General features: G+C 69.8%; 96 protein-coding genes, 3 tRNA genes and 1 pseudogene (1 of these 100 cut by a window edge). 30 read left to right on the forward strand and 70 right to left on the reverse strand.

The genetic code is table 11. The annotated features are described in order from the left end of the window. Positions 1–126 precede the first annotated feature (126 nt). The 11 genes and pseudogenes from Pth03_RS20170 to fakA all read right to left on the reverse strand — a co-directional run bounded on the left by Pth03_RS20170 (position 127) and on the right by fakA (position 12,866). Positions 127–3,843 carry an SMC hinge domain-related protein gene (locus Pth03_RS20170; protein WP_203945883.1) on the reverse strand — a complete coding sequence of 1,239 codons (3,717 nt, stop codon included), beginning with the start codon at positions 3,841–3,843 and terminating at the stop codon, positions 127–129. Positions 3,844–4,208: 365 nt separating this feature from the next. After that, on the reverse strand, positions 4,209–4,403 hold the full coding sequence (locus tag Pth03_RS20175; RefSeq protein ID WP_203945884.1) for a hypothetical protein: 195 nt from the start codon (positions 4,401–4,403) through the stop codon (positions 4,209–4,211). Positions 4,404–4,589: 186 nt separating this feature from the next. Continuing rightward, positions 4,590–4,865 (reverse strand): acylphosphatase, encoded by a 276-nt coding sequence (locus Pth03_RS20180; RefSeq protein WP_203945970.1) that lies wholly within the window; start codon positions 4,863–4,865, stop codon positions 4,590–4,592. Positions 4,866–4,891: 26 nt separating this feature from the next. Next, positions 4,892–5,794, reverse strand: coding sequence for a bifunctional DNA-formamidopyrimidine glycosylase/DNA-(apurinic or apyrimidinic site) lyase (gene mutM, locus Pth03_RS20185; RefSeq protein ID WP_203945885.1), 903 nt, complete (start codon positions 5,792–5,794; stop codon positions 4,892–4,894). Between the two features lie 33 nt (positions 5,795–5,827). Beyond that, a pseudogene (gene rnc, locus Pth03_RS20190) lies at positions 5,828–6,490 on the reverse strand (ribonuclease III); the annotation flags it as partial. A 327-nt stretch (positions 6,491–6,817) separates the two neighbouring features. Further along, entirely contained in the window at positions 6,818–6,997 is a 180-nt protein-coding gene (rpmF, locus tag Pth03_RS20195; protein ID WP_203945887.1) for a 50S ribosomal protein L32, read from the reverse strand. 1 nt (position 6,998) lies between these two features. Next, positions 6,999–7,571 (reverse strand): YceD family protein, encoded by a 573-nt coding sequence (locus Pth03_RS20200; RefSeq protein WP_203945888.1) that lies wholly within the window; start codon positions 7,569–7,571, stop codon positions 6,999–7,001. A gap of 70 nt (positions 7,572–7,641) precedes the next feature. Beyond that, positions 7,642–8,118 carry a pantetheine-phosphate adenylyltransferase gene (gene coaD, locus Pth03_RS20205; RefSeq protein ID WP_203945889.1) on the reverse strand — a complete coding sequence of 159 codons (477 nt, stop codon included), beginning with the start codon at positions 8,116–8,118 and terminating at the stop codon, positions 7,642–7,644. 17 nt (positions 8,119–8,135) lie between these two features. After that, on the reverse strand, positions 8,136–8,705 hold the full coding sequence (rsmD, locus tag Pth03_RS20210) for a 16S rRNA (guanine(966)-N(2))-methyltransferase RsmD (protein WP_203945890.1): 570 nt from the start codon (positions 8,703–8,705) through the stop codon (positions 8,136–8,138). 383 nt (positions 8,706–9,088) lie between these two features. Further along, positions 9,089–11,260, reverse strand: coding sequence for an ATP-dependent DNA helicase RecG (recG, locus tag Pth03_RS20215; protein ID WP_203945891.1), 2,172 nt, complete (start codon positions 11,258–11,260; stop codon positions 9,089–9,091). A gap of 37 nt (positions 11,261–11,297) precedes the next feature. Further along, positions 11,298–12,866 carry a DAK2 domain-containing protein gene (fakA, locus tag Pth03_RS20220; RefSeq protein ID WP_203945892.1) on the reverse strand — a complete coding sequence of 523 codons (1,569 nt, stop codon included), beginning with the start codon at positions 12,864–12,866 and terminating at the stop codon, positions 11,298–11,300. A 209-nt stretch (positions 12,867–13,075) separates the two neighbouring features. Between fakA and rpmB the strand changes: the two genes are divergently transcribed. Both rpmB and Pth03_RS20230 read left to right on the forward strand, forming a co-directional pair. Beyond that, positions 13,076–13,261, forward strand: a complete 186-nt coding sequence (gene rpmB / locus Pth03_RS20225) for a 50S ribosomal protein L28 (RefSeq protein WP_203945893.1) — start codon at positions 13,076–13,078, stop codon at positions 13,259–13,261. Positions 13,262–13,384: 123 nt separating this feature from the next. Next, positions 13,385–14,074, forward strand: coding sequence for a hypothetical protein (locus Pth03_RS20230; protein ID WP_203945894.1), 690 nt, complete (start codon positions 13,385–13,387; stop codon positions 14,072–14,074). Between the two features lie 5 nt (positions 14,075–14,079). Here the strand turns inward: Pth03_RS20230 and thiD are convergent, their stop codons facing one another. The 3 genes from thiD to Pth03_RS20245 all read right to left on the reverse strand — a co-directional run bounded on the left by thiD (position 14,080) and on the right by Pth03_RS20245 (position 16,873). After that, positions 14,080–14,874, reverse strand: coding sequence for a bifunctional hydroxymethylpyrimidine kinase/phosphomethylpyrimidine kinase (gene thiD / locus Pth03_RS20235; RefSeq protein ID WP_203945895.1), 795 nt, complete (start codon positions 14,872–14,874; stop codon positions 14,080–14,082). A 50-nt stretch (positions 14,875–14,924) separates the two neighbouring features. Continuing rightward, positions 14,925–15,830 (reverse strand): hypothetical protein, encoded by a 906-nt coding sequence (locus tag Pth03_RS20240; RefSeq protein WP_203945896.1) that lies wholly within the window; start codon positions 15,828–15,830, stop codon positions 14,925–14,927. A 71-nt stretch (positions 15,831–15,901) separates the two neighbouring features. After that, entirely contained in the window at positions 15,902–16,873 is a 972-nt protein-coding gene (locus Pth03_RS20245; RefSeq protein ID WP_203945971.1) for a thiamine-phosphate kinase, read from the reverse strand. A gap of 47 nt (positions 16,874–16,920) precedes the next feature. Here Pth03_RS20245 and Pth03_RS20250 point away from each other — a divergent pair, with 47 nt between their 5' ends. Together Pth03_RS20250 and Pth03_RS20255 are read left to right on the forward strand one after the other, a co-directional pair. Further along, positions 16,921–17,154: an Lrp/AsnC family transcriptional regulator gene (locus Pth03_RS20250; RefSeq protein ID WP_203945897.1), complete on the forward strand. Its 234-nt coding sequence runs from the start codon at positions 16,921–16,923 to the stop codon at positions 17,152–17,154. 49 nt (positions 17,155–17,203) lie between these two features. Next, on the forward strand, positions 17,204–17,647 hold the full coding sequence (locus tag Pth03_RS20255; protein ID WP_203945898.1) for a DUF3515 domain-containing protein: 444 nt from the start codon (positions 17,204–17,206) through the stop codon (positions 17,645–17,647). Positions 17,648–17,657: 10 nt separating this feature from the next. Here the strand turns inward: Pth03_RS20255 and Pth03_RS20260 are convergent, their stop codons facing one another. The 4 genes from Pth03_RS20260 to Pth03_RS20275 all read right to left on the reverse strand — a co-directional run bounded on the left by Pth03_RS20260 (position 17,658) and on the right by Pth03_RS20275 (position 21,904). Beyond that, the gene (locus tag Pth03_RS20260; RefSeq protein ID WP_203945899.1) at positions 17,658–18,770 is read right to left on the reverse strand and encodes a D-alanine--D-alanine ligase family protein; all 1,113 of its coding nucleotides are present in this window, start codon (positions 18,768–18,770) and stop codon (positions 17,658–17,660) included. Between the two features lie 40 nt (positions 18,771–18,810). Next, complete coding sequence (locus tag Pth03_RS20265) at positions 18,811–20,043, reverse strand: trans-sulfuration enzyme family protein (RefSeq protein WP_203945900.1); 1,233 nt, start codon at positions 20,041–20,043, stop codon at positions 18,811–18,813. 5 nt (positions 20,044–20,048) lie between these two features. Then, positions 20,049–21,056 (reverse strand): NAD(P)H-dependent glycerol-3-phosphate dehydrogenase, encoded by a 1,008-nt coding sequence (locus Pth03_RS20270; protein WP_203945901.1) that lies wholly within the window; start codon positions 21,054–21,056, stop codon positions 20,049–20,051. A 65-nt stretch (positions 21,057–21,121) separates the two neighbouring features. Next, positions 21,122–21,904 carry a lysophospholipid acyltransferase family protein gene (locus tag Pth03_RS20275; RefSeq protein WP_239119203.1) on the reverse strand — a complete coding sequence of 261 codons (783 nt, stop codon included), beginning with the start codon at positions 21,902–21,904 and terminating at the stop codon, positions 21,122–21,124. Between the two features lie 141 nt (positions 21,905–22,045). Between Pth03_RS20275 and cofC the strand changes: the two genes are divergently transcribed. Continuing rightward, positions 22,046–22,711, forward strand: coding sequence for a 2-phospho-L-lactate guanylyltransferase (gene cofC, locus Pth03_RS20280; RefSeq protein ID WP_239119204.1), 666 nt, complete (start codon positions 22,046–22,048; stop codon positions 22,709–22,711). A gap of 413 nt (positions 22,712–23,124) precedes the next feature. On the opposite strand, the gene Pth03_RS20285 is transcribed toward cofC, so the two are convergent. Beyond that, the gene (locus Pth03_RS20285; protein WP_239119205.1) at positions 23,125–24,579 is read right to left on the reverse strand and encodes an MFS transporter; all 1,455 of its coding nucleotides are present in this window, start codon (positions 24,577–24,579) and stop codon (positions 23,125–23,127) included. A gap of 187 nt (positions 24,580–24,766) precedes the next feature. On the opposite strand from Pth03_RS20285, the gene Pth03_RS20290 reads away from it, so the two are divergent. Further along, positions 24,767–25,519, forward strand: a complete 753-nt coding sequence (locus Pth03_RS20290; protein ID WP_203945904.1) for a TetR/AcrR family transcriptional regulator — start codon at positions 24,767–24,769, stop codon at positions 25,517–25,519. Between the two features lie 9 nt (positions 25,520–25,528). Continuing rightward, positions 25,529–25,729, forward strand: a complete 201-nt coding sequence (locus tag Pth03_RS20295; RefSeq protein WP_203945905.1) for a hypothetical protein — start codon at positions 25,529–25,531, stop codon at positions 25,727–25,729. 115 nt (positions 25,730–25,844) lie between these two features. On the opposite strand, the gene Pth03_RS20300 is transcribed toward Pth03_RS20295, so the two are convergent. From Pth03_RS20300 to leuC, 4 genes are read right to left on the reverse strand one after another with little or no spacing between them, the layout of a single operon-like run. Next, positions 25,845–26,144: an HU family DNA-binding protein gene (locus Pth03_RS20300; protein WP_203945906.1), complete on the reverse strand. Its 300-nt coding sequence runs from the start codon at positions 26,142–26,144 to the stop codon at positions 25,845–25,847. Between the two features lie 49 nt (positions 26,145–26,193). After that, positions 26,194–26,454 carry an SCO5555 family protein gene (locus tag Pth03_RS20305; RefSeq protein ID WP_203945907.1) on the reverse strand — a complete coding sequence of 87 codons (261 nt, stop codon included), beginning with the start codon at positions 26,452–26,454 and terminating at the stop codon, positions 26,194–26,196. Beyond that, positions 26,433–27,020, reverse strand: coding sequence for a 3-isopropylmalate dehydratase small subunit (gene leuD, locus Pth03_RS20310; protein ID WP_203945908.1), 588 nt, complete (start codon positions 27,018–27,020; stop codon positions 26,433–26,435). The genes Pth03_RS20305 and leuD overlap by 22 nt, the downstream gene beginning before the upstream one ends. Before the next feature lie 33 nt (positions 27,021–27,053). After that, positions 27,054–28,439 (reverse strand): 3-isopropylmalate dehydratase large subunit, encoded by a 1,386-nt coding sequence (gene leuC / locus Pth03_RS20315; protein ID WP_203945909.1) that lies wholly within the window; start codon positions 28,437–28,439, stop codon positions 27,054–27,056. Between the two features lie 135 nt (positions 28,440–28,574). Here leuC and Pth03_RS20320 point away from each other — a divergent pair, with 135 nt between their 5' ends. Further along, positions 28,575–29,291 (forward strand): IclR family transcriptional regulator, encoded by a 717-nt coding sequence (locus tag Pth03_RS20320; RefSeq protein ID WP_203945910.1) that lies wholly within the window; start codon positions 28,575–28,577, stop codon positions 29,289–29,291. Positions 29,292–29,327: 36 nt separating this feature from the next. Further along, positions 29,328–31,022 carry a hypothetical protein gene (locus tag Pth03_RS20325; protein ID WP_203945911.1) on the forward strand — a complete coding sequence of 565 codons (1,695 nt, stop codon included), beginning with the start codon at positions 29,328–29,330 and terminating at the stop codon, positions 31,020–31,022. On the opposite strand, the gene Pth03_RS20330 is transcribed toward Pth03_RS20325, so the two are convergent. From Pth03_RS20330 to Pth03_RS20350, 5 genes are all read right to left on the reverse strand, one after another. Next, positions 31,000–31,494: a PaaI family thioesterase gene (locus Pth03_RS20330; RefSeq protein WP_203945912.1), complete on the reverse strand. Its 495-nt coding sequence runs from the start codon at positions 31,492–31,494 to the stop codon at positions 31,000–31,002. The two genes, Pth03_RS20325 and Pth03_RS20330, sit on opposite strands and share 23 nt — an antisense overlap. Before the next feature lie 59 nt (positions 31,495–31,553). After that, a complete protein-coding gene (locus Pth03_RS20335) occupies positions 31,554–32,546 on the reverse strand; it encodes a TlpA disulfide reductase family protein (RefSeq protein ID WP_203945913.1) in 993 nt (330 codons plus the stop codon). A gap of 152 nt (positions 32,547–32,698) precedes the next feature. Then, positions 32,699–32,771, reverse strand: a tRNA-Glu gene (locus Pth03_RS20340). A gap of 12 nt (positions 32,772–32,783) precedes the next feature. Beyond that, positions 32,784–32,856: transfer RNA gene (locus tag Pth03_RS20345), tRNA-Glu, on the reverse strand. 45 nt (positions 32,857–32,901) lie between these two features. Beyond that, positions 32,902–32,973: transfer RNA gene (locus Pth03_RS20350), tRNA-Gln, on the reverse strand. A 161-nt stretch (positions 32,974–33,134) separates the two neighbouring features. Between Pth03_RS20350 and Pth03_RS20355 the strand changes: the two genes are divergently transcribed. Next, the gene (locus tag Pth03_RS20355) at positions 33,135–35,114 is read left to right on the forward strand and encodes a M3 family metallopeptidase (RefSeq protein ID WP_203945914.1); all 1,980 of its coding nucleotides are present in this window, start codon (positions 33,135–33,137) and stop codon (positions 35,112–35,114) included. A gap of 468 nt (positions 35,115–35,582) precedes the next feature. Here Pth03_RS20355 and gltX read toward each other — a convergent pair whose 3' ends face one another. Both gltX and Pth03_RS20365 read right to left on the reverse strand, forming a co-directional pair. Beyond that, positions 35,583–36,947 carry a glutamate--tRNA ligase gene (gltX, locus tag Pth03_RS20360; protein ID WP_275413148.1) on the reverse strand — a complete coding sequence of 455 codons (1,365 nt, stop codon included), beginning with the start codon at positions 36,945–36,947 and terminating at the stop codon, positions 35,583–35,585. Continuing rightward, positions 36,940–37,710 carry a fumarylacetoacetate hydrolase family protein gene (locus Pth03_RS20365; RefSeq protein WP_203945916.1) on the reverse strand — a complete coding sequence of 257 codons (771 nt, stop codon included), beginning with the start codon at positions 37,708–37,710 and terminating at the stop codon, positions 36,940–36,942. The genes gltX and Pth03_RS20365 overlap by 8 nt, the downstream gene beginning before the upstream one ends. A gap of 73 nt (positions 37,711–37,783) precedes the next feature. On the opposite strand from Pth03_RS20365, the gene Pth03_RS20370 reads away from it, so the two are divergent. Beyond that, positions 37,784–38,071 carry a putative quinol monooxygenase gene (locus tag Pth03_RS20370; protein WP_203945917.1) on the forward strand — a complete coding sequence of 96 codons (288 nt, stop codon included), beginning with the start codon at positions 37,784–37,786 and terminating at the stop codon, positions 38,069–38,071. Positions 38,072–38,204: 133 nt separating this feature from the next. Beyond that, on the forward strand, positions 38,205–38,597 hold the full coding sequence (locus Pth03_RS20375; protein ID WP_203945918.1) for an antibiotic biosynthesis monooxygenase family protein: 393 nt from the start codon (positions 38,205–38,207) through the stop codon (positions 38,595–38,597). Positions 38,598–38,620: 23 nt separating this feature from the next. On the opposite strand, the gene Pth03_RS20380 is transcribed toward Pth03_RS20375, so the two are convergent. Both Pth03_RS20380 and cimA read right to left on the reverse strand, forming a co-directional pair. After that, positions 38,621–39,199 carry an HD domain-containing protein gene (locus Pth03_RS20380; RefSeq protein WP_203945919.1) on the reverse strand — a complete coding sequence of 193 codons (579 nt, stop codon included), beginning with the start codon at positions 39,197–39,199 and terminating at the stop codon, positions 38,621–38,623. Positions 39,200–39,233: 34 nt separating this feature from the next. Continuing rightward, a complete protein-coding gene (cimA, locus tag Pth03_RS20385) occupies positions 39,234–40,808 on the reverse strand; it encodes a citramalate synthase (protein ID WP_203945920.1) in 1,575 nt (524 codons plus the stop codon). 315 nt (positions 40,809–41,123) lie between these two features. Between cimA and Pth03_RS20390 the strand changes: the two genes are divergently transcribed. Beyond that, on the forward strand, positions 41,124–41,777 hold the full coding sequence (locus Pth03_RS20390; protein ID WP_203945921.1) for an O-methyltransferase: 654 nt from the start codon (positions 41,124–41,126) through the stop codon (positions 41,775–41,777). 234 nt (positions 41,778–42,011) lie between these two features. Here Pth03_RS20390 and Pth03_RS20395 read toward each other — a convergent pair whose 3' ends face one another. The 3 genes from Pth03_RS20395 to Pth03_RS20405 form a co-directional block, all read right to left on the reverse strand. Beyond that, the gene (locus Pth03_RS20395; protein ID WP_203945922.1) at positions 42,012–43,103 is read right to left on the reverse strand and encodes a branched-chain amino acid aminotransferase; all 1,092 of its coding nucleotides are present in this window, start codon (positions 43,101–43,103) and stop codon (positions 42,012–42,014) included. Positions 43,104–43,251: 148 nt separating this feature from the next. Beyond that, positions 43,252–44,298, reverse strand: coding sequence for a 3-isopropylmalate dehydrogenase (locus tag Pth03_RS20400; protein ID WP_203945923.1), 1,047 nt, complete (start codon positions 44,296–44,298; stop codon positions 43,252–43,254). A gap of 45 nt (positions 44,299–44,343) precedes the next feature. Beyond that, the gene (locus Pth03_RS20405) at positions 44,344–45,282 is read right to left on the reverse strand and encodes an ROK family protein (RefSeq protein ID WP_373318568.1); all 939 of its coding nucleotides are present in this window, start codon (positions 45,280–45,282) and stop codon (positions 44,344–44,346) included. Positions 45,283–45,716: 434 nt separating this feature from the next. On the opposite strand from Pth03_RS20405, the gene Pth03_RS20410 reads away from it, so the two are divergent. Genes Pth03_RS20410 through Pth03_RS20420 form a run of 3 tightly spaced genes read left to right on the forward strand, consistent with a single transcriptional unit; the run spans position 45,717 to position 48,709 of the window. After that, positions 45,717–46,805 (forward strand): sugar ABC transporter substrate-binding protein, encoded by a 1,089-nt coding sequence (locus tag Pth03_RS20410; RefSeq protein ID WP_203945925.1) that lies wholly within the window; start codon positions 45,717–45,719, stop codon positions 46,803–46,805. Continuing rightward, positions 46,806–47,525: an ATP-binding cassette domain-containing protein gene (locus tag Pth03_RS20415; RefSeq protein ID WP_203945926.1), complete on the forward strand. Its 720-nt coding sequence runs from the start codon at positions 46,806–46,808 to the stop codon at positions 47,523–47,525. After that, positions 47,522–48,709, forward strand: coding sequence for a sugar ABC transporter permease (locus Pth03_RS20420; protein WP_203945927.1), 1,188 nt, complete (start codon positions 47,522–47,524; stop codon positions 48,707–48,709). The genes Pth03_RS20415 and Pth03_RS20420 overlap by 4 nt, the downstream gene beginning before the upstream one ends. Before the next feature lie 116 nt (positions 48,710–48,825). Here Pth03_RS20420 and Pth03_RS42150 read toward each other — a convergent pair whose 3' ends face one another. Then, a complete protein-coding gene (locus Pth03_RS42150; protein ID WP_275413149.1) occupies positions 48,826–48,954 on the reverse strand; it encodes a hypothetical protein in 129 nt (42 codons plus the stop codon). A gap of 633 nt (positions 48,955–49,587) precedes the next feature. After that, positions 49,588–51,177, reverse strand: coding sequence for a phosphoglycerate dehydrogenase (serA, locus tag Pth03_RS20425; protein WP_203945928.1), 1,590 nt, complete (start codon positions 51,175–51,177; stop codon positions 49,588–49,590). 292 nt (positions 51,178–51,469) lie between these two features. Here serA and Pth03_RS20430 point away from each other — a divergent pair, with 292 nt between their 5' ends. Both Pth03_RS20430 and Pth03_RS20435 read left to right on the forward strand, forming a co-directional pair. Beyond that, complete coding sequence (locus tag Pth03_RS20430) at positions 51,470–52,333, forward strand: hypothetical protein (protein ID WP_203945929.1); 864 nt, start codon at positions 51,470–51,472, stop codon at positions 52,331–52,333. A gap of 73 nt (positions 52,334–52,406) precedes the next feature. Beyond that, positions 52,407–53,774 carry an MFS transporter gene (locus tag Pth03_RS20435; protein WP_203945930.1) on the forward strand — a complete coding sequence of 456 codons (1,368 nt, stop codon included), beginning with the start codon at positions 52,407–52,409 and terminating at the stop codon, positions 53,772–53,774. Positions 53,775–53,777: 3 nt separating this feature from the next. On the opposite strand, the gene Pth03_RS20440 is transcribed toward Pth03_RS20435, so the two are convergent. From Pth03_RS20440 to Pth03_RS20465, 6 genes are read right to left on the reverse strand one after another with little or no spacing between them, the layout of a single operon-like run. Then, on the reverse strand, positions 53,778–56,408 hold the full coding sequence (locus Pth03_RS20440; protein ID WP_203945931.1) for an FtsX-like permease family protein: 2,631 nt from the start codon (positions 56,406–56,408) through the stop codon (positions 53,778–53,780). Beyond that, positions 56,405–57,160 carry an ABC transporter ATP-binding protein gene (locus Pth03_RS20445; protein WP_203945932.1) on the reverse strand — a complete coding sequence of 252 codons (756 nt, stop codon included), beginning with the start codon at positions 57,158–57,160 and terminating at the stop codon, positions 56,405–56,407. Before Pth03_RS20445 ends, Pth03_RS20440 begins: the two co-directional genes overlap by 4 nt. Next, a complete protein-coding gene (locus Pth03_RS20450; protein ID WP_203945933.1) occupies positions 57,160–57,306 on the reverse strand; it encodes a hypothetical protein in 147 nt (48 codons plus the stop codon). The genes Pth03_RS20445 and Pth03_RS20450 overlap by 1 nt, the downstream gene beginning before the upstream one ends. 7 nt (positions 57,307–57,313) lie before the next feature. Then, positions 57,314–59,962, reverse strand: a complete 2,649-nt coding sequence (locus tag Pth03_RS20455; protein WP_203945934.1) for an FtsX-like permease family protein — start codon at positions 59,960–59,962, stop codon at positions 57,314–57,316. Then, positions 59,959–60,714, reverse strand: a complete 756-nt coding sequence (locus Pth03_RS20460) for an ABC transporter ATP-binding protein (RefSeq protein WP_203945935.1) — start codon at positions 60,712–60,714, stop codon at positions 59,959–59,961. Before Pth03_RS20460 ends, Pth03_RS20455 begins: the two co-directional genes overlap by 4 nt. Then, positions 60,711–61,250 carry a PadR family transcriptional regulator gene (locus Pth03_RS20465; RefSeq protein ID WP_203945936.1) on the reverse strand — a complete coding sequence of 180 codons (540 nt, stop codon included), beginning with the start codon at positions 61,248–61,250 and terminating at the stop codon, positions 60,711–60,713. Before Pth03_RS20465 ends, Pth03_RS20460 begins: the two co-directional genes overlap by 4 nt. 329 nt (positions 61,251–61,579) lie before the next feature. On the opposite strand from Pth03_RS20465, the gene Pth03_RS20470 reads away from it, so the two are divergent. The 3 genes from Pth03_RS20470 to dacB all read left to right on the forward strand — a co-directional run bounded on the left by Pth03_RS20470 (position 61,580) and on the right by dacB (position 64,813). After that, the gene (locus Pth03_RS20470) at positions 61,580–62,533 is read left to right on the forward strand and encodes a CAP domain-containing protein (protein ID WP_203945937.1); all 954 of its coding nucleotides are present in this window, start codon (positions 61,580–61,582) and stop codon (positions 62,531–62,533) included. A 97-nt stretch (positions 62,534–62,630) separates the two neighbouring features. Then, positions 62,631–63,161, forward strand: coding sequence for an FHA domain-containing protein (locus Pth03_RS20475; RefSeq protein ID WP_203945938.1), 531 nt, complete (start codon positions 62,631–62,633; stop codon positions 63,159–63,161). Positions 63,162–63,256: 95 nt separating this feature from the next. Next, the gene (dacB, locus tag Pth03_RS20480) at positions 63,257–64,813 is read left to right on the forward strand and encodes a D-alanyl-D-alanine carboxypeptidase/D-alanyl-D-alanine endopeptidase (protein WP_203945939.1); all 1,557 of its coding nucleotides are present in this window, start codon (positions 63,257–63,259) and stop codon (positions 64,811–64,813) included. A 120-nt stretch (positions 64,814–64,933) separates the two neighbouring features. Here dacB and ilvC read toward each other — a convergent pair whose 3' ends face one another. The 4 genes from ilvC to Pth03_RS20500 form a co-directional block, all read right to left on the reverse strand. Continuing rightward, positions 64,934–65,920, reverse strand: a complete 987-nt coding sequence (gene ilvC / locus Pth03_RS20485) for a ketol-acid reductoisomerase (protein WP_239119220.1) — start codon at positions 65,918–65,920, stop codon at positions 64,934–64,936. An 85-nt stretch (positions 65,921–66,005) separates the two neighbouring features. After that, a complete protein-coding gene (gene ilvN, locus Pth03_RS20490) occupies positions 66,006–66,530 on the reverse strand; it encodes an acetolactate synthase small subunit (protein ID WP_203945941.1) in 525 nt (174 codons plus the stop codon). Continuing rightward, on the reverse strand, positions 66,527–68,272 hold the full coding sequence (locus Pth03_RS20495) for an acetolactate synthase large subunit (RefSeq protein ID WP_239119206.1): 1,746 nt from the start codon (positions 68,270–68,272) through the stop codon (positions 66,527–66,529). The genes ilvN and Pth03_RS20495 overlap by 4 nt, the downstream gene beginning before the upstream one ends. Before the next feature lie 572 nt (positions 68,273–68,844). Then, the gene (locus tag Pth03_RS20500; protein WP_239119207.1) at positions 68,845–71,673 is read right to left on the reverse strand and encodes a putative bifunctional diguanylate cyclase/phosphodiesterase; all 2,829 of its coding nucleotides are present in this window, start codon (positions 71,671–71,673) and stop codon (positions 68,845–68,847) included. Between the two features lie 492 nt (positions 71,674–72,165). On the opposite strand from Pth03_RS20500, the gene Pth03_RS20505 reads away from it, so the two are divergent. Further along, positions 72,166–73,299, forward strand: coding sequence for a PQQ-dependent sugar dehydrogenase (locus tag Pth03_RS20505; RefSeq protein WP_239119208.1), 1,134 nt, complete (start codon positions 72,166–72,168; stop codon positions 73,297–73,299). A gap of 152 nt (positions 73,300–73,451) precedes the next feature. Here the strand turns inward: Pth03_RS20505 and Pth03_RS20510 are convergent, their stop codons facing one another. From Pth03_RS20510 to Pth03_RS20540, 7 genes are all read right to left on the reverse strand, one after another. Next, on the reverse strand, positions 73,452–75,401 hold the full coding sequence (locus Pth03_RS20510; RefSeq protein WP_203945943.1) for a VanW family protein: 1,950 nt from the start codon (positions 75,399–75,401) through the stop codon (positions 73,452–73,454). A 183-nt stretch (positions 75,402–75,584) separates the two neighbouring features. Further along, positions 75,585–77,093: an Asp-tRNA(Asn)/Glu-tRNA(Gln) amidotransferase subunit GatB gene (gene gatB, locus Pth03_RS20515; protein WP_275413151.1), complete on the reverse strand. Its 1,509-nt coding sequence runs from the start codon at positions 77,091–77,093 to the stop codon at positions 75,585–75,587. Positions 77,094–77,202: 109 nt separating this feature from the next. Next, positions 77,203–78,693, reverse strand: a complete 1,491-nt coding sequence (gene gatA, locus Pth03_RS20520) for an Asp-tRNA(Asn)/Glu-tRNA(Gln) amidotransferase subunit GatA (RefSeq protein ID WP_203945944.1) — start codon at positions 78,691–78,693, stop codon at positions 77,203–77,205. Continuing rightward, the gene (gatC, locus tag Pth03_RS20525) at positions 78,690–78,989 is read right to left on the reverse strand and encodes an Asp-tRNA(Asn)/Glu-tRNA(Gln) amidotransferase subunit GatC (RefSeq protein WP_203945945.1); all 300 of its coding nucleotides are present in this window, start codon (positions 78,987–78,989) and stop codon (positions 78,690–78,692) included. The genes gatA and gatC overlap by 4 nt, the downstream gene beginning before the upstream one ends. Positions 78,990–79,080: 91 nt before the next feature. Further along, on the reverse strand, positions 79,081–81,165 hold the full coding sequence (locus Pth03_RS20530) for a putative bifunctional diguanylate cyclase/phosphodiesterase (RefSeq protein WP_239119209.1): 2,085 nt from the start codon (positions 81,163–81,165) through the stop codon (positions 79,081–79,083). A gap of 304 nt (positions 81,166–81,469) precedes the next feature. Continuing rightward, positions 81,470–83,659, reverse strand: a complete 2,190-nt coding sequence (gene ligA, locus Pth03_RS20535; protein ID WP_239119210.1) for an NAD-dependent DNA ligase LigA — start codon at positions 83,657–83,659, stop codon at positions 81,470–81,472. Positions 83,660–83,753: 94 nt separating this feature from the next. After that, positions 83,754–84,833 (reverse strand): methionine synthase, encoded by a 1,080-nt coding sequence (locus tag Pth03_RS20540; protein WP_203945946.1) that lies wholly within the window; start codon positions 84,831–84,833, stop codon positions 83,754–83,756. A gap of 19 nt (positions 84,834–84,852) precedes the next feature. On the opposite strand from Pth03_RS20540, the gene Pth03_RS20545 reads away from it, so the two are divergent. Then, on the forward strand, positions 84,853–85,485 hold the full coding sequence (locus Pth03_RS20545; RefSeq protein WP_203945947.1) for an MBL fold metallo-hydrolase: 633 nt from the start codon (positions 84,853–84,855) through the stop codon (positions 85,483–85,485). A 34-nt stretch (positions 85,486–85,519) separates the two neighbouring features. Here Pth03_RS20545 and mnmA read toward each other — a convergent pair whose 3' ends face one another. Continuing rightward, entirely contained in the window at positions 85,520–86,605 is a 1,086-nt protein-coding gene (gene mnmA, locus Pth03_RS20550) for a tRNA 2-thiouridine(34) synthase MnmA (RefSeq protein WP_275413153.1), read from the reverse strand. A gap of 113 nt (positions 86,606–86,718) precedes the next feature. On the opposite strand from mnmA, the gene Pth03_RS20555 reads away from it, so the two are divergent. Further along, a complete protein-coding gene (locus tag Pth03_RS20555; RefSeq protein WP_203945948.1) occupies positions 86,719–87,759 on the forward strand; it encodes a DUF695 domain-containing protein in 1,041 nt (346 codons plus the stop codon). Positions 87,760–87,804: 45 nt separating this feature from the next. Here Pth03_RS20555 and Pth03_RS20560 read toward each other — a convergent pair whose 3' ends face one another. Continuing rightward, positions 87,805–88,974: a cysteine desulfurase family protein gene (locus tag Pth03_RS20560; protein WP_203945949.1), complete on the reverse strand. Its 1,170-nt coding sequence runs from the start codon at positions 88,972–88,974 to the stop codon at positions 87,805–87,807. A gap of 106 nt (positions 88,975–89,080) precedes the next feature. On the opposite strand from Pth03_RS20560, the gene Pth03_RS20565 reads away from it, so the two are divergent. Together Pth03_RS20565 and Pth03_RS20570 are read left to right on the forward strand one after the other, a co-directional pair. Next, positions 89,081–89,572 (forward strand): TetR/AcrR family transcriptional regulator, encoded by a 492-nt coding sequence (locus Pth03_RS20565; RefSeq protein WP_203945950.1) that lies wholly within the window; start codon positions 89,081–89,083, stop codon positions 89,570–89,572. A gap of 106 nt (positions 89,573–89,678) precedes the next feature. After that, a complete protein-coding gene (locus tag Pth03_RS20570) occupies positions 89,679–90,881 on the forward strand; it encodes an MFS transporter (protein ID WP_203945951.1) in 1,203 nt (400 codons plus the stop codon). A gap of 91 nt (positions 90,882–90,972) precedes the next feature. On the opposite strand, the gene Pth03_RS20575 is transcribed toward Pth03_RS20570, so the two are convergent. Further along, a complete protein-coding gene (locus Pth03_RS20575) occupies positions 90,973–92,202 on the reverse strand; it encodes an MFS transporter (RefSeq protein WP_203945952.1) in 1,230 nt (409 codons plus the stop codon). A gap of 86 nt (positions 92,203–92,288) precedes the next feature. On the opposite strand from Pth03_RS20575, the gene Pth03_RS20580 reads away from it, so the two are divergent. Then, positions 92,289–93,227 carry a GlxA family transcriptional regulator gene (locus Pth03_RS20580; RefSeq protein ID WP_203945953.1) on the forward strand — a complete coding sequence of 313 codons (939 nt, stop codon included), beginning with the start codon at positions 92,289–92,291 and terminating at the stop codon, positions 93,225–93,227. Between the two features lie 75 nt (positions 93,228–93,302). Here the strand turns inward: Pth03_RS20580 and Pth03_RS20585 are convergent, their stop codons facing one another. From Pth03_RS20585 to glgP, 13 genes are all read right to left on the reverse strand, one after another. After that, a complete protein-coding gene (locus Pth03_RS20585; protein ID WP_203945954.1) occupies positions 93,303–94,256 on the reverse strand; it encodes an electron transfer flavoprotein subunit alpha/FixB family protein in 954 nt (317 codons plus the stop codon). 11 nt (positions 94,257–94,267) lie between these two features. After that, positions 94,268–95,047, reverse strand: coding sequence for an electron transfer flavoprotein subunit beta/FixA family protein (locus Pth03_RS20590; protein WP_203945955.1), 780 nt, complete (start codon positions 95,045–95,047; stop codon positions 94,268–94,270). A 262-nt stretch (positions 95,048–95,309) separates the two neighbouring features. Then, a complete protein-coding gene (locus Pth03_RS20595) occupies positions 95,310–96,641 on the reverse strand; it encodes a serine/threonine-protein kinase (protein WP_203945956.1) in 1,332 nt (443 codons plus the stop codon). Between the two features lie 26 nt (positions 96,642–96,667). After that, complete coding sequence (locus Pth03_RS20600; RefSeq protein WP_203945957.1) at positions 96,668–98,755, reverse strand: serine/threonine-protein kinase; 2,088 nt, start codon at positions 98,753–98,755, stop codon at positions 96,668–96,670. A gap of 11 nt (positions 98,756–98,766) precedes the next feature. Next, complete coding sequence (locus tag Pth03_RS41605) at positions 98,767–100,890, reverse strand: serine/threonine-protein kinase (RefSeq protein WP_239119211.1); 2,124 nt, start codon at positions 100,888–100,890, stop codon at positions 98,767–98,769. Between the two features lie 105 nt (positions 100,891–100,995). Next, on the reverse strand, positions 100,996–101,529 hold the full coding sequence (locus Pth03_RS20610) for a YbaK/EbsC family protein (RefSeq protein WP_203945958.1): 534 nt from the start codon (positions 101,527–101,529) through the stop codon (positions 100,996–100,998). Beyond that, complete coding sequence (locus Pth03_RS20615) at positions 101,530–103,104, reverse strand: flavin monoamine oxidase family protein (RefSeq protein ID WP_203945959.1); 1,575 nt, start codon at positions 103,102–103,104, stop codon at positions 101,530–101,532. A gap of 114 nt (positions 103,105–103,218) precedes the next feature. Continuing rightward, entirely contained in the window at positions 103,219–104,073 is an 855-nt protein-coding gene (locus tag Pth03_RS20620) for a M55 family metallopeptidase (protein ID WP_239119212.1), read from the reverse strand. Then, positions 104,058–105,290: a DUF6395 domain-containing protein gene (locus tag Pth03_RS20625; RefSeq protein WP_203945960.1), complete on the reverse strand. Its 1,233-nt coding sequence runs from the start codon at positions 105,288–105,290 to the stop codon at positions 104,058–104,060. The genes Pth03_RS20620 and Pth03_RS20625 overlap by 16 nt, the downstream gene beginning before the upstream one ends. 6 nt (positions 105,291–105,296) lie before the next feature. Next, complete coding sequence (locus Pth03_RS20630; RefSeq protein ID WP_239119213.1) at positions 105,297–105,629, reverse strand: hypothetical protein; 333 nt, start codon at positions 105,627–105,629, stop codon at positions 105,297–105,299. 64 nt (positions 105,630–105,693) lie between these two features. Continuing rightward, positions 105,694–106,467, reverse strand: coding sequence for an enoyl-CoA hydratase/isomerase family protein (locus tag Pth03_RS20635; RefSeq protein ID WP_203945981.1), 774 nt, complete (start codon positions 106,465–106,467; stop codon positions 105,694–105,696). 62 nt (positions 106,468–106,529) lie between these two features. Next, positions 106,530–107,582, reverse strand: a complete 1,053-nt coding sequence (locus Pth03_RS20640) for a glycosyltransferase family 4 protein (RefSeq protein ID WP_239119214.1) — start codon at positions 107,580–107,582, stop codon at positions 106,530–106,532. A gap of 190 nt (positions 107,583–107,772) precedes the next feature. After that, entirely contained in the window at positions 107,773–110,370 is a 2,598-nt protein-coding gene (gene glgP, locus Pth03_RS20645) for an alpha-glucan family phosphorylase (protein WP_203945962.1), read from the reverse strand. Positions 110,371–110,963: 593 nt separating this feature from the next. Between glgP and Pth03_RS20650 the strand changes: the two genes are divergently transcribed. The 3 genes in view from Pth03_RS20650 to Pth03_RS20660 are tightly spaced (at most 31 nt apart) and all read left to right on the forward strand, a layout consistent with a single transcriptional unit that may run on beyond the window. Beyond that, a complete protein-coding gene (locus Pth03_RS20650) occupies positions 110,964–113,009 on the forward strand; it encodes an alpha-1,4-glucan--maltose-1-phosphate maltosyltransferase (protein ID WP_203945963.1) in 2,046 nt (681 codons plus the stop codon). Positions 113,010–113,040: 31 nt separating this feature from the next. Beyond that, positions 113,041–114,774 (forward strand): maltose alpha-D-glucosyltransferase, encoded by a 1,734-nt coding sequence (treS, locus tag Pth03_RS20655; RefSeq protein WP_239119215.1) that lies wholly within the window; start codon positions 113,041–113,043, stop codon positions 114,772–114,774. Continuing rightward, positions 114,771–115,075 carry the start of a maltokinase N-terminal cap-like domain-containing protein gene (locus Pth03_RS20660; protein WP_203945964.1) on the forward strand. The gene runs 1,045 nt beyond the window's last position, so only the first 305 of its 1,350 coding nucleotides appear in the window; its start codon is at positions 114,771–114,773; the stop codon falls past the right edge of the window. Before treS ends, Pth03_RS20660 begins: the two co-directional genes overlap by 4 nt.

The following is a 115,075-nucleotide window of genomic DNA, read 5'->3' on the forward strand; positions in this document are numbered from 1 at the left end:
GCCCGCAGCGAGGAACGAGCGAGGACGTGACGAGGGAAGACCCGGCCTTACAGCGCCCCGAGCCGCCTCGCCGGAGGCGAGGCCATAAACACAGCGCCCGCCGCGCCGAAGGCGCGGCAAAGAAGATCAGCCCGCGTGTTCGCGCAGGCGCTGGCTCACGACCTGGGTGACGCCGTCGCCTCGCATGGAGACGCCGTACAACGCGTCGGCGATCTCCATGGTGCGCTTCTGGTGGGTGATGACGATGAGCTGGGAGTTCTGCCTGAGCTCTTCGAAGAGGGTCAGCAGCCGCTGGGTGTTGGTGTCGTCGAGGGCGGCCTCGACTTCGTCCATGACGTAGAAGGGCGAGGGGCGCGCCTTGAAGATCGAAACGAGGAAGGCGACCGCCGTGAGCGAGCGCTCTCCGCCGGACAGCAGCGACAGCCGCTTGACCTTCTTGCCCGGGGGCCGGGCCTCGACCTCGACTCCGGTGGTGAGCATGTCCGTCGGGTCGGTCAGCAGGAGGCGGCCTTCGCCGCCTGGGAAGACGCGTGCGAAGATCTCGGAGAACTCGCGCTGCACGTCCTCGTATGCCGCGGAGAAGACCTGTTCGACCCGGTCGTCGACTTCTTTGACGACGAGCAGGAGGTCCCTGCGGGTCTTCTTGAGATCTTCGAGCTGTGACGTGAGGAACGCGTGGCGTTCCTCGAGCGCGGCGAACTCTTCCAGCGCGAGCGGGTTGACCTTGCCGAGCTGGGTCATCTGCTTGTCGGCCGCCCTAGCCCGCTTCTCCTGCTCCTCACGGACGTATGGCACGGGCGGATCGCCGGGAACCATGACGGACGGCCCGTATTCGGAGATGAGCGGCTCGAGTTCGACGCCGTACTCCTCCATGGCCCGCTGCTCCAGCTGCTCCAGGCGCAGGCGCTGCTCGGTGCGGGCCATCTCGCTGCCGTGGGCCCGGTTGACCAAGGTGTCGAGTTCGGAGGCGAGCGCGCGCACGCTGAGCCGTACGGCTTTGAGTTCGGCGTCGATCTCGCCCCGGGCCCGCTCCGCGTCGTCGCGTTCCTCCGCGGCCCGGGTGAGCGACGTCTCCAGGGCTTTGAGCGCGGTCCGCGTGCCGCCGACGACCGCTGCGGCGATCTCGGCCTGCTTGCGGCGGCGTTCGCGCTGGGCGGCCGCCCGTGCCCGGTCCTCGCGTTCGCGCTGTGCGGCCCGCATGAGCCCGTCGGCGCGGCCGGCGATGCCTCTGACCCGCTCTTCGGCTGTACGGACGGTCAGCCTGGCCTCCATCTCGGCCTGGCGGGTCACTCCGGTGGCGGCGGCGAGTTCGTCACGCGCGTCGGTGGTCGGCTCCGCTTCGAGTTCCTGGGCGTATTCGGACTCGGCGAGTTGTTCTTCGAGTTCGAGGACGGCCGCCTGCGCGAGTTCGCGCGACTCCTCCCCGTCCTGTACGGCTTTCGCCAGCCGGACGGCCTCGTCCTGGGAGGCCTTGACGGCCGCTTCGAGCCGGGCGAGCTGCTTGGCTGCGGCGGCGGCCTTCTGGTCGGCGTCGCGCTGGCGGCTCCTGAGCCGGTCGAGCACGGACTGGGCGGCGTTGAGGCCGCTCTGTGCGCTGTTGATGCCGTTCTGGGCCGTGGTGACGTCGTTCTGGGCCTCGGTGACGCGGGCCTGGGCGGCGTCGACGGCTAGCTGGGCCTCCCTCTCGGCGGCCGTGGCCTCGTCGAGGGCGAGGGCGTGCGCCTCGGCTGCCGTCTCGGCGGCGGCGAGGTCGGCGGCGGCCTCGTCGAGCGCGGCCCGCACCTGCAACACCGAGGTGACCCCGCCGGATCCGCCCTGGGCGTGGTGGGCGCCGAGGATGTCTCCGGAGCGGGTGACCGCCCGCAGGCCGCGGTCGGCGTCCACGACCTTCCGGGCGGCGGCGAGATCGTCGACAACGACCACGCCGTCCAGCACGGCGTCGACGGCCGGGCGGAGCCGATCGGGTACGGTCACCAGGTCGGCGGCCCATTCCGTGCCGGCCAGGGGAAGCGGTGGCCTCGTGGCCGTATCGGGCTCTTCCGAGGTGATCAGCAGGGCGGTCCTGCCGCCGTCGGCGCGGCGCAGGTGCTCCAGCGCGGCCACGGCGGTGGCGAGCGAGTCCACGGTCACGGCGTCGGCCATCAAAACCGCGGCGACGGCGGCTTCCGCGCCGGGCTTGACGGTGAGCATGGTGGCGACCGGGCCGAGTACGCCGGAAAGACCCGCACCGAGCAGGGCGGCGGCCCCGTCGACACCCCCGGCGAGACTCATCTCCAGGGCTTCGCGCCGTGCCTGCAGCGCGGCGACGGCCCGCTGCGACTCCTGGTCGGCGGCCCGGGCGGCGCCGACGGCCGTCTTCGCGGCGGAATGGGCCTCGCGGGGGGCCGCCGCCGCGGCCTTGGCCTCGTCCACGAGGGCCTTGGCCTGCTCGGCGACATCCTTGGCGGCTTCGACGGCCTCCCTGGCGATGTCCACGCCTTCCTGGGCAGCCTCGAGTTCGGCGGCGAGTTCCGGGTCGGCGGCGGGCTCGCTCAGCTCGTGCGCGTCGACGTCGCCCTGCGACCGTTCGGCCCGCAGACGCGCGTCTTCCAGGGCTTTGGTCAGCCGCCCGATCTCGTCGCCGGCGGAGCGGACCCGGCTTCTGGCCGACTCGACCTGGCCGCGGAGCCGGGCGAGTGCCTCACGCCTGTCGGCGGCGGCGCGGGCGGCTCCCGCGAGACGACGTTCCTCGACGGCCAGGGCCTCCTCGGCCTCGGCGCGGACCTCGACGGCCGCCTCCAGCCGCTCACGCGCCTCATCAAGCTCCTCGGCGAGCACACGCTCCTGCTCACGGATCTCGGCGGCCTCACGTTCGAGGTCCTCGGGGTCTCTGCCGCGGCGCTCGATGGAGGCGGCGTCGGCGGCATGCCGTCCACGCTCGGCCGCAAGGCTTTCGACGCCGCGCAGCCGCTCACGCAGGGCCGACAGGCGGTAGAAGGTCTCCTGAACCGCCTTCAGCCGGGGCTGGGCCTCGTTCTCCGCGGCCTCCAGCTCCCCCTCGCGCCGCTGGCCCTCGGCGAGCTGGGCCTCCACCTGGGTGCGCCTGGCCTGGACGGCCGCCTCGTCCGCGGCCTCCCGTTGCAGGACCTCGCGCAGGGTGACGACGTCGTCGGCGAGCAATCTGAGCCGTGCGTCGCGCAGGTCGGCCTGGATGACGGCGGCCTTGCGGGCGATCTCGGCCTGCCGTCCGAGCGGTTTGAGCTGGCGGCGCAGCTCGGTCGCGAGGTCCTGCACCCGGGTGAGGTTGGCCTGCATCGCGTCGAGTTTGCGGAGCGCCTTCTCCTTGCGCTTGCGGTGCTTGAGGACGCCTGCGGCCTCCTCGATGAACGCGCGCCGCTCCTCCGGCCCGGCGTGCAGCACCTGGTCGAGCTGGCCCTGCCCGACGATGACGTGCATCTCCCTGCCGATACCGGAGTCCGACAGCAGTTCCTGGATGTCGAGCAGCCGGCACGTGTCGCCGTTGATGGCGTATTCGCTCTGACCCGACCGGAACATCAGCCGGCTGATCGTGACCTCGGTGTAGTCGATCGGCAACGCACCGTCGGAGTTGTCGATGGTCAGCGTCACCTCGGCCCGGCCGAGGGGCGGGCGGCTGGAGGTGCCCGCGAAGATCACGTCCTCCATCTTGCCGCCGCGCAGCGACTTGGCGCTGTGCTCGCCCATGACCCAGGCGAGGGCGTCGACGACGTTGGACTTGCCGGAGCCGTTGGGACCGACCACGCAGGTGATGCCCGGCTCGAATCGCAGGGACGTGGCGGAGGCGAATGACTTGAAGCCGCGCAGGGTGAGGGTCTTCAGGTACACCCGTCCCCCTCCTTGGACGCCGGACTTATCGGGGAAGACTACCGGCCCCGGCTGGTCCGGGACGTCGGATGGGCCCCATGACACCCCTCTTCGGCGGAGCGGTCCGCTGCGGGCGCCGCGTTATCGCAGGGAAATGGGCCCCGCTCATGCTACGGCCAAGCCGGGAAACACCCTGGCCTCGTGCGCGGACATATGCCGTGGCCGTCGGAGAAATGAGACTTGAGCCACACCACAGCCACTGATGAAAGGGGCAAATTTGACTTCGGCTGCGATTTACCCTCGGATGAATATCCGTAGAACAGCCTGCCCAAATGACAAGGGACGCCTTTACGGGGCGTCCCTGACAATCCTTCTTGTGCCGGTCCTCAGGTGAGGGCCGGCTCGCGATCCTGCAGCCGGACCAGGGTTTCGTCACGAGTTTGCGCTGCCAGCGCGTCGTTTTGTGCCTGGAGCCGGTTGAGTTCTGCCTCCAGATCCCGGATGCGCTGCTGGAGGCGGCGCATTTCCGAGACCATTCGAGGGTCAGGACCGCCGACGTGGCCGAGTAGAGCCTTCGCCATAGTAAAGGGTCCTCCACGCTGAGTGACCAGACTGGTTCGCGCACTTCTTGCCGCGGGAGGGGTGCGCGTGGTTCCTCTCAAGAGTCGCACCGGCATTGGAGGCGGTCAAGCTGAACGCTCCGTACGCATGCCGATGGGCACTCTCGGTAGGTAAATATACCGCATTTGGGTGGTTTGAGGGAAGGGCTATCGCTCCACAAACCCCGTGGTGCTTCCTTTGGCCTCACTCCAGCGCTCCACCACGCCGTCTACCTGGCCCGGCGTGGTCCCCGACCGCAGCAGTTCCAGAAGCCGCTCGCATGATTCCCGTGGACCTTCGGCCACGATCTCAACCCTGCCGTCGGCGAGGTTCGCGGCCCAGCCGGCCAGACCAAGCTCGAGCGCCCTGGCCCTGGTCCACCAGCGGAACCCGACCCCCTGCACCCGGCCCCTCACCCACGCCGTCAGCCTCACCGCGTCCACACCCGTGTCCGTTCCCTCCGAGGCGGTCACGGCCTGGCGTTCCTCGGCCGGGGCTGGCATTTCGGGCAGCTGTAGGACGAGCGGTTCATGAACGCCTCCCGGATGACGGGCGTCCCGCACCGGGGGCACGGCTCGTCCCGCCTGCCGTACACGGCCAGTGACCGGTCGAAGTAGCCGCTCTCGCCGTTGACGTTCACGTACAGGCTGTCGAAGGACGTGCCGCCCTGGCCGAGCGCCTCCGTCATGACCTCACGGACGCCCGACAGCAACGTGGCGATCACGGGACGGGTCAGGTTCTCCGTGGGCCGCGCCCAGTGCAGCCGGGCCCGCCACAGCGCCTCGTCCGCGTAGATGTTGCCGACCCCGCTGATCAGCGACTGGTCGAGCAGCGCCCGCTTGATCCCCGTACGGCGCAGCCGCAGCCTGGTCGCGAAGGCCGCGTCGTCGAAGGCCTCTTCCAGGGGGTCGGCGGCGATGTGCGTGATCGGCTCGGGCACCGGCCGCCGTAACCGGGCCATCGGCGCGACCAGGAGGTGGCCGAAGGTGCGCTGGTCGACGAAACGCATGTCCGGGCCGCCGTCGGTGAACGCCACCCGCACCCGCAGATGCTTCTCGGCTGGGGTGCTCGGATCCACCATGAGGAGCTGGCCGCTCATGCCGAGGTGAGCCAGCAGGGCGTCGGCCGCCACGACCGGCTCCCCGGTGACCGGGTCCACGTGCCCGGCCGGCCCCTCGTACAGCGGAAGCCACAGGTATTTCCCGCGCCGCTCGGCCGACAGGACGGTCCGGCCCTTCAGCTGATCAGGCAGATCCCCGACGTTCCTGCGCACCGCCCGGGGATGGAGCACCTCGGCCGAGGCGATCGTCCGGCCGGCGACCCACTGGTCGAGACCGCGCCGGACGACTTCGACCTCCGGCAGTTCGGGCATTGCGCTTCGACCTCCCGATCGTCGCCGCTGAACTCAGGCCTGGCCGAGGCCCGCGCCCTCACGGGCGTCCCGCATCGCCCGGATGGCCGTCCAGGCCGCCTCGGCGGCCTGCTGCTCGGCCTCCTTCTTGCTGCGGCCCGAGCCCGTGCCGTACTGCCGGCCGCCCACGAGAACCGCGGCCACGAACGACTTGGCGTGGTCGGGGCCGCTCTCGTCCACGTGATATTCGGGAACGCCGAGCAGTTCGGCGGCGGTGAGCTCCTGGAGCGAGGTCTTCCAGTCGAGCCCCGCACCCAGAGAGGCCGACCGCTTGATCAGCGGGTCGAAGAGCACGTGGACCACGCGGAACGCCTCGTCGAGGCCCTTGTCCACATAGACGCTGCCGATCAGGGCCTCCAGGGTGTCGGCCAGGATGGACGACTTGTCGCGCCCGCCCGTGCCTTCCTCCCCGCGGCCGAGACGCAGGTACTTGCCGATCCCGAGGGCGCGGGCCACGTCCGCCAAGGCCCGCATGTTGACGACCGCCGCGCGCAGCTTGGCGAGCTGGCCTTCCGGCAGGTCGGGATGCCCGTGATACAGGGTGTCGGTGACCACCAGACCCAGCACGGAGTCCCCGAGGAACTCGAGGCGTTCGTTGGTGGGCAGGCCGCCGTTCTCGTAGGCGTACGAGCGGTGCGTCAGCGCCCGCTCCAGGATCTGGGTGCCGAGCCGTACCTCGAGAACCTGCTGAAGCTCGTCTCGTGCGACCTCGACGGCCACCGGCTTAGCCGATGATGGCGCCATGTCTCTCCTCCTGACTCATGCATGGCAGGGCCGAGCACGGAGGCAGGTGGATCGCCGGAAAAGCCCGAAGACGTGGTGGACGCCGGGCCGCCGAAGTTCGGAGGCCCCGGCGTCCACCACGGCCGCGGGCACGCTCGTTGGTCGTCGTTCCAACCGCCGCCGCACGCGCCTGTAAGCAAGGTAACGCCGGCCGGGTCGATTTGACGATCCGGCCGGCGTCCCGATCCGCTCAGTGCGCGATCAGGCCGACGGCTCGATGACCTGCCGACGGTTGTAGGTGCCACAAGTGGGGCACGCCACGTGCGGGCGCTTCGGCGAGCGGCACTGCGGGCAGCTCACGAGTGACACCGCGGCGGCCTTCCACTGGGCCCTGCGGGAGCGGGTGTTGCTCCGCGACATCTTCCGCTTGGGGACGGCCACGTCAACCCTCCTGATCGTCTTCTTTTTCCACAATCAAGCCCTGCAGCGACGCCCAGCGCGAGTCGATCTTCTCGTGACCGTGGTCAGGGCCGGCCTCCGCCAGCTTGACCCCGCACTCCGTGCAGAGACCGGCGCAGTCATCACCGCACACCGGGCTCAACGGCAGTGCGAGCACCACCGCGTCACGGAACACCGACTCGAGATCGAGCAACTCTCCGTCGAGGAAGAGGTCGTCCTCTCCCCCCGCGCTTCCAGGAAGCGCGTCATCCGCCGAGTAGAAGTAGAGCTCCTGGAAGTCGACCTCGATCTCCGAGGTCAACGGCTCCAGGCAGCGCGAGCACTCTCCATGGAGCGGAGCCCGCGCCGTGCCCGTGACGAGCACGCCCTCCATCACCGCCTCGAGCCGGATGGCCAGCTCGACGTCGGCGTCCTTGGGAACGCCGATCATTCCGACCGCGAGATCCGCCGGAGCCGGGAGAACCGGAGTGATTTTGCGCATCGACCCCGGTCGTCGTCCCAGATCATGAGTGGAGATCACCCAAGGGGCTCGGGGGTCGAGGCTGCGCTGAGTCATTCCACTCTCGTTAGGCATGGCGAATAACCGCCGTCGTGCAAGGCTGAAAGGCAAGGATACCAGCCCCTGGTCAGCCCCGGAGACGCTCCACGAGCAGGGTGTTCACGAGGTCCGGAACCAGGCCCGACACGTCGCCGCCGTACCTCGCGATCTCCTTCAGCCGGCTCGACGACAGGAAGGAGTATTCGGGGTTGGTCGACATGAACAGCGTCTCGACACCTGACATCCGGTAGTTCAGCTGGGCCATCTGCAACTCGTAGTCGAAGTCGCTGACCGCGCGCAGGCCCTTGACGATCGTGGGGATCTCCTGCTGCCTGCAGAAGTCGACGAGAAGCCCGTGGAACTTCTCGACGCGGATGTTGCCGTACTCCTTGGTCACCGCGTTGAGCATCTCGATCCGCTCGTCGACGGTGAACAGGCTCTTCTTCTCGACGTTGATGAGGACGGCTACGACGACCTCGTCGTACAGGCGTGAGGTCCGGCCGATGATGTCCAGATGTCCGTTGGTGACAGGGTCGAACGAGCCCGGACAGACGACGCGACGCAAGGGCGCACCCCCAAGATTTACTGGTTCCCGGCGGCGCGACCGTACCAAACGGCCGCTTCGCCGTACCGGCGGACCCTGTCCTCTTGGAATCCGCGCGGCCACACCAGGTCCTTCCCCCTGGACTCCCGCTCCACCGCGACCAGGGCGCCGTCGGCCAGCCAGCCGTTGTCCCTGAGCGCCTCGAGCACCCTGCCCACCGCCTCGTCGGTCACCGCGTACGGCGGGTCGGCGAAGACGAAGTCGTACGGCTCGGCGCACGGCCGCCCGACCACCCGCTCGGCCTTCTCCGCGCCGAGCACCGCGCCGGGCAACCCGAGCGAGGCGATGTTCTCCCTGATCGTCCGTACGGCCTTCGCGTCCGACTCGACGAGGAGGGCGTGCGCGGCTCCCCGGCTGAGGGCCTCCAGGCCGACGGCGCCGGAGCCGGCGTACAGATCGAGCACCCGCGCTCCGCCGAGCGACCCGAGCAGGGAACCGACGGTGGCGAACAGCCCCTCCCTGGCACGGTCGCTGGTGGGCCGGGTCGCCCCGCCTGGGGGGACGGCCAGCCTGCGGCCTCCGGCCGTTCCTGCGATCAACCGCGTCACCCGTTCATTCTCCCCGCAGGCGCGGGCCCGTCGCACCTGCGGGCGGCCCGACCGTGAAGATCGTCCCAGGTCAAGAGTGGGCAAGAGGGAGCGAGGAATAGGTAAGAGCGGTATCGCGGGGCCTGCGGCATCCGCATGATGAGTTCTGCGGCCTTCAAGGTGACCCAGGGGAAGGCCGGCCGACGTGATCGTGAGCCCTTCCGCGCGTCGGCGCCCTCGGCACCTGACCCGAGGGTGGGCCCAGCCGGGGACGGCATTCGGGGGGAGGCCGTCCCATGGCTGGGCCCTGGGTCATTTAAGCGCTCGCGCGTCGGGCCCGTCAGCGCCCCGAGACGATTTGCGACCTTTCCGAGATCTTCGGCATTTGTCCGATCGGTTCGGCCTCACGCCTTCTCCAGAAACTCCGCCTTCTCGTCGGCGACCACGGCCTCCAGTTCCGAGCGGAGCGCCGGATGCGCCTCCAGATCGGGGTCGTCCGTCAGCACGGCCACGGCCTCCGCCCGGGCCAGTTCGATGACGTCCTCGTCCCTCAGGAGCTGAAGCATCTTCAGCGACGACTTGCGTCCCGACTGCGCGGCGCCGAGCACGTCGCCCTCACGCCGTTGCTCGAGGTCGACCCGCGACAGCTCGAACCCGTCCAGCGTGGCGGCCACCGCGTCCAGCCTGGCCCTGGCGGGCGTTCCCTCCGGCGCCTCGCTCACCAGCAGGCAGAGCCCGGGCAGGCCTCCCCGGCCCACGCGCCCGCGCAACTGGTGGAGCTGCGAGACGCCGAACCGGTCGGCGTCCATGATGATCATCACGGACGAGTTCGGCACGTCGACGCCGACCTCGATGACGGTGGTGGCCACCAGCACGTCGATCTCTCCTCGGCTGAAGGCCGACATCACCGCGTCCTTCTCCTCGGGCGGCAGTTTGCCGTGCAGCACGCGCACGCGCAGGCCGTGGAGCGGACCCTCCGAAAGCTCCTCGGCGACGTCCAGGACCGCCAGCGGGGGCCTGCGCTCGTCCTCCGAGGCGGCCTTGTCGAGGTCGCCCTCGTCGCCCTCCTGGTCGCCGATGCGGGGGCACACGACGTAGGCCTGCCGGCCCAGCCCCACCTCCTCGCGCACCCGCTGCCACGTGCGGTCGAGGAAGTGCGGCTTCTCCGCCGCGGGGACCACGTGCGACGAGATCGGCGCCCGCCCCGACGGGAGCTGGGCGAGAGTCGAGACCTCCAGGTCCCCGAAGACGGTCATCGCGACCGTCCGGGGGATCGGGGTGGCGGTCATCACCAGCACGTGCGGCCGCCCTCCCCCGCCTTTCTCGCGCAGCGCGTCACGCTGCTCCACGCCGAACCTGTGCTGCTCGTCCACCACCACCAGGCCGAGATCGGCGAACTGGACGTGCTCCTGGAGGACGGCATGGGTGCCGACCACGATGCCGGCCGCGCCCGAGGCGGCGTCCAGCAGCGCGCTCCTGCGGGCCGCGGCCCCGAGCGACCCGGTCAGCAGGGCCACCGCCGTACCGCCGAACATGCCGCCGGTGGCGAGGTCGCCGAGCATCTTCACGATCGACCGGTGATGCTGCTGGGCCAGCACCTCCGTGGGGGCGAGCAGCACCGCCTGGCCGCCGGAGTCGACCACCTGCAGCATCGCCCGCAGCGCCACGATCGTCTTGCCCGCGCCCACCTCTCCCTGCAGCAGGCGGTGCATCGGGTGCCCCTTGGCGAGGTCGGCAGCGATCTCCTCCCCGACCGTCAGCTGGCCCTCGGTGAGCTGGAACGGCAGCCTGCCCTCGAAGTCCCGCAACAGCCCGTCATCGCTGCCCGGCCGGGGGCGGGCGGGCAAGGCGGATGCGGCCATGCGCCGCCGTACCAGGACGGCCTGCAGGACGAACGCCTCGTCGAACTTCAGCCGCCTGCCGGCCCGCGCCACCTCGCCCATGTCGCGCGGCCGGTGGATCTGGCGCAGCGCGGCCTCCAGCGTGGGCACCTCGAGCCGCTCGCGCATGCCGGCGGGCAGCGGGTCGTCGAGGGTCAGCACGTCGAGCACCGTGCGCACGGCCCTGCGGATCTTCCAGGTGGCCAGCCCCTGCGCCGAGGGGTAGATGGGCACCGGCGCCGCCGCGAACTCCTCGGCGGTCTCGGCCGTCTCGTCGAACGACTCGTAGTCGGGATGGGTCAGGGAGACCCGCCGGGTCTTCCCCGCGGCGAAGATGTTGACCTTGCCGGAGAACATGGCCTCGGTGCCCGGCGTCAGCCGCTGCTCGGCGGCGTAGGCCCCCTTGCCGAAGAACGCGAGGTGCAGCTTGTCCCTGCCGTCGGTGACCTGGACGTCGAGCCAGGTGCCCTGCCGGTTCTTCATCGGGCGGCGCATCGCGGACGCCACCTTGCCGACGACGGTCGCATGCTCGTCGTTCTCGAGCGAGGCGATCGGGGTGAGCTCGCCACGCTGCGCGTAGCGCCTCGGGTAGTGCCGCAGCAGCTCCCCCACGGTGGCGATGCCCAGGGCGCTCTCCAGCGGAGCGGCGGTCTTGTCGCCCAGGGCCTTCTTCAGCGGCTCGTCGAACCTCGTCACGTGACCAGTTTCTACCCCGGATCACCGACAACGCGGGTCACTCGACGCCGATGAGGAGCGGATAACCTCCCTGACCGCCTTCGAGGACGGTCATCTCGACGTCGGGTCGTTCACGCTCCAGATGCCCTTGTACGGCACTCAGCACGTCCTCAGGGGCTCCCTCGCCGGTCACGAGGGTCACCAGCTCGCTTCCCGCCGACAGCAGGCGCCGGGTCACCTCCACCGCCGTCGCGGCGAGAGCCGTACCGATGAGGGCGGCCTCGCCGTCGACGACGCCGAGCACGTCTCCGGTACGGCAGAGCCCGGCGCTGGTCATCACCTCGCGGTCGGCGACCCACACATGGCCGTGGCGGGTGTGCCCGGCCGCGTCGGTCATCGCGACCACGTCGTCGTCGAAACGCCGCAGCCGATCGTGCACGGCGAGCGCGGCCAGCCCCTGCACCGAGGCCCGGGTCGGCACGACGCTGACCGTGACGCCCTCATCGCGGGCGATCTCGGCGGCGGCGGAGGCGACCGCCAGCACGCCGCCGTCGTTGGGGAACACGGCCACCTCGGTTCCGGCCTCCCTGATGGCCTGGAGCACCGCGGCGAGCGGCGGCGTGCCGCCGGGGTCCCGGCGCACGACCACGGCGCCCTCCCGGCGGAAGAGGGCGGCCAGGCCGTCTCCCGCCGCGATCGCCACCACGCCCCTGGGGCCCCTGCCGTGCCCGGGCCCGTGCGGGCGCTCTCCGAGATGGGTGACGCGGATGCGGTGCGGACGGCCCACGTCGAGCGCCGCCTCGATCGCGGCCCCGGCGTCGGCGGTGTGGACGTGCACGTTCCAGAGGCCGTCTCCCCCGACGATCACCAGGGAGTCGCCCAGGGCGTCGAGCGCCGCACGGAGGCGGCCGATGCCGTCGTCCCCGGCGTCGATCAGGTACATGACCTCATAGCCGGCGCCGCCGGAGGCCTCCTCCGTGATCCTCTCGGTGGGCGCGGGCACGTCGTGCCTGTCGGTGTAGGCCTCCGTGACCACCTCGGCCAGGCTCTCCAGGATGATCGCGAGCCCGGCCGCGCCCGCGTCGACCACGCCGTTGCGGGCCAGCACATCGAGCTGCGCCGTCGTGCGGCGCAGGGCCCTGCGCGCCTCTTCGGCGGCCCTCCGGGCGACCTCCGCGAGATCGTCGGGGGCGTCCCGTACGGCTCCTGCCACCGCCGACAGCACGCTGAGCAGGGTGCCCTCCACGGGCCTGACCACGGCGGCCCTGGCCAGATCGGCGGCCTTGACCAGGCCGTCGCGCAGGTCGGCTCCGCGGCCCTCCGCCTGCCTGAGCACCTCGGCCAGCCCGCCGATCGCCTGGCTCACGATCACGCCGGAGTTGCCCCTGGCCCCGAGCAGGGCGCCGCGGGCGAGCGTGCGCCATGTGGTGTCCCTGCCGGCGTCCCCCGGCAATCCGTCGAGCGCCTCGGCCGCCGACAGCAGGGTCAGGTGCAGGTTGGTCCCGGTGTCGCCGTCGGCGACGGGGAACACGTTGAGCGCGTCGATCTCCGCTCTGGCCTGGCCCAGGGCGTCCGCGCAGTGCCAGAGCCAGCGGCGTACGGCCGGGGGGTCGAGCACGTCCAGCATCGGGATCCTTCCTCGCAGGCGCGCCGCTCCCCCGATGCGCTACCGTTGGCGGATACGAGATTATCCCCGTTCGCCGGATCTCCGTTTGGCATGCGACGGCTGACATCGGATATCCTCGTCTGGCCAGCCGGTTGTCCCGGCATTGCTCGGATGGGCCGCTCTCGACGCGGGCCGGGCTGATCGACTGATTTTCGAAGGAGCGATTTACCGTGGCTTCCGTCTGCGACGTCTGCGCCAAGAAGCCGATTTTCGGCAACAACGTCTCCCACTCGCACCGCCGTACTCGCCGCCGCTGGAACCCCAACATCCAGACCGTGCGCGCGGTGGTCAACGGGACGCCGAAGCGGCTGAACGTGTGCACCTCCTGCATCAAGGCCGGCAAGGTCACCCGCTGACCTGCGCCGTCCGCCGAGCCCGTCACCGTCATGGTGGCGGGCTTTCGCGTTGAAGGGCGTCGCGTCGATTCCCGTCCGCTCTGGGGCGTTCCCCGATGCCGCCCCCGGCCCTACCATCCGAGTGTGATCACTCGGTTGAGCGTCCACGCGTCCCGGGGCCAGAAGATCGCCGCCTCCGTCTTCGCGATCTTCTTCCTCGCCGCGCTGACCGTCATCGCCGGCGGCGGCGCGTTCGTGATCTTCGGGATCTCCCTCTTCTCCGGCGGCTCGGCATCCGACGAGCCGGACCCGGGTTTCCCCGATGACCTGCCGCCGGACCTCATCGGCGGCGACGGGTCCGATCCGGGATCGGCGATCGGCACCGGGGCGGCGGTGTTCGCCGTTCTCTTCGGGCTGGTCCTGCTCGCCATCGCCCTGGTGATGCTCAGGCTCCTCCTGCAGACGTTCCGGCACCGCGCCCGGCTGGTCGGCACGACGCTCGAGGTCACCGGGGCGCTGAGCACCCGCCGCGCCGATCTGGCGAGCGCCCGCGTCCACATCGACTCGGTTCCGGAGTACACCCGTGACGCGAGCGACCGGACGGTGCCCACCGGACGGCGGATCCCCCGGCTGATCGCCGAGGACGGCTCGGGCGGGCCCGTGCGGCTCCGGCTCCACGGATCGAACCGCGGGCTCCTGCCGCCGGACGAGCTCGTCGCCCTCGCCTCCGCCGTCGAGTCCGGCCCCCGTCCCGAACCCGACGCCTCCCAGGCCGCGCAGACCGCCGCGATTCTGCGGCGCCTGGCGACCGACCCGATCGCCCGCCTGCTCTGAGCCCTTCAGGAACGCCAGCGCCAGGCGTGGTCGACGGGACCGATGCCCGCGCCAAGGGGGAACCCGCCGGCGATCGCTCCCGTGACGTACTCCTTGGCCTGCCGTACGGCGCCGGGCACGTCCTCACCCAGTGCGAGGTAGGAGGCGATCGCGGACGCCAGGGTGCAGCCGGTGCCGTGCGTGTGCCGGTTGTCGTGCCGTTCGGCGGTGAAGCGGAACTCCTGCGACCCGTCGGTCAGCAGGTCGACAGGCTCGCCGGGCAGGTGGCCGCCCTTGATGAGGGCCCACGTCGGCCCCAGCTCGAGCACCGCCTGCGCCGCGCGGGACAGATCGTCTTCGTCCTCGACCTTGACGCCCGTGAGCTGCGCGACCTCCCACAGGTTGGGGGTGACGACGGTCGCGGCCGGCAGCAGCCGGGACTTCACCGTGCCGACGGCTTCGGGCGCGAGCAGCGCGTCACCGTGCTTGGAGACGCCGACCGGGTCCACCACGACCGGGACGTCCACCTCGGAAAGCACGCCGGCGACGGTGTCCACCAGCACGGGAGAGGCCAGCATGCCCGTCTTGACGGCCTGTGCGCCGATGTCCCCGAGCACGGAGTCGAGCTGTGCCCGGACCGCTTCGGGGGGAAGCTCCCAGTAGCCCTGCACTCCCAGAGAGTTCTGGGCGGTCACGGCGGCGATCACGCTCATCCCGTGCACGCCGAGGGCCAGCATCGTCTTGAGGTCGGCCTGGATGCCGGCGCCTCCGCCGGAGTCCGAGCCGGCGATCGTCAACACGCGTGGAGGGGTGGTGGTCATGCCCCCATCAAATCAGGCCTTCTGCGGTGCGATGCCGCCTGCATGGTCGCCTACTTGACGGTGCACGTCCCGTCGGACAGCGCGCATCCGCTCGGGGCGCGGTAGGAGCCCCGGACGGTCACGATCGCCCCCATCGTCTGCGATCCTCGCGGAAGCCGGTTGGTGGAACTGATCGTGACGGTGCCGTCGCCGTTGTCCCGGCCCCGCGGGTTCACCGACCTCACCCTGCCCTCGACGGGCAACGTGATCGTCCACGACTGCAGGTCGACGGCGTCGTTGCGGACGTCCACCTGCATGTAGTAGGTGCCGCCGTGCTGGGACAGCAGACGCACGTTCACGCTGACCTGCTTCGTGGCGGAGGGCTGCGTGGCGGGCGCGGACGCGGGGGCGGTCGGGGGCGCGGACGGGCCGCCACCGGACGGCGGGGCGACGCCGCCTCCGGACGACGGGGAGTTCGGGGTGGTGGAGGGACCCGTGTGCCCCCCGCCCGTCGTCGAGCCGCCTGCACGGGTGCGCGTCACCGCCGGGGTGGGCGTCCGTCCCGCAGTGGCCGTCGCCGATGGGCTCGGAGTGGCGGACGGCGACGACGACGTCGTGGGGTCGAGCACCGGGTCGCCGGTGGGCACGAAGCCGTCGATGGACACCGGCTCGTCCTGCCGCGTACTCGGGCACGACGCGGCGCAGTTCGCGCGCAGGGGTTCGACGACGACGTCCCCCGTTCGGCCGCCGGACAGCAGCCGGATGCCGCCGGCGACGAGTCCCACCGCGACCACCAGCGAGGCGGCGGCCACGAGGGCCGTCTTGGCCCCCTTCTTCGGCGGCTCGGGCTCAGGCTCGGGCTCGCCCCGCCAGACCAGGACGTCGTGCGACTCGCCACGGCCGGGCGCCGGGCGGCGGCCGGAGGGGTCGTCGGGCAGCCGCGCTCCGGCGGGGGGTACTCCCGAGTGCCGGCCCATCGTGGTCCCTTCCGTTCGGCAAACGCCTTACTTAATAACAGAGTCGATACACATGTGTCGCAAAGTTCGCATCATCCCCTGAAGTGGTCCCATCCACCAGGGGCCTCCGCGCGCCCCGGCACCTCCACGACCGCGCCGCCGGTGCCGGCGGCCTCAGCGACCTGGCCGATCACCCGCCATGCGGGGGGAAGCGAGACCTCCGGGGGGAAGGTCGCGGCCAGCGCGTGATCCTCGCCGCCGGTGAGGACCCACTCGAGGACGTCGGCGCCCAGATCGGCGGCCAGGGCCGCCATCGCCGGCGGGACAGGCAGCGTAGCGGGATCGACGATGATCCGCACCCCGGCGGCCGCGGCGACGTGACCGAGATCCTGCACCAGGCCGTCACTGACGTCGAGCATCGCCGTGGCCCCGAGCGCGGCCGCCTCGGGGCCGCACGCGTACGGCGGAACCGGCCTGCGATGGGCGGCGGCGAACTCCTCGGGTCCTGCGACCCCCGAGGACAGGAGGGCCAACCCGGCGGCGGCGTACCCCAGCCGGCCGGCGACCGCGACGACGTCACCCGGCCGGGCCCCCGACCTGGTCACCGGCGCCCTGCCCGCGAGATCGCCGAGGGCGGTCACCCCCAGCACCACGGTGTCGGAGCGGGCGATGTCGCCTCCGGCGACCGACGCCCCGACCAGCGCGCACTCGTCCGCTAAGCCGTCGGTCAGCGCGTCCAGCCAGTCGGCCGACGCGTCGCCGGGCAGGCCCAGGCCGACGACGAGCGCGGTGGGCTGAGCCCCCATGGCCACAATGTCGGAAAGATTCTGTGCTGCGGCCTTACGTCCTATGTCGTACCCACTGGACCAATCGCGGCGGAAGTGCCTACCCTCGATCAAAAGATCGGTGCTGACAACGACCCGCCCGTCGGGCGCCCTCAGGACCGCGGCGTCGTCGCCGGGGCCCAGGAGCACGCCCGTACCTTGCCTCAAGCGTCCCGAAATTCGCCTGATGACACCGAATTCACCAAGATCTCCGACTGTGATGACACACCCCTTGTGTATTCGAGGTACGGTTACGCTCCGGCACTGATCTCTATCCGGAGGACGTGATGGTGCAGGCCTACATCCTTATCCAGACCGAGGTCGGCAAGGCCGCCGATGTGGCCGGGCAGATCGCGTCGATCGTGGGCGTCACCCAGGCCGAGGATGTCACCGGCCCCTATGACGTGATCGTCCGGGCGGAGGCTCGTGACGTGGACGAGCTCGGCAAGCTCGTGGTGGCCCAGATTCAGGCAGTGGCGGGAATCACGCGTACGCTTACGTGTCCGATCGTCCACATCTAGTCTCGAGCGCCACCTCTCGCAGGCGCCCGGACGCCTGAACCGAGAAGCCATGCCACGTCCAGCCCTGCTCGCCGGGGCGGCGGCGCTCACCCTTGCCGCCGTCATGTCCGGATGCTCCGGAACCCTGCACGTCGACCCGCCCACCCCCACTGGAGACGCGGCGGCCGCGTGCCTCAAACTCTCCAAAGCCCTTCCGGCGAAGCTCCAGGGGCTCGACCGCGTCGCGTCCGAGCCCGCCTCGCCGTACGTGGCCGTCTGGGGGGAAGGCGAGATCGCCCTGCGCTGCGGCGTCGACCGGCCGGCCGCGATGGCCGCCACCGACCAGGTGTCGGACGTCAACGGCATCGGCTGGTTCAACGATCCGCAGCGGCCCGCGCTGTACACCGCCGTGAACCGGGTGGCGTACGTCGAGGTGACGATCTCCCCCAAGTTCATGCCGGCAGAGGTGCAGGTCGACCTCGCAGGGCCCATCAAGGCCACCGTTCCTGAGTGAGCAGGTCCGGCTAGCGCAGTCCCGCGGGGCGGGCCAGCGCGAGCTGGATCAGCCGGTCGACCAGGTCGCCGTACGGCAGGCCGCTCGCGGCCCACAACTGCGGCGCGACCGACAAGGACGTGAACCCCGGCATGGTGTTGATCTCGTTGAGGACGAGCTCGCCGGTCGGCGTGTAGAAGAAGTCGACGCGAGACAGCCCCTCGCACCCGAGCGCCTCGAAGGCGCGCACCGCCATGGCGCGCACCGCCTCGGCCTTCTCTGCGGGGATGTCGGCCGGCGCGTCCAGCGCCATCTGGTCGGGGTAGTACTTGGCCTCAAAGTCGAAGAACTCGTGTTCGCCCTTGACCAGCACCTCTCCGGGAACGCTGGCCTCCGCGGGCGCGTCGCCGAGGGACTCCAGCACCGCGCACTCGATCTCGCGGCCGGGGATGGCCGCCTCGATCAGGATCTTGGGGTCATGCTGCCTGGCCAGCTCCACGGCGGCCTCGAGCGACTCGGCGTCGTGGGCCTTGGAGATGCCCTGGGACGATCCCGCGCGGGCGGGCTTCACGAAGACCGGCCACCCGAGCTCCTCGACCTCCTTGAGCACCTTCGCCCGGTCGATGCGCCAGTCGCGGTCGCGGACCACGACGAACGGCCCCACCGGCAGCCCGGCGGCCCGCAGCACGAGCTTCATGTAGGCCTTGTCCATGCCGACCGCGCTCGCCAGCACGCCGGAGCCCACATACCGCACTCCGGCCATCTCCAGGAGGCCCTGGATGGTGCCGTCCTCCCCGAACGGCCCGTGCATGACGGGGAACACGACGTCGACCTCGCCGAGCGAGCGGGGGATCTGGCCGGGTTCGAGAGCGAGGATCGAGCCGGAGGACGGCAGGGCGAGAGCCGTACCGGAACCTTCGACCGAAGGCAGGCGGCCCTCCTCGATCGCGTAGGCCTGGCCGTCGGTTGCCAGCACCCAGCGCCCGTCCTGGGCGATGCCGATGGGGAACACCTCGTACTTTGAGCGGTCGATCGCCTCAAGCACGCTTCCGGCGCCCATAAGAGAGACGGCGTGCTCGGAGTTGCGCCCTCCGAAGACGACCGCCACGCGTATACGGGACCGTGACTCGCGAACCTCGTTCATGATGCCCGAATCTACCGCGTCTGGGGGGCAAAATGGCTTGTCAGCCGCGCGCCGGACTTGTGGAACGTGACAGCGCGTCGAGCGCCTGGGTGACGTCCATGATGAGATCGCCCGCGTCCTCCAGCCCGATCGAGAACCGTACGGCTCCCGCGTCCACGCCGGAAAGCGCCTCGTCGGACCGTACGACCGAGGCGAGATGGGTGACCTTGGTGTGGGTGCCGCCGACGGAGGAGGCGATCTCGGCCAGGCGCAGCCCGTCGGCGAGCCTCATGCCCGCGGCGTAGCCCCCATGGGGAATTACGGTCAGGCACGCGCCGAAGCGGGTGCCCTCCGGGCCGGCGTCGAAGACGTGCCGGGCGAGTTGGTGGGCGGGATGGCCGGGCAGGCCCGGGTAGTCGACCCGGCGCACCGCCGGATGCCTGGCGATCGCCGCGGCGAGCTCCATCGCGGTGGCGCACATCCGGCGCACCCGCAGGGTCAGCGTCTCCAGGCCGCGGTGCAGCAGGAACGCGTCGTCCGGCGAGAGCGAGCCGCCCGTGGCGACGCGGACCGAGCGGATCTGCGCCATCAGGTCGTGGCGCCCCACCACGACGCCCCCGCTGCTGTCGTCGTGGCCGCCCAGGTATTTGGTCGCCGAATGCACCACCAGGTCGGCGCCGTGCTCCAGGGGACGGCACACGACGGGCGTGGCCGTCGAGGAGTCGACGACGAGCAGGGCCCCGGCCTCCCTGGCGATCCGGTACAACCCTCTGAGGTCGGCCACCGTCATCGTCGGGTGGGCCAGCGCCTCGGCATAAAGGATCTTCGTCGCCGAACGCACCACGGAGTGGACCCGGCGCAGATCGGAGTAGTCGACGAAGTCGACGGTCACTCCGAACCTGGACAGCACGTCGGTGAGCAGCGCGTACGTGCCGCCGTGGACGGGAGCCGGCGCCACGACGTGGGCCCCCGCGCGCAGGAAGGTCATGAAGACCGTGTTGATCGCCGCCATTCCGGACGGGAAGGCCTCGCCCGACACGTCGTCAGGCGCGGCGGCGCCCTCCAGCGCGGCCACCCCGGCGGCGAAGGCGGCGACGGTGGGGTTGTCTATCCGGCTGTAGGCGAAGCCGGGAATCCGCCCGGACAACACGTCGGCGTACTCGCCCGAGCTCTCGAAACTCCAAGAGGCGGTGCGCCACACCGGGAGGCCGATCGGCACCTGCCGGGGCAGCGGAGGCGAGGGCAGGTGGACGGTCCGGGTGTTCTCCCCCGGCCTCCTCTGCGATCGCCTCATGGGGTTCACAGGCCGTATCGCTCCGGTTTGGGTGAGCGCGACATCAGCAGGAGCGCGGCCTCGCTCGGGGCCAGCCCGTCATGGACGACCCCCACGACCACTTCGGTGATGGGCATCTCCACGTCGTACTTTCTGGCCAGCTCGAGCACCGACTCGCACGACTTGACACCCTCAGCCGTCTGCTTGGTCGCTGCCACCACCTCGGCCAGCGTCATGCCGCGGCCGAGGTTCTCGCCGAACGTCCGGTTCCGCGACAGCGGCGACGTGCACGTCGCGATCAGATCGCCCATGCCTGCGAGGCCGGCGAACGTGTGCTGGTCGGCGCCCAGGGCCGCACCCAGCCGGGCGATCTCGGCGAGCCCGCGGGTGATCAGCGTGGCCCGGATGTTGTCACCGAGGCCCATGCCCGCAGCGACGCCCACGGCCAGCGCGATGACGTTCTTGACCGCGCCGCCGAGCTCGACTCCAACGATGTCGGAGTTCGTGTAAGTGCGAAACCACGGCAGGTGGCAGGCGTCCTGGAGTTTGCCCGCCACCTCCTCGTCCGTGCACGCGACGACAGCCGCGGCCGGCTGCCGCCGGGCGAGCTCGGGGACCAGATTGGGCCCGGAGACCACCGCCACACGGCTCTCCGGCACCTCGGCCACCTCGCAGATGACCTCGCTCATCCGCTTGCCGGTGCCCAGCTCGACGCCTTTCATCAGGCTGACCAGCACGGCGCCGGGCGGGATGGCGTCCTTCCACTCGGCGAGGTTGCCGCGCAACGTCTGGGCCGGCACGGCCAGCACGACGAAGTCGGCCCCCTCCATGGCGGCGACGGGGTCGGTGGTGGCGCGCAGCGACTCGGGAAGCTTCAGGCCCGGCAGGTAGTCGGGGTTCTCGTGCCGCTCGTTGATCGCCTCGACGATCTCGGCCCGCCGCCCCCACAGAGTCGTGCTCGTGCCCGCCTCCGCGAGGATCATCGCGAACGTGGTTCCCCACGAGCCCGTACCCAAGACGACCGCCTTGCTCACTGGTCGCTCACCACTCCTCATCGCCTGGCTCGGGGTCGGATTCCCTTCACCACCGTACGCGCTTGTCAGCCCTGTGCCGCATTTTTCGGGTCATAGGGCACTTCGGGTGCCTTCTCATCGCGGATCTCGGCGAGCAGGTCGGTGACCGCGGCCATGATGTCGGCGGTCGCGTCACGCAGGACCGATCCCCGCAACGGCTGTCCCTGGTACTTCGACAGGTCGACCGGCGGCCCGGCTAGCACATGGAACGTCTTGCGCGGGAACAGGCGGGGCTTCTTCTCCCCGTACGGCAGAAGCTCCTGGGCGCCCCAGTGGGCGATGGGCACCACCGGCACACCGGTCGCGAGAGCCAGCCGCGCCGCGCCGGTCTTGGCGGCCATCGGCCACAGCTCGGGGTCGCGGGTGATCGTGCCCTCCGGGTAGAAGAGGATGCAGCCGCCCGCGCGCAGGCGCTCCTCGGCGGTCTTCAGCGACTGCGTCGCCTCGGTGCTGCCCCGGTGAACGGGGATCGCGCGCAACTGCGCGACCGCATGGCCGAGGAACGGCACCTTGAAGATGCCCGACTTGGCGAGGATGACCGGCCAGCGTCCGGTGTTGTAGAGGTAGTGCGACAACAGGACCGGATCCGACCAGGACAGATGATTGGCCGCGATGATGAGGCCGCCCTTGCGCGGTACATTCTCGCCGCCACGCCAGCGCCTCTTGATGAAGAGCAGCGACAGGGGCTTCACGATCACAACGGCGAGGAACTCCCAGAAGCGGGGCGGACGTGAGCTGCGCCGCGACGCGGGTGTCCCAGCCGGGGACGGCTGCACCTCGCCACCGGTCGGCTCGCTGGGCTGGCTCACGTTTCCTCCTCCGCCGGCGCTTCGCCGGTCACTGCTGCGTTCGTTCGTGTCTACGCCCGCCCACCTGGCCTCCAGGTCGTACGGCGCGGCTCAAGTCTCCCGGTTGGGTCGCCGGGATGTCGAGGCGGGATGCTTAAGGCTATGCAGCTCGCTCGATGGTCCATTGTGGTCCCGGTCAAAACCCTCATCAGGGCGAAGACACGCCTTGCGGGGGCGGCCGGGCCGTACAGGGCCGCGCTGGCGGTCGCGGTGGCGAGCGACACGGTGTCGGCGGCGCTCCGGTGCGCCCGAGTCGCCCGTGTGGTGGTGGTGACCGCGGACCCCGTCCCCGCCGAGCGGCTGGCCGAGCTCGGGGCTCACGTGGTGGACGACCCGGACAAGGGGCTCAACACCGCGTTGCGCGTGGGTGCCGCCGAGGCGGTACGGCTCGCGCCCGGCGACGCCGTGGGGGCGCTCCAGGCCGACCTGCCCGCCTTACGCCCGGAGGAGCTGGACAAGGTGCTGGAAGCGGCCCTCGGGTTCGAGGAGTCGTTCGTGCCCGACGCCGCCGACGTGGGGACGACCTTCTACGGGGTGTCGCCGGGGGTGGAGTTCCGTCCTCGGTTCGGGGGCGAGTCGCGGGCCAGGCACCTGTCGGGCGGGGCGAAGGAGCTGACCGTGGAGGGCATCCCGTCCGTCCGTCGTGACGTCGACACGATCGACGACCTCAGGCAAGCCATGTCCTTAGGCCTCGGCCCCCACACCCTCCCCCTCGCCGGAGTGATCATCCCCCCTTCTCGTGGTGGTGACCAGGCCCCTTGGGGGTGATCATGCAGAAGTTCGTGGAGATGGCACCTGACGTGCCTCTTCACCGCTCGTGATCATGCAGAAGTTCGACGGCAAGGTGCCCGACCTGGCCTTTTTCCATTCGTGATCATGCACATGCGCGGAAATCATGTTCACCACCTGCGGGAACGACACGCGTGATCATGCAATTGCGTGCCCGCCCAGCTCTTTCCGCAGGCAGGCAGCCTCGCGCACCGAACTGACCGGCTGCTCACAATCACGAGCAAGTGCATGATCACGCTCAGCGAATACCCAGGTCGGAACCCATTTGATCGAACTTCTGCATGATCACGGATTGGGAAAGGCCAGGCCAGACGCCTCGCTGCCGAACTTCTGCATGATCACGCCCAAGGGAGGGGGCGGCCTAAGGGAAGAGGCGCTCTGAAGGGAGGGGCTTAAACGGGGGTTTCGCGGGCTTGCTTGGGGAGGAGGAAGGCCACCACGAACGTCAGGAGCAACATTCCGGCGACCACCCAGAGGGTGACCTCCATTGCGTGCTCGAAGCCGGCCGCAGTCGGAACGGAGCCCAGCAGATCGAAGAAGATCGTACCGAGCAGGGCCACACCGAAGGCGTTCCCCAGTTGCTGGACCGCGGTGAGCGTGCCCGACGCCGATCCAGTCTCATGCTGCTCCACACCGGCGAGCACGATGTCGAAGAACGGCGACATCAGCAGGCCCATGCCCACGCCGCTGACGACGAGCGCCGGCACGAGCTGCCACGGCGTGACCTGGAGCCCCTCGGCGTTCACCGTGAAGAGCACGCCGAGCACACCGGCAGTCATGATCAATGTGCCGCCGTGCAGCACCCTGCGCCCGAACCTCTGTACGGCCTGAGCGACGCCGAAGCCGACGATCATGCCTGCCGACCAGGGCACCATGGTCAGTCCGGCCTTGAGCGTGGAGTAGCCGAGGCCGATCTGGCAGTAGAGGTTGAAGGCCAGCATGAAGCCGGCCATGCCGGAGAAGAAGACCGTGCCTGTGAGCAGCCCGCCGGTGAAGGCGCGCTTGCGGAACAGCGTGGGCACGATCAGCGGGTCACCGCCGTTGCGGCTCCTGCGCGACTCGAACCAGCCGAAGACCGCGAACACGACGACCGCGGCCGCCAGCATGACGAACGTCCAGGCCGGCCAGTCACTCTCCCGCCCCTGGACCAGGGGGTAGATCACCAGGAAGCCTCCCACGGAGGCGAGCACCACTCCGGGGATGTCGAGTTTGAGCGGGTGCGGCGACCTCGACTCGGGCAGGAAGCGTGATCCCGCCGCCAGCGCGGCCAGGCCGAGCGGCAGGTTGACCAGGAAGATCATCCGCCAGCCGGTGCCGAAATAGTCGGCCTCGACGAGCCACCCCGCCAGGATCGGCCCGCCCACCGCGGACAGCCCCATGACCGGCCCGAACATTCCGAAGGCCGCGCCCATCTCCTTCGGCGGGAACATCTCCTTGATCATTCCCAGCCCCTGGGGCAGCATGACCGCGCCGAACAGGCCCTGCACGACCCGGGCGCCGATCAGCATCTCGGGCGACTGGGCCACGGCGCACAGCAGCGACCCGAGGGTGAACCCGGCGGCTCCGATGAGGAACATCCGCTTGCGCCCGAAGATGTCACCCAAGCGGCCACCCGTGATCAGCCCGACCGCCATCGACAGCGTGTAGGCGGCGCCCATCCACTGGATCGTCGCGGACGTGCCGCCGAGGTCGGCGCGCATGGTCGGCGCCGCGATGTTGGTCACCATCGCGTCGAGAAGGTCCATGACCTCGGCGGCGAGGATCACGAACAGGGCCGCCCATCGCCACCTGTACGGCACGACGCCCGGGGGTGCCTCCACCTCGGCTTTCGCCGTCGTCTCCGACATCATTCCTCCATTGGTGAACAGTGTTCAGAAGAAACTGAGCAGTGTTCTATTATCGAAACAGTGCTCAGCGACACTGGACACGATATATCTCAAGAATGAGCAAGACAAGATATATCGCGAAAGAAACCGGTGTTCGCCTCCTCTGAGCCCCGTCCCTACGATGGGCCGCGAGATCGGGAGGTCCTTCATGAGCCAGCCGGACGACGTGCCCACACCACCGTGGGAGCGTCCGCGCAAACGCCAGGCGCCGGCCAGGATTCCGCTGACCAGAGAGCGGATCGTCGACGCCGCCTTCGTCGTGCTCGATCGCGAGGGTCTCGACAAGCTGAGCATGCGCCAGGTCGCCGCGGAGCTCGGCGTCGCCGTCTCGGCCCTGTACGCGCACGTCGAGGGCAAGGACGAGCTCTTCGAGCTCATGTACGCCCGGCTGTTCGACCACGCCGAATTGCCCGACCCCGATCCGGACAACTGGCAGGAGCAGATCAAGGACTACGCGCGTGCCGGCCGTCAGCGGCTGCTGAGACACCGCGACATGGCCCGCATCTCGATGGCCCACGCGCCGTTCACGGCGGATCTGCTCCCCCATGTCGAGAAGCTATTCGCGGTTCTCAGGGCGGGCGGCCTGCCGGACAAGGTCATGGCGATCGCCGGCGACCTGCTGTCCACCTACATGGAGGGCTTCACCCTCGAGGAGAGCATGTGGCAGGAGCGTCTCAACGACGCCTCCTGGAAGCAGGTTGGCGCCGAGATCAGGGACTACTTCTCCTCGCTCCCGCCGGAACGGTTCCCGAACATGGTCGCCCTCGCCGACCTCCTGGTGGGCGAGTCCAACGACTACCGGTTCGAACTCGGCCTCGACATCATCCTCCGGGGTCTCGCCACCTACGCCGAGGAGGATCCCGGGAAATCGTCGCGAGACCGGCGACACGAGCGCGAGTAGTCTGATCACGTGCAGGCGACGGTGAAGAGCTTCGACGGGGAGACGCGCTCCGGCTCGGTCTTCCTGGACGACGGCACGGAGATCGCGTTCGAGGCGGCGGCCTTCGACGCCGGGCCGCTGCGGCATCTGCGCTCCGGCCAGCGCGTCAACATCGTCATGAGCGACGGCCGGATCACCTACGTCACGCTCTCGACGTTCCCGCTTCCCTAGACCCCTCCGTACGGCTCCCGCCGAAGAAGAAGCCCGGGAGGGCCGGAACCGCGAGAAGCACAAACGGCGCCCGGATGATCCGGACGCCGTTTCGTGGCTGAGGTGGCTCTGCCGGCTACTTCCTCTTCGCCGACGCCTTGCCTCCGGCGTTTACCTGGTCGCGGAAGTCGGCGCCGGGGCGGAACTTCGGCGCCCAGCTCTCGGCTACCTTGATCGGGTCGCCCGTCGAAGGGTTGCGGGCCGTACGGGCGGGCTTGTGGACCATCTCGAAAGCGCCGAAGCCGGTGATCGAGACCTTGTCGCCGCTCGCGACGGCGTGCTGGATAGCGTCGAGGACCGCGTTGACAGCCTCGGTGGCGGTCTTCCTATCACCGACCCGGTCGATGATCGCGTCGACGAGTTCTTTCTTGTTCATTGGTTCCTCCCCCTTACGCGCTTGAAATTAGGGGACGAGGGCGCGGGACTCAATCACCGGGGGGCATGTTTCGCCTGCTCGGCGTGTCGAATGTGCCGTCCAGACAGGCGAAGAAGGCGTCCAGCCGGGCGGCTGCATGAGTTATGTCCCGCTTTGCCACGTCGCATATCGCGAGGAGCCGTCGTGTCAGGCGCGCCCGCTCCCCCTGTGGCAAGGCTAACGCGCCGACACGGCGATGCGCATCACGCAGTCGCCGTGCCAGCAGGTCATCCGGGGTCTGAAGATCGTTCAGACGGTCGTCGGCAGCCATGGCTGCCGACCATTCTCATACTGATCGATGTCCTCGGCGTGACGCAGGGTCAGCCCGATGTCGTCGAGGCCCTCCATGAGGCGCCAGCGCGTGTAGTCGTCGATCTCGAACGGCGCGACGACGTCGCCGAGCCGCACCTGCTTCTCGACCAGGTCGACGGTCAGCTCGGCGGCCGGGTCCGCCTCCACCTTGGCCTGCAGGTCCTCCACGACGGCCTCGGGGAGGACGACGGGCAGCAGCCCCATCTTGGTGGAGTTGTTCCGGAAGATGTCGCCGAAGCGGGAGGAGATCACGGCGCGGAAGCCGTACTGCTGGAGCGCCCAGACGGCGTGCTCGCGCGACGAGCCGGTGCCGAAGTCCGGCCCGGAGATCAGGACCGAGGCCCCGGCGTAGGCGGGGTCGTTCAGGACGAAGGAGGGGTCCTCGCGCCAGGCGGAGAACAGGCCCTTGTCGAATCCGGTACGGCTGACCTGCTTGAGCCAGACGGCCGGGATGATCTGGTCGGTGTCGACGTTGCTGCGCCGCAGCGGCACGGCCCGGCCGGTGTGGGTGGTGAAGGCATCCATGAGTGATCTTTTCCTAAGGACGATTCGGCCGGGTCAGAGGTCGGCGGGCGCGGCGAGCCTGCCGGTGACGGCGGTCGCGGCGGCGACCTGCGGCGACACCAGGTGGGTGCGGCCGCCCTTGCCCTGGCGGCCCTCGAAGTTGCGGTTGGAGGTGGACGCGCTGCGCTCACCCGGCTTGAGGGTGTCGGGGTTCATGCCCAGGCACATCGAGCAGCCCGCCTCGCGCCACTCGGCGCCGGCGGCCTTGAACACCTCGTGCAGGCCCTCGGCCTCCGCGTCGGCCTTGACCTGCATGGAGCCCGGCACGATCAGCGTGCGGGTGACGACCGTGCGGCCGCGCAGGACCTCGGCGGCCGCGCGCAGGTCCTCCAGCCGCCCGTTCGTGCAGGAGCCGACGAAGACCGTGTCGACCTGGATGTCGCGCAGGCGCGTGCCGGCGGACAGGCCCATGTAGTCCAGGGCCCGCTCGGCCGCGGCCCGCTCGACCGGATCGGCGAACTGCTCCGGGGAGGGTACGGCCGAACCCAGCGGAGCGCCCTGCCCCGGGTTCGTGCCCCACGTGACGAACGGCGTCAGTGTCGAGGCGTCGATCTCGACGACCTTGTCGAAGACGGCGTCGTCGTCCGTGCGCAGCGTCTTCCAGTACTCGACGGCCTCGTCCCACGCCGCCCCCGAGGGAGCGTGAGGGCGCCCGCGGAGGTACTCGAAGGTGGTCTCGTCCGGTGCGATCATGCCGGCCCGCGCGCCGGCCTCGATCGACATGTTGCAGACCGTCATGCGGCCTTCCATGGACAACGCGCGTACGGCCTCGCCGCGGTATTCCACGATGTAGCCCTGGCCGCCGCCCGTGCCGATCTGCGCGATGATCGCGAGGATCAGGTCCTTGGCGGTCACACCGTACGGCAGGGCGCCCTTGACCTCGACCGCCATGGTCTTCGGCCGGTAGGCGGGCAGCGTCTGGGTTGCCAGCACGTGCTCCACCTCGGAGGTGCCGATGCCGAAGGCCAGCGCGCCGAAGGCGCCGTGGGTGGAGGTGTGGGAGTCGCCGCAGACGACCGTCATGCCGGGCTGGGTGAGGCCGAACTGCGGGCCGATGATGTGCACGACTCCCTGGCCGGCGTCGCCCATGGGGTGCAGCCGGATGCCGAACTCCGCCGTGTTCTTCCGCAGGGTCTCGACCTGGGTGCGCGACACCACGTCCGCGATCGGCCCGAGTACCGTCGGCACGTTGTGGTCCTCGGTGGCGATGGTGAGGTCGGGACGCCGGACGGTCCGGCCGCTGAGACGCAGGCCGTCGAACGCCTGCGGGCTGGTCACCTCGTGGACGAGGTGAAGGTCGATGTAGAGCAGGTCCGGCTCGCCCTCTGCACGCCGGACGACGTGTTGCTCCCAGACTTTCTCAGCCAGTGTGCGGCCCATGGTGTGACGCCTCCTTGCGTTCTACCCCGGGAATCTCTGATGATGAGACGGAAATATCGGGATATGGACACTGTACCCGGTCGGATTACCCCAAACGAGTTTGCATCTCGGATATCGAGACGGCAGTATCGGGGTATGGACAACTCTAGCGGGGTCGGAGTACTCGACAAGGCGGTTCTGGTACTCAATGCCCTGGAGGCGGGCCCCGCTTCCCTCGCTCAGCTCGTGCAGGCGACCGGGCTGGCCCGGCCCACGGCCCACCGGCTCGCGGTCGCTCTGGAGCATCACCGCATCGTCTCGCGCGACACACAGGGCAGATTCATCCTCGGGCCCCGGCTGTCGGAGTTGTCGACCGCCGCGGGCGAGGACCGGCTTCTCGCGGTCGCCGGGCCCGTCCTGGTCCACCTCCGCGATCTCACCGGCGAGAGTGCCCAGCTCTACCGCCGGCAGGGCGACGAGCGGGTCTGCGTGGCCGCGGCCGAGCGCGCGAGCGGCCTGCGCGACACCGTTCCGGTCGGGTCGGCGCTGCCGATGACCGCGGGCTCCGCCGCCCAGATCCTGCTCGCCTGGGAGGAGCCCGACCGGCTCCACCGCGGGCTCCGCGGCGCCAAGTTCACGGCGGCCACGCTCGCGAGCGTACGGCGGCGCGGCTGGGCCCACAGCGTCGGCGAGCGCGAGCAGGGGGTGGCCAGCGTCTCCGCGCCGATCAGAGGCGCAGGAGGCAAGGTGATTGCGGCCGTCTCGGTCTCCGGTCCCATCGAGCGCCTCACCCGGACGCCCGGACGCATGCACGCCGCCCCGGTCGTCGCCGCGGCCGAAAGGATCACGGAGGCCATGCGGCGGGCCAACTGATTAGAGAGCGGCGGCGGTTGGCCCTAGGCTGGCGGGGTGACAGATCGCATCGAGGCAGCCGCCGCTGAACTGCGTCCCCTGCTCCAAGAATTCATCCTCTGGGCGCCGGCCAACGCACCGGACAGCGACCCTGATCTCGTGGGCCCGGCGGTGCTGTGGCATCGCCTGGACGTCAAGGGCGACGCAGGCCTGTGGAAGCGCGGCGATCTGCGCGCACTGCTGCTGGAGCGCATGCCCCAGGCCGTCGAGGACCCCGACGCCGCCGCCGACGGCATGCTGCCCGCCCTGCGGGCCTATCTGACCTTCCTGTCCTCGACCGGGCGCCTGACACCCGGCTCCGACTCCCTCGACGACCTGCTCGGGGAGATCGACGAGCTCGAGGACGACTTCGTCGACGCGATGGAAGACGCCATCGCCGAGCACGAGTGGGACGAGGAGGAGGACGAGCTCGACGAGGACGACGGCCTCGGCGACTTCGAGCCCTTCGCCGACGAGATCGCCGACCTCCCCACGATCCGGCTGCGCCCCGACACCGAGCTGGCGGAGGCGGCGCGCCAGGCGCCGCTCGTCGGCAAGGCCCGCGACCTGGCCTTGTGGGTCGGCACCGGCCGCAAGGTCGGCGAGGAGACCCTGCTCACCGAGGACGAGGTGAGCGAGGCCGTCAAGGTGCTGGGCCTGCCGGAGCCCCAGGCGCTCTGGAACATCTGGAACCTCGCCATCGATCTGGAGTTCATCGCCCCCGAGGGCGCCGACACCGTGAGCGTCGACTCCGACACCGCGGCTTGGCCGTTCGAGGACGACGAGGACGCGCTGGACGTGTGGATGCTCGGCCTCCACTCGATCGACTACGGCGACCCCGAACTCGACGACGACGACCTGACCCTGGCGTTGTCCGGGCTCACCCGCGCCCTGCTGATCAGGGTGCTCCTCAACGGAGGCAGCCGCCCGCTGGACGAACTGCGCGACGAACTCGCCGAGGCCGTCGCGGAATACGACGATCTCGGCCAGGACGCGTGGGCCGCGGCCGGAGACCCGCTCGAGCCGGTCATCGCCTGGCTGACCGGATACGGCATGGTCACCGTGCAAGACGGAGACGTCACGCTGACCCCGCTCGGCACCGAAGGCGTCGTCCACCTGGTGGACGAGGCGGACATCGAGGTGGACGCCCGTCCCGCGATCGACGCCATGACGGCCCTCGACCTGCTGTCGTTCAGCGCCGACCTGCCGGAAGAGGAGGCCGACACCGAGTTCGCCGACTGGATGGCTCTGCGCGACCCGGCCCAGGCCGCCTCGGAACTGCTCGCCGCCGCCGCGGAGGACGAGGCCGACGCGCTCATCCGCGTACAGGCGGCCAGCCTTGTGGGGTCCCTCGGAGAGGTCGCCGTGCCGGCGTGGAAGGAGGCGCTCGCCGAGCCGTCGCTGCGGCCCTACGCCGCCACCCACCTCGCCCAGCTCGACGTCGAGGACGCCCTCGAACCCACCCAGGCGGACACGCACTGGCTGATCCTCGACATGTGGACCATCTCCTCCGGGCTCGGCCGGGCCGAGTTCGTGAGCAGCCTGCACGACATCGGCCCCGCCCAGACGATCATCGGACTGCTCGACGTGATCTGGAAGGTGCCTCACCCGCACCTGGAGGAGCTGCTGGAGGCCGTGGGCGACGCCCACCCCGACAAGCAGGTCGGCAAGGCCGCCAAGCGTGCCCTGTTCAAGGCGCGGTCGGGAAAATAGCGCACGTCGTCGTGCCGTGGGCGTAGAGCTTGCCGTCGCCCACGCCCATCAGCCGCGCTTCGGCGGTCGCGACCGTGCGTCCGACGTGTACGGCGTTCGCCTCGCACCGGAGGGTTCCGGTGTGAGCGAACGCCGGGCGGATCATGTGGACGCCCAACTGGGTCGTCGTGTAGCCCTTGCCCGCGGGCAGGCGGGTCATCACGGCGCAGCCGAGGGCCGAGTCGAGCAGGGTGGCGTAGTAGCCGCCGTGGATGGAGCCCAGCGGGTTGTAGAGGTGCTCCCCCGTCTCCCCCTCGAAGATCGCCTTGCCCGGCTCGACGTGGACGAGCGTGAAGCCCATCGTCGCGGCGATCGGCGGCGGCGGGTAGACCCCGCCGATGAGCCCCTGGAGGAACTCCAGACCGCTCAGGCCCGCGGGAGGCGGCATCGGCGGGACCCAGGTGTGCGTACGCGAGTTCACGGTCGTCGTCATGGGTCTAAGTTTGGAACCCAGGATGCCGTGCGCACAACGGCGCGTTCGCACACCGGGCGTCACACGTCGGCGCCCTGAGACCAGTCCGGCAGCGGCCGGTAGATGGGGACGCCCGCTGCGACGAGTTCGTCCCGCATCCGGAAGTACTCCTCGCCGAAGGGGTCGACCCCGCCCAAAGGCATGAGGCTTCGCCGTACGGCCACGTCGTGAGGGGCCAGCTCGGCGGCCGCGCGGGCGTGCTCGCGGGCGGGAGCCATACGGCCGTGCCGGAACAGCCACGCGGCGAGCCGGGCATGCAGCCGGGCCCGGCGCTCCTCCTCCGTGGGAAGCCGCAGATGCTCCCGTACGGCCTGGCGGGTCAGACCGGAGTCTCCGTCCAGCACCCACCGTCTGAGAGCGCTCTTGGCGGCTTCTGAGGACAGGCCGTTCATCTCACGGAAGGTGTCGGTGGCCGTCATCGAATCCTGAGGCCGCGCGATCCGGCCATCCTCGTCGACCCAGACGACCGTCGGCACATTGACGACGTTGTAGAGCTCGGCGATCGAGCCGTCCGCGTCGACGAGCGCGGGATGGCCGAGACCCTCGATCCAGGGGGCCGCGTCGGCGGGGTCCCGGTCGAGGGACACGCTGACGACCGTGAAGCCGGCGGGCTCGAGCTCCCGGTGGAGTTCGTCCCAGGCGGCCAGGTCGTAGCGGCAGCCGCACCAGGAGGCCCAGAAGACGAGCGCGACCTTCCTGCCCCGTACCTGCGCGAGGCTGAAGCCGTCGAGGGTGAAGCCGGGCGCCTCGTCGGGCTCGAGCCGCTGGGGTTCGCCCACAGCGATCAGGCGCTCGGCGGCGTCCACCACGGTGATCCGGCCCAGCAGGCGGGCGAAGGCCGCGAGATCGACCCCTCCGGCCGTCTCGACGGCGGCCGCCCGGAAGGCAGGGATGCAGGCATCGTCCTGGCACCATCCGTGCGGCTTGCGCTCCCACCCCAGAATCGTCTCGCCCGGCGGGACGATCGGGCCTGCGGCCGGCTCCTCCCGGCCGTCGGCCAGCAATGTGAACATCGGCACACCTCCATTGGATAGTGAAACTCTCCAAGTGTTGGATAGTGTCACTGTCCAGTCAAGGGGAAATCTGTTATCACCCGAAATAACGGAGATGTCCAGAAATGAAAGAACCCCCGGACAAGAAAATGTCCGAGGGTTCTGTCGAGATGTAGTCCCGAGCGGATTCGAACCGCCGCTACCGCCTTGAGAGGGCGGCGTCCTGGGCCACTAGACGACGGGACCTTCGCAGTGTCGTAGTCCCGAGCGGATTCGAACCGCCGCTACCGCCTTGAGAGGGCGGCGTCCTGGGCCACTAGACGACGGGACCTTTACACTGCATTGCTTTCCAGCGGAATCCCTTGGGGGGATCCAGCTGGGGTACCAGGACTCGAACCTAGACTAGCTGAACCAGAATCAGCCGGGCTGCCAATTACCCCATACCCCATCTGCTCGCGATCCCCGGAGGGCCGCTTGCGACTCCGAAAGGATAGCCCAGCTTGCGACCCACCACCAAAACGATTCCCGCGAGTCCTTCGATCACAGCTCAGGGCCCCGCGTGTGCGAGTCTGGGACGACACGCCAGCACCACGTGAGGAGCCGCCACCGATGACGCCGGCCGCCAACCCCTTCCTGAGCCCCAGCACCCTCCCCTATCAGCTGCCTCCGTTCCTGGAGATCGCAGAGGAGCACTACGCGCCGGCGTTCGAGCAGGGCATGGCGGAGCACCTCGCCGAGGTCGAGGAGATCGCCGGCAACCCCGAGCCGCCCACCTTCGAGAACACCATCGAAGCCCTTGAGCGGTCCGGAGAGATCCTCGACCGGGTTTCCACGGTCTTCTACAACCAGGCGTCGTCGCACGCCACACCGGGCATTCAGGAGATCCAGAAGGGCATCACGCCCAGGCTCGCCAAGCACGCCGACGCCATCACCCTGAATGCGAAGCTCTTCGCCCGGATCCAGGCAGTCGAGGCGGAGGACGACGAGCAGCGGTGGCTGCTCGACCGTTACGTCACCGACTTCACGCGGGCGGGAGCCCTGCTCGCCCCCGAAGACCAGGAACGGCTCAAGCTGCTCAACGAGCGGCTCTCCACGCTGGCCACCGACTTCCAGCAGAACCTGCTCGCCGACACCAACGACCGGGCCGTGGTCGTCGACGACGCGGCCGAACTGGACGGCCTGACGAGCGACACGGTGGAAGGGCTCAGGGAGAACGCCAAGGCCCGCGACCTCGACGGCAAGTATCTGATCACCTTGGTCCTGCCGACGAGCCAGCCGTACCTCACGGAGCTGACCGACCGATCGTTGCGGCAGCGGCTCCACGAGGCGTCCACCGGCCGGGGCGGCGCCAACGCCGAGCTGATCACCGAGATCGCCCGGCTGCGCCAGGAACGCGCCGTCCTGCTCGGATACGCGAACCACGCCGAATACGTCCTGGCCGATCAGACGGCGAAGACGACCCAGGCCGTCTCCGACATGCTGGACCGGCTCGTGCCGCCGGCCGTCGCCAACGCCCGCAAGGAGCAGGCGGACCTGGAGGAGATCGCCGGCCATGCCGTACAGGCCTGGGACTGGCCGTTCTACGCCGAGAAGGTGCGCAAAGCGCGTTACGACATCGACAGTGCGCGGATGCGGCCGTATTTCGAGCTCGACACGGTGCTGAAGCAGGGCGTCTTCTACGCCGCGACCCGGCTCTACGGGATCACCTTCACCGAACGGGAGGATCTGCACGGCTACCACCCGGATGTGCGGGTCTTCGAGGTCTTCGACGAGGACGGCACGCCGATCGGCCTGTTCCTCGGGGACTTCTACGCCAGGGCGTCCAAGCGCGGCGGCGCGTGGATGAACAGCCTGGTCAAGCAGTCGTCGCTCACCGGCGCGAAGCCCGTCGTGATGAACAACCTCAACATCGTCAAGGGCGAGCCGACCCTGATGACGTTCGACGAGGTCAACACGATGTTCCACGAGTTCGGGCACGCCCTGCACGCGTTGTTCTCCGACGTGCGCTTCCCTCGCTTCTCGGGCACGGCCGTGCCGCGTGACTTCGTCGAATATCCGTCGCAGGTGAACGAGATGTGGGCGACGGACCCGGAGATCCTGGCGAACTACGCCAAGCATCACGAGACGGGCGAACCCATGCCTCAGGATCTGGTGGACCGGATGCTGGAGACACAGAAGTTCAATCAGGGGTTCGCGACCGTGGAATACCTGGCCGCCACCCTGCTCGACTGGGCGTGGCACACGTCCTACACGGGCGGAGGGGCCGAGGAGTTCGAGGCGGAGGCGCTGCGGACGGCCGGTGTCGACGTGCCCGCCGTGCCGCCGCGTTATCGCAGCACCTATTTCGCGCACATCTGGTCGAGCGGCTACAGCGCCGGCTACTACTCCTACATCTGGAGCGAGGTGCTCGACGCCGACACTGTGGAATGGTTCGCCGAGAACGGCGGCCTGCGGCGCGAGAACGGCGACAAGTTCAGGAAGGAACTGCTGTCGAAGGGCGGCAGCGTGGACGCCCTCACGGCCTTCCGGAACTTCCGCGGCCGCGACCCGCGGATCGAGCCCCTGCTCGACCGCCGCGGCCTCCTCTGACCAACCCCACCAGCGCGTTGATCACGCAGAAGGCGCGTGGCGCAACCCGCCAGCTCGTGATCAACCCGCCAGGTCGTGATCAACCCCCCAGCTCGTGATCATGCAAAAGTTCGAGATCGTGGCTCGCGACGTGGCTGAACACCGAGCGTGATCATGCAGAAGTTCGGAATCATGAGCTCTGAGCTGGCCTAACGCGATTCGTGATCATGCACGTGGTGTACGACCCAGCAGGGGCTGCGCGGGGTCGCGCAGCCCGCCAGTGCATGATCACGCAAGGCATATCGGCTGCTCATGCCGTACAAGCACGAACTTCTGCATGATCACGATCCGCGTTGGCCCAGGTCGGCGCATGGATGCGCGAACTTCTGCATGATCACGGGCAGGGTCGGGGCAGGCCAAGGCGCAAGATCTCGAACTTCTGCATGATCACCCCAACATCTGGGAGATCACCCCCAAACCCCGGGGGTGTCAGGAGAGCTTGGCGAGAGTGGCGCGGAGACGGTCGAGGGAGCGCTCGCGACCCAGCACCGCGATCGACTCGAAGAGCGGCAGCCCCACGGTCCGGCCGGTGATGGACACCCGCACCGGCGCCTGAGCCTTGCCGAGCTTGAGGCCGTGGGCGGTGCCCACCTCCTCCAAGGCGACCTTCAGCGACTCGGGATCCCAGCTGACCGATTCCAGCCGCTCGGCGTACCCGGAAAGGATCTCCGCGGCCCCCGGCTTCATCGCCTTGTCCCAGGACGCCTGGTCGAAGACGGGCTCCTCCAGGAAGAGGAAGTCGACGTTGGCCGTGACCTCCGACAGCAGGGCGACCCGGGTCTGGACCAGCTCGGCCACCTTGGCGAACAGCCCCCTATCCCACGACGGGTCGAGCCACGGATCGCACCGGGCGATGAAGACGTCGAGGGGCAGCGCCCTGATGTATTCGCCGTTGAAGGCGCGCAGCTTCTTCTCGTCGAAGAACGCCGGCGACTGGTTGACGTCCTCCAGCCGGAACAGGGGCATCATCTCCGACCAGGGCATGATCTCCCGGTCGTCGCCGGGACCCCAGCCGAGCAGCATCAGGTAGTTGACCATCGCCTCGGCGAGGTAGCCCTCGTCCCGGTAGGACTCCAGCGCGACCTTGTCACGCCTCTTGGACAGCTTCTGCCGCTTCTCGTTCACGATCACCGGGACGTGCGCCCACACCGGCGGCTGCGCGCCGAGCGCCTCCCAGAGCAGCTGCTGTTTGGGCGTGTTCGACAGGTGTTCCTCGGCCCGGACGACCTCGGTGATCCGCATCTCCATGTCGTCGACCACGTTGGCCAGGACGAACAGCGGCGACCCGTCGCCGCGGACGATCACGAAGTCCTCCATGGCAGCATTGGGGAACTCCACCCGGCCGCGGACCTTGTCGTCCACGACGGTCACACCCTCGTCGGGGGTCCGGAACCGCACGGCGCCCTCGGTCAGGCCGCGGTCACGGCAGTAGCCGTCGTAGCCCTGGTGTTCCGAGCCGGTCCGCGCCTTGACGTCGTCCCGCGTGCAGGTGCAGTAGTACGCCCGGCCGTCCTTCAGCAGCTTCACGGCCGCCTCACGGTGGGCCTGCTCGTACGCCGACTGGAAGTAGGGGCCCTCGAAGTAGGGCGAGTCGCCGCTGATGCCGATCCACGCGAGGGCGGAGATGATGCCCTCGGTCCATTCCGGCCGGTTGCGCGCCGCGTCGGTGTCCTCGATCCGCAACACGAAGGTTCCGCCGGACTGCTCGGCCAGCGCCCAGTTGAACAGCGCGGAACGAGCCCCGCCGACGTGGAACATGCCGGTGGGCGAAGGGGCGAAGCGGACCCTAGTCACGTGAGACCACCCGGTTTGTGAGAGTTCCGATTCCTTCGATGCCGACGCTGACCTCGTCGCCGACGGCCAGCGGGCCGACTCCGGCAGGAGTGCCGGTGAGGATGACATCCCCCGGCAGCAGGGTCATGAACGCGGTCACGTGCGCGATGAGCGACGGGATGTCATGGAGCAGCAGCGACGTCCGGGCGCTCTGCTTCAGCTCGCCGTTGACGGAGGTGGTGAGCGCGAGGTCGCTCGGGTCGAGCTCGGTCTCGATCCACGGGCCCAGCGGGCAGAACGTGTCGAAGCCCTTGGCGCGGGTCCACTGACCGTCCTTCGACTGAAGGTCGCGGGCGGTCACGTCGTTGGCGCAGGTGTATCCGAAGATCACGTCGAAGGCGCGTTCGCGCGGCACCTCGCGGCACAGCCGGCCGATGACCACGGCCAGCTCGCCCTCGTAGTCGACCCGATCCGACAACTTCTCGGGGTATGCGATGGCCTCGCCCGGGCCGATCACGGATGTGCTCGGCTTGAGGAACGCGATCGGCTCGGCCGGCGCCTCGTTGCCCATCTCCTTGGCGTGGTCGGCGTAGTTGCGGCCGATGGCGACGACCTTGCTCGGCAACATCGGGGCGACCACGCGGACCTCCGCCAGCGGATACCGCTCACCCGTCAGTTCGACACCGCCGAAAGGGTGCCCGTCGATCCTGGCGATGACCTGCTCGCCCTCTTCAACCACTCCGAACGCGACACCGTCGCCTGTGGAGAACCTCGCGATACGCACGTCACGAGCCTAGTGCCGAATCACCATTGGTCATGTAACGTTAGCTCTCGCTTACAAAACAGAGGGGTAATGAATGTTCGCGATCGTCGTCCACCACTACGCCGAGCCGGAGCATGTCGAGGAGTTCAAGGCGTTCTGCCGCAAGATCAGCGACGGCATGCAAGGCACCGAGGGCATGCTCTCGATCGAGGGCTACCACGACCGCGACAACGAACGCTTGACCATCCTGTCCCGCTGGCAGTCTCCCGAAGCCGCCAAGGCGGGCGTGGCCAGGCTCACCACGATCGCGCAGGAGGTGGGCGGCAGAGATGCCGCCTGGTCGTGGCGCGACGACGAGGTCATGCGCCTGCACGCCTTCTGACCGCTCCCCCGATCCCGTACGGCCGAGCCGCCCGGCCCTGCTTACGGCGGAGGCCTCCGAGCCTCGTCGTATGGTGGCGTTGTCGGGCCCTCCGAGGGCCTAATCGAGGATCGACGAGTACGGGGAGCCCCACATGCCTTCGGTTGTGAAGATCAACGTGCTGACGGTGCCCGCCGAGATGCGGCAGGAACTGGAGAAGCGGTTCGCCAACCGGGCCGGGATGGTGGAGTCGTCCGACGGCTTCGAGTGGTTCGAGCTGCTCCGGCCCGTCGAAGGCACCGACCGCTACCTCGTCTACACGCGCTGGCGCAGCGAAGAGGACTTTAAGCGGTGGCAGCAGAGCCAGTCCTTCCAGGCGGGCCACGCGCGGGCGGCCGCCGAAGCCGCCGCCCAGGGTGAGGCTCATGGTCACGGACACGGGCAGGGCCAGGGACAGGGACACGGTCACGGCCAGGGACCGGCCGCGTCCGGATCGGAGCTGTGGTCCTTCGAGGTCGTCGATAGCGCCGCCCCCAAGCAGGCCTGACTACCCAGAGCAGGCCCGGCCGGTCACGTGTCGAGTGGGTTGGCGGCGATCCGCCCGGCTATCCCGCCGCGGACCGAGTCGGCCGCGGCGCTGTGCGGCTTCCGCCCCGCCTGGTCCTCGAAGGCCGCGAGGACCTCGGCGCCGAATCCGAGCCTCGGATAGTGCGCGAGGATCGCGGCCCGCTCCTCCGCAGGGAACTCCTCGGGCCGCCACCCGGACACGTCCCAGCTGGTGGCGACCTGCAGGAGATGCGATTCGGCGTCCAGCGTCGCGGAGATGTCGTCGCGCATGTGCAGCACGATGATCTCCGCGGCGCGTTCCGCCCGTTCCTCGGACCAGCCCGCCCCGAGCCCGAACGTCCACGCGAGCTGTCCCCCGGCCTCCTCGAACGGCACCGTGTGGCTGTCGAAGGCCTCGGTCAAGCCGAAGTCGTGAAGGAGCGAGGAGACGTAGTACAGCTCGTCGTCGAAGGCGATGCCGTGCGCCTGGCCGTACATGGCTCCCCACAGGTAGGAGCGGATCGAGTGGTTGAGCAGCGCGGGCGAGCAGAACCGCCGGGCGACGGCGAGCGCCGCGACGGCGGCGGGGGTGCTGGGGAACATGGCCCCCACCTTCTCAAACGCCTCCGGCACCCATTCAGGCGCTGTGGCCCGCGCGGAGCAGGCCATAGGTGACGGCCTGCTCCAGAGCCTGCCAGGACGCCTCGATGATGTTCTCGTCGACGCCGACGGTCGCCCAGTCGCCGGTGGCGTCGCTGGACGTGATGAGGACGCGGGTGACGGCGTCCGTACCGAGGGTGCCCTCCAGGATCCGCACCTTGAAGTCGATGAGCTGGACGGCCGCGAGCTCGGGATAGAGCTGCTCCAGGGCGAGCCGTACGGCCTTGTCGAGGGCGTTGACGGGGCCGTTGCCCTCGCCCGTCGCGACGATGCGCTCGCCCTTGGCGTGCAGCTTGACCGTGGCCTCGCTGACGACGTCGCCGGCGGGGCGGCGTTCGACGATGACCCGCCACGACTCGACGGAGAAGTGCCGTTTGCGCTCCCCCGCCACGGTGTCGCGGAGCAGTAGCTCGAACGACGCGTCCGCCGCCTCGAAGGTGTGGCCGCGCGACTCGAGCTCCTTGACGCGCTCTACGAGCTGGCGGGACTGGTCGCCGGCGAGCCGGTAGCCCAGCTCCCGGCCCTTGAGCTCGACCGACGCACGTCCGGCCATGTCGGACACGAGCATCCGCATGTCGTTGCCGACGTCCGCCGGGTCGATGTGCTGGTAGAGGTTGGGATCGACCTTGATCGCCGAGGCGTGCAGGCCCGCCTTGTGCGCGAACGCCGACGTCCCGACGTACGGCTGATGCGAGTTGGGGGTGACGTTGGTCACCTCGGTGATGGCGTGGGCGATGCGCGTCATGTCGCGCAGCGACTCCTGCGGCACGAGGTCGAACCCCTTCTTGAGCTGCAGGTTGGCGACCACGGTGAACAGGTTGGCGTTGCCCGAGCGCTCGCCGTACCCGTTGGCGCAGCCCTGCACGTGGGTCGCGCCCGCCCGCACCGCGGCGAGGGTGTTGGCGACCGCGCATCCGGTGTCGTCGTGGCAGTGGATGCCGATCCGGGCGCCCGTCCCCACGGCCTCGTCCACGACGTCGGCGAGCTCGTCGGGCAGCATGCCGCCGTTGGTGTCGCACAGCGCGATCACCGACGCCCCGGCCTCGGCCGCCGTACGGAGGACCTCCAAGGCGTAGGCGGGGTTGGACTTGTAGCCGTCGAAGAAGTGCTCGGCGTCCAGGAAGACGCGCTGGCCCTCCGCCCGTAGATGGGAGACCGTGTCGCGGATCATCGCGAGGTTCTCCTCGAGCGTCGTGCGGAGGGCCAGCTCCACGTGCCTGTCGTGGCTCTTGGCGACAAGGGTCACGACCGGTGCGCCGGATTCGCGCAGGGCGGCCACCAGGGGATCGTCGGCGGCCTTCACTCCGGCCCGGCGGGTCGCGCCGAACGCGGCGAGCTGCGCATGCTTCAGGTCGAGCTCTGTTTGGGCTCGGCGGAAGAATTCGGTGTCTTTGGGGTTGGCTCCCGGCCAGCCACCTTCGATGAAGCCGACGCCGAGGCCGTCCAGGTGCCGCGCGATCGCCAGCTTGTCGGCCACCGTGAGGTTGAGCCCCTCTTGCTGGGCCCCGTCGCGGAGCGTCGTGTCGTACACGTGGAAGCCGTCGTCGGCCATTGCTCTGTCTCCTTCGCGGGTCTACATACCGCCGCGCGCGCTTTTCGACCAAACAAAAAGACCCCCCACGGACGTGAGAGGTCTGCGCGCCGACGTTGTCCTTTAGCCGGCGCGCCTGCCGATAATGAGCAGACCGAAGCGCATAGTGCCTAGCAGTTTGCCACAGGCCGTCAACATCTGGCACATCGATCTCACATCCCGAGATGGCCGGGCGCGGGCGACCTGCGGAAACGGCGTCCGAAATGTCGTGAAGGCAGCGGCTCCGGTGATCGAATTCATCAAGGTCGGCGACCGAAGCTCATTAGGGTTGGCGCCATGAAAGCTGCCAACTTCATCGACTCCGCCGTCGCCGAATACGTCACCACACACACGACCGCGCCCGATGATCTCCTGCTCGCCCTGGCCGAGGAGACGAGAAAGCTCACCGGGGACGACGCCGTCATGCAGATCGACCCGGAGCAGGGCACGTTCCTGACCATGCTCGTCCAGCTGACCGGGGCCCGGCGGGCCGTCGAGGTGGGCACCTTCACCGGCTACTCCTCGATCTGCATCGCCCGTGGCCTCCCGGACGACGGCAGCCTCCTCGCCTGCGACGTGAGCGACGAATGGACGTCGGTCGCCCGCCGCTACTGGGAAAGGGCCGGCCTGACCGGCAAGATCGAGCTTCGCCTCGGCCCGGCGGCGGACTCGCTGCGGGCCCTGCCGCGCGAGGAGTGGATCGACTTCGCCTTCATCGACGCCGACAAGGCCGGCTACCCCGTCTACTACGAGGAGATCCTCCAGCGCCTGGTCCCCGGCGGCCTGATCGCCGTGGACAACACGCTGCAGAGGGGGCACATCACCGACCCGTCCCACGGACGGAACGTCCCCGCCATGCGCGCCTTCAACGATCTCGTGGCCGGCGACGCCCGGGTCACCACGGTGCTCCTGCCGGTCTCCGACGGCGTCACCCTGATTCGCAAGAGCTGACCGCCGAAGGCCACGCCGTACGGCTCGGCAGGCCGTACGGCGGAGCCGGAGTGCATGATCACGCCCGGTGGAAGGCCAGGTCAGATGCCTTCCACCGGACTTGGTGCATGATCACGACTTGCGTACGGCCAGTTCAGGGCGTGTGCCGACGAACTTCCGCATGATCACGGGCAGACTCGGCCCTGCTCACCGCTCATTTCCGCGAACTTCTGCATGATCACGCACAAGGGGGGGTCAGCAGATCTTGTGGACCCAGTTGTGGGTGTCGGGGCGGGCGCCGAACTGGATGCCGACGAGCTCCTCCCGCAGCTTGAGGGTGACCGGGCCCGGGGTGCCGTCGCCCACGGTCCAGGAGCGGTCGGCGCCCTTGACCGTGCCCACCGGGGTGACGACGGCCGCGGTGCCGCAGGCGAAGACCTCGGTGAGCTCGCCCGACTCGCAGCCCGCCTGCCACTCCTCGATGGAGATCTTGCCCTCTTCCGCCTTCAGGCCGAGGTCGCCGGCCAGGGTGAGGATCGAGTCGCGGGTGATGCCGGGAAGCAGGGTGCCGGTCAGGGCCGGGGTCACCAGGCGGTCGCCGAAGACGAAGAACAGGTTCATCCCGCCCATCTCCTCCACCCACCGGTGTTCGAAGGCGTCGAGCCAGACGACCTGGTCGCAGCCCTCCTCGACGGCCTGCCGCTGGGCCAGGAACGCGGCCGCGTAGTTGCCGCCGCACTTGGCGAACCCGGTGCCCCCGGGCGCCGCCCTGGTGTATTCGGTCGACAGCCACACGGACACCGGCTGCACACCGCCCGAGAAGTACGACGCCGCCGGGGAGGCGATCACCATGTAGCGGTAGTTGCGCGAGGGGTGGTTGACCCCCAGCCCGGCCTGCGTGGCGATCATGAAGGGGCGCAGGTAGAGGCTGTGTCCCTCGGTGGACGGCACCCAGTCCTTGTCGGTCCGGACGAGCAGCTCCAGCGACTCGACGAACGTCTCCTCCGGCAGCTCGGGCATCGCCATGCGGGCGGCGGAGGTGTTGAACCGGGCGGCGTTGGCGTAGGGACGGAAGGCCACGATCGACCCGTTCGGCTGCCGGTAGGCCTTGAGCCCCTCGAACAGCTCCTGCGCGTAATGGAAGACCGACGTGGCGGGGTCGAGGAGCAGCGGCCCGTACGGCTCGAGCCGCGCGCCGTGCCAGCCACGCTCGTCGGTCCAGTCGATGGAGATCATGTGGTCGGTGAACGTCTGCCCGAAGCCGGGGCTCGCCAGTACCTGCTCACGCTCGGCCACGGTGCGGGCCTGCTGGTTGAGCTGCACGTCGAAGCTGAGCTGGGTGGTCATGGCGAGAGTCCTTCTTTCTACGTCGTCATCTTCATTGTGCGACGAAGTGGCTAACGAAAACCTAGGGCATGCGATGGGTATGAAAAAGCGCATGGTGGCCCTAACCGGGCCGCCATGCGCTTGTGGAAAGAGGGTGAGCGGCCCGGCCTCAGCCGGCTACTCGCCCGGCGATGTCGTCGCCGATCTCCCGGGTCTGCCTGACCGACCCGAGCGCCTCCCGTCCGGCCAGGTCAGCGGCCACGGCCTGCTCGACCCGGGCCGCGGCGTCGGCGAAGCCCACATGGTCGAGGAGCATGGCGACCGACAGGATCGTCGCCGTGGGGTCGGCCTTGCCCTGGCCGGCGATGTCCGGCGCACTGCCGTGGACAGGCTCGAACATCGAGGGCGCGGTCTTGGACGGGTTGACGTTGCCGCTCGCGGCCAGGCCGATGCCGCCCGCGACGGCCGCGCCGATGTCGGTGAGGATGTCACCGAAGAGGTTGTCGGTGACGATCACGTCGAACCGCTGCGGCTGGTTGACGAAGAACATCGAGGCCGCGTCGACGTGGCAGTAGTCGGTGGCGACCTCGGGGTATTCGACGCTGATCCGGTCGACCGTACGGGCCCACAGGTCGCCGGCGTAGGTCAGCACGTTGGTCTTGTGGACCAGGGTGAGCTTGCGGCGGGGGCGCGTCTGCGCCTTCTCGAAGGCGTAGCGCACGACGCGCTCGACGCCGAAGGCCGTGTTCAGGGACTCCTGCGTGGCGATCTCCTGCGAGGTGCCGCGGCGCATCACGCCACCGGCTCCCGCGTACGGACCCTCGGTGCCCTCGCGGACGACGATCATGTCGATGTCCTCGGGGCGGATGCCTCCGAGCGGGGTGCTCACGCCCGGGAAGAGCTTGACGGGGCGCAGGTTCACGTAGTGGTCGAGTTCGAAGCGCAGCCGCAGCAGCAGTTCGCGCTCCAGCACGCCCGGCGGGACGCTGGGGTCGCCGACCGCGCCGAGCAGGATCGCGTCGAAGCCGCGCAACTCCTCGAGCACGCCGTCGGGAAGGGTCTCCCCCGAGGTGTGGTAGCGCTTGGCGCCCAGGTCGTATTCGACGGTCTCTGCCTTGATCCCCGCCGCGTCGAGGACCTTGAGGCCCTCGGCCACGACCTCGGTGCCGATCCCGTCACCGGGGATTACTGCCAGGCGGATGTTGCTCGACTCCATGCGTGTACCTTACCGGCTCGTCTCGGTGGCCGAACACTGGTCTCACTATCCGAACGGGGTGGCAGCGACCGCCCGTTCGAACACGAGGTCACGCGCCGTCGTGAGGCCGAAGGCGAGGGCGCCGAGGAGCACCGTGTCGGGCTCCAGCGTCGAGCTTTCGATGCGCGGCGGGCTGAGAGCCACAAGCGACGCGAGGCGCCCGGAGACCGGCTCGATCAGCAGGTCGCCCGCCTGCGCCCCGATTCCGCCGCCCAGCACCACCAGTTCCGGGTCGAGCACGGCGGTGACGCCCGCGAGCGCGTGCGCGATGTGATCGGCTTCTGCGGCGACGACCTCGGCGGCCGACTCGTCGCCCGACCTGGCCGCCTCGAACACGTCCTTGGCGGTCGCCGCCTTCAGGCCGAGCCGTGCCGCGGCGGCGACGACTCCGTCGGCGGACGCGACGGACTCGAACATGCCGCGTCCCCGGCCGGCCAGCGGGTCTCCCCCGCCGACGGGCAGGTAGGAGATCTCACCGGCCGCGCCCCTGGACCCGCGGTAGAGCTTGCCGTCGATGACGACGCCCATGCCGATGCCCGTGCCGATGGAGACGTAGACGAAGTGGGAGATCCCCTGTCCCAGTCCGTAGGCGCCCTCCCCCAGCGCGGCGAGGTCCACGTCGTTCTCCACGACGTACGGCGAGCCGGTCACGTCGGCGAGCCGCTCGGCCGCGCCCGGCTGCTCCCATCCGGGCAGGTTGGGGGCGAGCCGCAGCACCCCCGTCTCCTTGTCGTGGATGCCCGGGGTGCCGAACACGCTCAGGGTGATGTCCCCGCGCGCTATGCCGGCCTCCGCGGTCAGCTCGCCGGCGATCTTTGAAAGCTGGCTGAGCACCTCGTCGTAGCTCTCGGCCCTGGACGGCTCGTCCCTCCGTGCGACGATCTCGCCGACCAGGTCGGCGAGCGCCAGCCTGACGTAGGCGCGGCCGATGTCGACGGCGAGCACCCAGCCCGCCTGCGGGCGGACCTCGTAGAGCAGGGCGGCCCGACCGGCGTTGCCGGTTCGCAGGCCGACGGGGCGGACCAGCTTGGCACGCTCCAGATCGGCGAGCGCCACGGAGATGGTCGGCTTGGACAACCCGGTGGCCTGGGCGAGCTCAGGCCTGGAGACCCTGCCGAGCCGGAAGATCTCGGCGAACACCGCCCGCTCGTTCATCACCCGGAGCAGGCTGGTCGTGTTGGCGGTCCCGCCGCTCATACTCACCACGCCGCCAAGATTGACATACCCGCCACGGAAGGCGGGCCAGTTGATCATCGGTGGATCGCCCTGCACCATTCGGCCTCCGTGAGCGTGATCTCGCTCTACCCCTAGTCATCCCACCTGATAGTAAATTACCTTTCCTATCAACCCCTCCCGGGTCGTGAGAAAGGATCGTGTCCATGCGTCGAGGAATGCTGGCCATATCCGCCGCGGCGCTTCTGCTCGCCGCGGCCTGCGGGAACGGATCCACCACGGGCGCCTCGCCGTCCGGAGGGAACGGCGGCGGCGGCAAGACGATCGCCCTGTTCCTGCCCGAGTCGAAGACGACCCGCTACGAAGCATTCGACCGCCCCCTGTTCGAGGCCAAGGTGAAAGCCCTGTGCCCCGACTGCGAGCTCCTCTACTCCAACGCCGACCAGGACGCCGCCAAACAGCAGCAGCAGGTCGAGGCGGCCCTGACCCAGGGCGCCGACGTGCTGGTGCTCGACGCCGTCGACGCCGCGGCCGTGGCACCGCTGGTCAACCAGGCCAAGCAGAAGAAGGTTCCGGTCATCGCGTACGACCGGTTGATCTCGGACATCGGCTACGAGTACTACGTGTCGTTCAACAACGTGCGCGTCGGCGAGATGCAGGGGCAGGCACTGCTGGACGCGCTGACCGCCAAGGGCACGGTGGACAAGGGTCAGATCGTCATGATCCACGGTTCGCCGACCGACCCCAGCTCAGCCGACTACAAGAAGGGCGCGCACAACGTCCTCGACGGCAAGGTCAAGATCGGCCGCGAGTTCGACACCCCCGACTGGAGCCCCGACAAGGCGCAGCAGGAGATGGAGCAGGCCATCACCGCGCTCGGCCGCGACAACATCGTCGGCGTCCTGTCCGCCAACGACGGCATGGCCAGCGGCGCGATCGCCGCCATGAAGCGCGCGGGCTACAGCTCCCTGCCGCCGATCACCGGCCAGGACTCGGAGCTCGCGGCCGTCCAGCGGATCCTGAGCGGCGACCAGTACATGACCATTTATCTCAACATCCGAGCCGAGGCGGAGAAATCGGCCGAGCTGGCCGTCGCGCTGGCCAAGGGCGAGAAGCCTGCCGCACCCACGACCGTGAACAACGGCACGGCCGACATCCCGTCGTACCTGCTCGACCCCATCCCCGTCACCGCGGACAAGATCGCGGGGACGATCGTCAAGGACGGCTTCTACAAGGCGTCCGAGATATGCACGCCCGAGCTCAAGGACGCGTGCGCCAAGGCGGGCATCCAGTAAATGATCTCCGCAACTGATGTGTCCAAGCGGTACGGCGCGGTCCAGGCTCTCCAGGAGGTGAGCCTGGACCTGCACCCCGGCGAGGTGGTCGCCCTGGTCGGGGACAACGGGGCCGGCAAGTCCACGCTGGTGAAGGTCATCTCCGGCGTGATCACCCCCGACTCGGGCGGCGTCGCGATCGACGGCGAGCGGGCGCGCATCGGCAACCCCCACGACGCGCAACGTCTCGGCATCTCGACCGTCTACCAGGACCTCGCGCTCTGCGAGAACCTTGACGTTGTGGCCAACCTCTACCTCGGCGCGGAACGCCGCCGGTGGTCGCTGCTGAGCCACATCCGCATGGAACGATCCGCACGTGACCTGCTGGCCTCGCTCGACGTCCGCATCCGCGACATCCGGGTCCCCGTGGCGATGTTGTCCGGCGGCCAGCGCCAGTCGGTGGCCATCGCCCGGGCTCTGATCGGCGAGCCGCGGCTGGTCATCCTCGACGAGCCGACCGCCGCCCTCGGCGTCGAGCAGACCGCGCAGGTCCTCGACCTGATCAGGCGGCTGCGCGAGCGTGGCCTGGCCGTACTGCTCATCTCGCACAACCTCGCCGACGTGCGCGCGGTCAGCGACCGCGTCGTCGTGTTGCGCCTCGGCCGCAACGCCGGCGAGTTCCGCACGGCCGACGCGACCCAGGAGTCGATCGTGGCCGCCATCACGGGAGCCGCCGCATGAACGCCTCCACGCTCACGCGCAAGCCGTACACGCCGAAGGAGGCGGTCGATCGGCTGCGGCACGGCGACCTCGGCGCCTGGCCGGTCGTCGGCGGCCTGATCGCGATCGCCGTTGTCTTCGGGTCGCTCAACGAGCACTTCCTGTCTCCCGAGAACCTCACCAACCTCGCACTGCAGATGGCGGCGACGGGAACGATCTCGCTCGGGATCATCATGGTCCTTCTGCTGGGCGAGATCGACCTGTCCGCGGGCTCGGTCAGCGGCCTGTGCGCCGTCGTCATGGCCATCCTGTCCGTACGGCACGGCTGGAACCCGGTCCTGGCGATCGTCGTCGCCCTGGCGGCGGGAGCGCTCATCGGCCTGCTGCACGGGATCATGTTCACCAGGCTCAGGATGCCGTCGTTCGTCGTGACGCTGGCGGGCCTGATCGGCTGGCAGGGCCTGCTGCTCTACCTGCTCGGCGAGGGCGGCATCGTCAACCTGCCCTTCGACGGCTTCGTGGCCAAGCTGAGCGACACGTGGCTGCCGCCCTGGCTGGCCTGGGTGATCATCGTGCTTCTCGTCGCGGTCTCCGGAGGATCGAGCCTGCTCACCCGGCGGCTCCGGCTCGCGGCCGAACTCCCGGTGCCACCGGCGTGGTGGACGGCGACCAAGATCGGCGGCCTCGCCGTTGTGCTGGTGGCCGTCCTGCTGGTCATGTCGGCCGACCGGGGCGTGCCCCTGCTCCTGGTCATCTTCGGCACGCTCGTGGTCGCCTTCGACCTCGTGCTGCGCCACACGGTGTTCGGCCGGTGGATGTACGCCGTCGGCGGCAACGTCGAGGCGGCACGACGGGCGGGCATCGGCGTGACCCGGATCCGGGTGCTGGCGTTCGTCCTGTCCTCCACGCTCGCGGCCTTCGGCGGCATCCTGTCAGCGAGCCGACTGTCGGCCGTCAATCAGGGGTCCGGAGGAAGCGACATCCTCCTCATGGCGATCGCCGCGGCGGTCATCGGCGGCACGTCGCTGTTCGGCGGGCGGGGACGGACCTACGCGGCGTTGCTCGGCATCCTGGTCATCCAGTCGATCACGAACGGCATGTTCCTGCTGAGCGTGGACTCCTCCGTGCGGTACATGGTCACCGCAGCGGTCCTCGCCCTGGCCGTGGCCATCGACTCGCTCGCCCGGCGCGGCAGCGCCACATGAGCACCGCGGACGCCCCCATAGGTGCAGCTACGTGCAGCGCAGGGGGCGTCCGTGAGGGTGCTTACGACCTCGAGAGGTGTGTCACGGGAACGTTCCCGTCAGTCAGTCAGGGGGTGTCAGCGCTGGGGTGATCCCCCGTTGTCGCGCCGGTCGATGGCGATCTGCAGCGCCGCGGCGGCCTCGTCCTCGGCGTCCTCAGGGCGGTTCCAGGGATACATCTCGTACATGGCAGATCTCATCTCCAAGAGAGGAATGCTGAGAGCGGCTCCGGGTCCGGCGCGGATCACGCGTCATGGAACCGAGGAGCCAGAAGCCGGCACGCGCGCTCTCCGCGGCGGGTCGCCGGCCTGCCCTGATCAGGCCCCGCCACGGCAGGCAATGAGTACGTGTACCTGGCGCGTCATCTCTGGCTACGTTACCTCAGTATCTTGTAGGACGACCTAGCATCTCGCATGCTGAGACCGACTTGCATGATCACCAACCACACGCCCCACTCCCTCCCCCTTGCGCGTGATCATGCAGAAGTTCGCCGCCAGCCGTACAGACCTGGCCTTTCATTGCCCGTGATCATGCAGAAGTTCGCGGAAAGGGCCATTGAACTGCTGTTACGCAATTCGTGATCATGCAGTAAGTCGAACCCGACTCATCCGACCTGCGGAAACGATGTGCGTGATCATGCAATTGCATGATCACGAATTGAGTTTTTCCTGGTGACGCACCCGCCTGGCGAACTTCTGCATGATCACGAATCTCGACACAGCAGGTCAGTGGCCATGTGCACGAAGTTCTGCATGATCACGCCCAAAAAGCACGCCTAAAAAGCGAAGAGGAGCCGATCGGCTGGCGATCGGCTCCTCTTCCTTGGTGCTCGGGAGGGCTCAGTCCTCCAGGTCGACGGTACGGCCGCTGTCGGCGCCGATCTCACCGGCGATCTGCTCGATGACGTCGGACGGGATCGCCGAGTCGACGGTCAGCGCGATGAGGGCCTTGCCGCCCTTGACGTTCCGGGAGACCTGCATGGAGGCGATGTTGACGCTGTGCTCGCCCAGGAGGCGGCCCACGATGCCGACGATGCCGGGCCGGTCGGTGTAGGTGAAGAACGCCAGGTGGTCGGTGGGCTCGATCTCCATCGCGAACCCGTTGACTTCGACGATCTTGGTGATCTGCCGCGGACCGGACAACGTGCCCGACACCGAGACCGTACGGCCGTCGGCGAGCACACCCCTGACGGTGATCACGTTGCGCCAGTCGGGGCTCTCCGAGCTGGTCACCAGCTCGACCACCACGCCGCGGTCCTTGGCGAGGAGCGGAGCGTTGACGTAGGTCACCTGGTCGGTCACCACGTCGCTGAAGACGCCCTTGAGGGCGGCGAGCTCCAGCACGCGCACGTCCTGGGAGGCGATCTCCCCGCGGACGTCGACGTCGAGGCGGGTCGCCACCTCACCCGCGAGGGCGGTGAAGATGCGCCCGAGCTTCTCGGTGAGCGGCAGGCCCGGCTTGACGTCCTCGGCGACGGCGCCGCCCTGGACGTTGACGGCGTCCGGCACGAACTCGCCGGCGAGCGCGAGCTTCACGCTGCGGGCGACCTGGGTGCCGGCCTTCTCCTGGGCCTCGTGGGTGGAGGCGCCCAGGTGGGGCGTCACCACGACGCTGTCGAGCTCGAACAGCGGGCTGTCGGTGCAGGGCTCCTTGGCGAACACGTCGATGCCGGCGCCGGCGACGCGGCCTTCCTTGATCGCGGAGTAGAGGGCGTTCTCGTCGATGATGCCGCCGCGGGCGACGTTGATCAGCCGCACGGACGGCTTGACGATGTGAAGCTCGCGGTCGCCGACGAGACCGGTGGTCTCCTTCGACTTCGGCAGGTGGACGGTGATGAAGTCCGAGCGCTCGAGCACCTCGTCGAGGGTGAGGAGCTGCACGCCCATCTGGGCGGCGCGAGCGGGCTGGAGGTAGGGATCGTAGGCGATGAGCTCGACGCCGAACGGCTGAAGCCGCTGCGCGACCAGCTGGCCGATCTTCCCGAGACCGAGGATGCCGACGACCTTGCCGTCGAGCTCGACACCGGTGTACTTGGAACGCTTCCACTCCCCGCCCTTGAGCGCGCCGTGGCCCTGGGCGACGTTGCGGGCGCTGGCGAGGATGAGCGCGATGGTGTGCTCGGCCGCACTAGTGATGTTGGAGGTCGGCGCGTTGACGACCATGACGCCTGCCTTGGTGGCCGCCTCGACGTCGACGTTGTCGAGTCCGACGCCGGCGCGTGCGACGACCCGGAGCTTCGGGGCGGCGGCGATGGCCTCGGCGTCGATCTGGGTGGCGCTGCGCACGATCACCGCGTCCACATCGGCGAGCGCAGGCAGCAGCTGCGCCCGGTCGGCGCCGTCCGTATGGCGGACCTCGAAGTCCGCGCCGAGGACGGCGAGCCCCGCATCAGAGAGCTCTTCTGCGACAAGTACCACGGGCCTGTTCACTGGTGAGTCCTTCGTGAAGTGCGACGGCTCGGACACGCGCGAGTCTAGCCGCAGCTTGTGAAAGCTCTCACGAGCGATCCGCGATGCGAGACGGAACCCGTGCGGAATCCACGGAAGACGTAACGCGAGGGACCCGAGGGGGTGGTGTGACTCATACCTTGGTGAGCACTAGTCGCCTTGTTTACCCAACTTGGACCGATCCCACCCCTACACGGGAGTTCTTGGTATTGAAACCACCCAATCTTGACGATTAGCCTGATTAGGCCATGGTTCTCTACCTATCGTTCAGCATATGAGCATCGGGAACCCCTCCCTCGGCGAAGTGCTCGCGCAACGCGGCGGACCCCGGGAGCTGCTGGCGGCTCTCGCGGAATGGGGAGTCCTGGTGGCCGTACGGCCGGACCGCTCCGTGGTGCTCGGGACGACCCAGAACGGCGAGCGCGTCCTGCTCGGCTACACCGGCCCCGCGACCTACGCGCGGCACAACGGGAGCCACTCACTGTCGGTGTGCGACGCCGACACCATCCTCGACATCCAGCGCGTCACCGGCGTCCGGGAGATCGTCATCGACGCCGCCGGACCCGCCGCCGCGGCCGTGCCGATCGAGGACCTCCAGCGTTATCTCCAGTCGACCCGCAGCGGCCCGTCGCCGACATTGTCGCGGGGCTCGCTCCCCGTGCCCGAGGCGTACGCCACGGGGGCCATGGCCGCCGTGACCAGCGCGCACATGCCGCGCAGCGCTCCAGTGCCCTCCTCCGCCCCCACGACGTCCTCGTGGATCCCCGCACCGCGGCAGCACATGCCCGCGGCCGGACCCGTGGTCGACCCGAGCTATCGCCGGACCAACCACCCGATCCTCCCGGCTCTGCGAGTGGCCATCGGCGAGATGCTCCGCGACTTCCCGCTCGTGCACCACGTGTGGATCTCGGAGGCGCGGACCGCGGCGGGCACGCCGGGGATCATGCTGCACATCAAGGTGCACACGACGGCCGCCGACGACATCGTCAAGAGCCTGCACCGGCGGGTGCGGGCCCAGCTTCCGCAGCTGGCGGCCAGCCAGGCTCCGGCCTTGATGGCGCGGGTCGCCGACGCGCACACCGAACGCCGGATGATCGAACTGGGCGCGCACGTCGTCTGCGCCGACGTCACCGACTGACCGGGCAGAAAAGCCGCATCACATTCTGATCATCCGGCTTCCGGCCGGGCGCTTGCTCAGCTTGAATGACGGCATGGTTTCCGCCACGGCCAGCCCCTCGACCGTGTCCCCCGGTGTGCGCCTGGGATATGCCGTCGGATCGTTCTGCGCGGCCAACTTCAACACGCTTCCCGGGCTGCTGCTCCTCTACTACATGACCAACGTCCTCGCCGTGCCGGCGCTGCTCGCCGGAGTCGTGGTGTTCCTGCCCAAGGCGTGGGACCTGGTCATCAATCCACTCGTCGGGCAGTGGTCGGACCGTACGACGTCACGGTGGGGGCCCCGCCGGCCGTGGCTGCTCGCGGGCGCGGCCGTGCTCCCGCTCTTCTTCGCCCTGATGTTCATCGGCCCGCCGCTGAAGGGAACGGCGGCCGGTGTCTTCGTCGGCGTGATGTTCCTGATCGCCGCGACCGGGTTCGCGCTGTTCGAGGTTCCGTACAAGGCCATGCCGGCCGAGATGACCAGCAATTACCACGAGCGGACCTCGCTGCTGCAGTGGCGCATGGTCTTCGTCGCCGTCGCGATCGGCATGAGCGGCATCCTGGCCCCGGTGATCGCCGGCGACTCTCTGGACGGCTACCGCCAGATGGGCATCGTCTTCGCCGTCATCCTCCTGGTCGCCATGATCGGCTCCTTCTACGGCACGGCACGCGCGCCGTACACCGGCCAGCAGCAGTCGGCAGGCACGTTGCGGTTCCAGCTGCGGGCAGCCCGGACGTCGAAGCCCTTCCTGTGGCTGCTCGGGCTGAGCTCCGCGCAGACCCTCGCCGCCGGCGTGATGCTGGCGGGCGCGCCCTACTTCGCGGCGTACACTCTCGGCGACCCAGACACGAAGAACACGCTGTTCGCGGCACTCATCGGGCCGATGCTGGTGACCATGCCGCTGTGGGTGTGGCTGTCGCGCAGGCTCGACAAGCGCGTCGCCATGATCCTCGCTGGGGTGCTTTTCGCGGTCGGCGACCTGCTGGCCATCGGTACCCCGGCACTGGGATCGCTCTACGCCCACGTGGCCGTGGTGGTGGTCGGCTTCGGATACGCGGGCCTGCAGCTGCTCCAGTTCTCCATGCTGGCCGACGTGATCGCGTACGACGGAGCGGTCAGCGGCGAGCGCAGGGGCGGCGTCTTCACCGGGTTGTGGACCGCGGCGGAGAACGCGGTGCAGGCGTTCGGCGCGACCATCTACGGAGCCGTCCTCGCCATCGGCGGCTTCATCTCCTCCGACCCCGATAATCCGGTCACCCAACCGGAGAGTGCGCGCACCGCCGTCATCGTCGGCCTCACCGCCATCCCCGCCGTGATCACCATCCTGGGCATCTGGATGACGGTGAGGTACGACCTCACCGCCGAGCGCCTGGCCGCGCTCGACAAGACCCCTGCCGCGGAGGCGGCGCCGGAAGCCTGACGCTCACGACACCCTGCGCCGGAGCGCAGGGAACCGCGACCGGGTGAAGACGCCGCAGACGAGCGCGGCGAGCAGCGGCAGCCCCACCACGAGCAGCGCGATCAGACTCCACGGAACGATGATCACGGGCGCCACCTGCTCCGGCATCGGGATGCGGAACCCGTCGGCGCCGAACAAGACCTGGGGCGCCCCCGTGTGCGGCTCCGGCCATCGGGACGCCACGCCCGCCACGAGACCGGCGACCACCCCGATGACCGTACCTCCGAGCGCGATGACCAGGGCCTGCCCGGCCTTCACCGCCCGCCTGACGCGGGGCGCCGCTCCCACCGCCGACATCACTGCCAGATCGGTCCTGGCCTCCGCCACCGCCAAAGAGGTGGCGACGAGCGTCATGCCCAGGACCAGTACCGCGGCGGCCGCGCCCAGAAGGACCAGCAGCGGTGTATCGTCGGGGTCGCCAGGCGGTCCCTCCAGCCGGCCGGTGATCTGCGAGCTCATACCGTCCAGGTCCGTCAGCAGACGTTGCGCCGTGGCGGGCGACACCCGGTATTCAGCGGGATCGACCAAGAGGAGCGCCGTCTCGGTCGCGTAGCCCTGCTTCTTGATCGCCTCGGGTGAGACGACCATGTGCGCCCGGCCCTCCCCACTCGCTCGTACGACGATGGCGGGCAGGGACTGCTCGTGCTCGTCCGGTCCGTCGTCGGTTGCAAGCATGAAGTCGGCCTTTCCGTTGTGCACGATCACGGGGTTGAGCGCGACCACCTCGCCCGCCCGGAGCGCGGCCGCGGCGGCGGGGTCGTCGCGGCCGAGCACATATCTCAGAAGCCGTTCGTCGCCGACCAGCAGACCGCCATTGCCGCTGGGATCCACCCAGTTGGCATTCAACTTCAACGACTCATTGCCGACGATCTTGTCCGTGAGCCTGTCGGACACCTGCAACGGCTCACCCGACGCACTCACGGGGGATCTGGCCTCGATGACGGGGACGCCGGGGAGCTCGGCGTGGACCCGCGTACGGACCCGGTCCCACAGTTCCGGTCCCAGGTCCCGGCCGCGGATCCACAACGCCCCCGCAGGCCCCTGGGGGGAGTCCAGACCCCAGGGTGCCGGACTTGACAGGTTGCTTCGCCACGCCACCCCCAGAGCTGTGAACAGCGTGACGGCGACCATCACCGCAGACAGGGCGGGCACCGTACGCCCCCGGTTACGCGCCGCGTCCCGCACGGCGAAACGGAGCGAGAACGGCAACGCGCCGGCCAGGCGGCCAGCCGAGGCGATCAGCCGGGGCAGCACGGCGATGAACCCCAGCTGGGTGACCAGGGCCGCCGCGGCGACCCAGGACGCGCCATGCCCGGCGGCCGCGGCGGTGCCGGCGAGCCCGGCGGCGATGAGCGCCACTCCCAACACGGGGCGACCGGCCCGGTCACGGGCGGGGGCGCGCCTGCCCGCGAGCACCGCCACCACATCCGTACGGCTCGCATGCTGGGCCGGAGCGAGGGCCGCCAGCAGGCCGGCCACGACGCCCATAGCCATGACGATCGCGACGGCCACCCACGGAACCTGAAGCGAACCGCTTAGGCTGCCCAAATCGCCCTGATACCAGGACGTCACGGGAACCGCGACGCCGATGCCCGCCGCGACTCCGATCACCGCGGCGACGGTCCCGAACAGCAGCCCGTCTGCAAGCGCGATCCTCTTGAGTTGCCGTGGTGAGCCGCCCTGTGCGCCGACAAGGGCGAACTCGCGTTCCCTCCGTCGCCGACCCACCACGAAGGCCGGTCCTGCCAGAAGGACGACCTCCAGCAGCATCATCGCCGTCCAGGGAACCGTCTCGAGCTCGGCACCGAATTCGTCGGAGGCAGAGGCCGAGCCGACCTCTATCGTCCCGTCGGGTAGGCCCGGGCCGTTCACCGACGCTCCCCTTGAGGTCAGCCGCGCGGCATCCGCGGAGGACACCGGCTTCGGGGCGTCGACCATCCAGACGGTCGTAGTTGAATATCCCGCAGGCTCCATGAGCCCGTCAGGCAGGCTCCCGGGAAACGCGACGAAGTCGGGCGGCCAACCTTGCGGCGTGGCCATGATTCCCACCACACGCAATGGCACCCGTGACTCACCGGCGAAGAACGTTTGGCCGACGGTGACCCTGCCGTTCGCAGCGTCGGCATCGTTGACGCCGTCCACGACGATCTCGCCGGGCGCCGTCGGCAGCCTTCCCGTGATGAGTCGATAAGTCCCGCGGACGAGCGGATCGCGCAAATTCTCCTGCCGGACCATGTCGGACTTGAAGCCCTGGGGAGTCAGGTAGCGGATGAACCCCTCGTCGACCCGCACCGCCCGGGTTCCGGGCCCGAACATCTCGACGACCTGCGCCTGGGTGAACGGCTTCACGTCCGGTGGAGGGTCCTCGTCCTCTCCCTGTCCGGAATCGGCAGGGCCGCCTGACACGATGACGTCGGCCTGGCCCAGAGGCACCGTTACGTTGGGATCATTGGTGCCGCCGTTGCTCGTGGACGTCACCAGGACGGTGGCGAGGAGGACAGGCAGGGCGATCATCGCGAGGATCAGCGCGCTGCGTCGCTTGGACCGCCACGCGTTCCTTCTGGAGATCCTCAGAGCAACCCGGAAGGCGCTCATCGCGCGCTCACCATGCCTGCCGTGGCCGAGTCGACGATCTGACCGTCCCTGAGGAAGACGACCCGATCGGCCCAGCCGGCATAGCGAGGCTCATGGGTGACCAGGAGAACCGCCGCGCCGGCGTCGGCTCGGGCGCGGAGCAGGCGCAGGATGTCATCGCCCGTCGCGGTGTCGAGCGCACCGGTCGGCTCATCGGCGAGAATGAGCCGCCGCTCCCCCACCAGCGCGCGGGCGATGGCCACCCGCTGACGCTGACCTCCGGACAGTTCGTCGGGGAACCGACCGGCCAGATCGGCGATCCCGATCTCGCCGAGGACGGCCAGCGCCTCCTTCCGCGCCTTCCCTGTACGGACCCCGTCCAGTTCCCTCGGCAACATCACGTTCTCGACAGCGGTGAGGGACGGGATGAGGTTGAGGTCCTGAAAGACATAACCCACATGCCGCCTGCGCAGCGCGGCCAGCCGTGACGGCGGCAGGAGGTCCAGAAGTTCGCCCTCCACCATCACCTCTCCGGACGTCGCCCGATCGAGGCCCCCGGCAATGTTGAGCAAGGTGGACTTGCCGGACCCCGACGGCCCCATCACCGCGACGAGCTCACCCGCCGAGATCTCGAGGCTGACCTCTTTCAACGCGTGGACGACCTGAGCCCCCTCAACGTGGACACGGCTGACGTCGGCCAACTCCACGACGAGATCACGACCTGGATCTTCCTCTGCTGGGGACGGGACGGGAGACGGATCACGATCGATCATTACTGTTCCTGGGGGTGCTGGAGGGATCTGCGGGAGAGGACGGCCTCGCAGTGGTCGAGCCGGCGCAGTTCGGCCTCAACCTGGAAAATCTTGGAATCGAGGATCAGCGTCTGGGCGGAGCCGTCGGCCAGGCATGACACCGTCATCTCGACATCAGGCCGGTCTGCGCCGGGGCGCCGGGAGCCGCGACCTGGTGAACACTGCACATACGAGCGCGGCCAGCAGCGGAAGTCCCACGACCAGGAGCGCCACCAGGTTCCACGGGACGTCGATCGTGAAAGGCGCCGGATGTGCGGAGAGAGGCGTGCCGTCGGCGCCGAACTTCGGGGCACCCATTGAGCCCGCGGTCCGTGGCAGGCGCGCCGCCACCCCCGCCACGAGACCCCCGGCGACACCTAGGGTCACCCCGGTCAAGGCAATGACCAGAGCCTGGCCGGCCTTCACCGCGCGCCGGGTCCGCGGCGCGGCTCCCACGGCGGACATCACCGCCAGATCCGGTCTCGCCTCCGCCGCCGCGAGCGCGGTGGCAACGAAGGTCATCCCCAGGACGAGCACGGCCGCGGCCGCGGCCAGCAGGAAGATCAGGGGCGTGTCGTCCGCCGGCCGGGGCGCTTCAAGGCGAGCGGTCAGCTGTAGTGGAGAGAGCTTCGCCAACTCCGCTGTGATCCGCTGCGCCGCTTCCGGCGGCACCCGATAGTCCACGGGGTCGACCACGAGAAACGCGGTCTGTGTGGTGAAACCGTGTTTCCTGATCGCCTCGGGAGAGACGACGACGCGCGCCCAGCCTTCGCCGGTCGCCCGCGCGGCGACGGCGGGCAGGGTCAGATCGTCGGTGTCGGCGGAGGCCCCGTCCTGGGTCTGGAACATGAGGCCGACCTTCCCGTTGTGGACGGCCCCGGGGTCCAGCACGACGGCCTTCCCCGCGCGCAACGCCGCCTCCGCTGAAGGGTCTGTACGGCGCAGGGCGTAACGCAGCAGTCGCGCGTCACCCACGAGCAGGCCCCCGCCGCCGGCGGGGTCCACGCGTATCGCCCCCATGTGCATCCGGTCGAGATCCTCGTCCGGCAACCGGACATCTGCCCGGAGCGGCACGCCCGACCTGGAAGGGATGTCCGCCTCGAGGAGCGGCACCCCGTCCGGGAGTTCGGCGCGCACCCGTGCGCGAACGCGGTTCCACAGGTCGGGACCCAGATCCGTGCCTCGGATCCACAACGCGCCCGCAGGCGCCTGCGGGTACTCATCGACCCAGGTCGGCGGGTCGGACAGGCCGCTTCGCGACACGACCCCGATCGCCATGAACAGCGTGACGGCGGCCATGATCGCTGATACGGCGGGCACCGTGCGGCCCCGGTTGCGGATCGCGTCCCGCACGGCGAACCTGAGGGGGAACGGCAGGGCGGCCGCCGGACGCCCTGCCCTGGCGATCAGCCACGGCAACACGGCGACCAGCCCGAGCTGGGTGAGCAGTGCGCCGCTGACGATCCAGGCGATGGTGTACCACGCGCCTACGACCGTGACAGTGAGGCCGGCCGCGACGAGCACGAGCCCAAGGACGGGTCGGCCGGCCCGGTCACGCCCGGGGGTACGCCGGCCGGTGAGCACCGCGACCACGTCCGTACGGCCCGCGCGTTCGGCGGGCGCGAGGGAGGCGATCAGCCCGGCGACGACGCCCATCGCCATGATGATCGCCACGGGGGTCCAGGGAACGGCGAAGTGGTGGGGGATCCTGCCATCTGCGATCGCGATGCGAGTGCTGACGGGAGCCGCCGCTCCGACACCCACCGCTGCGCCGACGACCGCACCTCCGACGCCGAAGAGCAGCCCGTCGGCTTGCGCGACGCCTCTGAGCTGCCCTGATGAGCCGCCCTGTGCGCCGATCAGCGCCAACTCCCGCGCCCTGCGCCGCTGACCCACCGCGAACGCGGGCCCTGCGAGCAGGACGACCTCCAGCAACATCAGCGCGATCCACGGAACGCCTTCGAGAACGGACAGCACATCGCGGCCGGTCGAGTACGACACGGACATGTCACCGTGTGTCCCGCCCGGTCCGGCGAATCTGACCACCACCGCGCCCCGTGCGTTGAGCTTCGGGACGTCCGCCGAGGAGACGGCCTTCGGCGCGTCGACCATCCACACGGTTCTGCCGCCCAGGCCGCCGTCGTCCAGGTCGCCGAGGGACATGGAGCCGGGGAACGCGATGAAGTCGACCGGAGGGCCGACCTCTGGCGTGAGGACGATTCCCACGACGTGGAGCTGCGGTCGCCGATCGATCGCGACGGTCTGACCGATCTTCAGTCCCCTGTCGGCGGCCTCCGAGGATATGACGATCTCCCCAGGTGCGGTGGGCAACCGTCCCTGGACGAGGTAGTAGGCGCCGCCGAAGATCGGATCGCGGAGGTCCTGCGACTGGACCATGTCCGACCGGTATCCCTGAGGCGTCCGGTATCGCGCATAGCCCCGGTCGACCTGCACGACGCGCGTCCCGGGGCCGAACATGGCGATCACCTGGTCGGCGGTGAACGGCTTCCCGTCGTCGGGGCCCTCCGAGCTCACGGAGTAGCCGTCGCCGTATTCCTCCTGGACGACGTTGGTCGTCTCGGGAGAGCCGCCGATGATGGCGTCGGCCCGTCCCAGGGGCATCTCCCCCTGGTCGTCCGGGCCGAGGGCGCCGGTCAGGGCCGACCCGAGGAACGTGACGACGGCAACGGGAAGGGCGATCATCGCGAGAATCAGCGCGCTGCGGCGCTTGGAGCGCCACGCGTTCCTGCGGGAGATCCGGAGCGCGACCCTGAAGGCGCTCATCGGGCGCTCACCAGGCCTGCCGTGGCCGAATCGACGATCTGGCCATCGCGCAGGAAGACGACCCGATCGGCCCAGCCGGCATAGCGAGGCTCGTGGGTGACGAGCAGGACCGCCGCTCCGGCGTCGGCCCTGGCGCGCAGCAGCCGCAGGATGTCGTCGCCCGTCGCGGTGTCGAGGGCACCGGTCGGCTCGTCGGCGAGGATGAGCCGCCGCTCGCCCACCAGCGCACGGGCGATGGCCACCCGCTGACGCTGACCTCCCGACAGCTCGTCGGGGAAACGACCGGCCAGGTCCGCGAGGCCGATCTCGTCGAGGACGGCCAGGGCCTCCTGCCTCGCCTTCGCCGTACGGACCCCGTCCAGCTCTCTCGGCAACATGACGTTCTCGACGGCCGTCAGCGACGGGATGAGGTTAAGGTCCTGGAAGACGTAACCCACGCGCTTCCTGCGCAAGGCGGCCAGCCGCGACGGCGGCAGTCGGTCGAGAAGCTCTCCCTCGACCCTGACGTGCCCGGACGCCGCCCGATCGAGGCCACCGGCGATGTTGAGCAGGGTGGACTTGCCCGAGCCCGAGGGCCCCATCACCGCGATGAGCTCACCCGCCCAGACGTTCAGGCTGATCTCTTTCAGCGCGTGGACGGCCTGCGTTCCTTCCACGTGGACACGGCTGACGTCGGCCAACTCCACGACGAGAGCACGACCCGGATCTACCTCGGCGACGGGTGGGACGGGGGACGGATCACGATCGATCATTGCTGTTCCTGGGGGTGCTGGAGGGATCTGCGGGAGAGGACGGCCTCGCAGTGGTCGAGCCAGCGCAGCTCGGCCTCGGCCTGGAAAATCTTGGAATCGAGAATCAGCGTCTGCGCGGTGTCAAGCGGAGGATCCAGACCCCGCTTGACCCGGGTGAGGTCCTGCAGGGTTCGCATGGTCGCGGTCCGTTGGGCCTGGACGACCTGTGTGACGTCGACTCCGGGGGCGGTGACGGCCATGGCGAGCTTGATGGCGAGCTCGTCGCGCGGCCGCTCGGTCTGGGTGATGGGCGTGACGAACCAGCGATCGACCTCGGCCCGCCCGTCCTGAGTGATCGAGTAGGCGATCCGGCCCTGTTCGTCCTGCTCCCCGGGCGCGACGAGACCGTCCCGCTCCATGCGCGACAACGTCGTATAGACCTGGCCGATGTTCAGCGGCCAGGTCGCCCCCGTCGACGCCTCGAACTCGGCGCGCAACTGATAGCCGTGTCGTGATCCCTGACTGAGCAGGGCGAGCAGACCGTGCCGGATGGACATGAATACTGAGTATGCATACTCAGTATGCTTGGGGCAATCCTGAACCCACGACGGGACACGCGTGGGGCCCGGCACCCGCACGGGGCGGCCCGGTGGGATGCCCCGCGCGCCGGGGCCGCAGGGAGAACCCCAACCGGGGCGACATTTCCTGATATCAACTCGCCCTAAAAGCCGTCCGAACCAGGCTTTCCACGCGAGGAACGCGATCTATGTGGCTACTGATGCGTCATGATATTTCGGACAACCGAGTGACTTAATGGGGCAAAAATCTGTCAAACGGACCATAATGGCGATTTGCATCCAGAGTCGAGCCCCACTGGAGAACGATCGTGAAGAGAGCGCTCGGAGCCATTCTGTGCGCCGGAACCCTTGCGGCCTGCGGAGGTCCGACGGCTTCCACGGCGGCCGGAGCGCCGGCCGCCGACGCACAGGCCGAGATCTCCGCCGACCCCACGCCGACCGACTCACCGACCCCCACGCCGTCTCCCTCACCGACCGAGAGCAAGAACTGCCGGGTCGCGGTGTCCAAGCCGTCCCTCGCCTCGGACGGGAAGGTGCACGCGGCGGGTTCACGGGCGGGCTGCGTCACGAAGGCGACCTTCCGGGTCCGGCTCTGGAGGGACCAGCCCGGGAGGGACCGCGTGACGAAGAGCGGCTCCCAGAAGATCGTGAACGGCCGCATCACTCTCACAGTGCCCTGCGGGAACGGCTTCTTCTACGCCGCCGTGTCCGACTACCTGGGACATTCGGTCAGGTCGAAGACGGTCAGCCTGTCGTGCCCGAAGCCGCCCAAGCCGTCCGGCGGCTCGTCGGCTTCCGCGGGATCGTCCGAGGGTTCGACCGGTGGCTCCTCAAGCGGATCGGACGGGTCCTCGTCGGCCGAGTCGTCGTCGACCGGCGGGACGACCATCGAGCAGCAGGTCCTGAGCCTCACCAACGCCGAGCGCGCCAAGGCCGGCTGCCGCCCGCTCAAGGCCAACGCCAAGCTCCGGGCCGCCGCGTACGGACACTCGGCCGACATGTCCGCGCAGAACTACTTCCAGCATGACTCCAAGGACGGCCGGACCTTCGCCGACCGCATCAAGGCGGCCGGATACTCCTACTCCGCGGCGGCCGAGAACATCGCGGAGGGTTACCCCACCGCCGCGGCCGTCGTGGACGGGTGGATGAACAGCCCGGGCCACCGCGCGAACATCCTGAACTGCACCTACACCGACATCGGCGTCGGATACGTCAAGGCGGGCGGACCGTACTGGACGCAGGACTTCGGCAAGCCCATGTGACCAAAAGGCTCCAAATCACAGGACAACAACGCCCCAAAAAGGAGAGAATGCGAGGATCTTCTAGACACCCCCCACGGCTGCATCGGATACTCCAGTCATGAGCTCTCCCCCGGTTCGCGCCTCGGACGGAGATCGCGAGCGCGCGCTCAGCGAACTCCGCGACCGCGCCGCCGAGGGCCGGCTGTCCATGGACACGTTCGTCGGCCGGGTCGACATGGCGCTGCGGGCGCAAAGCCGCGGCGAACTGGATGAACTGGTCGCCGACCTGCCTCAGCGCGGGCGCATGCGCCGGCGGATCACCGAGGCCGTCAGCTCGATGTCGGACTTCACCCGCCGGGTCGAGAGCGCTTGGCGCCGTCCGCGCCTCCCCCGGCTCGCGCTGCCCGTCGACAGGCGGGTCCGCTATGTCGTCGGCCGGGGATCCGGCTGCGACCTCGTGCTGACCGACCTGACGGTGTCGCGCGTCCATGCCGAGCTCCGCCGCGACGAGGACGACGCCTGGCTGCTCGTCGACCTGGGCTCCATGAACGGGACCCGGCTGAACGGCTGGCGTCTCGCCGGGCCCGCCAAAGTAAGGACGGGCGACGAGATCGCTTTCGGCGACTGCGTGTTCATGATTTCCGCCTGATCACGCTTTATCGGGGAACAGATACGCATATTTCCGCATAGCGGTGCCGTCGAGAATTCTCAATGATCGCGAAAGCCTGTCATTGGGGGTTGATTGTGCGGTTATCACGTCGGCCTTCGATCTTCCTTGCCGGAGCCGTACTCGTGGCGGGGGTCACGATCTCGGGTGCTCCGGCGAACGCGGCCGACCCGGCGGGCCCGGCGCCAGGTGCCGGCGACCTCGTGCACGACATCGACCGGATTCTCAGCGATCCGCGCCTCACTACGGCGCAGGCCGGCGTCGTCGTGAGGAGCGCGCGGACCGGCGAAGACCTCTACATGCGGGAACCAGGCAAACTGTTCATCCCCGCGTCCAACACCAAGCTGGTGACCTCGGCCGCCGCGGTCGAGACGCTGGGGCTGGACTACCGCTTCACCACCTCGGTCCTGTCCACCGCCAAGCCCGGCCGCACCATCGAGGGCGACATCGTGCTCAAAGGGACGGGCGACCCCACCATGCTCGCCTCCGACTATGACGCGCTCGCCGCCCAGGTCGCCCGCTCGGGGGTCAAGGAGGTCAGGGGACGCCTGGTCGCCGACGACACCTGGTTCGACGACGTACGGCTCGGCGCAGACTGGACCTGGGACGACGAGCCCTACTACTACGCGGGCCAGATTTCGGCGCTGACCGCCTCCCCCGACACCGACTACGACGCGGGATCGGTGATCGTGTCGGTCGATCCGGGCAGCGCGCCCGGCAGACCGGCCAAGGTGACCACGACACCTCCGACCGACTACCTGAAGATCGTCAACAGGGCGGTCACCGGGACGACCACCGACGCCGGCATCACCCGTGACCACGGCACGAACACGGTCGTGGTCACCGGCACTGTCGCCGACCGGTACGAGGACTGGATCTCGGTGTGGGGCCCCACCCTCTACGCGGCGGGCCTGTTCCGCAAGAGCCTCGCCGAGCACGGCGTTCGCGTGCTCGGCCCCACGGTGCGCGGGGCCGCGCCCACCGGGGCGTCGCTGCTGGCCGGTCGCGAGTCGATGCCGCTGAGCCGCCTCCTCGTCCCGTTCCTGAAGCTGAGCAACAACATGCACGCGGAGATCCTCACCAAGGCGATGGGCCGCAAGGTGTCCAACCAGGGCACCTGGGCGGCCGGGCTCGCGGTGACCTCGGCGTTCGCGCAGAACAACGGGATTTCTACGGTGCGGCTGCGCGACGGCTCCGGCCTTTCCCGCATCGACGGCCTGACGCCGGCCGGCCTCGCCTCGCTTCTGGTGAACCTCAGGGACAAGCCGTGGTTCCCGACCTGGTACGAGGCGCTGCCCGTCGCCGGAAGGAGGGGGCGTTTCGTCGGGGGGACGCTCAGCAGCCGGATGGCCGGCACTCCCGCGGCCGGCAACGTGCACGCCAAGACGGGTTCCCTCACCGGCGTCTCAGCGTTGTCGGGCTACGTGAGCAGCGCCGACGGCGAGCCACTGGTCTTCTCCATCATCTCCAACGGCTACCTGTCCCCCTCCGTCAAGGACCTGGAGGACAAGATCGTCGTACGGCTGGCCCAGTTCACGCGGTCGGCCCCCGTCGACGGGGCCCCGGCCCCGCAGGTGAGCCCGCCCATCAACGGCGACAAAGAGTGCTCATGGCTCAAGCCCGCCCGGTGCTGAGCCGTACGGATGTGTGCGACCCCAACCGGTCGTGCATGATCACACCCAATACACGAGGGCGGCGCCGCCGGGAAGGCGGCGCCGCCCTCGCGCCATGACGTCCGCGGAAGCGGGCCGGGGCTACTGACCCTTCAGCCAGCTCATCATCGGGCGCAGCTTGGCACCGGTCTGCTCGATCGGGTGCGCCGCCAGCTCCTCGCGGTACCTGTTGAACTCCTTCTGGCCCGAGTCGAACTCCTCGACCAGCTCACGGGCGAAGCTGCCGTTCTGGACCTCGTCGAGGATGCGGCGCATCTCCTTCTTGGTCTCGGCGTTCACCACGCGCGGGCCGCGGCTGTAACCGCCGTACTCGGCGGTGTCGGAGACCGACCAGTACATCTTGGAGATGCCGCCCTCGTACATGAGGTCGACGATGAGCTTCATCTCGTGGAGGCACTCGAAGTAGGCGACCTCGGGCTGGTAACCGGCCTCGATCAGCGTCTCGAACCCGGCCTTGATCAGCTCGGAGACGCCGCCGCACAGCACCGCCTGCTCGCCGAACAGGTCAGTCTCGGTCTCCTCGGTGAAGGTCGTCTTCAGCGCGCCGGCGCGGGTGCCGCCGATGCCCTTGGCGTACGACAGGACGAGCGGCCACGCCTTGCCGGTGGCGTCGCGCTCAACGGCGACGAGGACCGGTACACCGCGGCCGGCCGCGTACTGCCGGCGAACGAGGTGACCCGGGCCCTTGGGAGCGACCATGGCCACGTCGACGCCCTCCGGCGCCTCGATGAGGCCGTAGCGGATGTTGAGGCCGTGTCCGAAGAACAGCGCGTCACCCTCGACCAGGTTCGGCTTCACGTGCTCGGCGTAGAGGTGCCGCTGAACGTGGTCCGGAGCGAGGATCATCGTGAGGTCGGCCTCTTCGACGGCCTCCGAGGGCGACAGGACACGCAGGCCGTCGGCCTCCGCCTTCTCCCTGCTCTTGGAGCCCTCCGGGAGGCCCACGCGGACGTCCACGCCGGAGTCACGCAGGCTCAGGGCATGAGCGTGACCCTGGCTGCCGTAGCCGAGGACGGCCACGTGCCGGTCCTGGATGACGGACAGGTCGGCGTCGTCGTCGTAGTAGATCTCAGTCACTTGCTTGCCTTTCAGATCGGACGGCCGGGCTCGCCACGGGTCCGGCCACGTGCGTACGGCGGTGCGGCCCGTACGGCTATGCGATGCGATCGAGCGCCCGAAGCGAGCGGTCGGTGATGGAACGGGCACCGCGGCCGACGGCCACCATGCCCGACTGCACGAGTTCCTTGATGCCGTAGGGCTCCAGGACCCTGACGAACGCCTGTAGCTTGTCCGTCGTGCCGGTGACCTCGATCGTCACCGCGTCTGTGGACACGTCCACGCAGCGCGCGCGGAACAGGTTGACCAGCTCCAGGACGTGGCCGCGGCTCTCCGCGTCGGTCCTGACCTTGATCAGCATGAGCTCTCGCTGGACCGACTGGCCGTTGTCCAGCTCGACGATCTTGAGGACGTTGACCAGCTTGTTGAGCTGCTTGGTCACCTGCTCGAGCGGGAGGTCCTCGACGTTGACCACGATGGTCATCCGCGAGATGTCATGGTGCTCGGTCGGCCCGACGGCCAGGGAGTCGATGTTGAACCCGCGGCGGCTGAAGAGCGCCGCGACCCGGGCCAGGACTCCCGGCTTGTTCTCCACCAGCACCGACAGCGTGTGACGGCTCATTCTTCGTTCTCCCACTTCGGCGCCATGTCCTGGGCGTACTTGATGTCGTCGTTGCTGGTGCCGGCGGCGACCATCGGCCACACCATCGCGTCCTGGTGAACCACGAAGTCGATCACCACGGGCACGTCGTTGATCTCCATGGCTTTGCGGATGGTGGCGTCGACGTCCTCCGGCCGCTCGCACCGCAGGCCGACGCACCCGTAGGCCTCGGCCAGCTTCACGAAGTCCGGAATCCTCTTGACCCGCTGCAGGTCGGTATTGGAGTACCGCTGCTCGTAGAACAGGGTCTGCCACTGCCTGACCATGCCAAGGTTACCGTTGTTGATGACCGCCACCTTGACGGGCACTCCCTCGATCGCGCAGGTCGCGAGCTCCTGGTTGGTCATCTGGAAGCAGCCGTCGCCGTCGACCGCCCACACCGTGGCGTCGGGGCGGCCCATCTTCGCGCCCATCGCGGCGGGGACGGCGAAGCCCATCGTGCCCGCGCCGCCCGAGTTGATGAAGGTCCCCGGCTTCTCGTAACCGATGAACTGCGCCGCCCACATCTGGTGCTGGCCGACGCCCGCCACGTAGAAGGCGTCGGGACCGACGATCGCGCTCAGCCGCTCCATGACGTACTGCGGGGCCAGGGAGCCGTCGTCGAATTCCTCGTAACCCAGGGGGTAGGTCTCCTTGTAACCGTTGAGGGTCTTCCACCAGTCGGTGTAGTCCCCCTTACGGCCGTCCTTGTGCTCGTTGCGCACCGCGGTGACCAGGTCGCCGATCACCTCGCGGCAGTCGCCGACGATCGGCACGTCCGCATGCCGGTTCTTGGAGATCTCCGCCGGATCGATGTCCGCGTGGATGACCTTGGCGTTCGGCGCGAAGCTCGACAACTGACCGGTCACCCGGTCGTCGAAACGTGTCCCGAGCGCGATCAGCAGGTCCGACCGCTGCAGTGCGCCCACCGCCGAGACGCTGCCGTGCATGCCCGGCATGCCCATGTGCTGGGGGTGGCTGTCGGGGAACGTGCCCCGGGCCATCAGCGTCGTCACCACCGGGATGCCGGTGAGCTCCGCCAGCTCGAGCAGCTCGGCCGACGCGCCCGCCTTGTGCACTCCGCCGCCGACGTACAGCACGGGCCGGCGCGCCTCATTCATCAGCTTGGCGGCCTCACGGATCTGCTTGGAGTGCGGCCTGGTCACCGGCCGGTAGCCCGGCAGCTGCATGACCGGGGGCCAGGAGAACTCCATCGTGTCCTGCAGGGCGTCCTTGGCGATGTCCACCAGCACCGGGCCGGGACGGCCGGTCGAGGCGATGTGGAACGCCTCGACGATGGTCCGCGGGATGTCCGCGGCCTCGGTCACCAGGAAGTTGTGCTTGGTGATCGGCATGGTGATGCCGGAGATGTCCGCCTCCTGGAAGGCGTCGGTCCCGATCAGCTGGGTGGCCACCTGACCCGTGATCGCGACGATCGGCACCGAGTCCATGTACGCGTCCGCCAGCGGGGTGACCAGGTTGGTCGCACCCGGTCCGCTGGTCGCCATGCAGACCCCCACCTTGCCGGTGGCCTGGGCGTATCCCTCGGCCGCATGGCCCGCGCCCTGCTCGTGCCGTACAAGGACGTGCCGGACCTTCACTGAGTCGTAAAGGGGATCGTAGGCGGGGAGTACGGCGCCGCCCGGGATCCCGAACACCGTGTCGACCCCGACGTGCTCCAGGGCTCTCACCAGGGCCTGGGCACCTGTCATCTGTTCGGTCATCGGCTCGTTCCTTGTGGCTGAGCTTGTCTTCTGGGATTGCGCTGGCATAAAAAATGCCCCATCCGCTAAGCGGAGCTGGGGCGCGCGCAGGACCGAGAACTTCGTCAGGCTGCGCGCCTGCGAAGTACTACGAGGATCCCATCGCGATGCATGGCTCCACCATGTCCGATCCCCAGCCCCCACGTCAAATCATCTGGGACGGCGATCTCAATATTTGAAATACCCGCCTGATCGCGCGATCTCCGCTCGCGCGGGCTCGGGCGCTTCCAGTCGGCGTCTTCCCTCGTCGCTCGGGGTCGCTCGTACCTCGCTCCCCGCTCGCTCCTCAGTCCAGACACCGCCGCGCCCTCGCGGTGACGGTTGTGCACGGTTGCCGATTGTGGCGAGCACAAGGGTCACGCTCGTGGCGCGGCCGGGTTCTGGACTGAGGAACGCCCGCAGCGAGGAACGAGCGAGGACGTGACGAGGGAAGACCCGGCCTCAAAGCGCCACGAGCACGCGCGAGCGGAGCGAGCGCAATCAAACACAGCGCCCGCCTCGCCGAAGGCGAGGCCATAAGCGCAGAGCAAATGTCACGCAGTGTTCTGGAGGGGGGTCCGCATGAGGGAGTCGACGCCGCGGGCGGCCATGGGGCGGCCTACCAGGTAGCCCTGACCACGGGTGCAGCCCATCTCGCGGAGCAACTCGAGCTGCTCGGGCCGTTCGATGCCTTCGGCGACGACGACCAGGCCGAGGTCGTGGCCGAGCCGTACGATCGTGCGGGTCAGCAGGGTGAGGGTCTCGTCGCGGCCGAGGCCGGACACGAACGACGGATCGATCTTGATCGTGTCCACGGGCAGCTGGCGGAGGAACGCCAGCGACGCGTAGCCGGTGCCGAAGTCGTCGATGGCCAGCCGTACGCCGAGGGCGCGCAGCTGCGACAGCTTGTTGATCGTGTCGTCGGCGTCTTCGACCAGCATCTCCTCGATCACCTCGAGGGTCAGCGCGCTGGCGGGGAGGCCGCTCTCCTCGAGGGCCTGGGCGACGGTTTCGACGAACCGGGGCGCGGTGATCTGGCGCAGGGACAGGTTGAGCGACAGCCCGATGTCGATCGACGAGGCCCGCCAGGCGGCGACCTCCCTGCACGCCTCGTGCAGGATCCATTCGCTGAGAGGCACGATGAGCCCGGTGTCCTCGGCGGGGCCGAGGAACTTCTCGGGCGGCACGAACGTGCCTCCCCGCCACCACCGGACCAGGGCCTCCACGGCGGTGACCCGGGAGGTCGCCAGGTCGACGATGGGCTGGTATTCGACGGCGAACTGGTTGTCCAGCAAGGCCCGTTGCAGGTCGGCCGCGATCTCCAGGCGGCGTACGACGTCGGCGTGCATGTGGGCGGCGAAGACCTCGACCCTCCGGCCGCCGAGCTCCTTTGCGCGTGACATCGCCACGTCGGCGTTGCGCAGCAGCTCGCCCGTGGACAGGCCGTCCTCGGCGAAGGCGACGCCGACGCTGGCGGTGAGGGCCATGTCGCGGTCGGCCACCCGGAACGGCTCGGCCGAGACGGCGCGCACCAGCCGTTCGGCGAGGTCGATCGCGGTCTGCGCGTCGGCGCCGCTGGAGACGCCACCTTCGAGCAGCACCGCGAACTCGTCGCCGCCCCAGCGGGCCAGCGTGTCGTCGGCCCGTACGGCGGAGCGCAGCCGGCGGGCGGCCTGGCCGAGCAGGTAGTCGCCGCTCGCGTGGCCGACGGAGTCGTTGACCCCGGTGAAGCCGTCCAGGTCCAGGAAGATCACGGCGGCCCTGCCGGACCCCCGGCGGGCCAGGACCTCCCGGGCGCGTTCCTCCAAGTAGGCCCGGTTGGGCAGGCCGGTCACGCCGTCGTGAAAGGTCAGATGGGTGACCTGGTTGCGCAGGGCCACCTGGTCGCTGAGGTCCCTGACGCTGACGAGGATGCGGTCCTCGGCGCGCACGTCGCGTGTCGCGACCGACTCGGTGGGCCGCCAGGTGCCGTCAGAGGCGCGGACCCGGCAGGAGATGCGGCAGCTGGCGTGCCGTTCGAGCCCGTCCTCGTCGGCGGCCATCCGGCGCAGCAGGATCTGGATGCCCGGCACGTCCTCGGGGTGGATGTAGTCGAACATGGGACGGCCGGCGAGGTCGTCGGGGCAGTAGCCGTAGGTGTCCTCGACGCCCGCGCCGATCTCCTTGATGACGCCGTCGTGGTCGAGCACGAGGACGACGTCGCCGGTGTTCTCGGCGAGCTCGCGCAGTTGCCGCTCGCCGACGTCGACGAGGCGCCGCATCCCGGCGGTCTCGACGAGGAGCACGAACAGGCGGCCGAGCAGCACAAGGACGACGGACGCGGCGACCACCGACAGAGCGGCGTCGCGGTTGCCGCTGATCGCCTGGAATGCCACGGCGACGGTGGCGGCGGCGACCAGGACCAGCGGCGCGGCAGCGGTCACCGCGGTGGGAAGCGCCCTGCGCAGCCGGCGTTCCTCGAGCCAGGGCGCGACGGCGAGCACGAGGAACGCCGCCGGGGCGACCAGGACCGCCGCGAGCGGAGGGTCGTCGCCGTTGAGGCGGGCGAGCGCGGTGCCCGTCTCGGCCAGGGTGATCGCGGCCAGGGTGATCAGCGTGGCCAGGCCCATGACTCTTCCGCCGGACCGGGCTCCTGCGACGGCGGAGGCGACGGCGCACGACGCGAGCAGGCAGACGACCGGCATCGCCAGCGTGGCGAAGAACGGCCCGGCGTCGTCGGCCTTCGCGAAGATCGGGCCGAAGAGCAGAACCCAGCCGACGGTGAAGATCGAGGCGGCGCCCAGATAGGCGTCGGCCGCCTGCCGGAAGGCGCCCCGGCCGAAAGCCGGCGGAGACACCGACAGGCCGCCGCCGATCGCCATCAGCACCGAGCCGACGAGCAGCAGCAGGTCGGCGAAGGTCAGCACGAACGAGGTGCCGTCGGCCACCGGCCGCAGGCCGACGCCGAGCAGCCAGGTCAGCGAGCCGGACGCGAGCCACCGCAGGGCGGCGGGGCGCTGCCGGACCACTGGGACGGCACGCGAGGCGGTGGCGAACAGGAGCGAGATGACGGCGAACAGGCCGGTGGCGACGCCGGCGACGGCGGCGACGACAGGAGAGGGTCCCCCGCCGAGCAGTGCGGCGATGATCCCCACCGCGCCGAGCCCGGCGGCGACGGTGAGCGAACCCCTCGGGTTGCGCCTGCCGTCCACGTGTACCGCCTCTGGATTCGTCGTCGTCTCGTGTCCGGCCGGCCCGGAGCCCCGTGCCTCGGAGCCGCGCGCCCTGTCGCCCTGCGCCTGCGATCCCTGTGTCTCGGGGTCGTGGGCCTCCATTTCGGCGTCCGCCGTCTCCGGAGATGGGGAATCGACCGCGTCGTCACGCCCGGAGGGGTCTGGTGTCATGGCCCCTCCTGTCCTTGACCCGGCTTGCTCTCCATGTCACATGGCCAGTCTGCGCACAGCCCCTGATCACCGAGGTGGCAAACAGTGAGTCGTCACCGATCTGATAACCGGCCACGCGCGACGACGTTCACCGTACGCACTACAGGTCACGGAGCAGCCACGTTCCGGAATCCTTAATGGACCAGTCAGGACCGGCAGTCAAATCACCACACGGGTTTCGCCGCCGACGATCGGCAATGACCGCTGATCATGTTAGCGAGATTCCACCGGTCACGTAGCGAATGGCCTGATAAGGCATCGGTTCCCGCGCGCCGTGGCGACGCGGAAGCGCTGCCCCTGATCTGCTGTGAGCTCTGCCACAGAAACCGCGGGAACCCTCGCCGCGAAACGCGAGTATGGAAGGGACGAGGGAGGTTGCGAAGCATGGTGATGAGGGGCCGGGCGGCTCGACGCGTGCCGCCGACGACGTCCACAGAGCAGACGACGGCACGGGTGAGGACACCACGGGCGACCACGCTGACGGCGGCGGTGTCGGCGGCGCTGGCGGCGGCGCTCGTGGCGTGTTCCGCCGCGCCGGAGAACAGCGGCTCGACGGCGCGGCCGGGCGGCACGACGACCGGACAGGGCGCTTCGACCCCTGCTCCCCTGCCGGGCCAGACGCAGGCCGTCCCCGGCACGCCGCGGACCCTGGTCTCCGACCTGTCGGTGCCCTGGGCCATCGGGTTCCTGCCCGACGGCGACGCGCTCGTCACGGAGCGGGACTCCGCGCGGCTCCTGCTGGTGAAACCCAACGGCCAGGCACGCACGATCGGGACGATCGAGGGCGTCTCGCCGAGCGGGGAGGGCGGTCTGCTCGGTGTGGCCGTGTCGCCGAAGTACACCTCCGACCGCTACGTCTTCGTCTATTTCTCCGCCGAAGGCGACAACCGGGTGGTCCGGTACCGCTACGACGGTCGCCTGTCCGACCCGGTCGCGATCGTCACGGGCATTCCGAGAGGCTCGATCCACAACGGCGGGCGGCTCGCCTTCGGCCCGGACGGATACCTGTACGTCGCCACCGGCGAGACCGGCGAGCGCCCGCTGTCGCAGGACACGAACTCCCTGGCCGGCAAGATCCTCCGGATGACCGTCGACGGGAAGCCCGCCCCCGGCAACCCGTTCGGCAACCTGGTCTGGTCGTACGGCCACCGCAACGTCCAGGGCCTGGCCTGGGACTCCGGCGGCCGGATGTACGCCACCGAGTTCGGCCAGAACACCTACGACGAGATCAACCGGATCGAGAAGGGCCACAACTACGGATGGCCCGAGGTCGAGGGCATGGGACGCGACCGCAGGTACACCAATCCCCTGCTCACCTGGACGACCGACGAGGCGTCGCCGTCCGGGCTCGCCTACGCCGACGGCTCCCTGTGGGCGGCCGCCCTGCGGGGTCAGCGGTTGTGGCGGATCCCGCTGAGCGCGGAGGGAACCGTGGGCAGGCCGGTCGCGCTCTACACGGGCGAGTTCGGCCGGCTCCGGGCGGTCACCACCGCGCCCGACGGCTCGTTGTGGATCGGGACCAGCAACAAGGACGGCCGGGGATCCCCCCGCCCAGGCGACGACCGCATCCTCGTCCTCACCCCCTGAGACGCCCCCCGTGCCCGTGATCATGCAGAAGTTCGAGCAAACGCTGCCTGACCTGCGGCAACCCCAGTCGTGATCATGCAGAAGTTCGCCGCCACGCCGTACGACCTGCACAAACGCGATTCGTGATCATGCAGGCCGTACAGCCCCCGGGGTCATCCGGCGGTGGGGCAGGTGACCGCGGGCTGCGGCCGGTAGACGGTCTTGAAGGACTGCTTGGCCTCGACCTTGCCGTCCCGCCGCAACGTCCGGGTCACCTCCGCGGTGAACCCGGGCTGTCCGGACGACGGCACACACTGCGGCCCCGTGCCGGCGATGGGAGCCGCCTGGGTGACAGCAGTCTTGACCGGCCCGCGGATCTCCACGTCGTACCGTTTGGTGCTCCACAACTCGACGGTCACCGCGGTGTCGGTGGCGGTCGCATGGATCAGCACGCCGTAGGGGGTCTCGTTCTTCCACTTCAGATCGGGCGCGGGATAGGAGACGGCCGCGTCCATGCCCTCCGGATACTGCGGCATGTACACCTCGGAGGGCGTGCGGTCGATGTCGTCCAGCCCTGCGCGCACCATCGCGTTGAAGATCGTGGTGGCCACCTGGGACATGCCGGCCACGTCGGAACCGGCCTGCCCGCGGATCATGGTGGACGTGTAGCCGCCGCCGTAACCTTCAGCCGCGTCGCGCCTGCCGACGAGCTCGTTGAACGAGAAGGTCTGCCCCGGCCTGACCAGCTGGTAGTTGACGACTCGGGTGGCGGCCTGGATGTTGGCCGTCCGCGGCACGCAACAGGGGTAGCTGGTCGTGAACTCGCCGATCTTCTCCTTGACGCCCAGGTCGACGGCGTCCTGGTCCGTCACGACGGGCGGCGCGTCCAGAAGCGACACCGGCACCGTACGGCTTCCGCCGCCCAGTGCGGCGATCATGTCGGTCGCCATGCGGCCGGTGTCGAGCCGCCGCCCTTCGCGGGCGTGCACGAGGACCGGCCGATCGTCCTCGATGGTGAACGTGGCGCTCCTGGCGGCGGCGCCCGGCTCGATCAGCCGCCGCTCGATGCCCGGGGCGATCTCGGCCGCCTCGAACTTCGGACGCAGCGAGTGCCCCTCCGGCACGAAGGTCAGGTGCGAGGCCAGCACGATCGGGGGCAGTTCGACGGCCTTGCCCCCCTCGGTAAGGGTGATCGGCGAGGCGACCGCGTGTTTCGCCCACACGACGGCCCTCTGTACGGCGTCGCGGCCGACCTGGGGCGTGTTCTTCACGGTCGTGGCCCTGACCGTGATGTCGGGGGTGAGATAGGCGCGCTGGATGTCCCGCCCGACGACCGTTTTGTCGATCGTGTAGCCGGCGTGGGGGTAGACCGGCACGGGCGTCGTGCCGTCGAACCTGACGCCGCCCTCCCTCGCCGGGTCCTCCAGGGACTCGCCAACGTCCCTGGCCACGGCCGCCTCCAGCTTGACCTGGTCGACCGTGATCACCGGCTCGAGCTGTGTGCCGCCGGTGAACGCGCGCCACACCTCGAGCGGGGACGGGAAGCCGGTCGGTGCCTGCCGTACCGTCGCCTCGGCGTCGAACCGCAGGCCGGCGTCGTCCGGGTTGACCGCGATGCGTTCGCTGCCCTGCATCACGACGACGGGTGCGTGGGTCCGCCCGTACAGCTTCTCGCGCAGGTTCAGCACCGCGTCGGACGGCGACAGCCCGCCGATCTCGACGCCGAGAACCGTCGTGCCCTGCAGGATCCCGCCTGACATGGACACGGCGGACCCGAGGTAGAGCAATACCAGCAGCACGGCCAGCGCGACGATCCAGTAGCGGCCCGCCGGGGACCTGTCTTCGGGTCCGAGTTCGGTTTCGAAGGGGGCGGGCTCTTCCTGAACCGTCGCGTCCGCGACCGGCCACGGCTCGACAGGGGTGGCGGGCGGCGGAAGGTTGCTGCCGCCGCCGGTCTGGGGAGCCGCCGGGGTGAGCCGCGGCGCGCCCTCTCCGAAGATGTCAGCCGACACCCCTGGCGGGAGCGAGGAGGTGTTCGATCGAACCGGGTGAAGCTGGTCGGCCGAAGGCGTCGCCGAGGCCGGATCCGGCGGCGGATCGATGGACGCTCCGGCGTTCCGCACGCCTCGGTCTCCTCCGGCTCAAGGGCTCACGGGTAACTGCGTTCAGCCAACCTTAAAGCAATGCCTTCGAGATATGTCATGAAACAGCGACCTACTCCGCACCGCGTGTAACGATCCTTACACCGCCGGCGTCCCCTGTCGTACGGCTCGGCACACGCGGAGCCGTACGACAGGGTCGACGGCTTATCCCTGGACGCCGAGCTTTTCGAGGATGAGCTCGCGGGCACGGCCGGCGTCGGCCTTGCCCCTGCTGGCCTTCATGACCCCTCCCACGAGGGCGCCCACGGCCGCGACCTTGCCCGAACGCACCTTGTCGGCCGCGTCGGCGTTACTCGCCAGGACCTGGTCGATGATCGCCGACAGCTCGCCCTCGTCGTTGACGATCCGCAGGCCCCGCTTCTCGACCACGTCTTCGGGCGTACCCTCGCCCGCGAGCACACCCTCCAGCACCTGGCGGGCCAGCTTGTCGTTCAGCGCGCCGGACGCGACCAGCTCGGTGACCTTGGCCACGTCGCCGGGCCTGATGGGCAGGTCGGCGAGAGCCGTACCCGACTCGTTGGCCCGGCGTGCCAGCTCGCCCATCCACCACTTGCGGGCGTCCGCGGCGGGGGCCCCGGCCTCGACCGTGGCCTCGACCAGCTCAATGGCGCCGGCGTTGTGCATGGCCGCCATGTCGAGGTCGGACACGCCCCACTCGGCCTGCAGACGGGCCCGCCGCACGGACGGCAGCTCGGGCAGCTCGGCCTTCAGCTGCGCCACCCACGCGGGATCGGGCGCGATCGGCACCAGGTCGGGCTCGGGGAAGTACCGGTAGTCCTGCGCCTCCTCCTTGGACCGGCCGGACGTGGTCGCCCCGGTGTCCTCGTGGAAGTGGCGGGTCTCCTGGATGATCCGCCCGCCGTCCGCCAGAATCGCCGCCTGCCGCTCGATCTCACCGCGGACGGCCCGCTCGACGCTGCGCAGCGAGTTGACGTTCTTCGTCTCGGTGCGGGTGCCCCACTCGGAGGAGCCCCGCGGCATCAGCGAGACGTTGACGTCGCACCGGAGCGAGCCCTCCTCCATCCGGACGTCAGAGACGCCGAGGGAGCGCAGGACCTCGCGCAGCTCGGTGACGTACGCCCTGGCCACCTCGGGGGCGAGCCGGTCCGTCCCCTCGACGGGCTTGGTGACGATCTCGACCAGCGGGATGCCCGCGCGGTTGTAGTCGACGATCGAGTAGTCGGCGCCCTGGATGCGGCCGGTGGCTCCGCCGACGTGGGTGGACTTGCCGGTGTCCTCCTCGAGGTGCACCCGCTCGATCTCCACCCGGACGGTCTTGCCCTCCACCTGGACGTCCAGGTAGCCGTCCGTGCACAGCGGCTCGTCGTACTGGCTGATCTGGTAGTTCTTCGGCATGTCCGGATAGAAGTAGTTCTTCCGGGCGAACCTGCACCACTCGGCGATCGAGCAGTTCAGCGCGAGGCCGATCCTGATGGTCGACTCGATCGCCTTGGCGTTGGCCACCGGCAGCGAGCCGGGCAGCGCCAGGCAGACCGGGCACACGTGCGTGTTGGGCGGCGCCCCGAACGTGGTCGGGCAGCCGCAGAACATCTTCGACTCGGTGCCGAGCTCGACGTGCGTCTCCAGCCCCAGCACCGGCTCGAAGCGCTCCAGCGCCTCGTCGTACGGCATGAGCGTTTCAGTGCTGCTCACAGGTGACCCCGTCCCTTCACTGCGTTCCTCGCCTCGGCGGCCCGCCCCACGTGCACGGGGACCGGAACCGCGGAGCCCACATGGATGATCATCTCGCCGTTCCTCCCCTCTAGAGCGCCGGCGCCTGGGACAGCAGCGGTCCGCCCCAGCGGTCGTTCAGCGCCTTCTCCACGGCGGCGCCGACCCGGTAGCAGCGGTCGTCGCCGAGCACGGGCGCCATGATCTGCAGACCGACCGGGAGGCCGTCCTCGTCGGCGAGGCCGCACGGCACCGAGATCGCGGCGTTGCCCGCCAGGTTGCTCGGAATCGTGCACAGGTCGGCGAGGTACATGGCCATCGGGTCGTCGGCGCGCTCACCGATCGGGAACGCCGTCGTGGGCGTGGTCGGCGAGATCAGCACGTCGACCTGGTGGTAGGCCGCCTCGAAGTCGCGCGAGATCAGCGTGCGCACCTTCTGCGCCTGGCCGTAGTAGGCGTCGTAGTACCCCGACGACAGGGCGTAGGTGCCCAGCATGATGCGCCGCTTGACCTCCGGGCCGAAGCCGGCGGCCCGGGTGAGCGCCATGACCTCCTCGGCGCTGCGGGTGCCGTCGTCGCCGACGCGCAGGCCGTACCGCATGGCGTCGAAGCGCGCGAGGTTGGACGAGCACTCGGACGGGGCGATCAGGTAGTAAGCGGGAAGCGCGTAGGCGAACGTCGGGCAGGAGACCTCGACGACCTTGGCGCCGAGGGACTCCAGCAGCTCGACGGTCTCGTTGAACCGGGCCAGGACGCCGGGCTGGTAGCCGTCTCCGGCGAACTCCTTGACCACGCCGATGCGCAGCCCGGCCACGTCGGCCTGCCTGGCGGCCTCGACGACGGGCGGGACGGGCGCGTCGATCGAGGTCGAGTCGAGCTGGTCGTGCCCGGAGAACGCCTCCTGCAGCAGGGCGGCGTCGAGCACGTTGCGGGCGAACGGCCCGGGCGTGTCGAGGGACGACGCGAAGGCGATCAGGCCGTATCGCGACGAGCCGCCGTAGGTCGGCTTCATCCCGACGATGCCGGTGACCGCGGCGGGCTGGCGGATGGAGCCGCCCGTGTCGGTGCCGGTCGACAGGGGCGCCTCGTAGGCGGCGACGGCCGCGGACGAGCCACCGGAGGATCCGCCCGGGATGCGGGTCAGGTCCCACGGGTTGTGCGACGGCCCGTACGCCGAGTTCTCCGTCGAGGAGCCCATCGCGAACTCGTCGAGGTTGGTCTTGCCGAGGATGACCAGCCCGGCCTCGCGCAGGCGGCGGGTCACGGTCGCGTCGTACGGCGGGCGCCAGCCTTCGAGGATCTTCGATCCGGCGGTCGTCGGCATGTCGGCGGTGGTGAAGACGTCCTTGTGGGCGATCGGCACGCCGGCCAGCGGACCGAGCCGTTCACCCTTGGCGATGCGCTCGTCGACCGCGCGGGCCTGCGCGAGCGCGCGCTCGGCGTCGACGTGCAGGAAGGCGGTGACCTTGCCGTCGACCTCGGCGATGCGGTCGAGGTGGGCCTGGGCGACCTGCTCGGCGGACACCTCGCGGGAGGCGATGAGCTCTCCCAGCTCCGCGGCGGTCTTACGGGTCAGGCTCATGCTTCCTCCCCCAGGATCCTGGGCACGCGGAACCGGTCTTCCTCGACGGCGGGCGCGCCGGACAACGCCTGGTCGGGCGTCAGGCTGGGCCTGATCTCGTCGGGACGGAACACGTTGGTCAGCGGCAGCGCGTGCGAGGAGGGCGGGATGTCTCCGGCCGCGACCTCCGCGACACGGGCGACCGCGCCGACGATCTGGTCGAGCTGGGCGGCGAAGTGGTCGAGCTCCTCCTCGTCCAGCGCCAGCCGGGACAGCCGGGCGAGGTGAGCGACCTCATCGCGGGTTATGGCGGACATGAGTCGTCGAACCCGTTTCATGGATGGAGATTGGACCTTCCCATCCTAGGGCTCGTCTCCAGGCACGGCCGACCCGATGACCCGAGCCTGGTCAGTGGGGCGCCAGCCGCGCCTCGTCGCCGGCGCGGGCGCCGAACGCCGGGCCCATGCGGTGGCGGAGCCAGACGGTGGCCTCGTAGGCGGACATGGGCTTGGCCAGCCACCGGCCCTGGCCCGCGGGGCAGCCCATCTCGCGCAGGCGTGTCGCGATCTCCAGGGACTCCACGCCCTCGGCGACCGACCGCAATCCCAGCGAGCGGACCAGGTCGACGATGGAGCGCACGATCCGCTCGTCGTCGGGCGACTCGGCGAGCCGCCGGACGAACGAAGAATCGATCTTCACTTCGGACACGGGAAGCCGCTGGAGCCGTACAAGGGACGAATAGCCGGTGCCGAAGTCGTCGAGGGACAACTGCACCCCCATGTCGGCCAGCGTCGTGATGGTCTCGGCGATGTAGGCCTGATCGGTCATCAGCACCCGCTCGGTGATCTCGAGGCGGATGGCGGATGCGGGCAGCGCGAACGTCCTCAGCCCCGCTTCCAGTTCCTCGGGCAGGGTGGAGTCGAGCAGGTCGCGGGCCGACACGTTGACCGAGATCGGCACGTCGATGCCGTCGTGCCACCAGCGGGCCGCCTGCGCCAGCGCCTTCCTGATGACGTACTGGGTGATCTCCCGCATGAGGTACGACTGCTCGGCGAGCGGGATGAACTCGACGGGCGAGACCGGGCCGCGCTCGGGGTGCCACCAGCGCAGCAGGGCCTCCACGCCCTCCACCTGGCCGTTCTCCAACTTGACCTTGGGCTGGTAGTGGAGGTCGAGCTCTCCGGCGTCCACGGCCGCCCGCAGATCGCTGAGCAGGCTCAGTCGTTCCGGCGAGTTGCGGTCCTTGTCGGCCACGTAGAACTCGATGCCGGTGCGGCCCTCCTTGGCCATGTACATCGCGACGTCGGAACGCTGTAACAGCAGCTCGAAGTCGGGCGCGTGGTCGGGATAGAGCGCGATGCCGATCGAGGCGTCAAGATCGAACGTCATGCCCTCCAGCCGCACGGGCTGGGTGAGCGCGACCCGCAGCCGGGAGGCGACCTCCCTGGCCGCGTGGGCATCCCTTATTGACGGCAGGAGCACGGCGAACTCGTCACCGCCGAGGCGGGCGACCACGTCTCCGGGGCGCACGCTGTGGCTGAGCCGGTGGGCGACGATCTGGAGCAGCCGGTCGCCGACCGGGTGGCCGAGCGTGTCGTTGACCTCCTTGAACCGGTCGAGGTCGAGCAGCAGCAGCCCCACCCGCTCGTGCTCGCGCGCCTCGGCCAGGGCCTCCTCCGTACGGAGGATCAGCATCTTGCGGTTGGGCAACCCGGTGAGGCCGTCATGGGTGGCCTGGTGATCGCGGCGCAGTGACAGCGTGGCGGTGAAATGCACCGCAGCCAGGGGCGCGATGAACAGCGGCACCAGGGCCGACGAATGCGCCATGACCACGGTGACCAGTGGCCCGAGGCCGAGCAGTGCGCCGTAGACGAGCGCCTGGGGGCCGATCGAGCCCCGGACGACCCGGGTGATCGGCTTGCGCTCGTGGAGCGCCACCGCCACGCAGACCAGGGTCGCCCGCACGGTGAAGTAGGCGAGCGCGGCCAGGCCGATGGCGGGGATGTCCCTTCCGTCCGGGGTCCAGGGGGCCGCCGGGGTCGGGTCCACGCCGAACACGGCGAACGCGGCGGCCGAGGCGCTGTAGGCCAGCGTCGCCTGCGCGATGTTGAACATCACGCGGTGCCAGGCCCTTCGGTGCAGACAGCCGTTCACGATCACGGCGACCGCCTGCATCAGCACCGCGGTCGGCAGGCCGTAGTGCATGAGGACGGCGAAGGTGAACATCGTGGACGTGGGGGTGCCGCCCACGGACGTGGAGGAGCTGACCATGACGGGCCGCAGCTCTCCAAGGACGACGAGCACGGCCAGCATCCAGAAGAGCGGCGTGCGTCCTGCCTGGGCAAGCTCGCCCAAGCCGAGCCGTACTTCCCCGATCAGCAGCGCGGCAAAACCGACAACGATGACGGCCGTGAGATACGTCCACAGGGGCGAGCCCGGGCGCGGGCCCATGTCGCGGGCGTCGGACGACGTGGCGATCTCGGGTGTCAGCATGAGATCACCGAAGCGGGCAATCTCGGCACACGGCGTGAGATTGCGAGATAGCGCCATAGGTCAGGAACCCCCCAAGAGGTCACTATGGGAGGGTACGACCTTTGGGCCACTTCGCGAAACCGGTTGGGCACGGTCCGTTACGGTAGATTTCCTGCGATGGTCTGACATGCCGGTCGCAAATCGGCCGTGATGCGCGAAATTCCCACGAATCGCCACCGCCGAAAGCCCGTTTTCCAGCGCTTCTCACGTTTGGCGACCGGCCTAACTAACGGGCGCCCTTCGTCGCGACAGCCACAGGCGGCGTTCAGGCCTCGGCCGTGACGGCGACCGCCTCGGCCGCCTCCGGGCCCTCCCGAAGCAGCGTCTGGAAACCCTCCTCGTCGAGGATGGCCACACCCAGCTTGACCGCTTTTTCGTATTTCGAGCCGGGGCTGTCGCCGACGACGACGAAGCTCGTCTTCTTGGAGACGGAACTCGACACCTTGCCACCCCGGCTGGCGATCTCCGCGCCGGCCTCGTCGCGGCTGAACCCGGACAACGTGCCGGTCACGACGAACGTCATCCCGTCCAGCACCTGCGGCGGCAGGTCGGCGGGCGGCTCGTCCACCATGCTGACCCCGGCGGCCTTCCACCTGTCGACGATCTCGCGATGCCAGTCGACGGAGAACCACTCCCGGATCGTCTCGGCCACCCGCGGCCCGATGCCCTCCACCGCGGCCAGCTCCTCCTCCGAAGCGGCGGCGATCGCGTCCATCGAGCGGAACTCGTCGGCGAGGGCCTGCGCGGTCGGAGGGCCGATGTGGCGGATGCTGAGGGCGACCAGGACCCGCCAGAGCGGCTGGTTCTTGGCCTTCTCCAGCTGCTCCAGCATCTTCTCGGCGTTCTTGCTGGGCGCGCCGGCCATCGTCGCGAAGAAGGCGACGATCTTGGGTTCGCCGTTGCCGGGATCGGTCTTGGGCAGGCCGGTCTCCACGTCGCGCACCACCGACTTGATCGGCAGCAGCCGGTCCATCGTGAGGTCGAACAGGTCGGCCTCGGTCCTGACCGGCGGCTCCTGCGGCGGCAACGGCTGGGTGAGCGCGGTCGCCGCGACGTAGCCGAGGCCCTCGATGTCGAACGCGTTGCGCCCGGCGGCGAAGAAGATCCGCTCACGCAGTTGCGCGGGGCAGGCCCGCGCGTTGGGGCAGCGCAGGTCGGCGTCGCCCTCGCGTTCGTAGGCCAGTTCGGTGCCGCACTCCGGGCAGTGCGTCGGCATCACGAACGAGCGCTCCGAGCCGTCCCTGAGGTCGGCCACCGGGCCGACGATCTCGGGGATGACGTCGCCGGCCTTGCGCAGCACGACCGTGTCGCCGATGAGCACGCCCTTGCGAACGACCTCCGAGGCGTTGTGCAGGGTGGCCCGCTCCACCGTCGAACCGGCGACCACGACCGGCCGCATCACGCCGTATGGGGTGACCCGGCCCGTCCTGCCGACGCCGACCTGGATGTCGAGGAGCTTGGTGGTGACCTCCTCGGGCGGGTACTTGAACGCGATCGCCCACCGGGGGGCCTTGCTCGTGGAGCCGAGCGTGCGCTGCGTCGCGATCCTGTCGACCTTGACCACGACACCGTCGATCTCGTACGCCGGATCGTGGCGGTGCTCGTTGTAGTAGGTGATGAATTCGCGGATCTCGTCGAGCGTCTTGACGACCTTGTAGCGGTCGCTCACGGGCAGGCCGAACGACGCCAGCCGGTCGTAGGTGTCCGACTGGGCGGTGGGCGGCTCCACACCCTCCCACTTGCCGACCCCGTGCACGATCATCCGGAGCGGCCGCTGCGCGGTGATCCTCGGGTCCTTCTGCCGCAGCGAGCCGGCCGCCGAGTTGCGCGGGTTGGCGAAGGGCGCCTTCCCCGCGTCCATCAGCTGCTCGTTGAGCCGCCTGAACCCCTCGACGGGCAGGAAGATCTCGCCACGCACCTCCAGCAGATCGGGCACGTCGTCGCCGGTCAGCCGGTGCGGCACGTCGCGGATGGTCCGCACGTTCGGCGTCACGTCCTCACCGGTGCGGCCGTCGCCCCGGGTCGCCGCCCTCACCAGGCGGCCTTTCTCGTAGACGAGCGAGATGGCCAGCCCGTCGATCTTCAGCTCACACAGGTAGGGGCCGGGGTCGGCCTCCATGAGCCGCTCGGCCCTCGCCTGCCAGCCGGCCAGATCGGCGTCGTTGAAGGCGTTGTCGAGGCTTTCCATCCTCTGCAGATGGGCGACGGCGGCGAACTCGGTGGAGATCGGCGCGCCCACCTTCTGCGTGGGAGAGTCAGGAGTGCGCAGATCGGGATGCTCCTCCTCGATCGCCCTGATCTCCCGCATCCACGTGTCGTATTCGGCGTCGCTCACCGTCGGCGAGTCGAGCACGTGGTAGCGCCAGTTGGCGTCCTCGATGAGCTCCGCCAGCTGAGCGTGCCGCTCCCGCGCATGCGACGGCGCACCCGCCGCCTCGTTCACCTGATCGGTCACGTCGCTCGTCTCCCCTCGTCAACGACCCGTGGAAACCGTATCGCCGCCCACCGACATCCTTGCTCGCCCGACGCGTCGTGGCCACCGCCCGCCGCTACTCGCCGGGATCCTCCCGCAGCACTCTCGCCGCCTCCCGGCACGCGGCCAGCGCCGCCTTGGCGTGACGCGGCGAGGCTCCGGCGAGCCCGCACGCCGGGGTGAGCACGACCTGCCGGGCCAGACCCGCGGGGTCGAACCCGAGCCGCCGCCACAGCTCGATCGCCGGCTTGGCGATCACGCCCACGTCGGGAAGCCGGGCGTCGGTGCCGGGCACCACCCCGAGGAACAACGCGACGCCTGCCTCGATCGCCTCTCCGATCGCATCCTCGTCCCGGCTGCGCAACAGCGACATGTCGACAGAGAAGCCGCGCGCGCCTGCCGTACGGAGGAGGTCGAACGGGGTCCGCGGCGCGCAGCAGTGCACGATCGGGAAGACCCCGGAGTCCGTCTCGCCGGAGGCCTCCTCAGACCGGGCGGCCAGCCAGGCCTGGGTGCCGGAAGGCGGGGCGCTCGGCGCGATCGCCGAGATGACGGTGCCGAGCCGCTCACCGGCGATCACCGGCTCCACCGGGCGCAGCCGGCCGAACCCGGACGCGGTCGGCACGGTGCCCGCGAGCACTCCGGGCAGCCCCGGCTCGTCGATCTGGACGACGAGCCGTGCCCCGGGCACCCTGCGCCTGACGTCCTCGACGTGCCTGGCCAGCCCCTCGGCCAGCGATTCCGTCAGATCCCGTACGGCTCCCGCGTCGGACAGCACCTTGTCACCGTGCCGCAGCTCGACGGCCCCGGCCAGCGTCCACGGGCCGCATGCCTGGATCTTCAGCGGGCCCTCGTATCCCTGTGCGGCCTCCTCGAGCCCGTCGAGATCGCGGATCAGGTGGTCGCGGGCCCGTTTGGCGTCGCGTCCGGGGCGGTCGGTGACGCGCCATCCGGAGGGCTGCACCTCGACGGGCAGCTCCACCAGCAGCGCGGCGCCCCTGCCGATCATGTCCGCTCCGACGCCCCGGGCGGGAAGCTCGGGCAGGTACGGCATGGAGAGCTCGCCGAACGCCACGCGGAGGGCTTCCAGGTGGTCCTCCCCCGGATAGGACCCCACACCTGTGGCCGTGGCCTCGCCCCACGGATAGTCATTCACGCCCACTAGCTTAGGGACTATGAAACTCACCAAACTTGGACATGCGTGCTGGCGGATGGAGAAGAACGGCTCCACGCTGGTGCTCGACCCGGGGGCGTTCAGCGGCGAGTCGCTCCTCGACGGCGCCGACGCCGTTTTGATCACTCATGAGCACTTCGACCACGTGAACGCCGAGGCGCTGAAGAACGCGCCCGCCGGCCTTGAGATCTGGACCTGCCAGGCGGTCGCCGACCAACTCGGCGACATCGTGGCGAAGGTCCAGGTCGTGCGGGACACCGACGCGTTCACCGCCGCCGGGTTCGACGTGAAGGTGATCGGCGAGTGGCACGCCGTCAACCTGCCCGGCGCCCCGCTCATCCAGAACGTCGGCTTCCTCGTGGACGAGGAGGTCTTCTACCCCGGTGACGCGCTGACCGTCCCCCAGGTGGAGGTTCCCACGCTCCTCGTGCCGACGACCGGGCCGTGGGTGAAGCTCGCGGAGTCGATCCAGTATCTCCGCGACGTGCGCCCCGCCCGCGCCTACTCCACACACGACGGACTGGCCAACGACATCGGCTACATGCTGATCGACAACTTCCTCAGCATGGAGGCCGAGGAGCAGAAGGCCGAGTTCCGCCGCGTCCCGGTCGGGGAGTTCGTCGAGATCGGCTGACCTCGGCTCCGTTCGGGCGCCGGTCAGATCGCGCTCAGATCGCCGAGGCGATCGTGGCCGACCCGATGACGACGTCGCCGTCGTAGAGCACGGCGCCCTGGCCCGGCGCGACGCCGGTCGCCGGGGCGTCGAGCTCGATATGCAGCTGATCGCCCGACAGCTGGGCGCGACAGCCGTACACCTCGCCGTGGGCCCGCAGCTGGACCGTGCACGTCATCGGCTCGTACGGCTCCCGCACCGGGCCGTTCCACACCGGCCGCTCGCCGACGATGGAGCGAACCTCCAGGGAGGCGCGGGGCCCGACCGTGACGGTGTTGGAGACCGGCTCGATCGACAACACGTAGCGGGGCCGGCCGTCGGCGGCGGGGCGGTCGATGTTGAGGCCCTTGCGCTGGCCCACCGTGAATCCGAAGGCACCCTCGTGGCTGCCGACGACCTGGCCGGTGAGCGCGTCGACGATCGGGCCCTCTTCCGCGCCGAGCCGGTCGGCGAGGAAGGCACGCGTGTTGCCGTCGGCGATGAAGCAGATGTCGTGACTGTCCGGCTTGTCGGCCACGGTGAGTCCCCGGCGCGCGGCCTCGGCCCGCACCTCCGCCTTCGTGGAGTCACCCAGGGGGAAGATCGCGTGCGCGAGCTGCTCGCGGGTGAGCACCCCGAGCACGTATGACTGGTCCTTGCCCTCGTCGACGCTGCGCCGCAGCACGCCGTCCGACAGGCGCGCGTGGTGACCGGTCGCGACCGCGTCGAACCCGAGGGCGAGCGCCCGGTCGAGCACCGCCTCGAACTTGATCTTCTCGTTGCAGCGCAGGCACGGGTTCGGCGTGCGGCCTGCCGCGTATTCGCTGACGAAGTCTTCCACCACGTCGTGGTGGAAACGTTCGGCCATGTCCCAGATGTAGAAGGGGATGCCGATCACGTCGGCGGCGCGCCTGGCGTCGCGGGAGTCCTCCAGCGTGCAGCATCCGCGCGCGCCGGTGCGGTACGACTGCGGATTCGACGACAACGCCAGATGGATGCCGGTCACGTCGTGTCCCGCCTCGGCGATCCTGGCGGCGGCGACGGCCGAATCGACGCCGCCCGACATGGCGGCGAGCACACGGAGCCTCTGAGTGGAACCCATAACACTCCGAGATTACCTGTACGGCAGGCGAGCCGAAGCCGGGCGGACGGCCCCTTCCGCGCCGGCCCGTCCACGTTGGCATGCGCGGCGGCGGGCTGGGAGGATGCGTGGTCATGCGACTGTTCGGGCGCAAGAACGAGCCGGTCGATCCGGCCGAGGCCATTTCGGACTTCTGGACGTGGTGGCGGCAGACCCGCCCCGAGATCGACGCCTACATCGAGGCGGAGGACACTCAGGCGCTCGCCGAGCTGATCGGCGGAGCCGTCACCACCCTGCATCCCTCGCTCATCTGGGAGATCGCGCCTGGCGGCACGGCGCGCCACGCCCTGGTCGTCAGCGCGTCGGGCGACCCTGAGCTGCGCCCTCTGGCGCACCGGTGGGCCAAGGCGGCGCCGCCGACCGACGACCTCTGGGAGTTCCACCCCTCCCGCCAGGCCAACCCGAAGGCGGCCGAGGTCACCGTCGAGGTCGCCGGCAGGGAGTTCGGCGTCGACCGGCTGGTGCTGGGGCTGCGCGTCCCCCCGGGCGCGGCTCGCGTCGACGTTTCCGCGTTTCACCCGATATTTCCGGATATCGATGATGAGACGCGGCTGGAGGCGACCCTGCTCGCCCTCGACTGGCTCCTGGGCGAGGACGAGGTGGCCCGCTGGGTGGGCGACATCATCGCCGCCGAGTTCGAGCCCATCGACGCCATCCCCGCGATCCACCTGTCCGCGGTCGTCGCCGACATCGCCGAGGGCGTCAAGCCCGGCCAGTGGGCGTTGCTGGAGGGCCAGACCGGGCAGGGCGCCCGCCTGACGGTCGTCGCCCGCCATCCGCTCCGCCCGGTCGACTTCCCCACGTTCGACCAGCACATCGCGATCAGCCTGCCGTATGCGAACGCCCAGGAGGACGGCCAGCCCGCCGGGCCCTCCATGAAGGCGCTGCGCGACTTCGAGGAACGGCTCGGCGAGCTGCTCGGCAAGCGGGGCTCCGCCGTGCTGGCCGCCCACCTGACCAGCGGAGGAACGCGCGAGATGCACGTCTACGCCGATCCGTCGGGGGACGCCGCACTCGTGATCAAGGAGCTGGTCCCGAGCTGGCCGGAGGGCCGCGCCAGGGTCGACGTGGCCGCCGACCCGTCATGGAGCGCGGTCGCGCACTTCCTCACCTGAGCGGCGCCGCAGAGCGGACCGCCCGCGTCACCGGTGAGCTGGAGCTCAGCTCGCGGAGACGGAGGTGATCCCGGCGCGGCGGGCCCGCTCCACCACGTGTCCGATGACCTCGGCCACCCGGTCGACGTCGGTCACGGTCGAGGTGTGGCCGAGCGAGAACCGCAACGATCCGCGCGCCTGCAGGCCGTCCTGCCCCATCGCGAGCAGCACGTGGGACGGCTGGGCCACGCCTGCCGAGCAGGCCGACCCGGTCGAGCACTCCACGCCTCTGGCGTCGAGAAGCATCAGCAGCGCGTCGCCCTCGCAGCCCGGGAACGAGAAGTGCGCGTTGCCCGGCAGCCGATCGGTGGGGTGGCCGTTCACGATCACGTCGGGCACGGCCTGCCGTACGCGGCCGATCAGGTCGTCGCGCAGCACCGCCAGCCGCTCGGCGGTCTCGGCGCGCCGGGCGACGGCGGCGTGCACCGCGGCCGCGAAGCCCGCGATGGCGGGCGCGTCGAGCGTGCCCGAGCGCACGTCACGCTCCTGGCCTCCGCCGTGCAGCACGGGCACCGGGTCGACGCCCCGGGCGAGCAGCAGCGCCCCGACGCCGATGGGGCCGCCCACCTTGTGACCCGAGATGGTCATCGCGTCGACGCCGGACTCGGCGAACAGGACGGGTAGCTGGCTGACCGCCTGCACGGCGTCGGTGTGGAAGGGGATGCCGTGCTCGTGCGCGATGGCGGCGAGCTCCTTGATCGGTTGTACGGTTCCCACTTCGTTGTTGGCCCACATGACGCTGACCAGCGCGACGTCGCCGGGGTCTCGGGCGATGGCGGCGCGGAGCGTCTCCGGGTGGACGCGGCCGTGCTCGTCGACGTCGAGCAGTTCGACCACGGCCCCGTGGTTTTCCGCCAGCCAGTGGGCCGGGTCGAGGGCCGCGTGGTGCTCGATCGCGCTGATCAGGATCCTCGGCCGCTTCCTGGCCCAGAACAGACCCTTGATCGCCAGGTTGTCCGCCTCGGTGCCGCCGGCCGTGAAGACGACCTCGCTCGGCCGCGCGCCCATCGCGCTCGCGATCGTCTCGCGCGACTCCTCCACGACCCGGCGGGTGCGCCTGCCGGTCGCGTGCAGAGACGAGGCGTTGCCGACTTGTCCCAGCTGCGCCGTCATGGCCTCGATCGCCTCGGGCAGCATCGGCGTGGTCGAGGCATGGTCCAGATACGCAGTTCCCACGGCCCCTCCAGTTCCTCACCTCAGCCAACCAAGCCTAGCCGGGGTTGGTGAGCACACCGTCCTCACCGATTCGCAACTGTACCGTCCGGACGGTATAGTGGGCGACATGAGGAGGGATGAGCTACTCGACGCGGCGGAAAGCCTGCTTCAGGACCAGGGAGCCCAGGCGCTCACGCTGGCCGCCGTGGCCGAGCGCGCAGGCGTCAGCAAGGGCGGCCTCCTCTACCACTTCGCCCACAAGGAAGCCCTGATCAAAGCCATGGTCGAGCGCCTCATCGAGGAGTTCGACGCGATGATCGCGGCCCAGCACGAGTCCACGTACACCCGGGCCTATATGAAGGCCACCTTCGAGGCCATCGAGTCCGGCCGGCTGAGACGCTGGGCCGTGGTGACCGGCGCGGCGGGCGACCCCGAGCTTCTGGCGCCCCTCCGGGACGCGATGGCCCGCTGGCACGCGCAGGGACTCGACGAGGAACCCGATCCCGCGACGGCTCAGATCGTACGGCTGGCGTGCGAAGGCGTCTGGGAAGTCGCCACGCACTGTCCCAGGATCGTCGACTACGCCGCCGTGCGGCAGGGGCTGCTCGCCCTGCTCTGACCTCTTGTTATTTGGCGGTCGCCCCTTCCGGCGCGTGATCCGGGAAGGGCGACCTGCTGTTGTCTGCCCGATCAACCTGACACCAAACCCCGGAAAGGAACCCGTGATGACCCGCGCTCTGAGGACGGCCCGATATGGGGTCATCCTCACGTTCGTCCTTGCTGGCCTGATCTGCGGAACGTTCACCGTGCGCCTCCCCGCGCTGGCGGACCGGCTCGGCTTACCCGAGTCATCGGTCGGCGTCGTCCTCCTCGCCTGGGGGATCGGCGCCCTGCTGACCATGCAGGTGATGCGGGTGGTCATGGCGAGGGTGGGGAGCCGCGGAGTCCTCGGGATCGCGGCGCCGCTGAGCGCCGCCACGCTCGTTCTGGTCGCCTTCGCCCCCTCCTTCCCGCTGCTCGTGCTGGCCACCACCGTGTTCGGCATGGCCTTCGGGGCGGTGGACGTCGCCATGAACGCGCAGGGGTCGGCGGTGGAGCAGGCCTACGGCCATTCGCTGCTGAGCGGCATGCACGCGGGCTGGTGCGTGGGCGCGATCTCCGCGGGCCTGGTCGGCACGGCGGCCATCGCGGCCGATCTGTCCCTCACCGTCCACCTGGCCGTGGTCGCCCTGGTCTCGCTGCCCGTCTCGCTGGTGCTGAGCCGTACGTACCTGCCGGATCCGGCGGCGGCGCCGCGGACCCGTGGGGCGCGGGCGAAGCTCCCCGCCGTGGTCTACCTCCTCGGCGCGATCACGTTCGGGGCGTTCATGATCGAGGGGATCGTCGCCGACTGGAACGGCCTCTACTTGATCGACACGCTCGGCGCCCCGGCGGCACTCGCCGCCCTCGGCTACCCGGCATTCGAGGCCGGGATGCTGATCAGCAGGCTCACCGGAGACCGGCTTCGCCACCGATATGGCGCGCGCGGCCTGATCACGATCTCCGGCGGGGCGACGGCGGTGACGTTCCTGCTGGTCATTGGGGCGCCGTCGGCCGTGTTCGCGGTGGTCGGCATGTTCCTCGTCGGCCTGGCGACGGCCACGATCTCGCCGATGGCCCTGTCGCTCGCGGGAACCGCCACGGCCAACCCCGGGCCCGCCATCGCCCAGGCGGGCGCCATGGGCTACGCGGGGCTGCTCCTCGGCCCGGTGGTGATCGGCTTGGTGTCGTCGATGAGCTCGCTGCGGGCAGCCATGATCACCGCGGTGGTACTCGGCCTGCTGGTGACCGCCGCCGCCCATTTCCTGCCGAAGCCGCTCCCTGTCTTCATGGAGCAGGAGACGATTCTGGAGACCGTCGCCGAGGAGGAGCTGCCCCAGGCGGCCTGACCGTGACAGTTGTCCTGTCTCCCCGGCCGGTCTCGCGTACGGCGGGCTGAACCCCCCAGCGGGGCTCGCGCGCCGGCCGCGAAACCCTTGATCAGATCCTGCGGAGCCTTCGGATCGGCGGGATGAGCAGCAACGCCGCACACACCGCGGCGCTGACTCCCGCCGAGAGGAACAGCAGGTCGCGGGGTTCGACGACCGCGGACACCGGGCCCACCAGGGCCTGGCCGACCGCCACTCCGGAGACCGACCCCGCCACCTCGTAGGCGGTGACTCGGTTGAGGACGTCGGGGGCCACCTGGGTCTGCACGCTGGTGGACCACATCACCGACCAGAAGGCCCAGGAGGCCCCGCCGATCAGGTGGCCGGCCATCACCGCGGGGAGCGGAAGCTCCAGGGCGGCCGACAGGGGGATGCACATGAAACCGATCATGGCGACGGCCCCCGCGGCCAACGGGCGGACGGGCCGGAAGCGGATCGCGACAAGGCCTCCGATCACGGTGCCGGTGCCCAGGCCCGCCATCGCCCAGGCGTACGCGGCGTCGCCGAGGCGGTCGCCGATCAGCCGGGAACCCAGCGGGATATAGGGGCCGAAGACGAGCATGCCGAAGAAGACCCAGACCAGGATCACGGACCACATCCAGCTGCGGGAGCGGAACTCCACCCAGCCGCGCCGCAGGTCGAGCAGGATGGTCGAGGGCTCCCGGCCACCGGCACCGGAGGCGGGAGCGAACCTGATCAGCGCCAGGCACAGACCGCTCACCAGGAAGGTGCCCGCGTCGAAGGCGTAGACCGTGCCCGCGCCGGTCAGCGCCATCAGGAGCCCCGCCAGGACCGGACCGCCGAGCTGCGTGGCCGCCTCGGCGATCTTGAGGGTGCCGTTGGCGCGTTGCGGGTCCTTCGCGACGAGCGGGACCATGCCCTTGCCGCCGGGCTCGAACATCGCGGCAGCCGTACCGGACAGAAACGAAGCGGACAGCAGCAGCCACAGCGGCGGGACTCCGGCGAAGAAGGCGACGGCGAGCACGCCCTGGGTGATGACCCGGACCAGGTCCGCGCCGACCATCATGGTGCGCGCGCCGAGCCGGTCGGCGAAGACCCCGCCGAACAGAACGAACAGGACGAAGGGTGCCGTCCAGACGGCGAGAACGTACCCCACACCCGAGACGCCGTAGATCGCCCCTACCGCCAGCGCCGCCGCGACCGGCAGCATCGCGTCGCCCAGCAGCGACACCACCCGGGCGGCGAAGTAGAGCGAGAAATCCCTGGTCCAGAGCGTTTTCTCCGCGACCGAAGGCGCTTCGGGGTCGACGGTCGTGGTCATGCGGCGATCTCCATGACCACTCATCCTGGACAAGTGGCCGGGCTCGCACAGGCGTCCGTCACGACATCATTGAGTACATTCCTGCCATGAAGCACCGAGTGGTCGCCTTGGTCGGGTCGCCGCAGGAGATGTACCCGGTCACCTGCGCGTCGGCCGTGTTCGGTTACCAGGGCCCCGACATCCCCCACCTCTATGACTTCCGGCTCTGCGCCGAACGGCCCGGGCCGATCGCGACCACGATGGGCGCCGACATCCTCGTCACCGACGGTCTGGAGGCCCTGGCGGAGGCCGACACGATCCTCATCGCGAACTGGTGCCCCGGGCCGGACATCTCCGCCGAGCTCGCCGACGTCGTCCTCGCCGCCCACGCCCGTGGCGCGCGCATCGTCGGGATCTGCTCGGGCATCCACATCCCGGCGAGCCTGGGCCTGCTGGACGGCCGCACGGCCGCCGCCCACTGGGAGCTCACCGGCGAGCTGGCCCGGCGGTACCCGAAGGTCCGCGCCGACGCCACCGTGCTGTACGTCGATCATGGCGACGTCGCGACGGCGGGCGCCACGGCCACCACCATCGACCTGTGCCTCAACCAGGTCAGGCGCGAACACGGCGCCGCCCTGGCGATGCGGATCGGCCGTCAGCTGGCGGCGGCCCCGCACCGGGAGGGCTGCCAGCGCCAGTTCCCCGCGCTGCCGACGACGGGCCCGCTCCCCGACTCCCTCGCCCCGCTGCTCGACTGGGTCACCGCCAACCTGGACCGCCGGCTGACCCTGGAGGACATGGCCGCCTGGTCGGGGACGTCGCCGCGCACCCTCAGCCGCCACTTCTCCGAGCAACTCGGCATCTCCCCCGGCCGCTGGCTCCTCGAGCGGCGCATCGCGGGCGCCCGCGCGCTCCTGGAGGAGACCGACCTCCCGGTCGAGACGATCGCCCAGCGGGTCGGCCTCTCGTCCGCGGTGAACCTGCGCCGCCGGTTCCACAACGCCCTCGACACCACCCCGGCCGCCTACCGCCGGTCCTTCCGGTGACCGGACAGGTCACCGACCCGGTGAACGCCTGAGCGGCGCCGCACGAGGAGTGCGACGCCGCCCAGGGACGTGTCCTTACTTGCGCTTCTCGATCTCTTCGGTGAGCTGGGGGACCACCTGGAAGAGGTCGCCCACGACGCCGAAGTCGGCGATCTCGAAGATCGGCGCCTCGGCGTCCTTGTTGATCACCACGATCGTCTTCGAGGTCTGCATGCCCGCCCGGTGCTGGATGGCCCCGGAGATGCCGGCCGCGATGTAGAGCTGCGGAGAGACCGTCTTGCCGGTCTGGCCCACCTGGAACTGGTGCGGGTACCAGCCCGCGTCGGTGGCGGCCCGGGAGGCGCCGACCGCCGCGCCGAGGGAATCGGCGAGCTTCTCGATGATCGAGAAGTTCTCACCGGAGCCGACGCCGCGCCCGCCGGAGACCACGATCGCGGCCTCGGTGAGCTCGGGGCGGGCTCCCCTCTCCTGCTTGACCCGCTCGACCACCTTCGCCGCGCGCGCGGTGTCCGACAGGGCGACCGCGACCTTCTCCTCCGCGCCCGCGCCGGCCTCGGCGACGGGGGCGGTGGAGTTGGGGCGGACGGCCACGATCGGCGTGCCCTTGGTGACGCGGCTGCGGACGTTCACGCCACCGCCGAAAATCGACTGCTCGGCGACGAAGCCCTCGCCGACGCCCACCGCGTCGGTGATCACGCCGGAGTCGGTCTTGACGGCCAGACGACCGGCGATCTCCTTGCCCTCGGCCGTGGCGGCCACGAGCACCCCCGCCGGAGAGCGCTCGGACACCAGCTGGGCCAGCAGTTCGGCCTTGGGCGCGACGACGTAGTCGACGATCTCCTCGCCGTCCGCGACGTAGATCTTGGCGGCGCCGTACTCGGCGAGCTTGGCCTTGGCGGCGTCGGAGTAGCCGGGGCCGGCCCAGACGGCGGACGGCTCGCCCAGAGACCGGGCGAGGGTCAGCAGTTCGAGGGTGACCTTCTTGACGTCACCGTCGGCGTGCTCGACGAGCACCAGAATCTCACTCATCTCGGGGCCCCTCAGACGAACTTCTTCGACGCGAGGAACTCGGCGGCCTTCACTCCGCCGTCGCCCTCGTCCTTGACCACGGTGCCGGCCGCACGCGGCGGGGCGGCGGCGAAGTCGACGACCTCGCTCCAGGCGCTCGCCAGGCCGACCTGGTCGGCGGCGATCTCCGCGTCGGCGATGCCGAACGTCTCGACCGGCTTCTTCTTGGCCGCCATGATCCCCTTGAACGACGGGTAACGCGGCTCGTTGATCTTCTCGACGACGGACACGACGGCGGGCAGCGACGCCTCGACCCTGTCGTAGCCGTAGTCGGTCACCCGCTGGATCGTGATGGCCTGCCCGTCCACCTCGACCTTGTTGGCCAGGGTGAGCTGCGGCGCGCCCAGGCGCTCGGCCAGCATCGCCGCGAGCACGCCGGTGCGCGCGTCGGTCGACTCGGAGCCGAGGATCACCAGGTCGAAGCCGATCTTCTTCAGTGCCTCGGCGAGCGCGTAGGACGTCGACAGGGCGTCCGAGCCGTGCAGCGCGTCATCGGTGACGTGCACGGCCTTGTCGGCGCCCATCGCGAGCGCCTTGCGGATGGTCTCGGTGGCCCTGGCCGGGCCCATCGTGAGGACGGTCACCTCGCCCCCGTGAGCCTCCTTGAGCCGCAGCGCCTCCTCGACCGCGTACTCGTCGAGCTCGTTGACGACGCCGTCGGCGGCGTCGCGGTCGAGCGTCTTGTCATCGGACCTCAGCTTGCGCTCGGTCGCCGTATCGGGGACCTGCTTCACGCAGACGACGATGTTCATGGCCGGTGGCCGACCTCCCCTTTCCGTACGGCTGACGCCGCGGTTCTCGAACGTGCCCGTGGGGTACGCGCACGTGATGCCCAGGTTGCCAGGCGCTCGTAAGCGTATGGACAGTGGTGGCCCGGAGTCTCCTGGTCCCCCAGGCGCAATGTTACCCATCGGTAGTTTTGGCGCAAACCCGCACCTGGAAGGTGCCCATACCCGGAAGTGCCGTCACGGCCACGATACCGAACTTTATTCCGGACAGAACACGGGCCCCGCGTCAGCTGGCGACCACCAAGACGATCAAGAGGAAGACCACCGCGCCCACGGCGAGCAGCAACGTCAGGGGGCTGAACAGGCTGCTCAGCAACGCCCACACCGCGACGGCACCGGCCCCGCCCACAGCGTCGACCAGCAGCCGGTGCCGCGACCGCGACAACAACGCGATGCCGGCGTCGGCCGCCAGGGCGATGCCGTACAGCACGAGCAGCAGCAGGGAGACGTCCGCCAGATACTGCCGGGCCGCGGCGGCGAACAGGCCGACGACCACGCTCGATCCGATCACCCACCGGCGGTGCAGCTTCTGGCGGTGCCGGGATCGGGCGTCCTCGACGGACCGTTTCGGCGTGCCCGGCCGCCACTCCTGGGTGCGCGCCTCGTCGACCGGCTGCCCGCCCGGGGTCACGGCGTGCGGGTTCCGTGCGGGGCCGTCCGGCCCGGGATACGGCGGCAGCTCGGGGCTGAACCCGGCCGGCTCGCGGGCGACCACGGACTCGCGGGCCCATCGGCCCCCGCCACCGGACGGCGCCGGCTCGGCGAGCGGCGGCGCGGCCACCCCGAGACGGGCGGCGAGCTGCCCGGCGGTGGGCCGGGCCGCGGGATCGGTGCGCAGGCATTCGGACAGCAGGGGGCCCAGCCACGACGGCACGCCGGAAAGGTCGGGCTCGCGGTGGACCACCCGGTAGGCGATGGCCGCCGCCGGCCCCGTCCCGTACGGCTGGCGCCCGGCGGCGGCGAACGCCACGGTCGCCGCCCAGGCGAATACGTCGGCCTCGGGCCCTGCGTCCTTGCCTTCCAGCACTTCGGGAGCCAGGTATCCGGGGGTGCCGATGATCGCGCCCGACGCCGTGACCGAGGCCGACTCCAGCGCACAGGCGATGCCGAAGTCGATCACGTACGGCTCGCGGTCGGCGATGATCACGTTGGCCGGCTTGAGGTCGCGGTGGACGACCCCCGCCTTGTGGATCGACTCCAGCGCCTCGGCGAGACCCCGCGCGAGCCGTACGAGATCGTCGCCCTGGACGGGACCGTCGGCGGCGATCAGCGTGTTCAGCGGGCGGCCCTGCACGTAGCGGGTGACGACGTAGGGTCGCGGCCCGGTCAGGGAGGCGTCGAGGACCTCGGCGATGTGCGGCCCGCGCACCCGGCGCATCGTCTCGACCTCACGCGCCAGCCGGGTCAGCGCGAAGGCGTCGGAGGCGACGTGGGGATGGAGCACCTTCACCGCGACGGTGTGGCCCTCGGCGTCGAGGGCCAGGTGCACCTCGCCGAACCCGCCCGAGCCCAGCAGGGAGAGCAGACGGTAGGGGCCGAGGTCTTCCGGCGAACTCATCCCGCTCCCTTCTCGCGGCCGGTCTGTCAGTTCCAGAAGGTGAGGAACCCGAGGCCGATCCTGTCCAGGAGATCGCCGAAGAGGCCGCCCACGAGGTTGCCGATCGTCTCCTGGCCTTGTCGCGTCAGGTCGGCGATGGCCTGGGACGGCGGCCGCCACGGCTCCCAGGAGGGGCCGGCCGTCATCGCCGTCAGCACCGCGAAGAACGCCAGCGCGCCGACCGCGATCGTGATCACCATGGCGGCGCCGGGGCTGCGGATCGCGGAGGTCAGCGTCCGCGAGACGGCCTTGCGGGGAGAGCCGCCTCCCGGCAGCAGGAACAGCCCGGCCACGAATGCGGCGGCGGCGTAGGCGGCGGCCTGGTCACGGGTGAAGCTCCCCCAGTAGTACAGCCCGCCCCACACGCACAGGCCGGCGATGAGGGACAGCGGCACCTGGACCAGCGTGGCCAAAGCCGCCTTGATCAGCGCCCATGGGATGCCGAGCACGGTGAGGATCGGGTCCGCTCCGCTGCTCCCCCGGACCGAGCGGCGCTCGCTGAGCCCGCCGACCAGGTAGTGGACCACCCGCAGGCACACCGTCAGCCCGATGGAGAACAGGCTGACCCACACCGGGAGCAGACAGGTGAGGGCGACCAGCGAGACGAGCAGCAGCGCGGAGATCACCGGATGCCCGGTCCGGTAGGCGGGCCTGTCCTGCTCCGCCGGTCTCGGGGCGGCCTGTCCGGGCTGAGTGGAGGTCAGCTGGGGCGGGGCCGTGGCCGCGCGCGGCTCGGGATATCCGGCCACCCGCTGGTCGGGCTGCGGCGGCGGGTAGCCCTCCGGCCGGTAGGCGGGGGGCTGCGGCGGCGGCTGGTAGGCCGGGGGCGGTGCGTAGGCCGCGGGACGCTCCTGGCCATACCCAGGGGCGGCCGGCGGAGGCACCACCGGCGGGTTCGCCCGCGGAGATTCGCGGCGCACGCGCTCGGGCTTGACGTAGTTCACGGGCGGGAGCAGGTCGGAGTAGCTGTCCTGGTACGCCCTGTCGCCCGGACGGCCGCCGCCCGAACCGGCGAGCCCGCCGCGGGCCGCGTCGTCCAGCACTCGCGTGCCGTCGCCGAGCACCTTGGTGCCGTCGTTGAGGACCCGCGTGCCGTCGGTGAGCACCTTGGTGCCGTCGGTCAGGATCCTGGTGCCGTCGTTGAGCACCATCGTCCCGTCGTTCAGCAGCCGGGTGCCGTCGCTCACCACACGGGTGGCGTCGGGGTCGGTCGCGTCGGCGGGCGGCCCGAGAACCCGGGTGCCGTCCTGCGGCATCTCGCGGAGGGCGGTCACCCTCGGGTCGAGCGCCCGGGTGATCCGCAGCAGCGACGCGGCGGAGGGGCGCGCCCCCGATTCGGTGGCCAGGGTGAGCCTCAGCCACGCGCGCATCCACATCGGCGCCTCGTCGATCTGCGCCTTGCCTTCGAGGATGCGGTAGCAGACCGCCTCGAACGTGCCGCTCCCGAACGGCTGCTTGCCCGTCGCGGCGAAGAACACGGTGGCGGCCAGGGCGTGCACGTCGGCCGCCTGCGTGATCTCCGAGTCCCTGATGATCTCCGGGGCGAGGTATCCGGGGGTCCCGACGAACATGCCCGTCTGGGTCAGCCGGGTGGCGTTGACCAGATGGGCGATGCCGAAGTCGATGACGAGGGGCTCCCCCTCGACGATCATCACGTTCGCGGGCTTGAGGTCGCGGTGCACGACGTCGGCGGCATGGATGGCGACCAGCGCCTCGCACAGGCCGCGGGCCAGCCGCACCACCTCGTGGTCGGGCAGCGGGCCGTCGGCCACGACGGTCTGCTCCAGCGTGCGGCCAGGCGCGTATCTCGTCACGATGTACGGCGACGCCCCGGTCAGGTCGGCGTCGAGCACCTCGGCCACCCGCCGGCTGCGCACGCGGCGCATGGTCTCGACCTCACGGGTGAGGCGGTCGCGCGCCTTGAGGTCGGTGGCGACATGCGGATGCAGCACCTTGACGGCGACCTCCCGCCCGTCGCCGTCGACGCCGAGATAGACGACCCCCATGCCGCCCTCACCCAGCGGCCGGAGCAGCCGGTAGGGCCCGATACGTTCCGGAGCCTCAGTCGCCGACATGTCGTCCCCCGTCACCGATTCCTCGCCTCATGCAGTATCTGGAGGCGTTGCAGCACTGACCCGAACTCGACGGAACCCCAAAGATGCCCTGCCAGTGGTGTACCCACCAGGCTGGTCAGGGCGATCACCCCCACCAGGGCCGCGACGCCGGCCGCGCCCCATGCGAGCCCCCTCGCGGCGGCGCCCCCCGGCGCCAGGGAAGCGAGCGTGCGCCGCATCTGCCGGCCCGGGGCCTGAACCCCGGGTCCTGCGCAGACCGTCCACAATCCGACCGCGAATCCCCAGTTCAGCGCGGCCCACACAGGCATGGACCCGACGGCCCACACCATGATCACTGTGACGAACAGCCCCAGCAACGCCCCGTACGGCACGAGCGCGATCGTGACCCCGATCGACCTGATCAGAGCCGCAGGATCGCCGAGCACGCGGAGCACGTCTCCGGCCGCCGCCGCGGGCGGCCGCCGGCTGCTCAGCCGCGGCTGCGCGAAGTCGGCGGCCCGCAGCAGAATCACCGCGGGCGCCGCGAACAGGAACACGCGGAACGGGGCGATCACCGCCAGCGCCGTCATGGCCACCAGCAGCGACACCGCGGCCACGCCGTACGCGCCGGACGGGCGCACCGGCGGGCCGCCGTGAGACTGCTGCGTCAGGCCCCCGTGTCCCGGCCCGTTTTCTTCCGGCAGCGTCCGCGCGGTCCCGGCCACCATGCCGTGCGCGCTGACGGGGTGCGGGCTGACGGCGTGTGGGTTGACGGGGTGCGGTGCCGCGGTGTTCCCCAAGCCCGTGTACGGGGCGCCCATGGGTGACGCGGTCGTGTGCGGGGCGGGGCGGCGGGGGTCGGCCACGTGGGGAGGCACCCCGAAGCCGTGTTGCGATCCCGGCGACGGCCCGGCGGGGGGGCCGACGGGCGGGACGCGCACGGTCGGCAGGAACGCCTCGGGGCGCTGCTGCTGCACGTGCGGCGTCTGCTCGTGGCCGTGCGACTCCTGGGTGCCGGACGTGGTTCCGGCCGGCGGCCTGAGCCCCTGGGACCCCGCGTCGTACGCGCTCTGCGCGTGGGAAGCCTGCTCGTGGAGCGTGTGACCGCCCCTGAGGGATTCACGGAGTTCCTCCGAGGTGACCCGCCTGGTGGGGATATCCCCCTCACCGGGCAGTCCCGCGCCGCCGCGGGCAGCGAGGTCGCGCAGATCCTCCGCTGTGACCCGGACGGTGGGGAACGGATCGCCTGCCTCGGGCGCGTCGCCGAGCAGCGAGACGAACCCCCCGCCGGTCGCGGGGACCTCGGGCGCGTCGTCCAGGTCGGCGACCGTGGTGATCTCGTCGGGCACCCGGGATCCCGAGGCGCGAGGCGTCAGCCGGTCGATCCACTGGAGCAACTCCGCCGCCGTCGGCCGCTTCGCGGGGTCGCGATGGAACGCGGCCCGCAGCACGGGCTGGAGCACCGCGGGCGCGGCCTCCACGTCGGCCTTGCCGGAGGTGATGTTGAAGAAGATCATCTCCAGTGTGCCCTTGCCGAAGGGCGGCTGACCTGTCGCGGCAAACAAGAGCGTGCCCGCCCACGCGTGCACGTCGATCTCGGAGCCGCCCTCCTGGCCCTCGATGATCTCCGGCGCCAGATAGCCGGGCGTGCCGATGAACATGCCCGTCTGCGTGAGCCGGGTGGCGTCGACCGCCTGGGCGATGCCGAAGTCGATCAGCACCGGCTCCTCGTCGACCATGAGCACGTTCCCGGGCTTCAGGTCGCGGTGGACGACACCCGCGGCGTGCACGGCGGTGAGCGCCTCGGCTACGCCGCGCGCCACCTTGAGCAGCACGTTCACCGGAAGAGGGCCGTCCTCCTTGACGATCTCGTCGAGCGCGCGGCCGGGAACGTAGCGGGTGACGATATAGGGCCGGCGGCCCGTCACGTCGGCGTCGACGACCTCGGCGATGTGGGAGCCGCGCACCCGGCGCATCGTCTCGACCTCGCGCGACAAGCGCCTGCGCGCGACGTCGTCGCCCGCGACCTCCGAGCGCAGGACCTTGACGGCCACCTGCCTGCCCCGGGCGTCGAGGGCGAGATGCACCACGCCCATGCCGCCTTCACCAAGCCGCTTCAGCAGCCGGTAGGGGCCTAGTCGGTCGTCCTGATTCATGGCCTAAGCACCATACCGACTAAAACCCCGTCCATGAGTGAACCATCGCGCCACATTCCTGCTCAGCACAACGTCACGGAAAGGTAAGTGGTTTCCGCTCCTCGGTCACAAAGCGAGGGCGATGACCTCCGCGCCGGTGACCTCGGCCAGTGCCCGGCCCGAAAGTGCCAGCTTGGAGCTGCGGACACCGCTGCCGATCACCACGAAGTCGCGCCGCGTCACATTTTCGTCAACGAGAACCGGCCAATCGGAGGGCAACCCGATAGGCGTGATCCCTCCGTATTCCATTCCGGTGAGCGCGACCGCGTCGTCATGGGCAGCGAAGGAGACTTTCCGGACGTCCAAGTGCCGCCGCACGGCCCCGTTGACGTCGGCGCGTTGCGTGGCCAGCACCATCACGGCGGCGTAGCGCGTCTCGCCGCCCCTCTTGCCCGCCACGATGACGCAGTTGGCCGAGTCTTCGAGCGCGACGCCGTACCGCTCGCAGAAGGCGGCGGTGTCGGCCAGGCCGGGGTCGATCTCCGCGACGCCGATCGGCGGCCACGGCGGGGAGGCCGCGGCGGCCTGCGAGATCGCCTTGGCCACGGGCCCGCCCAGCAGGTCGAGCCTGTCGGCGGCGGACGTCCAGTCGAGAGGCATTCAGCCCTCCTTCAGCACACGCTCGTGCAACTTCGTGACCACCCTACGGGCGGAGTCGAACGCCCCGGCCTGCCAGGCCACCAGATGGGTCAGCCAGTCGCCGGTGAAGTACACCCGGCCCGCCGGCTCCTGGAGCAGGCGGAACCCCACCTCGTAGGAGGGCCAGCCCACCCACGCGCCCTCGATGTGGGGCTGCATGCGCCACGCCACCGAGACGCTGGTGAGCAGTTCCGACCGGTACTTCTCTCCGTGGATGAGCATGCCCTGCTCGACGGCCCTGCGCTGACGTTCGGCATGCTTCAGGCGGGCATAGGAGTCGGCCTCCGGGCCCGTGTTGTAGTAGCCGACCACCAGGCCGCGGGTGCCGTGGAACCCGTACGACGGGTACCAGATGTGGGTGATGTCGAGGTCGGTCTCGGTGATGCCGCCGTAGATGCGCTCGTCGGTCTCCCACCACCGGCGGCGGTACTCGAGTCCGATCTTGCCGGCCGCCAACGGGACCGGTGTCCGCAGGGCGCTGACCACCTGGGCGTCGAGGTTGCCCGGGATCCGGGCGAGCACGTGCGGCGGCAACGCGGCCACGCAGTAGTCCGCCGTGGTCGAGCCGCCGCTGTGGACCACCTCCACGCCGTCGGGCTTGTTGGTGATCTTCGTGACCTGGGTGGAGGTCGTGATGCGGTCCCTGCCGACGGCGTCGGCCAGGGCGTGCGCGATCGCGTCCATGCCGCCGACCGGCTGGAACATCGGCATGGCCTGCTCGTAGTCGAACGGGAAGGCCACCGTACGGCCCAGGCCGTACCCGAGCACCTCGGAGACGGACGGCACGGGCCCGAGCCGGGTGCCGCTCGCGATGCCGGGATCGGTCTGGTAGCCCCTGCGCGTGGAGCCCTGGTAGGTGTAGGCCTCGCCGATGTCGCCGAACCCGGACAGGAAGTCGAGCAGCCGCTCCCGGTCGCCCTCGGTGAGGCTCTTGTCGAGCGCGCCCTCGTTGGTCGCCTTGGCCAGCAGCTCGCTGACGTATCCGAAGGCGTCGGCCCGTGCCGTACGGGTGCGGACCGGGGCCGTCATGCCGGAGTTGTAGGTGTAGGCGCCGGGGTTGTCGTTGACGAACAGCTCGATCGGGACGCCGAGCTCGCGGCAGTAGTCGAGGGTGACCATCCACTGGGCGATGCGGGCCGGACCGGCGTTGAAGTAGACGCCGTCTCCGTAGGCCGCCTGCTGGGTCTCGCCCGACATTTCGGGCAACCGGTCGCCGCCCCTGATGGTCAGGCTTCTCCCGCCGATGCGGTCGCGGGCCTCCAGCACGGTGCAGTCGTAGCCGGCCTTGCCCAGCTCGTACGCCGTGGCCAGCCCGGCGACGCCGGCGCCGAGGATGACGACCTTGGCGGCGGCCCTGCCGCGTAACGAGAAGTCGGAGCGCTGGGGAGGCGCGTAGCCCCTGGCCTGGTTGTCGGGCGCGAGGCCGAGCACGCCCATGGCGGCGTACATGGCTCCGGCCCCACCCGCGACGCCGAGTCCGACCAGCAGAGCCCGGCGCGTGACCACCCCTTTTTTGTTCTCGTCTTCAGCGGTCATGCACGCGGCCTCGCGCACCCGACGGTCACATCACCCGACGTGAAATCGCACACTTTCCAGCGCACCCCATCTGGCCAAGGCTCGTCTTATGTTTTTTTGATCAGTCGCGCACGATCACCCGTACACACCGCTGCCGCAGGCGATCCGGCCAGCGATGGTGGCGAAGATACCGAAGAGGGACATGATGTCCCAATAGTCATCTGTGGTGAACTCGGTGTGCCGGGGGCCCACCAGCTTGGTGCCGGGCACGATCGCGCATCCCGCCGCGATCGCGGTCGAGTTCCATTCGACGCCCAGCGTGTACGGCGGGCTCACCTTGTAGGGCCGGAAGTCCCCGAGCCGTCCGAGCGCCCGCGCGGTGGCCTCACGGATCCTGGCCTGGGCGACGCTCGGCGGGAGCAGCTCGGCGGAGAACTTGTCCACGCCCTTCTTGACCGCGACGGTCTCGACGTCGCCGAGCAGCTCGCGCGCCTCCTCGCAGACGGCCTCGTCGCCGGTGACCAGGGCCACGGGAACGCCGAGCGAGCCGGCCAGACCGGCCACCAGCCGCGTCTCACCGCAGATCTCGCCGTTGAGGTAGACGTTGTGGATCTCCTTGCCCATCCACGTGTGGTTGAGCACGCCGTGCTGCACTCCAGCCCTGGCGTGGTACCCCGCGAAGACGGCCGCCGCGAAGTCGCCGGCCAGCCCCTGGCCCATCCGGTGCGGCTTGCCGGGTCCCCTGATCAGCGAGGCCCGGGGGTCGATCAGATCGATCCTGAGGTTCTTGGTCGACCCGTGGGCGTCGTTGATCAGTACGGTTTCGGCGCCGCCGTCGAACGCGCCCGCGACGACCGCGTTCCCGTCGCCGGTCATGAGCTCGCACCCGCGCTCGTAGCCGCGGCCTCCCGCGTGCATCTCCTCCGGGTCGGTGAGCCCGGTGACCCCCTCCATGTCCACCGACACGTAGATCTTCATCGTGTCCCCCATGTCTCCACCCGCTGCGCCTGATCGTCCGTCATCAGGCCGACCCTGTCCACCATGTATGCGTCGACCTGCTTGCGCCACGGCTCGGGAATCTCGTCGATCGCCGGGGGGTAGCAGCGCTCCAGCCACGCGGTGGACGCCTCCGTCGCCTGGAGGTACCGCGCGGCCGCGGCGAACGGCGTGTCCTCGATGCCGGGAATGTGCGCGCAGCCGTACTCGATCATCTCCTGCCCGCCGTACGGCGGCGGTTCCTGCCACTTGCGGGCGACCGCGCTGGTGGCCTTGAGCGTGGTCCTGAGCGGGCGCCGCTCCACGGCCGCCTGGATCAGCTCCTTGTACAGGCACTTGCCGCAGACGCCGCAGGGGCCGTCCGACCCCGTCAGGCACCAGCGCACGTGATCGCGGAGGTCCGACTCGAGCGCGAGACGCATGGTCACTGCCTCGCTGACGCCTCCCACCGGGAGCACGAGCGGCAGGCCGGCCGCCGTGAACAGTCTGCCCCACCTGCCCTCGGGCGCCCACATGGGGTTGTCGGGCGTGTACCGCAGGATGTAGCGGTCGCCGCCCAGCCAGCGTGAGCCGAGCTCATAGCCCAAGGCGACGGCGCCCAGGTCCATGTCGTCGGCCAGCAGGAGCGCTCCGGCGAGCACCGCGTGGTGTTCGGGATAGCCGGGCCGGGGGCGGCTGAGCACGAACTCCAGGTCCGACTTCACGATCGTGACGTCACGTCCGGTCTCCACGGCGAGCCGGGCGAGCACGTCGGCGCGATAGTTCGGCCACCGGTTCGGCACCCTGGGGTGGCTCTCCCGGTGGAAGTAGATGAACGGCGCGTCGGGGAAGACGTCCGCCACCGCCATCGAGTCCGCGCCGCTGCTGTAGGAGATCGCCAGGCGCGTCCCCTCGCGCGGGTCCGCGCCGACCGGCCCGGCGTCCACATCCCAGTCCGTACGGAAGACCTCGGCGAGCCGGGGGGAGATCGGCCGGTCGAAGGTCACCCTCTTCCTGGTCCAGGGGGCCGCGACGGTCCACGCGGCGACCGCGAGCAGGTCGGGGTGCACGCCGGGACCGCTGGTGGCGGTGCCGGGCAGGCGCACCTGGCAGGTGTTGGTGCGCAGCTCCATGCTCGCGCCGTCGCTGCACAGGCCGGTGAGCTCGTCCTCGGGATCGAGCAGGAAGGCTAGATGCCAGACGCCGTCGTCGAACGTCCACTCAACGCGCATGGCGTCCTATCTCGCTGAGTCGGTTCTCGCTGTGTCGGTCGCAGGCAGCCGGGCGGCCAGGCCGTCCACGGCCTGCCTGAGACGCACCTCGTTCTGCAGCACGTGGTCGAGCGCCTCGGCGGTCTCCTCGGCCAGCCGCCGGGCGTTCGCCGCGTCGTCGGCGGCCTTCGCTCCGTTCGCGGTGGCGGTCACAAGCGTGCGCAGCCGCTCGATCTCCTGTCGCAGGGCCCTGATCTCCTGCCGGAGGTCTGCTTTGGTGGCGTACCTCGCATCGATCCTGGCCCGTACGGCGCGCCGTGCGGGCCCGGGAACCAGGACCCGCACGAGGGACTGCATCATGGAGGGCTACTTTAGCTGCAAATATCCCCATGATCCCCTGAAGGGAGCACAGCGCCCGAAAGGCTCAGCGGCCCTGGAATGTCGGCCTGCGCTTGTCCGCGAAGGCCGTCATCCCCTCCTTGGCGTCCTCGGTCGCGAACAGCCCGGAGAACTGCAGGCGCTCGATCTCCAGGCCGGTGTCGAGGTCGGTCTCGAGGCCGTGGTCGATCGCGAGCTTGGCCGCCCTGACCGCGGCCACGGGACCGCCCGCGAACGTCGCGGCCAGTTCGAGCGCCGCGGTGTAGACCTCGCCGTCCGGCACGACCCTGTCGACGAGCCCGATGGCCAGCGCCTCGGCCGCGTCCACATGCCGCCCGGTGTAGATCAGATCCTTGGCCCTGGCCGGGCCGATCAGCCGGGGAAGCCGCTGGGTGCCGCCCGCGCCCGGGATGATCCCGAGCGTGATCTCGGGCTGGCCGAGCTTGGCGCTCTCTCCCGCCACGCGGAAGTCGGCGCACAGGGCGAGCTCGCAGCCCCCGCCCAGGGCGTATCCGGTGATCGCCGCGACGACCGGCTTGCCGATCCTGGCCACAGCTGTGAAACAGTCCTGAAGGACGCGGGAGTGCACGGCCATGTCGGCGTAGGACATGCCGGCCATCTCCTTGATGTCGGCCCCTGCGGCGAAGACCCGCTCCCCGCCGTAGATGATCACGGCGTGCACCCCGGGATCGGCGTCGACGAGCCGCGCCGCCTCGGCGATCTCCTCCTGCACCTGCCGGTTCAGGGCGTTCATCTTCGGCCGGTCCAGCCGTACGGTCGCGATGTGGTCGGCGATCTCCACGCTGACGAACTCACCCATGACGTCCTCGCCCTCCGACGTGCCGGATCGTGTCACATCCGCCGTGACCGTAACACCATAGATCAGCGGAGGAGCGGCGGGGCCTGCTCAGGATGCGCCAGGAAGCGCGGGCGGAGTCCGGCACGGCCGACCACGTTCCGGTAGATCCGCTCGTATCCCTCGGCCATCACCGTGAGGTCGAAGTCGCGGACGGCGCAGGCGCGGATCGCGACGGGGTCGAGCCGGCCCGCGTCCTCGACCGCGGCGGGCAGTTCGTCCACCGAGGTGCGGACGAAGCCGGTGACCCCGTCGGTCACGATCTCCGGCACGGAGCCACGCCCGAGGGCGACGACGGGGGTGCCGCAGGCCATGGCCTCGATCATGATCATGCCGAACGGCTCGTCCCACTGGAGGGGGAAGACCAGGCATCGTGCCCTGGAGAGCAGCTCGTGTTTCAGTTCCGCGCTCGCCTCCCCGAGATATTCGGCGTTGGGGCCGAGGAGGGGGGCCACGTGGTCGTCGAAGTAGGCCAACTCCGCGGGCTCTGTGCGTTTGCCCGCCAGCAGGATGCGACGGCCCGCCGCCCGCGCGACCTCGATCGCGAGGTGTGCTCCCTTGTCGGGGTTCAGCCGCCCCATCCACAAGACCCAGTCGTCCTTGCGCGCGCGGAAGGGGAACGAATTCGTGTCCACCGCGTTGTGCACCCTGCCGACCCAGTTCAGGTCGGGCGCGTCGGTGCGCTGCGCCCGGGAGATGGCGACGAGGGAGACCGTCGTGCCGAGCGATCGGTAGAACTCGCCGAGCTCTCCGCGGACCTCTCCGTGACAGGTGACGACCGTCGGCGCGGCCCTCCCCTCCGCGCCCAGGGGACCGGCCAGCGAGTGGTCGTGGATCACGTCGGGATCGAGGCCCTCGAGGAACCTGCCGGCCTTGGCGGCATGGACCACCTCGGGGAACGGCTCGCCGATGCGCTCGGAGGGAGGCTCCTCGTATGTGCGCAGGTCGGCGCCTCCGCCCGCGCCGATCAGCGTCACCCGATGCCCGCGGCGGGTGAGACCGCGCACCAGGCAGGCCGTCATCGCCTCGATGCCGCCGTAGCCGCGCGGCGGGACGTCGTACCAGGGGGGTGCGATCATCGCGACGTGGAGTGGACCGCTTTGGGGCCCTCCTCCGCCGTTCCTCTCCGCCGACGCCTGCATCGTGCCTCCACGTGAGCGCGGCCAGTACCCCTTCGCCCCGGTTCGTTCCCGGATTAGTGACAAAAAAGGCCGGTCCTGCACGAATGAGGCCTTTGGCTTTATTCGTGCAGGACCGGCGAGGACCGATCTAGCGAAGGGTGCCGTTGGTCATGCCCGCGGGCTCCTCCGGCGCCGCGATGAGCCCGAGCTCGGCGGGAGAGGCCATGAGCGGATGGAACGGCACGACGCGCACGGTGTAGCCGAAGGCGCCGGTGCGGTCGAGCGGCAGGTCGCCTGTGTAGTAGGCCCGGCCGTCGTCGCCGACCGAGTCGGCCTTGAGCGTCACGTAGGCCGGGGCGATCAGCTCGTCGTGCGGCCCGACCCTGCCGTAGGCGGCCTGCACCTGCAGATCGTCGGTGGACAGCTCGCCCAGGGCGATCGTCGCCCGCAGCTCCAGACGCGCCCCCAGCTCGGGGGTGTCGCCGACCCCCGCGGCCTCGACGTGCTCCACCCGGACGCCCGGCCACGCCTGGGTGACGCGCAGCTTCCACGCCGCGAACTGGCGAGCGTTCTCGTGGTCGTCCGACACCAGAGCCCTGGACGACCTGGCGGCCGGCCCGTAGAGGTCGAGCACGTAGTCGCGCAGCATCCGGCCGGCCAGCACCTTGGGACCGAGCGAGCTGAGGGTGTGCTTGACCATCTCCAGCCACCGGCGCGGCAGCCCGTCGGCGGCGCGGTCGTAGAAGCGGTCGGCGACCTCACGCTCGATCAGGTCGTAGAGCGCGGCCGCCTCCAGCTCGTCGCGGCGCTCGGGGTCGGTGACGCCGTCGGCGCTCGGGATGGCCCAGCCGTTGTTGCCGTCGAACCACTCGTCCCACCATCCGTCCCGGATGGAGAGGTTGAGGCCGCCGTTGAGCGCGGCCTTCATGCCCGACGTGCCGCAGGCCTCCAGCGGCCGCAGCGGGTTGTTCATCCACACGTCGGAGCCGGTGACCATGAGCCGGCCGAGGGCCATGTCGTAGTCGGGCAGGAAGATGATGCGGTGCCTGACGTCCTCCTGGTCGGCGAAACGCACCATCTGCTGGATGAACTTCTTGCCGCCCTCGTCGGCCGGATGCGCCTTGCCCGCGATCACGATCTGGACCGGCTTGTCCGGGTCGAGAAGGATGCGCTTGAGCCGCTCGGGGTCGGAGAGCATGAGGGTGAGCCGCTTGTACGACGGCACCCGGCGGGCGAACCCGATGGTCAGAACGTCGGGGTCGAGCGCCTCGTCCACCCAGCCGAGCTCGGCCTCGGCCGCGCCGCGCTGCCGCCACGACCGCTTGATCCGCTTGCGCGCCTCGGTCACGAGGCGTCTCCTGAGCCCGCCGCGGATGGACCAGATGTCGGCGTCGGAGAGCTTCCGGACGGCGTCCCAGCCCTGCGTCATGTCGATCAGCGAGGGCAGCTCCTCGCCGGCCAGCTCCATGACCTCGCGGCCGACCCAGCTCGGGGCGTGCACGCCGTTGGTGATCGACCCGATCGGCACCTCGTCGACGTCGAAGCCCGGCCACAGGCCCTTGAACATCTCCCGGCTGACGTGGCCGTGCAGCTCCGACACGCCGTTGACCCGCTGGGCCAGGCGCATGCCCATGACGGCCATGTTGAAGACCGAGGGGTCGGCGTCGGAGCCCTCCGGCTCGGCGCCGAGCTCCAGAATGCGGTCGACGCTCACCGTCGGCCAGGCGTTGGGCCCGCCGAACTGCCTGGCGATCATCTCCGCGGGGAAGCGGTCGATCCCGGCAGGGACCGGCGTGTGCGTGGTGAACACGGTGCCCGCCCTGACGGCTTCGAGCGCCTCGTCGAACGACAGGCGCGCCTCGGTGAGCTCGCGGATGCGCTCCAGGCCGAGGAAGCCCGCGTGGCCCTCGTTGGTGTGGAAGACCTCGGGCTCGGCGTGGCCGGTGATGCGGCAGTAGGCCCGGATCGCCCGCACGCCGCCGATGCCGAGAAGAAGTTCCTGGACGAGCCGGTGGTCGGTCCCGCCGCCGTAGAGCCGGTCGGTCACGTCCCTGGCGGCCGAGTCGTTGTCGGCGATGTCGGAGTCGAGCAGCAGCAGCGGCACCCGGCCGACCTGGGCGATCCAGATCTGGGCGTGGAGGACGCGCGAGTCCGGCAGGTTGATCCTGACCCGGGCCGCCGAGCCGTCCTCCTCCTTGAGCAGCGTCAGCGCCAGGCCGCCGGGGTCGAGCGACGGGTAGTGCTCCTGCTGCCACCCCTCGGGCGACAACGACTGGGTGAAGTAGCCGTGGCGGTACAGCAGGCCGACGCCGAGGATCGGCACGCCGAGGTCGCTGGCCGCCTTGAGGTGGTCGCCCGCCAGGATGCCGAGGCCGCCCGAATACTGGGGCAGGGCGGCGGCGATGCCGTACTCGGGGGAGAAATAGCCGATCGCGGCGGGTGCGCCGTCGAGGGACTGGTACCAGCGCGGCGCGGTCATGTATTCGCGGAGGTCGTCGGCCGCGTCGGCCAGCCTGCGGAGGAAGCGCCTGTCCTGGGCGAGCTCGCGCAGCCGCTCGGCCTCCACCGCTCCGAGCAGCGCCACGGGGTCGTGATCGACGCGCTCCCAGACGTCGGGATCGACCTCTGAGAACAGGTCCATGGTCTCCGGGTGCCAGGACCATCGGAGATTCCGGACCAGCTCGCCCAGCGGCTCGAGCTGCGAGGGAAGGACGGTGCGGACGGTGAACCTGCGGATTGCTCTCACGGGGCCAGACCCTAGTTACTCAGCGCCACGACGCGCGACCGAAACACTCTGTCCGAGGCAGAAACGCCCGCAGGCCGGAGACTCCCCCGGGTTTCCTGCATAAGCGCTCTCACCACTAACAAACCTGCTCAAACCTCACAAAACTACACTGGTTCAGGTGAATACCACCGTGATGGTACGGCCCGCCCGAGGCTGGTCGCTCACTCCACGGTGGTGTGACGATCACGCGGCGCAGTCTTTCATCCGCAGGGGTAAGCGGGGACTATTGGGGCACCTCCTCTATGAGCGAAAGTTCCCCCGACGTGCCTCGTGCCGCCCGGCGGCGGGACGGGGTCCGCACGACCACTGTGATCCGCACCACGGGATCCACCGCACCACCGCACGACGGCACCTCGTTCGATGCGGCCAGGGCAGAACCACCGGAAAGCACGGCAACACCCCGGCGTCGTCCGGCGCGCCCGACCGGCGCGGCCGTACGGCAGCGGGCCATATGAACAAGCGGGCGACCCCAGGGAAATCTCCCTGATCGCCTTGGAAAAGAAGATCTTGAATCTCCGGCGGCACCGGGCGTGCCGTCGCTAACGTGAGCGACGATGATCGGAAGAATCCCAATCCAGGACATCCGCCCCACGGTCGACAGCGGGCGGCGTCCCGCGAAGGCCGCGGCGGGCGAGACCTTCGAGATCAGCGCCACCGTGTTCCGCGAGGGGCACGACGCTGTGGCCGCGGGGGTCGTGCTGATCGACCCGCGCGGGTCGGCGAGGCGGCTGACGCGCATGCGGGAGGTCGCCCAGGGCACCGATCGGTGGAGCGTCGAGGTGACGCTTCCCACGGAGGGCATGTGGCAGTTCCGCGTGGAGGCGTGGAGCGACCCCATCGCCACGTGGCTCCACGACGCGGAGATCAAGATCCCCCGAGGGCTGGACGCCGATCTCATGTGCGAGGAGGGCGCCCGCCTGTTCGAGCGTGCGGCCAGGGCCGTACGGCCGGCCGAGTGCGGGCGGGCCAACGGCGGAGAGCCGTGCGGGCACCGGAACGCACTGCTGGCCGTCGCCCAGCGCCTGCGCGACGAACGGCTCGACCCGCGGGCACGCTTCACGGCCGCCCAGTTGCCCGAGACGGCCGCGTTGATCGCGGCGCATCCGCTGCGCGACCTGGTGACCCGGTCCGGCAGGAGCAGGGTGCGCGTCGACAGGCGCCGTGCGCTGTTCGGCTCCTGGTACGAGTTCTTCCCCCGGTCGGAAGGCGCGCTGGTCGACAAGGACACCGCCCCCAAGTCCGGAAATTTCCGGACTGCGGCGCAGCGGTTGCCGGCCGTCGCCCAGATGGGCTTCGACGTCGTGTACCTGCCGCCGATCCACCCGATCGGCACGCAGTTCCGCAAGGGGCGGAACAACACGCTGACCCCCGAGCCGTACGACCCCGGGTCGCCCTGGGCGATCGGATCGGACGAGGGCGGACATGACGCGATCCATCCGGATCTGGGCACGTTCGAGGACTTCGACGACTTCGTGGCCAGGGCGAAGGACCTCGGCATGGAGATCGCGCTCGACCTCGCGCTCCAGTGCTCCCCCGACCACCCGTGGGTCAAGGAGCACCCCGAGTGGTTCAACATCCGCGCCGACGGGTCCATCGCGTACGCGGAGAACCCGCCGAAGAAATACCAGGACATCTATCCGCTGAATTTCGACAAGGACCCTGAGGGGATCTTCGCCGAGGTCAGGCGGGTCGTGCGACTGTGGATGGACCACGGCGTGCGGGTCTTCCGCGTGGACAACCCCCACACCAAGCCGGTGAACTTCTGGCAGCGGCTGATCGCCGACATCAACGCCACGGATCCGGACGTGCTGTTCCTCGCCGAGGCGTTCACCCGGCCGGCGATGTTGCAGACGCTCGCGCAGATCGGATTCCACCAGTCGTACACCTATTTCACATGGAAGAACTCCAGGCCCGAACTGGAGGAGTACCTGACGGAGTTGTCGCAGGAGACGTCGCATTTCCTGCGACCGAACCTTTTCGTCAACACGCCGGACATCCTCCACGAATACCTTCAGCACGGCGGGGTTCCCGCATTCAAGATCAGGGCCGTGCTGGGGGCGCTCATGTCGCCGACCTGGGGCGTCTACTCTGGATATGAGCTGGCCGAGAACATCCCGGTACGTCCCGGGAGCGAGGAATACCTCGACAGCGAGAAATATCAGTACAGGGTGCGCGACTGGGCCGCGGCCGAGCGCGAAGGGCGGACGATCGCGCCGTTCATCACGCAGCTCAATTTGTTGCGAAGAGCTCACCCGGCGCTCCAGGAATTGCGTAACCTACGGTTTCACAACGTCGACCAGCCGGACGTGATCTGCTTCTCCAAGCGACTGCCCGGCGCCTACGACACGGCCACACGAAGGCACGGCATAGGCGATGTGGTTCTGGCCGTCGTGAATCTGGATCCGCATAACACCCACGAGGCGACTGTCCGGCTGGACATGCCCGCACTCGGTCTCGACTGGCAGGACCAGTTCGTCGTGCATGATGAACTGTCGGGCGAGTCGTACCGATGGGGGCAGGCCGACTACGTGCGCCTCGACCCGCACGTCAATCCCGCACACGTCTTCACGCTCCGCCACGGGTCAGCGCACCGCCCGTGAGCGCAGCCCTGCACATCCGGGGAGTCAAAAGGTGAGCTCCACACCTCAGCCCAGCCAGATCAGGCCCATCCCGAACACCTTCACGCACGAGAAGCCTCGGGACCAGTACTGGTACAAACGGGCCGTCTTCTACGAGGTGCTGATCCGCGGCTTCGCCGACTCGAACGGGGACGGCACCGGCGACATCCGCGGGCTGATCGGCAAGCTCGACTATCTCCAGTGGCTCGGCGTCGACTGCCTCTGGCTGCTTCCGTTGTACGAGTCCCCGCTCCGCGACGGCGGATACGACATCGCCGACTTCATGAAGATCCTTCCCGACTTCGGCGATCTCGGGGACTTCGTCAAGCTCGTCGACGAGGCGCACAAGCGCGGCATCCGCGTTATCGCCGATCTCGTCATGAACCACACGAGCGATCAGCACCCCTGGTTCCAGGCCTCCCGCAACGACCCCGACGGTCCGTACGGCGACTTCTACGTGTGGAGCGACACCGACGAGAAGTACCAGGACGCCCGGATCATCTTCATCGACACCGAGACGTCCAACTGGAGCTACGACCCGGTGCGGCAGCAGTACTACTGGCACCGCTTCTTCCACCACCAGCCGGACCTCAACTACGAGAACCCGGCGGTGCAGGAGGCGATGCTTGAGGTGCTGCGCTTCTGGCTCGACCTCGGCATCGACGGCTTCCGCATGGACGCCATCCCCTACCTGTTCGAGGCCGAGGGGACCAACTGCGAGAACCTGCCGGAGACCCACGCCTACCTCAAGCGGGTCAGGACCGAGATCGACCGGCTCTATCCCGACCGCGTGCTGCTGGCCGAGGCTAACCAGTGGCCGGCCGACGTGGTGGAGTATTTCGGCGACCCCGTCACCGGCGGCGACGAGTGCCACATGGCCTTCCACTTCCCGCTCATGCCGCGCATCTTCATGGCGGTCAGGCGGGAGTCGCGCTACCCGATCTCGGAGATCATGGCGCAGACGCCGAAGATCCCCGAGCACTGCCAGTGGGGCATCTTCCTGCGCAACCACGACGAGCTCACGCTCGAGATGGTCACCGACGAAGAGCGCGACTACATGTACTCGGAGTACGCCAAGGACCCGCGCATGCGGGCCAACGTCGGCATCCGCCGCCGCCTCGCGCCGCTGCTCGACAACGACCGCAACCAGATCGAGCTGTTCACCGCGCTGCTGCTGAGCCTGCCGGGCTCTCCCGTGCTCTACTACGGCGACGAGATCGGCATGGGCGACAACATCTGGCTGGGTGACCGGGACGGCGTGCGCACGCCGATGCAGTGGACGCCCGACCGCAACGCCGGCTTCTCCGACTGCGACCCGGGCCGCCTCTACCTGCCGGTGATCATGGACCCGATCTACGGCTACCAGGCCATCAACGTCGAGGCGCAGCAGAAGAGCTCCAGCTCGCTGCTGCACTTCACCAAGCGAATGATCGAGATTCGCAAGCGTCACCCGGTCTTCGGCCTGGGCGACTTCACCGAGCTGAACTCCTCCAACCCGAGCGTGCTCGCGTTCGTCAGGGAGCTCGGCGACGACCGCGTGCTGTGCGTCAACAACCTGTCGCGCTTCCCGCAGCCGGTGGAGCTCGACCTGCGCAGGTTCGAGGGATCGATGCCGGTCGAGTGCATGGGCGGAGTTCCTTTCCCCGCAATCGGCGAGCTTCCGTATCTTTTGACGCTTCCGGGGCATGGGTTCTACTGGTTCACACTGCCCGTACCCCCGAGGGCGGTCGGCGCGAAGGAGGAGTGACGACTTCACTTCAGGAGCTTCTCGCCGGCTGGATCACCGGACAGCGGTGGTTCGCCGGCAAGGGGCGCGCGATCGACGACCTGTCCGTCGGCGCCCTGACCGAACTCGGTCAGGGCGACCCGCGGCTGGTCCACGCCATCGTGTCCGTACGGCAGGGCGAGCGCACCACGCGCTACCAGCTCCCGATCGGGCTGCGCACCCATCTGCCCGACAGGCTGAAGCATGTGCTGATCGGCTCGTGCGACTGGGACGGCCGGCCTGTGTGGGCCTACGACGCCGCCCACGACGCCTCGCTGACGTC

This window comes from Planotetraspora thailandica, assembly GCF_016863335.1.
GTDB classification, from domain to species: Bacteria; Actinomycetota; Actinomycetes; order Streptosporangiales; family Streptosporangiaceae; genus Planotetraspora; species Planotetraspora thailandica.

What these genes read in the sequence shown, in the direction of transcription:
- Pth03_RS20175 (WP_203945884.1), bottom strand. Translation starts at nt 4,403, where the DNA reads ATGGCGAAGGCTCTACTCGGCCACGTCGGCGGTCCTGACCCTCGAATG.
- mutM (WP_203945885.1), bottom strand. Translation starts at nt 5,794, where the DNA reads ATGCCCGAACTGCCGGAGGTCGAAGTCGTCCGGCGCGGTCTCGACCAG.
- Pth03_RS20200 (WP_203945888.1), bottom strand. Translation starts at nt 7,571, where the DNA reads ATGACTCAGCGCAGCCTCGACCCCCGAGCCCCTTGGGTGATCTCCACT.
- fakA (WP_203945892.1), bottom strand. Translation starts at nt 12,866, where the DNA reads ATGCTGGACGTGCTCGACCCCCCGGCCGTACGCCGCTGGCTCTGGCAC.
- thiD (WP_203945895.1), bottom strand. Translation starts at nt 14,874, where the DNA reads ATGACCACCACCCCTCCACGCGTGTTGACGATCGCCGGCTCGGACTCC.
- Pth03_RS20240 (WP_203945896.1), bottom strand. Translation starts at nt 15,830, where the DNA reads ATGGGCCGGCACTCGGGAGTACCCCCCGCCGGAGCGCGGCTGCCCGAC.
- Pth03_RS20250 (WP_203945897.1), top strand. Translation starts at nt 16,921, where the DNA reads ATGGTGCAGGCCTACATCCTTATCCAGACCGAGGTCGGCAAGGCCGCC.
- Pth03_RS20255 (WP_203945898.1), top strand. Translation starts at nt 17,204, where the DNA reads ATGCCACGTCCAGCCCTGCTCGCCGGGGCGGCGGCGCTCACCCTTGCC.
- Pth03_RS20260 (WP_203945899.1), bottom strand. Translation starts at nt 18,770, where the DNA reads ATGAACGAGGTTCGCGAGTCACGGTCCCGTATACGCGTGGCGGTCGTC.
- Pth03_RS20265 (WP_203945900.1), bottom strand. Translation starts at nt 20,043, where the DNA reads ATGAGGCGATCGCAGAGGAGGCCGGGGGAGAACACCCGGACCGTCCAC.
- cofC (WP_239119204.1), top strand. Translation starts at nt 22,046, where the DNA reads ATGCAGCTCGCTCGATGGTCCATTGTGGTCCCGGTCAAAACCCTCATC.
- Pth03_RS20285 (WP_239119205.1), bottom strand. Translation starts at nt 24,579, where the DNA reads ATGTCGGAGACGACGGCGAAAGCCGAGGTGGAGGCACCCCCGGGCGTC.
- Pth03_RS20290 (WP_203945904.1), top strand. Translation starts at nt 24,767, where the DNA reads ATGAGCCAGCCGGACGACGTGCCCACACCACCGTGGGAGCGTCCGCGC.
- Pth03_RS20300 (WP_203945906.1), bottom strand. Translation starts at nt 26,144, where the DNA reads ATGAACAAGAAAGAACTCGTCGACGCGATCATCGACCGGGTCGGTGAT.
- Pth03_RS20305 (WP_203945907.1), bottom strand. Translation starts at nt 26,454, where the DNA reads ATGGCTGCCGACGACCGTCTGAACGATCTTCAGACCCCGGATGACCTG.
- leuD (WP_203945908.1), bottom strand. Translation starts at nt 27,020, where the DNA reads ATGGATGCCTTCACCACCCACACCGGCCGGGCCGTGCCGCTGCGGCGC.
- leuC (WP_203945909.1), bottom strand. Translation starts at nt 28,439, where the DNA reads ATGGGCCGCACACTGGCTGAGAAAGTCTGGGAGCAACACGTCGTCCGG.
- Pth03_RS20320 (WP_203945910.1), top strand. Translation starts at nt 28,575, where the DNA reads ATGGACAACTCTAGCGGGGTCGGAGTACTCGACAAGGCGGTTCTGGTA.
- Pth03_RS20330 (WP_203945912.1), bottom strand. Translation starts at nt 31,494, where the DNA reads ATGACGACGACCGTGAACTCGCGTACGCACACCTGGGTCCCGCCGATG.
- Pth03_RS20335 (WP_203945913.1), bottom strand. Translation starts at nt 32,546, where the DNA reads ATGTTCACATTGCTGGCCGACGGCCGGGAGGAGCCGGCCGCAGGCCCG.
- Pth03_RS20355 (WP_203945914.1), top strand. Translation starts at nt 33,135, where the DNA reads ATGACGCCGGCCGCCAACCCCTTCCTGAGCCCCAGCACCCTCCCCTAT.
- Pth03_RS20370 (WP_203945917.1), top strand. Translation starts at nt 37,784, where the DNA reads ATGTTCGCGATCGTCGTCCACCACTACGCCGAGCCGGAGCATGTCGAG.
- Pth03_RS20375 (WP_203945918.1), top strand. Translation starts at nt 38,205, where the DNA reads ATGCCTTCGGTTGTGAAGATCAACGTGCTGACGGTGCCCGCCGAGATG.
- Pth03_RS20380 (WP_203945919.1), bottom strand. Translation starts at nt 39,199, where the DNA reads ATGTTCCCCAGCACCCCCGCCGCCGTCGCGGCGCTCGCCGTCGCCCGG.
- cimA (WP_203945920.1), bottom strand. Translation starts at nt 40,808, where the DNA reads ATGGCCGACGACGGCTTCCACGTGTACGACACGACGCTCCGCGACGGG.
- Pth03_RS20390 (WP_203945921.1), top strand. Translation starts at nt 41,124, where the DNA reads ATGAAAGCTGCCAACTTCATCGACTCCGCCGTCGCCGAATACGTCACC.
- Pth03_RS20395 (WP_203945922.1), bottom strand. Translation starts at nt 43,103, where the DNA reads ATGACCACCCAGCTCAGCTTCGACGTGCAGCTCAACCAGCAGGCCCGC.
- Pth03_RS20400 (WP_203945923.1), bottom strand. Translation starts at nt 44,298, where the DNA reads ATGGAGTCGAGCAACATCCGCCTGGCAGTAATCCCCGGTGACGGGATC.
- Pth03_RS20410 (WP_203945925.1), top strand. Translation starts at nt 45,717, where the DNA reads ATGCGTCGAGGAATGCTGGCCATATCCGCCGCGGCGCTTCTGCTCGCC.
- Pth03_RS20415 (WP_203945926.1), top strand. Translation starts at nt 46,806, where the DNA reads ATGATCTCCGCAACTGATGTGTCCAAGCGGTACGGCGCGGTCCAGGCT.
- Pth03_RS20420 (WP_203945927.1), top strand. Translation starts at nt 47,522, where the DNA reads ATGAACGCCTCCACGCTCACGCGCAAGCCGTACACGCCGAAGGAGGCG.
- Pth03_RS20430 (WP_203945929.1), top strand. Translation starts at nt 51,470, where the DNA reads ATGAGCATCGGGAACCCCTCCCTCGGCGAAGTGCTCGCGCAACGCGGC.
- Pth03_RS20435 (WP_203945930.1), top strand. Translation starts at nt 52,407, where the DNA reads ATGGTTTCCGCCACGGCCAGCCCCTCGACCGTGTCCCCCGGTGTGCGC.
- Pth03_RS20440 (WP_203945931.1), bottom strand. Translation starts at nt 56,408, where the DNA reads ATGAGCGCCTTCCGGGTTGCTCTGAGGATCTCCAGAAGGAACGCGTGG.
- Pth03_RS20445 (WP_203945932.1), bottom strand. Translation starts at nt 57,160, where the DNA reads ATGATCGATCGTGATCCGTCTCCCGTCCCGTCCCCAGCAGAGGAAGAT.
- Pth03_RS20450 (WP_203945933.1), bottom strand. Translation starts at nt 57,306, where the DNA reads ATGACGGTGTCATGCCTGGCCGACGGCTCCGCCCAGACGCTGATCCTC.
- Pth03_RS20455 (WP_203945934.1), bottom strand. Translation starts at nt 59,962, where the DNA reads ATGAGCGCCTTCAGGGTCGCGCTCCGGATCTCCCGCAGGAACGCGTGG.
- Pth03_RS20460 (WP_203945935.1), bottom strand. Translation starts at nt 60,714, where the DNA reads ATGATCGATCGTGATCCGTCCCCCGTCCCACCCGTCGCCGAGGTAGAT.
- Pth03_RS20465 (WP_203945936.1), bottom strand. Translation starts at nt 61,250, where the DNA reads ATGTCCATCCGGCACGGTCTGCTCGCCCTGCTCAGTCAGGGATCACGA.
- Pth03_RS20475 (WP_203945938.1), top strand. Translation starts at nt 62,631, where the DNA reads ATGAGCTCTCCCCCGGTTCGCGCCTCGGACGGAGATCGCGAGCGCGCG.
- ilvN (WP_203945941.1), bottom strand. Translation starts at nt 66,530, where the DNA reads ATGAGCCGTCACACGCTGTCGGTGCTGGTGGAGAACAAGCCGGGAGTC.
- Pth03_RS20495 (WP_239119206.1), bottom strand. Translation starts at nt 68,272, where the DNA reads ATGACCGAACAGATGACAGGTGCCCAGGCCCTGGTGAGAGCCCTGGAG.
- Pth03_RS20500 (WP_239119207.1), bottom strand. Translation starts at nt 71,673, where the DNA reads ATGACACCAGACCCCTCCGGGCGTGACGACGCGGTCGATTCCCCATCT.
- gatA (WP_203945944.1), bottom strand. Translation starts at nt 78,693, where the DNA reads ATGAGCCTGACCCGTAAGACCGCCGCGGAGCTGGGAGAGCTCATCGCC.
- gatC (WP_203945945.1), bottom strand. Translation starts at nt 78,989, where the DNA reads ATGTCCGCCATAACCCGCGATGAGGTCGCTCACCTCGCCCGGCTGTCC.
- Pth03_RS20530 (WP_239119209.1), bottom strand. Translation starts at nt 81,165, where the DNA reads ATGCTGACACCCGAGATCGCCACGTCGTCCGACGCCCGCGACATGGGC.
- Pth03_RS20545 (WP_203945947.1), top strand. Translation starts at nt 84,853, where the DNA reads ATGAAACTCACCAAACTTGGACATGCGTGCTGGCGGATGGAGAAGAAC.
- mnmA (WP_275413153.1), bottom strand. Translation starts at nt 86,605, where the DNA reads ATGGGTTCCACTCAGAGGCTCCGTGTGCTCGCCGCCATGTCGGGCGGC.
- Pth03_RS20555 (WP_203945948.1), top strand. Translation starts at nt 86,719, where the DNA reads ATGCGACTGTTCGGGCGCAAGAACGAGCCGGTCGATCCGGCCGAGGCC.
- Pth03_RS20565 (WP_203945950.1), top strand. Translation starts at nt 89,081, where the DNA reads ATGAGGAGGGATGAGCTACTCGACGCGGCGGAAAGCCTGCTTCAGGAC.
- Pth03_RS20570 (WP_203945951.1), top strand. Translation starts at nt 89,679, where the DNA reads ATGACCCGCGCTCTGAGGACGGCCCGATATGGGGTCATCCTCACGTTC.
- Pth03_RS20575 (WP_203945952.1), bottom strand. Translation starts at nt 92,202, where the DNA reads ATGACCACGACCGTCGACCCCGAAGCGCCTTCGGTCGCGGAGAAAACG.
- Pth03_RS20580 (WP_203945953.1), top strand. Translation starts at nt 92,289, where the DNA reads ATGAAGCACCGAGTGGTCGCCTTGGTCGGGTCGCCGCAGGAGATGTAC.
- Pth03_RS20585 (WP_203945954.1), bottom strand. Translation starts at nt 94,256, where the DNA reads ATGAGTGAGATTCTGGTGCTCGTCGAGCACGCCGACGGTGACGTCAAG.
- Pth03_RS20590 (WP_203945955.1), bottom strand. Translation starts at nt 95,047, where the DNA reads ATGAACATCGTCGTCTGCGTGAAGCAGGTCCCCGATACGGCGACCGAG.
- Pth03_RS20595 (WP_203945956.1), bottom strand. Translation starts at nt 96,641, where the DNA reads ATGAGTTCGCCGGAAGACCTCGGCCCCTACCGTCTGCTCTCCCTGCTG.
- Pth03_RS20600 (WP_203945957.1), bottom strand. Translation starts at nt 98,755, where the DNA reads ATGTCGGCGACTGAGGCTCCGGAACGTATCGGGCCCTACCGGCTGCTC.
- Pth03_RS41605 (WP_239119211.1), bottom strand. Translation starts at nt 100,890, where the DNA reads ATGAATCAGGACGACCGACTAGGCCCCTACCGGCTGCTGAAGCGGCTT.
- Pth03_RS20610 (WP_203945958.1), bottom strand. Translation starts at nt 101,529, where the DNA reads ATGCCTCTCGACTGGACGTCCGCCGCCGACAGGCTCGACCTGCTGGGC.
- Pth03_RS20615 (WP_203945959.1), bottom strand. Translation starts at nt 103,104, where the DNA reads ATGACCGCTGAAGACGAGAACAAAAAAGGGGTGGTCACGCGCCGGGCT.
- Pth03_RS20620 (WP_239119212.1), bottom strand. Translation starts at nt 104,073, where the DNA reads ATGGGGGACACGATGAAGATCTACGTGTCGGTGGACATGGAGGGGGTC.
- Pth03_RS20625 (WP_203945960.1), bottom strand. Translation starts at nt 105,290, where the DNA reads ATGCGCGTTGAGTGGACGTTCGACGACGGCGTCTGGCATCTAGCCTTC.
- Pth03_RS20630 (WP_239119213.1), bottom strand. Translation starts at nt 105,629, where the DNA reads ATGATGCAGTCCCTCGTGCGGGTCCTGGTTCCCGGGCCCGCACGGCGC.
- Pth03_RS20635 (WP_203945981.1), bottom strand. Translation starts at nt 106,467, where the DNA reads ATGGGTGAGTTCGTCAGCGTGGAGATCGCCGACCACATCGCGACCGTA.
- Pth03_RS20640 (WP_239119214.1), bottom strand. Translation starts at nt 107,582, where the DNA reads ATGATCGCACCCCCCTGGTACGACGTCCCGCCGCGCGGCTACGGCGGC.
- Pth03_RS20650 (WP_203945963.1), top strand. Translation starts at nt 110,964, where the DNA reads ATGATCGGAAGAATCCCAATCCAGGACATCCGCCCCACGGTCGACAGC.